82 protein-coding genes, 3 pseudogenes and 1 riboswitch are annotated in these 82,261 nt (G+C 67.1%); of the genes and pseudogenes, 53 read left to right on the top strand and 32 right to left on the bottom strand.

The annotated features are described in order from the left end of the window. Positions 1–97 precede the first annotated feature (97 nt). From trxB to arsB, 4 genes are read right to left on the bottom strand one after another with little or no spacing between them, the layout of a single operon-like run. Entirely contained in the window at positions 98–1,081 is a 984-nt protein-coding gene (trxB, locus tag NJ4_RS11470) for a thioredoxin-disulfide reductase (RefSeq protein WP_067434673.1), read from the bottom strand. A gap of 11 nt (positions 1,082–1,092) precedes the next feature. After that, positions 1,093–1,509 (bottom strand): arsenate reductase ArsC, encoded by a 417-nt coding sequence (locus tag NJ4_RS11465; protein ID WP_067434670.1) that lies wholly within the window; start codon positions 1,507–1,509, stop codon positions 1,093–1,095. A gap of 17 nt (positions 1,510–1,526) precedes the next feature. Beyond that, positions 1,527–2,159 carry an arsenate-mycothiol transferase ArsC gene (locus NJ4_RS11460; RefSeq protein ID WP_067434668.1) on the bottom strand — a complete coding sequence of 211 codons (633 nt, stop codon included), beginning with the start codon at positions 2,157–2,159 and terminating at the stop codon, positions 1,527–1,529. Then, positions 2,156–3,241 carry an ACR3 family arsenite efflux transporter gene (gene arsB / locus NJ4_RS11455; RefSeq protein WP_067434665.1) on the bottom strand — a complete coding sequence of 362 codons (1,086 nt, stop codon included), beginning with the start codon at positions 3,239–3,241 and terminating at the stop codon, positions 2,156–2,158. Before arsB ends, NJ4_RS11460 begins: the two co-directional genes overlap by 4 nt. A gap of 128 nt (positions 3,242–3,369) precedes the next feature. Here arsB and NJ4_RS11450 point away from each other — a divergent pair, with 128 nt between their 5' ends. Continuing rightward, positions 3,370–3,723, top strand: a complete 354-nt coding sequence (locus NJ4_RS11450) for an ArsR/SmtB family transcription factor (protein ID WP_067434662.1) — start codon at positions 3,370–3,372, stop codon at positions 3,721–3,723. Positions 3,724–3,756: 33 nt separating this feature from the next. Here the strand turns inward: NJ4_RS11450 and NJ4_RS11445 are convergent, their stop codons facing one another. Then, positions 3,757–4,869 carry an ArsO family NAD(P)H-dependent flavin-containing monooxygenase gene (locus NJ4_RS11445; RefSeq protein ID WP_067434658.1) on the bottom strand — a complete coding sequence of 371 codons (1,113 nt, stop codon included), beginning with the start codon at positions 4,867–4,869 and terminating at the stop codon, positions 3,757–3,759. A gap of 8 nt (positions 4,870–4,877) precedes the next feature. After that, complete coding sequence (locus NJ4_RS11440) at positions 4,878–5,789, bottom strand: helix-turn-helix domain-containing GNAT family N-acetyltransferase (RefSeq protein ID WP_245644539.1); 912 nt, start codon at positions 5,787–5,789, stop codon at positions 4,878–4,880. 19 nt (positions 5,790–5,808) lie between these two features. On the opposite strand from NJ4_RS11440, the gene NJ4_RS11435 reads away from it, so the two are divergent. Together NJ4_RS11435 and NJ4_RS11430 are read left to right on the top strand one after the other, a co-directional pair. Continuing rightward, positions 5,809–7,158 (top strand): FAD-dependent oxidoreductase, encoded by a 1,350-nt coding sequence (locus tag NJ4_RS11435; protein WP_067434652.1) that lies wholly within the window; start codon positions 5,809–5,811, stop codon positions 7,156–7,158. Between the two features lie 37 nt (positions 7,159–7,195). Beyond that, entirely contained in the window at positions 7,196–8,473 is a 1,278-nt protein-coding gene (locus tag NJ4_RS11430) for an MFS transporter (protein ID WP_217996836.1), read from the top strand. A gap of 613 nt (positions 8,474–9,086) precedes the next feature. On the opposite strand, the gene NJ4_RS11425 is transcribed toward NJ4_RS11430, so the two are convergent. Continuing rightward, positions 9,087–10,094, bottom strand: a complete 1,008-nt coding sequence (locus NJ4_RS11425; protein ID WP_067434650.1) for a DUF4192 domain-containing protein — start codon at positions 10,092–10,094, stop codon at positions 9,087–9,089. A 201-nt stretch (positions 10,095–10,295) separates the two neighbouring features. On the opposite strand from NJ4_RS11425, the gene NJ4_RS11415 reads away from it, so the two are divergent. The 10 genes from NJ4_RS11415 to NJ4_RS11370 all read left to right on the top strand — a co-directional run bounded on the left by NJ4_RS11415 (position 10,296) and on the right by NJ4_RS11370 (position 22,325). Further along, on the top strand, positions 10,296–12,461 hold the full coding sequence (locus NJ4_RS11415; protein WP_082748446.1) for a heavy metal translocating P-type ATPase: 2,166 nt from the start codon (positions 10,296–10,298) through the stop codon (positions 12,459–12,461). 80 nt (positions 12,462–12,541) lie between these two features. Next, complete coding sequence (locus NJ4_RS27170) at positions 12,542–12,988, top strand: DUF6153 family protein (RefSeq protein ID WP_407668054.1); 447 nt, start codon at positions 12,542–12,544, stop codon at positions 12,986–12,988. 86 nt (positions 12,989–13,074) lie between these two features. After that, positions 13,075–13,671: a DUF305 domain-containing protein gene (locus NJ4_RS11405; RefSeq protein WP_067434640.1), complete on the top strand. Its 597-nt coding sequence runs from the start codon at positions 13,075–13,077 to the stop codon at positions 13,669–13,671. A 69-nt stretch (positions 13,672–13,740) separates the two neighbouring features. After that, entirely contained in the window at positions 13,741–14,592 is an 852-nt protein-coding gene (locus tag NJ4_RS11400; RefSeq protein WP_067434636.1) for a F510_1955 family glycosylhydrolase, read from the top strand. Next, entirely contained in the window at positions 14,589–15,446 is an 858-nt protein-coding gene (locus NJ4_RS27045; RefSeq protein WP_322787619.1) for a DUF3152 domain-containing protein, read from the top strand. Before NJ4_RS11400 ends, NJ4_RS27045 begins: the two co-directional genes overlap by 4 nt. A 27-nt stretch (positions 15,447–15,473) precedes the next feature. Next, positions 15,474–16,100 (top strand): CueP family metal-binding protein, encoded by a 627-nt coding sequence (locus NJ4_RS11390; protein ID WP_217996835.1) that lies wholly within the window; start codon positions 15,474–15,476, stop codon positions 16,098–16,100. Between the two features lie 195 nt (positions 16,101–16,295). Then, positions 16,296–17,252 (top strand): tyrosine-type recombinase/integrase, encoded by a 957-nt coding sequence (locus tag NJ4_RS11385; RefSeq protein WP_169799247.1) that lies wholly within the window; start codon positions 16,296–16,298, stop codon positions 17,250–17,252. A gap of 95 nt (positions 17,253–17,347) precedes the next feature. Next, positions 17,348–18,310 (top strand): AAA family ATPase, encoded by a 963-nt coding sequence (locus NJ4_RS11380; protein ID WP_067434630.1) that lies wholly within the window; start codon positions 17,348–17,350, stop codon positions 18,308–18,310. Continuing rightward, positions 18,303–20,840, top strand: a complete 2,538-nt coding sequence (locus tag NJ4_RS11375; protein WP_067434627.1) for a S8 family peptidase — start codon at positions 18,303–18,305, stop codon at positions 20,838–20,840. The genes NJ4_RS11380 and NJ4_RS11375 overlap by 8 nt, the downstream gene beginning before the upstream one ends. A gap of 384 nt (positions 20,841–21,224) precedes the next feature. Beyond that, positions 21,225–22,325, top strand: a complete 1,101-nt coding sequence (locus NJ4_RS11370; RefSeq protein WP_082748441.1) for a tyrosine-type recombinase/integrase — start codon at positions 21,225–21,227, stop codon at positions 22,323–22,325. Here NJ4_RS11370 and NJ4_RS27165 read toward each other — a convergent pair. From NJ4_RS27165 to NJ4_RS11360, 3 genes are all read right to left on the bottom strand, one after another. Beyond that, a complete protein-coding gene (locus tag NJ4_RS27165; RefSeq protein WP_407668057.1) occupies positions 22,305–22,493 on the bottom strand; it encodes a helix-turn-helix domain-containing protein in 189 nt (62 codons plus the stop codon). The two genes, NJ4_RS11370 and NJ4_RS27165, sit on opposite strands and share 21 nt — an antisense overlap. Before the next feature lie 64 nt (positions 22,494–22,557). Continuing rightward, complete coding sequence (locus tag NJ4_RS11365; RefSeq protein ID WP_067434621.1) at positions 22,558–23,883, bottom strand: ISL3-like element ISPfr2 family transposase; 1,326 nt, start codon at positions 23,881–23,883, stop codon at positions 22,558–22,560. Positions 23,884–24,514: 631 nt separating this feature from the next. Then, on the bottom strand, positions 24,515–24,826 hold the full coding sequence (locus NJ4_RS11360; RefSeq protein WP_003941073.1) for a putative quinol monooxygenase: 312 nt from the start codon (positions 24,824–24,826) through the stop codon (positions 24,515–24,517). Between the two features lie 108 nt (positions 24,827–24,934). Between NJ4_RS11360 and NJ4_RS11355 the strand changes: the two genes are divergently transcribed. After that, positions 24,935–25,876: a GlxA family transcriptional regulator gene (locus tag NJ4_RS11355; protein WP_067434619.1), complete on the top strand. Its 942-nt coding sequence runs from the start codon at positions 24,935–24,937 to the stop codon at positions 25,874–25,876. 371 nt (positions 25,877–26,247) lie between these two features. On the opposite strand, the gene NJ4_RS25650 is transcribed toward NJ4_RS11355, so the two are convergent. The 3 genes from NJ4_RS25650 to NJ4_RS11345 all read right to left on the bottom strand — a co-directional run bounded on the left by NJ4_RS25650 (position 26,248) and on the right by NJ4_RS11345 (position 30,658). Next, positions 26,248–26,409: a hypothetical protein gene (locus tag NJ4_RS25650; protein ID WP_157551075.1), complete on the bottom strand. Its 162-nt coding sequence runs from the start codon at positions 26,407–26,409 to the stop codon at positions 26,248–26,250. Between the two features lie 43 nt (positions 26,410–26,452). Then, positions 26,453–28,819 carry an ATP-binding cassette domain-containing protein gene (locus NJ4_RS11350; RefSeq protein WP_067434616.1) on the bottom strand — a complete coding sequence of 789 codons (2,367 nt, stop codon included), beginning with the start codon at positions 28,817–28,819 and terminating at the stop codon, positions 26,453–26,455. 171 nt (positions 28,820–28,990) lie between these two features. Then, on the bottom strand, positions 28,991–30,658 hold the full coding sequence (locus NJ4_RS11345) for a PucR family transcriptional regulator (RefSeq protein ID WP_067434613.1): 1,668 nt from the start codon (positions 30,656–30,658) through the stop codon (positions 28,991–28,993). A 326-nt stretch (positions 30,659–30,984) separates the two neighbouring features. Between NJ4_RS11345 and NJ4_RS11340 the strand changes: the two genes are divergently transcribed. From NJ4_RS11340 to NJ4_RS11325, 4 genes are all read left to right on the top strand, one after another. Further along, positions 30,985–32,151, top strand: a complete 1,167-nt coding sequence (locus tag NJ4_RS11340) for a glutathione-independent formaldehyde dehydrogenase (protein ID WP_067434610.1) — start codon at positions 30,985–30,987, stop codon at positions 32,149–32,151. A gap of 1 nt (position 32,152) precedes the next feature. After that, complete coding sequence (locus NJ4_RS11335) at positions 32,153–32,722, top strand: type 1 glutamine amidotransferase domain-containing protein (protein WP_067434607.1); 570 nt, start codon at positions 32,153–32,155, stop codon at positions 32,720–32,722. After that, complete coding sequence (locus NJ4_RS11330) at positions 32,719–33,021, top strand: putative quinol monooxygenase (protein ID WP_067434602.1); 303 nt, start codon at positions 32,719–32,721, stop codon at positions 33,019–33,021. The genes NJ4_RS11335 and NJ4_RS11330 overlap by 4 nt, the downstream gene beginning before the upstream one ends. Before the next feature lie 191 nt (positions 33,022–33,212). Next, entirely contained in the window at positions 33,213–34,292 is a 1,080-nt protein-coding gene (locus tag NJ4_RS11325) for an NAD(P)/FAD-dependent oxidoreductase (protein ID WP_067434599.1), read from the top strand. On the opposite strand, the gene NJ4_RS11320 is transcribed toward NJ4_RS11325, so the two are convergent. From NJ4_RS11320 to NJ4_RS11305, 5 genes and pseudogenes are all read right to left on the bottom strand, one after another. Then, positions 34,289–34,582 carry a DUF4391 domain-containing protein gene (locus tag NJ4_RS11320; RefSeq protein WP_067434596.1) on the bottom strand — a complete coding sequence of 98 codons (294 nt, stop codon included), beginning with the start codon at positions 34,580–34,582 and terminating at the stop codon, positions 34,289–34,291. The two genes, NJ4_RS11325 and NJ4_RS11320, sit on opposite strands and share 4 nt — an antisense overlap. After that, complete coding sequence (locus NJ4_RS26400) at positions 34,575–34,922, bottom strand: hypothetical protein (protein ID WP_067434593.1); 348 nt, start codon at positions 34,920–34,922, stop codon at positions 34,575–34,577. The genes NJ4_RS11320 and NJ4_RS26400 overlap by 8 nt, the downstream gene beginning before the upstream one ends. Then, a complete protein-coding gene (locus tag NJ4_RS26395) occupies positions 34,923–35,423 on the bottom strand; it encodes a hypothetical protein (protein WP_245644540.1) in 501 nt (166 codons plus the stop codon). A 79-nt stretch (positions 35,424–35,502) separates the two neighbouring features. Continuing rightward, a pseudogene (locus tag NJ4_RS26670) lies at positions 35,503–35,598 on the bottom strand (helicase-related protein); the annotation flags it as partial. Positions 35,599–35,697: 99 nt separating this feature from the next. Next, positions 35,698–36,920 (bottom strand): IS3 family transposase gene (locus NJ4_RS11305; RefSeq protein ID WP_407668053.1). Its coding sequence is split into 2 segments (ribosomal slippage): positions 35,698–36,633 and positions 36,636–36,920, totalling 1,221 coding nucleotides; the frame shifts between segments, so codons are not numbered across the junction. Positions 36,921–37,013: 93 nt separating this feature from the next. Here NJ4_RS11305 and NJ4_RS11295 point away from each other — a divergent pair. The 4 genes from NJ4_RS11295 (at position 37,014) to NJ4_RS11280 (ending at position 42,292) form a co-directional block, all read left to right on the top strand. Further along, positions 37,014–37,760 carry a plasmid pRiA4b ORF-3 family protein gene (locus NJ4_RS11295; RefSeq protein WP_157551073.1) on the top strand — a complete coding sequence of 249 codons (747 nt, stop codon included), beginning with the start codon at positions 37,014–37,016 and terminating at the stop codon, positions 37,758–37,760. 754 nt (positions 37,761–38,514) lie between these two features. Continuing rightward, positions 38,515–40,053, top strand: a complete 1,539-nt coding sequence (gene istA, locus NJ4_RS11290; protein ID WP_067434581.1) for an IS21 family transposase — start codon at positions 38,515–38,517, stop codon at positions 40,051–40,053. Further along, positions 40,050–40,823: an IS21-like element helper ATPase IstB gene (gene istB / locus NJ4_RS11285; protein ID WP_067434578.1), complete on the top strand. Its 774-nt coding sequence runs from the start codon at positions 40,050–40,052 to the stop codon at positions 40,821–40,823. Before istA ends, istB begins: the two co-directional genes overlap by 4 nt. Positions 40,824–41,353: 530 nt before the next feature. Beyond that, positions 41,354–42,292 carry a zinc-binding dehydrogenase gene (locus NJ4_RS11280; protein WP_067434576.1) on the top strand — a complete coding sequence of 313 codons (939 nt, stop codon included), beginning with the start codon at positions 41,354–41,356 and terminating at the stop codon, positions 42,290–42,292. A 446-nt stretch (positions 42,293–42,738) separates the two neighbouring features. Here NJ4_RS11280 and NJ4_RS11275 read toward each other — a convergent pair whose 3' ends face one another. From NJ4_RS11275 to NJ4_RS11265, 3 genes are read right to left on the bottom strand one after another with little or no spacing between them, the layout of a single operon-like run. After that, the gene (locus tag NJ4_RS11275) at positions 42,739–43,179 is read right to left on the bottom strand and encodes a nuclear transport factor 2 family protein (RefSeq protein ID WP_067434573.1); all 441 of its coding nucleotides are present in this window, start codon (positions 43,177–43,179) and stop codon (positions 42,739–42,741) included. Between the two features lie 22 nt (positions 43,180–43,201). Next, a complete protein-coding gene (locus NJ4_RS11270) occupies positions 43,202–44,017 on the bottom strand; it encodes an SDR family NAD(P)-dependent oxidoreductase (RefSeq protein WP_067434570.1) in 816 nt (271 codons plus the stop codon). Positions 44,018–44,036: 19 nt separating this feature from the next. Then, positions 44,037–44,639 (bottom strand): hypothetical protein, encoded by a 603-nt coding sequence (locus NJ4_RS11265; RefSeq protein ID WP_157551071.1) that lies wholly within the window; start codon positions 44,637–44,639, stop codon positions 44,037–44,039. A 219-nt stretch (positions 44,640–44,858) separates the two neighbouring features. Between NJ4_RS11265 and NJ4_RS11260 the strand changes: the two genes are divergently transcribed. The 6 genes from NJ4_RS11260 to NJ4_RS11235 are packed head-to-tail and all read left to right on the top strand — an operon-like array spanning position 44,859 to position 50,085. Beyond that, positions 44,859–45,848, top strand: a complete 990-nt coding sequence (locus NJ4_RS11260) for a phosphotransferase family protein (protein ID WP_169799245.1) — start codon at positions 44,859–44,861, stop codon at positions 45,846–45,848. After that, a complete protein-coding gene (locus NJ4_RS11255; protein WP_067434561.1) occupies positions 45,845–46,264 on the top strand; it encodes a hypothetical protein in 420 nt (139 codons plus the stop codon). The genes NJ4_RS11260 and NJ4_RS11255 overlap by 4 nt, the downstream gene beginning before the upstream one ends. A 3-nt stretch (positions 46,265–46,267) precedes the next feature. Then, entirely contained in the window at positions 46,268–47,383 is a 1,116-nt protein-coding gene (locus NJ4_RS11250) for a hypothetical protein (RefSeq protein WP_067434558.1), read from the top strand. Next, complete coding sequence (locus NJ4_RS11245) at positions 47,380–48,513, top strand: CaiB/BaiF CoA transferase family protein (protein ID WP_067434555.1); 1,134 nt, start codon at positions 47,380–47,382, stop codon at positions 48,511–48,513. Before NJ4_RS11250 ends, NJ4_RS11245 begins: the two co-directional genes overlap by 4 nt. Next, positions 48,506–49,423, top strand: a complete 918-nt coding sequence (locus NJ4_RS11240; protein WP_067434552.1) for an FAS1-like dehydratase domain-containing protein — start codon at positions 48,506–48,508, stop codon at positions 49,421–49,423. The genes NJ4_RS11245 and NJ4_RS11240 overlap by 8 nt, the downstream gene beginning before the upstream one ends. Continuing rightward, positions 49,420–50,085 carry a TetR/AcrR family transcriptional regulator gene (locus tag NJ4_RS11235; RefSeq protein ID WP_067434549.1) on the top strand — a complete coding sequence of 222 codons (666 nt, stop codon included), beginning with the start codon at positions 49,420–49,422 and terminating at the stop codon, positions 50,083–50,085. Before NJ4_RS11240 ends, NJ4_RS11235 begins: the two co-directional genes overlap by 4 nt. Before the next feature lie 495 nt (positions 50,086–50,580). On the opposite strand, the gene NJ4_RS11230 is transcribed toward NJ4_RS11235, so the two are convergent. From NJ4_RS11230 to NJ4_RS11220, 3 genes are all read right to left on the bottom strand, one after another. After that, positions 50,581–52,044, bottom strand: coding sequence for a protein adenylyltransferase SelO (locus NJ4_RS11230; RefSeq protein WP_067434546.1), 1,464 nt, complete (start codon positions 52,042–52,044; stop codon positions 50,581–50,583). 19 nt (positions 52,045–52,063) lie between these two features. Next, positions 52,064–52,516: an NAD(P)H-dependent oxidoreductase gene (locus tag NJ4_RS27160; protein WP_407668056.1), complete on the bottom strand. Its 453-nt coding sequence runs from the start codon at positions 52,514–52,516 to the stop codon at positions 52,064–52,066. A 542-nt stretch (positions 52,517–53,058) separates the two neighbouring features. Then, positions 53,059–53,721, bottom strand: a complete 663-nt coding sequence (locus NJ4_RS11220; protein WP_067434540.1) for a TetR/AcrR family transcriptional regulator — start codon at positions 53,719–53,721, stop codon at positions 53,059–53,061. A 161-nt stretch (positions 53,722–53,882) separates the two neighbouring features. Between NJ4_RS11220 and NJ4_RS11215 the strand changes: the two genes are divergently transcribed. The 3 genes from NJ4_RS11215 to NJ4_RS11205 are packed head-to-tail and all read left to right on the top strand — an operon-like array spanning position 53,883 to position 57,564. Continuing rightward, on the top strand, positions 53,883–55,331 hold the full coding sequence (locus NJ4_RS11215) for a flavin-containing monooxygenase (protein WP_067434537.1): 1,449 nt from the start codon (positions 53,883–53,885) through the stop codon (positions 55,329–55,331). Continuing rightward, complete coding sequence (locus NJ4_RS11210; RefSeq protein ID WP_067434534.1) at positions 55,328–57,022, top strand: GMC oxidoreductase; 1,695 nt, start codon at positions 55,328–55,330, stop codon at positions 57,020–57,022. The genes NJ4_RS11215 and NJ4_RS11210 overlap by 4 nt, the downstream gene beginning before the upstream one ends. Beyond that, positions 57,019–57,564 (top strand): DUF4334 domain-containing protein, encoded by a 546-nt coding sequence (locus NJ4_RS11205; protein WP_067434531.1) that lies wholly within the window; start codon positions 57,019–57,021, stop codon positions 57,562–57,564. The genes NJ4_RS11210 and NJ4_RS11205 overlap by 4 nt, the downstream gene beginning before the upstream one ends. A 22-nt stretch (positions 57,565–57,586) precedes the next feature. Here the strand turns inward: NJ4_RS11205 and NJ4_RS11200 are convergent, their stop codons facing one another. Then, entirely contained in the window at positions 57,587–58,921 is a 1,335-nt protein-coding gene (locus NJ4_RS11200) for an FAD-dependent oxidoreductase (RefSeq protein ID WP_157551069.1), read from the bottom strand. Positions 58,922–58,997: 76 nt separating this feature from the next. Here NJ4_RS11200 and NJ4_RS11195 point away from each other — a divergent pair, with 76 nt between their 5' ends. After that, positions 58,998–59,921, top strand: a complete 924-nt coding sequence (locus tag NJ4_RS11195; protein ID WP_067434525.1) for a LysR family transcriptional regulator — start codon at positions 58,998–59,000, stop codon at positions 59,919–59,921. Between the two features lie 20 nt (positions 59,922–59,941). Here NJ4_RS11195 and NJ4_RS11190 read toward each other — a convergent pair whose 3' ends face one another. Next, positions 59,942–60,400, bottom strand: a complete 459-nt coding sequence (locus tag NJ4_RS11190; RefSeq protein ID WP_245644538.1) for a DUF6328 family protein — start codon at positions 60,398–60,400, stop codon at positions 59,942–59,944. Positions 60,401–60,533: 133 nt separating this feature from the next. On the opposite strand from NJ4_RS11190, the gene NJ4_RS11185 reads away from it, so the two are divergent. Continuing rightward, positions 60,534–61,550, top strand: a complete 1,017-nt coding sequence (locus tag NJ4_RS11185) for an NADP-dependent oxidoreductase (RefSeq protein ID WP_245644537.1) — start codon at positions 60,534–60,536, stop codon at positions 61,548–61,550. Positions 61,551–61,638: 88 nt separating this feature from the next. On the opposite strand, the gene NJ4_RS11180 is transcribed toward NJ4_RS11185, so the two are convergent. Further along, positions 61,639–62,328 (bottom strand): helix-turn-helix transcriptional regulator, encoded by a 690-nt coding sequence (locus tag NJ4_RS11180; RefSeq protein WP_067434519.1) that lies wholly within the window; start codon positions 62,326–62,328, stop codon positions 61,639–61,641. A 64-nt stretch (positions 62,329–62,392) separates the two neighbouring features. On the opposite strand from NJ4_RS11180, the pseudogene NJ4_RS27040 reads away from it, so the two are divergent. The 3 genes and pseudogenes from NJ4_RS27040 to rpe form a co-directional block, all read left to right on the top strand. After that, a pseudogene (locus NJ4_RS27040) lies at positions 62,393–62,797 on the top strand (hemerythrin domain-containing protein); the annotation flags it as partial. A gap of 54 nt (positions 62,798–62,851) precedes the next feature. Further along, the gene (locus tag NJ4_RS27035) at positions 62,852–63,181 is read left to right on the top strand and encodes a DUF2249 domain-containing protein (protein WP_407668055.1); all 330 of its coding nucleotides are present in this window, start codon (positions 62,852–62,854) and stop codon (positions 63,179–63,181) included. A 44-nt stretch (positions 63,182–63,225) separates the two neighbouring features. Then, positions 63,226–63,888, top strand: coding sequence for a ribulose-phosphate 3-epimerase (rpe, locus tag NJ4_RS11170; RefSeq protein WP_067434513.1), 663 nt, complete (start codon positions 63,226–63,228; stop codon positions 63,886–63,888). A 13-nt stretch (positions 63,889–63,901) separates the two neighbouring features. Here rpe and NJ4_RS11165 read toward each other — a convergent pair whose 3' ends face one another. Further along, a complete protein-coding gene (locus tag NJ4_RS11165) occupies positions 63,902–64,546 on the bottom strand; it encodes a hypothetical protein (protein ID WP_067434509.1) in 645 nt (214 codons plus the stop codon). Positions 64,547–64,852: 306 nt separating this feature from the next. Next, a riboswitch (FMN riboswitch) is annotated at positions 64,853–65,007 on the top strand. Between the two features lie 169 nt (positions 65,008–65,176). Here NJ4_RS11165 and ribD point away from each other — a divergent pair. The 7 genes from ribD (at position 65,177) to NJ4_RS11130 (ending at position 70,389) form a co-directional block, all read left to right on the top strand. Beyond that, positions 65,177–66,217: a bifunctional diaminohydroxyphosphoribosylaminopyrimidine deaminase/5-amino-6-(5-phosphoribosylamino)uracil reductase RibD gene (ribD, locus tag NJ4_RS11160; protein WP_067434694.1), complete on the top strand. Its 1,041-nt coding sequence runs from the start codon at positions 65,177–65,179 to the stop codon at positions 66,215–66,217. Further along, positions 66,218–66,853, top strand: a complete 636-nt coding sequence (locus NJ4_RS11155) for a riboflavin synthase (protein ID WP_067434507.1) — start codon at positions 66,218–66,220, stop codon at positions 66,851–66,853. Continuing rightward, complete coding sequence (locus NJ4_RS11150; protein WP_067434691.1) at positions 66,846–68,102, top strand: bifunctional 3,4-dihydroxy-2-butanone-4-phosphate synthase/GTP cyclohydrolase II; 1,257 nt, start codon at positions 66,846–66,848, stop codon at positions 68,100–68,102. The genes NJ4_RS11155 and NJ4_RS11150 overlap by 8 nt, the downstream gene beginning before the upstream one ends. After that, positions 68,099–68,581 (top strand): 6,7-dimethyl-8-ribityllumazine synthase, encoded by a 483-nt coding sequence (gene ribH / locus NJ4_RS11145; RefSeq protein ID WP_067434504.1) that lies wholly within the window; start codon positions 68,099–68,101, stop codon positions 68,579–68,581. The genes NJ4_RS11150 and ribH overlap by 4 nt, the downstream gene beginning before the upstream one ends. Before the next feature lie 215 nt (positions 68,582–68,796). Beyond that, a complete protein-coding gene (locus tag NJ4_RS11140) occupies positions 68,797–69,060 on the top strand; it encodes a phosphoribosyl-ATP diphosphatase (RefSeq protein WP_067434686.1) in 264 nt (87 codons plus the stop codon). 10 nt (positions 69,061–69,070) lie between these two features. Next, entirely contained in the window at positions 69,071–69,952 is an 882-nt protein-coding gene (gene hisG, locus NJ4_RS11135; protein ID WP_067434501.1) for an ATP phosphoribosyltransferase, read from the top strand. Beyond that, on the top strand, positions 69,949–70,389 hold the full coding sequence (locus NJ4_RS11130) for a PH domain-containing protein (RefSeq protein ID WP_245644536.1): 441 nt from the start codon (positions 69,949–69,951) through the stop codon (positions 70,387–70,389). Before hisG ends, NJ4_RS11130 begins: the two co-directional genes overlap by 4 nt. Positions 70,390–70,429: 40 nt before the next feature. On the opposite strand, the gene NJ4_RS11125 is transcribed toward NJ4_RS11130, so the two are convergent. The 4 genes from NJ4_RS11125 to NJ4_RS11110 are packed head-to-tail and all read right to left on the bottom strand — an operon-like array spanning position 70,430 to position 73,606. Then, a complete protein-coding gene (locus tag NJ4_RS11125) occupies positions 70,430–71,338 on the bottom strand; it encodes an aldose 1-epimerase family protein (RefSeq protein ID WP_067434679.1) in 909 nt (302 codons plus the stop codon). Between the two features lie 5 nt (positions 71,339–71,343). Then, positions 71,344–71,961, bottom strand: a complete 618-nt coding sequence (locus tag NJ4_RS11120) for a uridine kinase family protein (protein ID WP_157551067.1) — start codon at positions 71,959–71,961, stop codon at positions 71,344–71,346. Then, positions 71,961–73,175, bottom strand: a complete 1,215-nt coding sequence (locus tag NJ4_RS11115; RefSeq protein ID WP_082748436.1) for an amino acid deaminase/aldolase — start codon at positions 73,173–73,175, stop codon at positions 71,961–71,963. Before NJ4_RS11115 ends, NJ4_RS11120 begins: the two co-directional genes overlap by 1 nt. Beyond that, positions 73,175–73,606 carry a hypothetical protein gene (locus NJ4_RS11110; protein WP_067434498.1) on the bottom strand — a complete coding sequence of 144 codons (432 nt, stop codon included), beginning with the start codon at positions 73,604–73,606 and terminating at the stop codon, positions 73,175–73,177. Before NJ4_RS11110 ends, NJ4_RS11115 begins: the two co-directional genes overlap by 1 nt. 99 nt (positions 73,607–73,705) lie before the next feature. On the opposite strand from NJ4_RS11110, the gene NJ4_RS11105 reads away from it, so the two are divergent. The 10 genes and pseudogenes from NJ4_RS11105 to NJ4_RS26930 form a co-directional block, all read left to right on the top strand. After that, a complete protein-coding gene (locus NJ4_RS11105) occupies positions 73,706–74,233 on the top strand; it encodes an SseB family protein (RefSeq protein ID WP_067434494.1) in 528 nt (175 codons plus the stop codon). A gap of 297 nt (positions 74,234–74,530) precedes the next feature. Continuing rightward, the gene (gene infC, locus NJ4_RS11100) at positions 74,531–75,280 is read left to right on the top strand and encodes a translation initiation factor IF-3 (RefSeq protein WP_322787620.1); all 750 of its coding nucleotides are present in this window, start codon (positions 74,531–74,533) and stop codon (positions 75,278–75,280) included. 62 nt (positions 75,281–75,342) lie between these two features. Then, positions 75,343–75,537 (top strand): 50S ribosomal protein L35, encoded by a 195-nt coding sequence (gene rpmI / locus NJ4_RS11095; protein WP_056686884.1) that lies wholly within the window; start codon positions 75,343–75,345, stop codon positions 75,535–75,537. A gap of 79 nt (positions 75,538–75,616) precedes the next feature. Further along, positions 75,617–76,009, top strand: coding sequence for a 50S ribosomal protein L20 (rplT, locus tag NJ4_RS11090; protein WP_067434488.1), 393 nt, complete (start codon positions 75,617–75,619; stop codon positions 76,007–76,009). A 17-nt stretch (positions 76,010–76,026) separates the two neighbouring features. Beyond that, the gene (locus NJ4_RS11085) at positions 76,027–76,842 is read left to right on the top strand and encodes a TrmH family RNA methyltransferase (protein WP_067434485.1); all 816 of its coding nucleotides are present in this window, start codon (positions 76,027–76,029) and stop codon (positions 76,840–76,842) included. A gap of 58 nt (positions 76,843–76,900) precedes the next feature. After that, positions 76,901–77,368, top strand: a complete 468-nt coding sequence (locus tag NJ4_RS26665; protein ID WP_245644535.1) for a histidine kinase dimerization/phospho-acceptor domain-containing protein — start codon at positions 76,901–76,903, stop codon at positions 77,366–77,368. A 30-nt stretch (positions 77,369–77,398) separates the two neighbouring features. Further along, positions 77,399–77,956: a sensor histidine kinase gene (locus NJ4_RS26660; protein WP_245644534.1), complete on the top strand. Its 558-nt coding sequence runs from the start codon at positions 77,399–77,401 to the stop codon at positions 77,954–77,956. Positions 77,957–78,048: 92 nt separating this feature from the next. Continuing rightward, positions 78,049–79,161, top strand: coding sequence for a phenylalanine--tRNA ligase subunit alpha (gene pheS, locus NJ4_RS11075; RefSeq protein ID WP_067434482.1), 1,113 nt, complete (start codon positions 78,049–78,051; stop codon positions 79,159–79,161). Between the two features lie 3 nt (positions 79,162–79,164). Then, positions 79,165–81,690, top strand: coding sequence for a phenylalanine--tRNA ligase subunit beta (gene pheT, locus NJ4_RS11070; RefSeq protein WP_067434479.1), 2,526 nt, complete (start codon positions 79,165–79,167; stop codon positions 81,688–81,690). Between the two features lie 24 nt (positions 81,691–81,714). Then, a pseudogene (locus tag NJ4_RS26930) lies at positions 81,715–82,261 on the top strand (winged helix-turn-helix domain-containing protein); the annotation flags it as partial.

Genomic DNA, 82,261 nt, shown 5'->3' with positions numbered 1-82,261 from the left:
GACGACATGACATGGCAGGGGCTGAAAACCCTCAAATCAGATGTCGTAATTGAGCTCGAACGATCCGTCGTTCTTGCGAGGATTGGGTTCTTTGGGTTTACGCGGTGGGCTCCCCGACGAAAGCCGGATCCCTTCCAGAGGCGCCGGCGTGTTCGAGGTTGGCGAGGAAGCGCTCGGCGTCCAGTGAGGCCGAGCAGCCGGTGCCGGCGGCAGTGATGGCCTGGCGGTAGGTGTGGTCGACCAGATCGCCGGCTGCGAAGACGCCGGGGAGGTTGGTGGCGGTGGAACCAGGCTGCACGAGCACGTAGCCTTCATTGTCCAGATCAATCTGTCCGTGCAGGAGTTTCGAGCGCGGGTCGTGACCAATGGCGATGAACAGGCCGGTGGCGTCCAGCGGCCTGATCTGGCCTGTGACGGTGTCGCGCAAGGTGACGGACTCCAGGGCACTCGAGCCGTGCAGTTCGGCGATCTCGGAGTTCCACGCGATCTCGATCTTCTCGTTGGCGAGCGCGCGTTCCTGCATGATCTTGGAGCCGCGCAGCGAGTCGCGACGGTGGACGAGTGTGACCTTGCTGGCGAAGCGGGTCAGGAACGTGGCCTCCTCAAGTGCCGAGTCGCCGCCTCCGGCTACGAGGATGTGTTGCTCGCGGAAGAAGAAGCCGTCGCAGGTAGCGCACCAGCTGACGCCGTGCCCGGACAGCTCGTCCTCGTGGTGGATACCGAGCTTGCGGTAGCCCGAACCCATCGCGAGGATCACGGCGCGCGTCGCATGCTCGGTGCCGTCGGCGAGCCGAACGACCTTGACGTCACCGGTCAACTCAACCTCGGTCACATCGTCGGCGACGAGCTCGGCGCCGAAACGCTCCGCCTGACCACGGAGGTTGTCCATGAGTACCGGACCCATGATTCCTTCGGGAAATCCGGGGAAGTTCTCCACGTCAGTCGTGGTCATCAGGGCGCCGCCGGCCGTCACCGAACCCTCGAAGACTAGAGGCGCCAGATTGGCTCGCGCGGCGTAGATTGCAGCGGTGTAGCCGGCAGGTCCGGACCCAATGATGATGAGATTACGAACGCTACTCATGCTCAGGGTTCTCACTGACCAGCAGGGACAAGGGAGTCGATGAGGGCCTCGATACGGGCCCTGATGTCGTCGCGGACCTCGCGGACGATATCGATGCCCTGTCCGGCGGGATCGACCAAGACCCAGTCCTCGTACCGCTTGCCGGGGAAGTAGGGACATTCATCGCCGCAGCCCATCGTGATGACGACGTCGGAGGCGGCGACGGCGTCGTCGGTGAGCTTCTTTGGTTGTTCGCCGGTGATGTCGATGCCGACCTCGTTCATGGCTTCTACGGCCACGGGGTTGATCTGGTTGCCGGGCATGGAGCCGGCGGAGCGGACGTCGACTTTGTCGCCGGCGAGGTGGGTCAGGAACCCGGCGGCCATCTGGGAGCGGCCTGCGTTGTGTACGCAGACGAACATGACGCTAGGTCGATTGGTTTCGGTCATGTGGATGTCCTTCGTAGTCAGAGGTTTAGGTCGCGCAGGAGGCTGGTGATGCGTCCTTGGAGGTCGTCGCGGATGTCGCGGACCTGGTTGAGGGTGGCGCCGTCGGGGTCGTCGACATCCCAGTCGAGGTATTGCTTGCCCGCGAAGATCGGGCACGTGTCACCGCAGCCCATCGTCACGATGATGTCGGCGGCGTGTAGCACCGTGTCGGTCAACGGCTTGGGGTAAGCGGTCGTCAGGTCAATGCCACGCTCGGCGAGCACCGTGATGGCCTGGGGGTTGATTTCGCCGGTCGGAGCAGATCCAGCCGAACGGACGTGAACGCGACCGGGTGCGAGATGTTCGGCGATCGCGGCCGCCATCTGAGAGCGCCCGGCATTGTGGACGCACACGAACAGGATCTCCGGCACTGCCTTGAGTCGTACGCCGCTCGCTTGAGCTTCGGCGGCCAGCAGTTCGGTGGCATAGCGGCGCACGAGGATCGGCAGATAGATGCGGATGGCCGCGTTTGGTTCTAGTGATTCGCGGGCGGTCGTGACTGCCCGCTCAACGTGTGCGCGGTCGAAGACGCCGTCGTACGCATAGGCCAAGTCATCGACGGTGGCTTCGTGCGCAGTGGGGGCGGTGCCGTCATGGTGAAGGGTGCTCATGTCTGGTCTCCGGTGGGGGTGAAGAAGCGGCGTGACCACAGGGCCACGTAGATCAGGCCGACGAGGACGGGCACTTCGATGAGGGGGCCGACGACGCCCGCGAGTGCTTGGCCTGACGTGGCGCCGAAGGTGCCGATGGCGACCGCGATGGCGAGCTCGAAGTTGTTGCCGGCCGCGGTGAAGGCGAGCGTGGCGGTCTTGGCATAGCCCAGGCGCAAGGCGTGGCCGACGAACATGCCGACGACGAAGGTGATCGAGAAGTAGAGCAGGAGTGGTAGCGCGATGCGTACGACGTCGAATGGATTGCTGGTGATGGCGTCACCCTGCAGTGCAAAGAGCAACACGATCGTGAACAGCAGGCCATAGAGCGCCCACGGACTGATGCGTGGCAGGAACGTGTCCTCGTACCAGTCACGGCCCTTGGTCCGTTCGCCCACCACGCGGGTGAGGAAGCCGGCCAGCAGTGGGATGCCCAGGAAGACAAGCACGCTTGCGGTGATCGCGCCGATCGAGAACTCGGCGCTCGTGGTCGACAGGCCCAGCCAACCGGGGAGCGTCTGGAGGTAGAACCAGCCCAGGGCAGCGAACGCGAAGACCTGGAACACCGAGTTGATCGCCACCAGCACGGCGGCGGCCTCACGGTCGCCGCAGGCCAGATCGTTCCAGATCATGACCATCGCGATACAGCGGGCGAGACCGACGATGATCAGACCCGTGCGATATTCGGGCAGGTCGGGCAGAAGCAGCCAGGCGAGGGCGAACATGAGCGCTGGACCGACCAGCCAGTTCAAAACCAGTGACGCGCCGAGCAACCGGCGATCACCCGTGACGCGGCGGGTCTCGTCGTAGCGGACCTTGGCCAGCACCGGGTACATCATCACCAGCAAGCCAATGGCGATCGGCACCGAGATCGACCCGACGGTGAACGACTCCAACGCGTCGACCAGCCCCTGCCAGGTGCGTCCGAGGATGAGGCCGACCGCCATGGCGACGCCGATCCAGACGGCCAGGTACCTGTCGAGTGTCGAGAGCTTGGCGATGACGTCGGCGTCGTTGCTCGGCGTCTGGGTCTGTTGGGTCACGGTGGTCCTTTGGCGGCTGGGCGTTCGCGGGGTTGTTCACCCCGCGTTCATATTCATCGATGAACGTCTATCAAGACAAACAGTAGCGGTCCATCGACGATTGTCAATGCATGGGTCATACTGGGGCCATGGCCACTGAAGTGATCGAAACTCTCGACCCATGCTGCGCGCCGATCGTCGGTGAGGCGATGAGCGTCAACGGCGCGGTGACGCTCGCGGCCAAGTTCAAGGCCCTCGGGGATCCGACGCGCTTGCGGCTGCTGTCGATTGTTGCCGCGCACGAGGACCGCGAGGCCTGCGTCTGCGACCTGACCGAACCGGTCGCTTTGTCGCAGCCGACCGTGTCGCACCACCTCAAGATCCTGGTCGATGCGGGATTGCTCACGCGAAGCAAGCGGGGCACATGGTCGTTCTATGCCTTGGTGCCCGGTGCGCTCGATCAACTCGCGGATGTGCTTCGAACGCCTGCTGCGACGAGCTGACGTATCCGGCAACAACCCAAGACAGTGCGGCTTCTACCTACGCAGCTGGTCCAGTACGACGCGGGTCGTATCGCGTGCGGTCCGCCCAGCCCCAATCAGGGTCGCTGACGCTGCGCCAGCCCAGTCGCCGTACCCGATCAGGTGCAGCCGTGGTTCATTCAGGGACTGGGTGCCTGCTGGCCCGCCGAGACGATAATGCCCGCCCGCGGTTCCGAGACGCAGACCCCTGAGGTGCCCGAGCGCGGGCCGGAACCCGGTGCACCAGATGATGGCGTCGACCTCATGGTGCGTGCCATCTGGCCACATCAGACCAGTCGGCGTCAGGCGGCTGAACATCGGGACCGCCTTGAGTGCGCCACGCTCCCGAGCAGCACGGACGCTGGGAACCATGACGATGTCACCCAGACCTCCGACACCCGGGTGATCGGTTCCATCGTGCAACGCCTGAACCCGCTGGGTTGCCGCGGCGAACAAGGCGCGACCGTCGACCTCGTCGGGCAAGAAGCGTGGCGGCCGGTTGGTCACCCACAAGGTGTCGGTGATCGCTGAGACTTCGGCCAGGACCTGTGCGCCTGAGTTCCCGCCACCCACGGCCGCGACCCGCCGTCCGGTGAAGTCCTCGGGTCGGCGGTACTGCACGGTATGCAGTTGCTGTCCGGTGAACGTGTCCGCGCCCGAGTAGTGCGGCCAGAAGGGACGGGTCCACGTGCCAGTAGCCGAGACGATCGCACGGGCAGATACGTCGCCTTGCCGCGTGCGGACCATGAGTGGATGGGTCGGGTCGGCGTCGGCTGACCGACCGACCGCGGTGACCTGACAGGGTCGCTGCACTGCCAATCCGTAGCGCTCTTCATAGCGCCTCAGGTAGTCCACGACGTGGTCGCGAGTGGGAAATCCCCGGGCGGCGTCGTCCCAGGGCGGCATCATCCACCCCGGAAGCGAGGAGTGCGTCGCGGGGGAGAAGAGCCGCAGCCCGTCCCACATGCGTGGCCAGGCGCCACCTGGTTGTTCGGCTGCGTCAAGGATGACGAAGTCATCGCCGGGCACCAGGCCGGCCCTGCGCAGGTAGTAGCCGGTGGCCAGTCCTGCTTGTCCGCCGCCGATGACGACGACAGACACGTCGTCCGGGAGGGAAGGTGTCGTCATCTGGCGGATCAGTTGATGTCGCTGCGACGTTCCAGCATGACGGTGTCACGCCAGACGCCGTCGAGCTGAGCAATGCGAGCCCGCACTGCCAGGGTTCGGTACCCGGCGGAACGGTGCAGCGCGAGACTGGCACGGTTCTCCGGAAAGATCGAGGTCTGCAGTGTCCACAGGCCAGCTTGGTCGGCTTCGTTGACCTGGGTGAACAGCAATGCCTTCCCGACGCCACGACCGCGAGCGGTCTCAGTGACATAGACGGAGGTCTCGCCCACTCCGGCGTAGCACGCACGCTCCGAGACGGGCTGGATCGCCGTCCAGCCCACGACCTGACCTCCGAGTTCGGCGACCCACGCCATCCCCGGCAGCCACTTGCTGCGCAACTGCTCGGCGGTCGGGATCGCGGTCTCGAAGGTGGCGTTGCGAGTGGCAAGGCCTTCGGCATAGATGGCGACGACAGCGGCCATGTCCTCGTCGATCACCGGACGTGTGGCCACATCGACAGGAAGATCCGAGGGGCAACAAGGTGGTGCAGACAACGTGCCCATCACGACGTCGGCAGCATGCGGCAATCCGGTGCAACAAGCCGGATTGACCGAAACCATGCTGGAGGTACCGACCTTGTCGACCACGACGAACCCGACCTTCCTCAACACCTGGCAGTGGTGAGAACAGGTGGACTGACTGATGCCGAGCGCTTCGGCCAGGTCGCCGATCCGCATCGCCCCCGAGGGCGAGGTCGACAGGGTGTGGAGCAGCTGCACCCGAGTGGGGTCGGCGAGCAGGGCGAACCACTCAGCAAAGTGCTCCGCGTTCGTGCGGTCAAGACTGAGCGCTGCAGGGCCAGAGATGGTCATGGCCGAAGAATACCTTGCATCCATCGATCTAGGTCGATACTGTTTCTCTATCGACGTCCGTCGATGCAAGACGACTGAGGAGTTTGAGATGCAGCTACCCGTGATCATCATCGGCGCCGGGCCCATCGGGTTGGCCGCGGCAGCGAACGCCGCCGAGCGCGACATGGACTTCATCGTCGTCGAAGCCGGTGGCGATGCCGGAGCGGCTGTGGGGGAGTGGGGCCACGTGCGACTCTTCTCCTCGTGGCTGGAACTCATCGACCCCGCCGCCCGTCGACTCCTCGAAGCCACCGGCACGTGGACCGCCCCCGACGACAGCGACTACCCCACCGGTTCCGAGTGGCGCGAGGCCTATCTCCAGCCGCTGGCCAACCTGCTGAACTCCTCGACAAACGGAAGCGTGCACTACAACACGCAGGTGACCGGCGTGAGCCGCGCCGGACGCGACCTGTTAGTCGACTCCGGACGAGAGAACGACCCCTTCGCTGTGCATGTGCACGGGCCTGAAGGCCACCAGCGACTCCTGGGCAGCGCGGTCGTGGATGCCTCCGGCACCTGGACCAGCCCCAACCCGCTGGGCGCCGATGGCTACCCCGCACGTGGGGAACGCGAGCACGCTGATCGCATCAGCTACGGGATCCCTGACTTCACCGACACCGCGGTCGCTGCGCGGTACGCCGGCAAGCATGTCGCGGTGGCAGGCAAGGGTGCCTCGGCCCAAGGTGTGCTGATCGGGCTGGCCCAGCTCGCCGAGCAGGACCCCGCTACCCGCGTCTCGTGGCTGTTGCGACGCCCCAGCGTCGGAGATGCCTTCGGGGGAGGCGACAACGACCAACTCGAACAGCGCGGCAAGCTCGGACAGGACGCGAAAGCAGCCGCTAGCAGTGGCTTGGTCACCAACGTGACCCAGTTCCGCACCGAATCCGTCAACCTCCAGGACGATGGCCGACTCGCGCTCGGTTCCACCGACGGTCAACAGGTCTCTGACGTCGACGAAATCATCGTCGTCACCGGCTTCCGTCCCGACTTCAGCTTCCTCTCCGAAGTACGCCTCGACCTCGACCCCGCCCTCGGCTCAGCACGGTTCCTGGCAGAACTGGTGCACCCGGACCACCACAGCTGTGGCGACGTCCCCGGACACGGATATCAAGAACTGGCCCAGCCGGAACCGGGGTTCTACGTGGTCGGCATGAAGTCCTACGGCCGCGCCCCCTCGTTCCTCGCCATGACCGGATTCGAGCAGATCCGCTCCGTCATAGCCGCGCTCGCCGGCGACCTCGAAGCGGCTGGCCGGATGGAGTTGGTGCTCCCCGACACCGGCGTCTGCAACGGCGCCGGCGCGTTCGACGCCCCGGACGCAGTGGCCTCGACAGGCGGCTGCTGCGGAGCCCCGGCATCCGAGCCGGAACTGATCAGCCTGGGCCGCCCCGGCCAGTGAGACCCGCGACGGCCCCCCGGTGCGAGACGGTCGCGGGGTGACCGGAACCTGGACCGACGCCCAGTCGGTCGACCCGCAGCCCGGAGCCCTCGACAGCGCCGGGCTGCGGCGCGTGGTCGCAGTGCTCAGCACCGTCCAGATCGTCTCCTGGGGCGTGCTGTACTACGCCTTCGCGGCACTACAAGGTGCCATCACCGCCGACACCGGATGGCCCGGAGTTGCGATCACCGGAGCCTTCTCGCTCTCACAGTTCGTCTCTGGCGGTGTCGGCATCTGGGTCGGTCGACACCTCGACGCCTTCGGTCCCCGCAAGGTAATGACCGCCGCTTCATTGGTCGCCATCCCCGGCGTGGCCACGATCGCGCTGGCACCCAACCTGCCCCTGTTTTACATCGGCTGGGTGCTGACCGGGGTCGCCATGGCCGGCACCCTGTATCCACCGGCGTTCGCAGCGCTGACCCACTGGGGCGGAGCGAAGCGGGTTCGCGCCCTGACAACCCTGACCCTCGTGGCCGGCTTGGCCAGCACAGTGTTCGCGCCGCTCGCCTCAGCTCTGGAGGGCTGGCTGGGATGGCGCCAGGCCTACCTGGTTCTCCTCGCAGGCCTTGTCTTCATTACCGTTCCGTTGCACTGGTGGGGACTGGACCGTCCGTGGCGAACTGCCCCAGTCGGGGCAGAGAGCAGTGCGAGGGGACCGGCGAACGCCGAAACTCAGGCCGTCAATGTGGCTCGCAGTGTCCCGTTCCTGCTTCTCACGATCGCCAATGCCATGACGGCCCTGGCTGTCTTCGCGGTGGTCATCAACATGGTGCCCATGCTGGTCGAGCAGGGCATGAGCCGAAACCTCGCAGCCGTCGCACTAGGGCTGGGAGGAGTCGGGCAGGTGGCCGGACGTCTGGGATATGCGCGATTCGCCGCGGCCACGTCGGTGACCGCACGTGGCGTCATCGTGCTGGCCGCAGTGGCCATCGGCACCGCTGCTCTCGCGTTGGCGCCGTACTCGGTCGGGGTGCTCATTGTCCTCGGAATGGTCCTCGGCCTGGCCCGTGGCATTTACACGCTTGTCCAAGCCACCGCCGTAACCGATCGATGGGGACCCGCGGCCTACGGCAGACTCAACGGCATCCTCACCGCACCCGCATTGGCCGCATCAGCTGTTGCACCGTTCGCGGGCGCAGCGCTGGCGCACCTGCTGGGTTCGTACGCCGACGCGTTCCTGGTGCTCGCGGGGCTGGCTGCGGTAGCCGCGGTGCTGATGCTCGGGGCCATGCCGAGACAACAAATTCCACCGATTCACTCGGACAAAGCCGCGTAGCCAGCCTCGGCTGCAAGAGCGGCGGCCGCCGTCTGCCCCACCCGTGAGCGACCCATATCGACGAGCCCGGGTGGATCTCCTCGCCGCCCACGGCCCCATCGGTGCGGGGCGCAGCGGCCCATCAGAGGTCGACGGGCGCCGTTCGGTGGACCTACCCCGAACTCGACATCATCGACTTACCGATGGATTCGACCCGTCATCGGAAAGGCATCAGAAACTACCGGCAACGGTTCCATGGCGTTCCGATAGAGTTGGAGTCGTCCGATGGGGAGCCTCCTCAACAATCCGAGGTTTTCCAGAGGGACCCGAGGTTTGCGGTAGCTGGGAATGGGCCTCCGATCTTGTCCAGAGGGTTCACGTTTAAATCTGGTCCGGGAGAAGCCTCCCTGATGCAGCGACGCACTGTCATCAGCGCTCGGGAGGACAGCACCGGCGTTAGCTGTCGTCATCTCGGCTGTGCGGCGGATCGATTCTTACGTCCGCGTTGCAGACAAGGTCGATCGGGAATCTGGGCTTGGGCGTTTGTGGTCGGTCACCCGCGAGACGCCCCAGCAGTCGTTCCAGCCGGCTGGATGGGCGACTGGGCCGGTAGGTGAACTTCATGACCTGCTCCTCAGATTCCAGGTGCGGGCCGAGTGGGGCCGGTTTGAGCCCGTGCGTGCCCCAGGATGAAGTCGGATCCTCGTTCCACCTCGCGCTGCGGTGGGGCGGCCTTGACTGCCTCCCACTCGCGAGGGTGCATCCCCGTCTGGATGGCTGCGGCCACCAGGTCGGCGAGGACGTACCGCTTGTCCTTGGGTACTTGGTCGAGGGCGCACCACGCCATAGCGCCGTTCCCGCTCTGCCAGGCGGCGAAGCCCAGCAGCGAGGCGGGGCCGGCGCGGACCTCGTCTGGCGCTCGTCTGGTCAGGTCGGTCCATAGCGCGACGTGAGAGTTCGCGTTGTCGCGGCGCATGTCGTTCCAGAGTTCGTCACGCACCGGGATGGACTCGACTGTCACGAGTAGCCGGGCTGCATCGCTGTCGCTGAGCCGGACACCGTCCGCCTGAAACTGCTGGAGCCGCCCGAGTGCCCACTGTTCGTCCTGCCCGGGTGACCTCTGTGCGGACTCGTCCCGCGTCCTGAGCAGGAACTGTGCGACCGGCTCGCGGTCGCCGACCAGCGACGTGGCGAGCGCGTCACGATCGCTCACTGGATGTGCTCGCCCGGCCAGCACGGTGGTGGCGGCCAGTCGATTGCGGGCGCCTTCGCTCTGGACGCCGGATTCGCCGCTGTCGAGGTCGTACCAGTCGGTGGCATCGGCGGACAGCTTGAGTGGTGTGTCGATGCCGATGCTGGCGAGTCGGACGGCGTAGTCGTGGCCAATGAGATCGGCGGCCTGTTGGTCGTGAGTCATGCAGACGATGGCGACACTGGCACCGGGTTGGGCGTAGCGACTGAACGCTCCGCGGATGGCGCCCCAGGCCTCGTTGCGTTGGCTGGCAGTGGTGGGTAGGTCGACGCGGGCGAGGGGGAGATCCGCGCGGAGAGGTACGAACACGATCGACTCCTCGGCCTTGAACCCGAGCAGGTGCGGAATGGCGGCGATCAGTTCGTCGGGGGAGTGGATGGAGAGGGTCATACCTGTCAGGTGCGCGGTCCGATCCAGAGGCTGAAAGCCCTCACATCAGATGTCGTAATAGTGATCGACGCACCCTTTGTGGCGCGACAGGATTTCCGCAAGGCCTTGCGGGCCTTTCTGTCGCCGTCTGGATCTTGTCGGTGATCCCGTTCGCAGTGGCGCTTGGTGGAAATATACCCAGGGGGGGTATACCTTCGTGGTATGAGTATGCATCGCGATCATCAGCACGAACACCGTACGGATGAGGCGGGCCATCATGCTGGCCACCAGGCAGGCAGCGCAGACCTTCGGGACGCCCCTGGGGATCACGAGCATGGCCCCTCTGCGCACGAGGGCCACGGCGAGCACCACGAACACGGCGGCCACTCCGGGCACGGCGACCACGTGGGCCAGTTCCGACGACTGTTCTGGATCATGCTGGTCCTGGCGGTCCCCGTGGTGGCATTCAACGCGATGTTCGCCCACCTGGTCGGCTATCACCTACCAGATGGTGAATGGGTCCAGTGGGTCTCGCCGATCCTGGGCACAGTGCTCTACGTCTGGGGCGGCTGGCCGTTCCTGACGGGCGCGGTCTCGGAGATTCGGTCGCGCACGCCCGGGATGATGTTGCTCATCGGGTTGGCCATCACTGTCGCGTTCGTGTCCTCGTGGGGCTCCACGCTGGATGTGTTGGACGATCAACTGGACTTCTGGTGGGAGCTGGCCCTGCTGGTCGTGATCATGCTCCTTGGGCACTGGATCGAGATGCGCTCGCTGGCCCAGACCACCTCCGCGTTGGACTCCCTGGCCGCGCTGTTGCCCGATGAGGCCGAGAAGGTCGACGGCGACGCCGTCGTGAAGGTTGCTCCCTCGGACCTGGCAGTGGGCGATGTGGTCATCGTTCGCCCCGGGGCAGCGGTCCCTGCCGACGGCAAAATCGTGGACGGCAGCGCGAGCATGGACGAGTCCATGGTCACCGGCGAGTCCAAGACCGTACGCCGAGAGGTGGGAGAGTCAGTGGTCGCTGGAACGGTCGCCACCGACTCCGGCTTGCGGGTGGAAGTCACCGCCATCGGTGATGACACCGCGTTGGCTGGCATCCAGAAGCTTGTCGCGGATGCGCAGGCTTCCTCCTCGCGTGCGCAACGGATCGCCGACACCGCAGCCGGCTGGCTGTTCTGGTTCGCGCTGGGCTCCGCGGTCATCACCGCCATCGTGTGGACACTCGTCGGGCTGCCCGATGACGGCGTCGTACGCACGATCACCGTGCTGGTAATCGCGTGCCCGCATGCACTGGGCCTGGCGATCCCACTCGTGGTGTCGATCGCGACCGAACGCGCGGCTCGCGGTGGCGTGCTGATCAAGGATCGCCTGGCGTTGGAATCCATGCGCACGGTGGACGCCGTGCTCTTCGACAAGACCGGAACCTTGACCAAGGGCGAGCCGACCGTCACCGGCATCGAGCCAATCGATGGGTACTCCGAAGACGCGGTCCTGTCACTTGCTGCCGCAGCCGAGAGCGACAGCGAGCACCCGCTCGCAAGAGCGGTGACCGGCGCTGCGAAGCACCGGAGCCTGGACGTTCCGGCGTACGCGGAATTCTCGTCCTCACCGGCAGTTGGCGTCCGCGCGAGGGTCGATGACTCCGTGGTTGAGGTCGGAGGACCGTATCTGCTGGAGCACCACGGCCTGCCGGAGTTGCCGATCGCCGACAAGTGGCGCACCGAGGGCGCCATCATCTTGCACGTCGTCGCCGACGGTGAGGTGATCGGCGCCCTGCGCCTGGCCGATGAAATCCGCCCCGAGTCACACGACGCAGTGGACGCGCTCCATGCAGTGGGCGCGCAGGTCGTGATGATCACCGGTGATGCCCAGGCGGTCGCTGAAACAGTCGCTGCTGAACTCGGCATCGACCGGGTGTTCGCCGGTGTGCGGCCCGAAGACAAGGCAGCCAAGGTTGCCGAACTCCAGCGTGAAGGCCGGAAGGTGGCCATGGTCGGCGACGGCGTCAACGACGCTCCAGCCCTGGCGCAGGCCGATGTTGGTATCGCTATCGGCGCAGGCACAGATGTGGCGATCGGCTCGGCCGGGGTGATCCTGGCCAGTTCGGATCCGCGTTCGGTGCTGTCGATCTTCGAACTGTCGAATGCGGCATACCGCAAAATGAAACAGAACCTCTGGTGGGCAGCTGGATACAACCTCATCAGCGTTCCCCTCGCCGCAGGTGTCCTGGCACCGGTCGGGTTCGTGTTGCCGATGAGCGTCGGAGCGATCTTGATGTCCGCCTCCACCGTCGTCGTGGCCCTGAACGCGCAACTCCTACGCAGATTGGACCTGACGCCTGAACAGAGCGCGGCGAGGACTCTGAACCGCGCGGCGTCCAACTGAACGCCGCACCCCGTCCATCTGACCCACATCCAGTGAAGTCACCTACTGTCCCCAAAGGGAGGCCAACTAGACTGCTGGCGATGACCCGAAACGCTCGCTGGAGCGCCCCGCACCGACCTGCAGCACGCCTGCTGGTTCTTGTGGGCGTGTTCTTGGGACTGTTCGCCATGCATGGCCTCGGCGGCCACGGCACCGCGGGACACGCGGTGAGTGACACAGGCGCAACGCAGATGACGCTCATGGCTCACGCAGGAGACGTGAGCCACGCAAGCGAGACCGCTCCAGAGCAGGCCACGCTGAGTAGTGCCGCCGAGCCGGATGACGACGGCGACGGGGCCATGACGATGGTGGGCCTGTGCCTGGCTGTCCTGCTCGTGGGGCTCTTGCTGCTGCGGCTCCTGCGCGGGCCACCCCGCGGATTGGTCCTCCTTCGAGAACGTGCTCCAAGGTCGGCCCCGATCCCGCAAGCCGCCGCGCGCGATCCAGATCCTCCTTGCATCTACAAACTGTCGGTCCTACGGAACTGATGGGCGCCCGACTCGACTGTGCCCCAGGTGCGGTCGAGTCCTTGGCATGCCCATCACGTTTCCCAACAGACCAACAAGGAGCATCAATGATCAAGAAGCTTGCAGCATTATTTACAGTCGTATTCGCCCTGGCTCTGCTCACCGCATGTGGCAGTGACGACGAACCCACACCCGAGACACGCACTGCTTCTGACGGAAGCAAGTTCAACGACGCTGACGTCACGTTCGCCACCGACATGATGCAGCACCACGCCCAGGCACTGTCGATGGTTGACATGACTCAGGGCCGCGAGCTGGATCCTGAGGTCGCCGAGCTCGTCGAGGGCATCCGTGCGGCACAGGCCCCCGAGATTGAGCAGATGGTCGACTGGCTTACCCAGTGGGACAAGCCCATTCCCGAGACTTCGCGCGACCACGCGAACGCGCACGGCGACATGGAAATGGACGCTGACATGCCCGGAATGATGTCGGCCGACGACATGGCCAAGCTCGAGGCTGCCAGCGGCGCTGACTTCCAGCGGATGTGGCTGGAAATGATGATCGAACACCACGAAGGTGCCATCGAGATGGCCAAAACAGAACAAGAACAAGGCGTCTTTGGGCCCGCGGTCGAACTCGCAGAGTCGATCGCGACATCGCAAGACACCGAGATCACGACCATGAAGGACCTGCTCGGGTCCTGATCGCCCCTTGGGGTCGACCACCTATGTGGTCGGCCCCAACCCTTCATGCCTTGATCGACAGGAACAATCATGCTTGCCCGCAATCTGCTCGCCAGTTTCGCGATCGGCGCGCTCATCCTGACCACCGGTTGCGCCGCTGAAGAGGAGCCCGCCGCGCCCGCCACATCGGAGGTCCAGTCGCTGGGTCACGTCCACGGCCTCGGAGTCAACCCAGGTGACCAGATGCTCTATGCCGCGACCCACTTCGGAGTCATCCGCATTGGTGATGACGGTTCCCTGGCCAGGATCGCCGATCGATGGCAGGACACCATGGCGTTCACCATCATCGGGCCCGACCACTTCCTGGGAAGCGGCCACCCCGACATGAGGGAAGACCTTCCACCTCATCTCGGAATGATCGAATCGACTGACGCAGCCAGCACCTGGTCGAGCGTTTCGTTGAAGGGCGAGGCTGACTTCCACGCCCTCGACGTGGTGGGAGACCGTATCTATGCCTTCGACTCGGTGACTGGCCGGCTGCTGACTGCGACAGATCGCAAGAACTGGTCGGTCGTGGCCGAGGAGCCGGTCATTGATCTCGTCATCAACCCCTCAAACACACAAGAGGTCCTCACTTCATCGCCTGAAGGGAAACTGCAACTGCGTGGAGTCGACTCGACCTCGATCACTCTCGACTCTGCACCTCCGCTGGTCTTCCTGGGATGGCCCACGTCCGATCAGCTTGCCGGACTCGCCGCTGACGGATCGGTCTACTCCAGCAACGACCAAGGGGAGACCTGGGATCGTGTTGGCCGAGTTCCGGGGGACCCGGAAGCATTCGACGTAACGGGGCAGCATTGGCACGCCGCCACGGATCAGGGCATCTACCGATCCGAGGACGTCGGACGCACCTGGGTGCCCTTGATCCAGGTCATCTCGTGAACCGACAGCCAGGAGCACGCCGCGCACGCCGCGCACGCCGCGCGCGAGCCGATGTCGGCCGGCGCCGAGCGGACAGGCCACGCGCTGTTGGCAGGCGTCGAGCAGAAAGTGCGCGGCCACACCACCGAACGACCCGAATCCTGCTCGGCCTCGCAGTTGCAACTGGCGTCATCGCGCTCACCGGCGCGCTCACGTTCTGGAACTCGTCGCAACCAGCACCCGCCAACACGACGAAATCGTCATTGGCCGACACGCCGCCATCGCCGGCGACGTCGCCTTCGCGGCTCTCGCCCATTGCGCCACCGGTCACGCTGACGCCTCAGGTGCCGCAAGCAGGGACAGGAGAGTTCATGCTCGCCACAAGCGCAGGGGCCAGCACTGGACCTGCACCATTGCGTTACTCCGTAGCCGTGGAAGAAGGGCTCGACGTTGACCCGGCCAAGTTCGCCAAAATCGTCGACCAGACGCTTGCAGACGACAGGGGATGGCGAAGCGTCGGCGACCACGAGTTCGAACGCGTTGCCAGCGGCGAAGAGATACGCATACTGCTCGCCACACCTGACACCGTCGATCAACTGTGCGCGCCCCTCGACACAAAAGGAGAAGTCTCGTGCCGAAACGAGGACCGGGTGGTGATCAACGCCAAGCGGTGGTTCTTCGGCGCAGAGCCGTTCCAGCGGCCACTTCGTGAATATCGCCAGTACGTCATCAACCATGAGACAGGACACGCGCTCGGATACCCCCACCAGTCCTGCCCGCAACCCGGGACGCCCGCCCCCGTCATGCTGCAGCAGACCCTCAGGATGGAGGGTTGCTCCCCGAACCCCTGGCCCGCAGATGGCCCGCCCCACTAGCCAGCTCCCCATCAAAGGAACACGTACGTGAGAAGAAGCATCAGAAACCTCGTCAGCACCTTCGGCCTTGTAGCCGCGTTGGGCCTGACCGCCTGCTCGACTACCGACGACAGCTCTGACACCACCGCAACCGGCGCGGCCGGGTCCGCAACAGGGGCAACCGCCGCAGACGCAGATCAATTGCTCAGCGCGCATGGCATGAGCGGGATGGATGACGTAGTCGAAATCATTGACCACCTCGACCGGCTTGGTGGATCAGAGCGGCCACAAGACCTGATCGCATCCGTGCGCCCTGACCAACTGGTGCTGTCGTCCGGTGGCGACGAGGTCAGCATCGCAATTCCAGACGACGCCTTCTACCTCTCGGTCGCGCCATACGTCAATCAAACCCACGAGTGCTACAACCACTCGCTGACCACCTGCACGGGAGAGCTCGCCTCCACTGAGGTCGAGGTGCAGATCGTCGACGAAACCAACGACGAGGTCCTGGTGGAGAAGACAGTCACGACGTTCGAAAATGGGTTCGTTGGCTTCTGGCTGCCCCGCGACATCAAAGGCACCATAAAGATCACCCACGACGGCAGGAGTGGCGAAGCGGACATCGCGACAGGCACAGACGATCCCACCTGCCTCACCACAGTGAGATTGGCCTGACCCAAACTTGGGGCCGACCCGCTGCGCTGTCGGCGGTCCCATCGTCCGATGCCTTGCTCACGAATCGATCACCCTCCTCTTACCCTCCTTTGGGGAGGGAAGTCTCCGTGGCCCGAGCCGCCCTTCGTGCGCGCCCGGGCTCGCCGCCCAGGGTGGGCCATGCCGAACTCACCGATCCACCCTGACTCAGGTTCCTTGACGCGCACCGACGTGTCGTTGACGACTGCCGATGCCGAACGGATCGCCACCGCGATCGAGGCCGAACTCGCCCCATCCACCCGCGCGACCTACGACTGTGCCTGGCGCCAGTGGGAACGCTGGTGCCAGGGGAGAGGTATCAACCCACTACCCGCACCGCCTGATGCGCTCGCCGCCTTCCTCGCCGAGCGCGCCGAGGCCGGACTCACCTTCGGCACCTTGGACGGCTACTGCTCCGGCATCGCCCACCGCCACCACCAGGAAGGACTGGCCGACCCGACCGCGGATGCCGTCGTGCGGCGGGTGCGTCGAGGCCTGCGCCGCATCCTGGGAGTCGCGCCGATCCGTCAGGCCCACCCGCTCACCGTCGCCGAACTGGGTCAGATCGTCGCGTCCATCGGCCCCGACACGGCGACGGGCATCCGGGACCGGGCCATCTTCCTCCTCGGGTACGCATCCGCGATGCGACCGGGTGAGATCTCGGCACTCAACATCGAGGACTTCCTCCGCAAGCCAACCGGGATCCTGATCAACATCCGCAGATCCAAGACCGACCAAGACGCGCGCGGCCAACTCATCGGAGTCGTCCGGGGAGACAACCCGCTCACTGACCCGATCCGGGCCCTCGACGCCTGGCTCAAGGTTCGACCCGGCGGTCCTGGTGCGCTCTTCACCCGCGTTCGTTGGCGCAACCACCCCACAGCCGATCGCATGGGCCCGCGGGCGATCAGCCGCACTGTGCAGCAGCGTGCCAATGAGGCCGGATTCGACGGCGTGCCAGTCTCGGGGCACTCGTTGCGGGCGGGCCACGCCACCACCGCCGCAGTGAACGGTGTTTCGATCGACCGGATCGCGGCACAGACCCGACACCGGGACCTCGGCACCCTGCTCAACCACTACATCCGCCCCGCCGAAGCGATGGCGACCACGTCCAGCCGTGACCTCGGCCTCTGACGCCATTCGTCGGTCGCCTGACACGTTCGATCAACCTCTGACGGTGGTGTCCCCTAGACTGCGTGTACGTGGTCACATGAGGCGGGAGGTGTGTTGTGGCAGGAAGTGCTGAGCATTTCAAGGCGCTCGTGCGCAGTCACGCCGCCGGCGACGATGCCGCCTTCTACTCCGTTGCGATGCAGGTTGCGGCTCAAGAAGCGCGCAAGGGGCACCACCGGTTCGCGGCCGACCTGAAGTCGGCGGTCGAATCGTCCCGTACGTCCGGGCCGAAGGTGACCTCGATCGCGCAGCCGCGCGGCGATCTAGCGGATCTAGTCATCGCGACGCATCCCGCGGTCACGTTGAAAGACCTTGTGCTGCCGGCGGGGCTGACGTCCCAGGTTGGGCGGATCCTAACTGAGCAGCGCCAGCGCAAGAACCTTTTGGACCACGGTTTCGAGCCGGTGCACCGACTGCTGTTCGAAGGTCCTCCGGGAACCGGCAAGACGATGACCGCGGCCGTGCTCGCCCACGAACTGTCGATGCCCCTGCTGACGATCCGCTTGGATAGTTTGATGAGCAAGTTCATGGGGGAGACAGCGAGCAAGCTGCGAGTGATCTTCGATGCGGCCGAGCAGCAGCGCGCGGTATATTTGTTCGACGAGTTCGACGCTCTCGGCGGAGACCGCACGGGCAATGACGTCGGTGAAGCGCGCCGGATATTGAACTCGTTCTTGGTGTTCTTGGAGAACAACAGGAGCGAGAGCCTGATCGTGGCTGCCACCAACCACCGCCAGATCTTGGACCGAGCATTGTTCCGGCGTTTCGACATGGTGTTGGACTACGCACTCCCGGACCCCAAGCAGGGGGCTGCAGTGATGCGCGGACGTCTCGGGACGCTTGCGAAGGGGGTGCGCTGGGCGAGCCTCGCCTCGGTGATGGAAGGTCTATCGCACGCAGATCTCGTGCGGGCAGCCGAATCGGCTGCGAAGAGCGTGATTTTGAACGGGAGCACTCAGATCACCGCCGAGGATCTACGCGATTCGCTGGAGGCGCGAAAGGCGGGCAGCCTTGGCTGAACCGCGTCAGCATCTGAGTCATCTCCTAGTTGAGAACAGGTCCACAGACGAGGAGTTTCGACGACGCGGCGGAGGCGATCCCAAGATCCGACCGGTCGAGAGCCGCGCCGGACACGGAGGAGGACGTCTGGGTGAAACTCGAACAGCACTGGATGCCGCCGATCAGGCACGAGCCGAGTTGCTGACTGAGGAAGAGCTACGCGCGCTCGGGACCGTGATCACACTTGAAGGAACCAACGCCGAGTACCCGCTGGCGATCGATCGCCTCGAACGCATGTCCACTCACCGCAAGACGCCGAAGCGTCCGCAGTGGCTTCTCCTCTCAGTGCTCCCGGCGCAGCCTGACCTGGAGCTGCCGGAACGTGCGATGGTCTGGGTCAGCGACGACTACCGAGCCCAGTTCCTGAAGCTCTTCGAGGACTACCTTGAGCTTTCCAGCTCTGCTGGGAACCCGAGGAACAACGAGCTCGTGGCGAACATCGCCCGGATCCGTCAAAGCGTGCTCTCCGACCTCTGGCAATCCGATGGACAGCCTCCGCAGACCGGGAAGCGCTGGTGGGAGGTCTGGCTACGGGCGACGGCTGACGGGCCGGATGTCTTGCGCCACTACGCACAGTTCGCAGACCTCGTCGTCTCGCCGCGAGTCCTGCGCCTGATCGACCGCAACGTGATGTGGGTACAGGCCACATGGTCTCAACTGGAAGCTCTTCCGTTTACCGCCGTCCCGGTAGCGGAGATCCGCCGCCCGGAGTTCGTGGAAACGATCGAGGACCTGACGATGGAGGAACAGCAGGAGTACCTCGACGATCTCCTCGAGCGACTTGAACCCGCAGCGGAGACGGCGCCAGCTGTCTGCCATCTCGATACGGGTGTGGCTCGCACCCATGTCCTGCTGGGCGACTCGCTCGCCGCGCAGGATCTGCACACGGTGCTCGGCGTCAGCGGCTTCGATCAGGACGGTCATGGCACCAACATGGCCGGAATTGCCTTGTTCGGCGACCTGGAAGCACAACTGGCAGGATCCGCCCCGGTGCTGCTTCGACACCGCTTGGAGTCTGTGAGAATCATGCCGCAGAACGCTGAGCCGCAGCACGTCCCAATCACCTACGGCGACGTGACCGCTCAAGCGGTAGCGATGCCTGAGGCCGTCTCCAGGCGGGACCGAGTGTTCTGCATGCCGATCAGCGTCAAGTCTGACACCGCAGACGTGCCAGGTCAGCCAACCCTCTGGTCGGCAACCGTGGACGCCCTCGCGGTCGGAGCAGAGGTTGTTCGCAACGGCGACGAACTTGGACTGCTCTCCGCGCCGGCGCCCGAACGGACGCGACTGCTGGTGGTTTCGGCCGGGAACACCGACCAGTGCGTCGCAGACCATCTTGTTCAGTCTGATCTGTCCGCGGTCCTGGACCCCGGACAGGCCTGGAATGCCCTGACGGTGGGCGCATATACGGAGCTCACCGAATCGCCGACGGACCCGGCCTACACGGGGTGGGACGTGGTCGCCGAGGACGGCGAGCTCTCTCCGTATAGCCGCACCTCGTTGCCTTTTGGGATCAAGCCCTGGCCGATCAAGCCGGACATTGTGATGGAGGGCGGCAACGTCCTGCACGACGGGGGTTCGTTGTTCGAACCCGGAGTGCCGGTGCTGTCGACCAGAACCACAGGACACGTCAACGATCTGGCGCTGACCTCGGCGCACGCCACCAGTGCAGCCACAGCTCAAGGCGCGCGTCTTGCTGCGTTGGCGATGGCCACCTACCCGGAGTACTGGCCCGAGACCATCCGAGCACTGGTGGTGCATGGAGCAGAGTGGACCCCAGTGATGCAGGCTGCCGTAAAGGAGGCGGGCAAGTCTGGTAAGCGGGCTCAGCAGGCCATGTTGCGTCGATACGGCTGGGGAGTTCCGACCGAGGACCGGGTGCTGTATTCGACGGACCAAGCGGTGACCTTGGTCGTTCAGGACGAGTTCGTACCGTTCGAGGGTGATGAATTCAAGATCCCCGCGTTCCGGCTCCATGACCTACCGTGGCCGACTCAGGTGCTCCAAGACCTGGGAGGCGCACAGGTGGACCTGCGGGTCACGCTCTCGTACTTTGTGGAGCCCACAGCGTCGCGCCGGGGATGGCGCCGCCGCTACAGCTACGCGTCCCACCACCTACGCTTCGAGGTTCAAGATCCGCTGGAAACGGAATCTCAGTTCACGCAACGGGTCAACCACGACGCGCGCACCGAGGAGTCGGGGGGCCGCCCTGAGGGCGGACAGGTCAAGTGGCTCGTGGGCGCTAATCAGCGCAACCTCGGTTCGCTACACCAGGACATCTGGCAAACCTCGGGAGTCGAGCTTGGGCACTCGGGAAAGCTCGCTGTCTTCCCGGTCGGCGGATGGTGGAAGAACAAGACTGCAAAAGCGCGAGTCGACCAGCCAGTCAGATACGCACTCGTGATCTCCCTCAAGACCACCGAGCAGAACGTCGACCTCTACACCCCGGTTGCGAACACCCTCCGGATCCCGACTTCCATCGTCATCTAACGGCCACAGCGGATTCGAGCGCCCTCCATGAAGCGCGAACTTGAACACCCTCCGCTTACCCTCCGGATTCAGCCAGCCTCACCCAGTAGTGATCGGGTAGGATCGGAGTTGTTCGAGACAGCGTTCACCGCGTCAACACAAGCGATTCGGCTGTTTCCCGCAATGTTCGGTAGTCACCGGAATCGCCTTGTGTGATTCCAGAGGTCGCAGGTTCAAATCCTGCCCCCGCTACAAAGTAAAAGCGCAGGTCAGAAGCCGTTTTCCTCAAACTGAGGGAAGCGGTTTTCTGCATTTCAGTGGGCGTTGACTACCGCTCTGACTACCTCCGCCTTCGCTTGGGGCTCCAAAGCCGTACGTACTACAACGGCTCTCTTGGAGGTTCACATGGCAGCAGGGATGAAGAAGCGTGCAGACGGGCGCTACCAGTTGAAGGTCACGACACCGGATGGTCCCCGGATCGTCTATGGCCGAACACGCGCAGACGTACGCGGCAAGGCTGAGGAGATGCGGACGCGCATCAGGGCTGGGTCGCCAGTGCGCGATGCCAGCCGCACGCTCGCTGCGTGGATCGCGGAGTGGGAGGCGACATACCTCCGTGTTTCTGATCGTGCTGAATCGACGAAGGTGATGCACGCGGGCTACTGCAACCACTGGATCGTTCCGACCCTGGGACATATCCCGCTCGGCAAGATCACCCCTGCCGACGTCACTCGGCTCATGCTCGCGATGAAGGAGGCGGGCAAGGCCGAAAGCACCCGACGCAATTGCTACACGGCGTTGAGGAAGGCGCTGGACGACGCCGTGGTCAACGGACTTCTCGCCGCGAACCCCGTACACCGGATCAAGCAGCCATCTGCCCGACGAAGTGAGGCACGCTTCCTCACCCTCGACGAGGTCGCCCTGCTTATGAAGGCTGCCCAGGGCCTCCGATACGTCGATGCGCTTCGCCTCATCTTGGGGACTGGTCTCCGGCGGGGCGAGGCCTGCGCCTTGCGGTGGGAAGACATCGACCTCGTGCGTGGCGAGGCGAAGGTGAATGGTTCCCTGGTTCGGCAAAACGGAGGCTTGCGGGTCGTGGACACCAAGACGGACAAGAGCCGCCGGAAGATTGCACTCAGCGCGCACATGTTAGCGCTCCTCAAGTCACAGAAGGCACGGCAAGCGGCCGAACGGCTCACCGCGGGGAATCTCTGGGTGGAATCTGGACTCGTATTCACCACCGACCTTGGAAAGCCCATCGAGCCTCAGAACTTGCTGCGGACCGTGCGCATCGCCTCGCAGAAGGCAGGTCTGCAAGGCGTCAAGGTGCACAGCCTGCGCCACACCTACGCCACGACTGCCCTCATGGCGGGTGTTCCGCTCAAGGTGGTCAGCGTCAACATGGGCCACGCCTCCATCCAGATCACTGCCGACATCTACGGCCACGTCACGGACGAAGCGGCTCGCGCGGCTGCCGAGAAGGTGTCAGTGGCTCTCGGATTCTGACAGCGATTCAACCCAACGTCGCGGCACCTTGGGGCGTCCTCCGAGAAAGACCACGGGGACTTCTCCACGCTTGCGCATCCTCCAGAGCGACGTACGGCTTAATCGCAAGAGCGCACCCACTTCTTCGAGGGTGTAGAAGTCGGGACGTGTTACAGACTGTTGTTCCATGTAGTACGTACGGACTATTGGCTCGATGTAAGTGTGCAGACTCACCCGGCCGACCTATTTGGGCTCATCCCAATGGGGGGTGTAGGAGTTGGGGTCTGAAGCCGCCGGTCTCGAGCAGGCTTCGGGCGATGTAGTTGGTCAGGTTGCGGAACCCGAGTGCGGAGCCGCGCAGGTGTTCGAGCCGTCCGTTGAGCGCCTCGGTCGGCCCGTTGCTGGTGCCGGGTCGTTCGAAGTAGGCGAGCACGTCAGCGGCTCGCTTCTTCAGGGTCCGGCCCAGGGTGGTGAGCTCGGTGAGCACCTTGGGGACGCCGGCGCTGAGGTCGGTGATCAGCTTCTCCATGAGCTCGCGGCCACGTTGCCGGTCCTCGTGGCGATAGGCGGCGATCATGCGCTGGTAGACACCCCAGGTCGCCTCGACCTCGACGTGAGCGTCATCAACGAACAGCGCGCGTAGCCTGTCGCTCTGCTTGTCGGTGAGCAGGTCCGCGCCGGTGTGCAGCGTGCGCCGCGACTTGTAGAGCGGGTCGTCCCTGAACCCACGGTGCCCGTGGATCGCGAGTTGGACCCGGCGCCGGCACCTGTCGAGGGCGTCACCGGCCAGGCGCACGACGTGGAAGGGATCCATCACCGTGACCGCGTCCGGGATCTCCTCTGCAGCGGCGGTCTTGAACCCGGTGAAGCCGTCCATCGCGACCTCCTCGACCGCGTCAAGGAAGGCGTCGTCGCGGTCGGCGAGCCAGGTCTTGAACGCCGCCTTCGACCGGCCCTCGACCATGTCCAGCAGCCTTGCTGGGCCGGCGCCATCGCGGACCGGGGTGAGGTCGATGATCACGGTGACGTACTTGTCGCCACGCCTGGTGTGGCGCCAGACGTGCTCATCGACGCCAATGACCTTCACGCCCTCAAACCGCGTGGGGTCGTTGATCAGCAGCCGCTTGCCTTCAGCCAGGACCGCGTTGTTGGCGGTGTCCCACGCGACCCCGAGTCCCTCGGCGACACGGGCGACGGTGAGGTGTGCGACCACGATCCCTTCCAGCGCCCTCCGCAGCCCGGTGCGCGAGAGCTTCGCGCGTGGCTCCGCCGCGGCGCTGGTGTCTTGGCGCCACACGTGTCCGCAGTCGGCACAGCGGTAGCGGCGCACTACAACTTCCAGCACGGTCGGTCGCCAGCCCAGCGGCTCGTGGGCCAACCGCCGGATCACGGTGTCACGAGCAGCGCCTTCGCTGCCGCACCGTCGGCACCACTGATCTGGTTCCACCACGCGGCACGTGAGGACCGCACGATCCGGTTCAAGTCGTTGTCCGGTCACGCTCAGACCGAGGCCGTCGAGTCGAGCGAAGGCGGTCAGGTCAGGGCGGCCGAAGCCGGCCGGCGGGGTAGCGTCGGACACGTCGAGGTCTTTCGGATGGATGGCGTAGGAACCTCCGTCGTCAGGAGACCTCGACGTCTATCTGCGGACCGACGCGCCCGGCCGACCTACACCGTCATCTGAGAAGACCCCTGAAACGTCTTCGACGACGACGGGACCGGCGAGGAGGAGGGCGCGGTGAGCTAAAGGAATGGAGCTTGCTCGGCTTCGACGCCGCCGCAAGCTCCGGTGAAACGGTCGGTACTGGTCGGTCGTCGTCGGTCACCACCGGATGGCGGCGTCCCCACGCTCGGCGTTTGCGCAGGTCAGCGGCTCGTTCGCCCAGTGGGCGCATCAAGCGATAGACGCAAAGCCGACGTGATTAGGTCGTCGGTTCGATTCCGACAGGCGGCTCCGGCGAACAGCCCCTGACCTGCGGAAACGCAGGGCAGGGGCGGTTCGGTTCTGGTGGTCGCGCGATGCGCTGGCCTCACGGCTCTGCCCGACACCGACGTCGCTCTCCTCTGCGACGGACCCCTCGCCGGCTGAGCGCTCGCGGCCGGCATCCTGTCCGTGTGCCGATAGGCCTCGCACCGCTCGGCAACGCAGCGTGGCGTTGCGTCGCGACCTGGCGACGGCTCGGCGGGGCGCGATCGTCTCGTGCGTTGGCGGACTACGGGAGCTTGGACGCGAGGACGTCGGCCGCCAGGATCTCGGGTGCTGCGCCGAGGAGGTGCTGGTTGGCCATCAGGGCTGCGACGATGGCGCCGTTGGCGTGGGCGTCGCGAGCGGCCTCGTCGGGGAATGCATCGAAGATCCAGAAGGTGTCGGCGTGGGTCCTGACCGCGAACCAGACAATCGTTCCTACTTCTTCGTTGGCGAGCGCGACAGCGCCGGCGAGCAGATCGGCGAGCGCGTCGTGCTGTCCATCGGCCGCGACGATCTTGGCGACGAAGGCATACGGAAGTGATGCGGGTGTGGACATGAGGGGTTCTCCTAGGTGTCGAGGTTTCTTGGTGAAGCGAGTTCAGCGTATGACGAGCAAGGGCATGTGAGAAGTGGCGTATACGGCAGTATTGCTATTGTTCGCGCCATGCGTATCGGACTAATCGCGATCGACGGCTGCTTCGGTTCGGCTGTCGCGTCGATCATCGACATCGTGCGGGTGGCCGACGGAGCTCGCGCCGATGTCGACCCGCGGATCGACCCGATCGAACTCGCCATCCTCGGACCGAAACGGAGAGTGACCACGACGGCATCGATGACCCTGTCGGTGGACCACCCGCTGTCGGAGTCCGCAGAGTTCGACGTGGTCGTCGTCCCTGCGCTTGGAACCCTCACGGCCGCCGCTACCAACGACGCCCTCCAGAGCCGAGATGCTCGTTCGGTCATCGCCTCGCTCGGGCGCCTCGACGACGCGACCACCCGGATCGCCGCGGCGTGCACCGGCGTGTTCGCTGTCGCCGAGACCGGACGGATGCATCATCGGCGGGCGACGACCAGCTGGTTCCTGGGGCCGGAGTTCCTGAAGCGCTATCCGACCGTCGCCCTCGATCTCGACACCATGGTCGTGGTCGACGGGAACCTCGTCACCGCCGGCGCCGCGTTCGCCCACATCGACCTCGCGCTCTCACTCGTGCGATCGATCAGCCCCGACCTGGCCCAACATGTCGCCAAGCTCCTCATCATCGACGAGCGTCCGTCGCAGGCGGCCTTCGTCGCCTACGAACATCTCCGGCACGAGGACCCGATCGTCGTCGAGTTCGAACGCTTCGTGCGCGCCCGCCTGGACGAACCGTTCAACGTCGCCTTCGTCGCGCAGTCGCTCGGCACCAGCCGGCGCACCCTCGAACGACGAGTCCGTGCGGCGCTCAACCTCACTCCGCTCGGCTTCGTCCAACGGCTTCGCATCGAACGAGCTCGGCACCTCTCAGCAACCACGGACCTCACCTCCGCCGAGATCGCGCGACGGGTCGGCTACGCGAACGCCGAGACTCTGCGCTCCCTCCTGCGCAGGGAGCGACGCCGTTCCTGACCTATCGCCATGCCTGTAGCCGGCCTCCTAGCGCTCGGTTGGAACCAGCTCTCAGCACGTCGCGTCGACGCTCCTGCGTGGCCCCTGGACGACCCACTCGACACGGCCGCAGCACAGGCCATGTGACGTGCCCCGGCTCCCCGGACGGTCGGGGTCGGGCGGCTGTGATGTCGCTGCGTTCTCGTCGAGGGGGGTCAGCAGACCCGATCAGGGTCGATTGGGATGAGACGCGAAGGCGGTCAGGTCAGGGCGGCCGAAGCCGGCCGGCGGGGTAGCGTCGGTCACGTCGAGGTCTTTCGGATGGATGGCGTAGGAACCTCCATCGTCGGGAGACCTCGACGTCTATCTGCGGACCGACGCGCCCGGCCGACCTACACCCTCATCTGGGAAGAGCCGTGATAGACGGCTGACAGCGATTCAGTGCTGTCCACGGCGATGAGTCCCGGAGCAAGAAGCATCGCTTCATGCCACGGCCCCTCCAGGTCGGCCAGGTCGGTCAGGTCTTCCGAGGTCCAAGCCAGGTAGACGGTCATGTCGCCATCCTTGACGACGTGCTCAGCGGCGGCCGCAGCCGGATCATGTCCGCTCGAGCCGCCGTGCCAGGTACGGCGCGGTCACGCTTTCGTCGGCCTGCGCGATGTCGGCCGGCGTCCCGGTCGCGACGACCCGACCGCCGGCGTCTCCTCCGCCCGGGCCGAGATCGATGACCCAGTCGGCTGTGGCGATCGCGTCGAGGTCGTGCTCGACGAGAACCACCGTGTTGCCGGCGTCGACTAGCCGGTGCAGCTGACGCAGCAGGAGCGCGGTGTCGGCGGGGTGCAGTCCGGAGGTCGGCTCGTCGAGCAGGTAGAGGGCATGGCCGCGGTGCGCGCGCTGGAGCTCGGTAGCGAGCTTGATGCGCTGTGCCTCCCCGCCGCTCAGCTCGGTCGCCGGCTGTCCCAGTGGCAGATAGCCCAAGCCCACCTCGCGAAGCGTCCGAAGGCTGCGTACGGCGGCCGGCACGTCGGCGAGGAACGTCGCGGCATCGTCGACGGACAAGGCTAGGACCTCCGCGATGTTCTTGTCGCGGTAGGTGATCTCGAGCGTCTCGGAGTTGTAGCGATCGCCGTGGCACGTCGGGCATGGTGCGTAGTTGCCAGGCAGAAAGAGCAGTTCGACGGAGACGAAACCCTCGCCCTGACAGGTCTCGCAGCGGCCCCCGGCGACGTTGAAGGAGAAGCGGCCGGCGCCGTAGCCGCGGGCCCGGGCCGCGTCCGTGGCGGCGTACAACTTCCGCACGGCATCGAACATCCCCGTGTACGTCGCGAGGTTGGACCGCGGCGTCCGGCCGATCGGGCGCTGATCGACCAATACCAGTCGGTCGAACGACTCACGAGCAGTCGGGTCCTCGGCCAGGACCTGGGTGACCAGGGTCGACTTGCCGGACCCGGATACCCCGGTGACGGCGGTCAGCACGCACAGCGGGATATCGACAGACAGGTCGCGCAGGTTGTGGCGATGTGCGCCGGTCAGTCGCAGCCAGCCCTGCGGGGCCCGCGCATCGTGCACGAGCCGCTCGGCGCGACCGAACAGGTAGGCGCTGGTGACCGACTCCGTGACATCCTCGAGGCCCGCGACAGGGCCGCTGTGAAGCACTCGACCTCCGGCCTCGCCCGCACCCGGGCCGATATCGACGACCCAATCTGCTCGTCGTACGACGTCGAGGTCGTGCTCCACGACGAACAGCGTGTTGCCGGACGCCTTGAGGCGGTCCAGGACATCCAGCAGCGGCTCCGCGTCGGCCGGGTGCAGGCCGGCGGAAGGCTCATCGAGGACGTAGACGACCCCGAACAGACCCGAACGCAGCTGGGTGGCGATCCGCAGGCGCTGCGCCTCTCCGGCCGACAGGGACGTCGAGCTCCGTCCCAAGCTCAGATAGCCCAGTCCCAGATCGAGAAGCACCTCGACGCGCGCGACCAGGTCAGCGCAGATCCGCACCGCGACCTCGTCGGCACCCGCGGGCCGCTCAGCGACCGGACGCAGCAGAGCCACCAGCGCTGTGAAGGGCAGGTCGTTGACCTCGGCAATCGAACACCCGAGGAAGGTCACCGCGAGGGCCTCTGGCCGCAGTCCACTGCCCTGGCAATCCGGGCAGGGCGCTTCCTCCACGAACCGCCGGGCTCGCTCGCGCATCCGCTCGCTCGTGGAGTCGGCCAGCACGTGCATGACGTGCTTGCGCGCGCTCCAGAACTTCCCGTAGTAGCCATGGTCGACGCGACCTGGTTCCGGCTCGATGAGCACCGACGGCTGCTCGTCGGTGAACAGCAGCCAGTCGCGGTCCCGCTTCCTGAGCCTGCGCCACGGCTTGTCGACGTCGATGCCGAGCCCCATCACGATGCTGCGCAGGTTGGCGCCCTGCCACGCGCCCGGCCAGGCGGCGATCGCGCCTTCACGGATGCTCAGTGACGGGTCCGGGACAAGCAGCTCCTCGGTGACGTCGTGGACGACGCCCAGGCCGTGGCAGCGCGGGCACGCGCCAGCGACGGTGTTGGGCGAGAACGCCTCGGCCGGGAGGTGATCGGCACCAGCCGGGTAATCGCCGGCCCGCGAGTAGAGGATCCGCAGCAGGTTGGACAGCGTGGTGATGGTACCGACCGACGAGCGCGAGGTGGCCGCGCCCCGGCGCTGCTGGAGCGCGACCGCAGGCGGCAGGCCGGTGATCTCCTGGACGTGCGGGGCGCCGACCTGCTGCAACAGCCGGCGCGCGTATGGCGCGACCGACTCGAAGTAGCGGCGCTGCGCCTCGGCGTACAGCGTGCCGAAGGCCAGCGACGACTTCCCCGAGCCAGAGATCCCGGTGAACGCCACCATCACGTTGCGAGGGATGTCCACGTCGACGTTGCGCAGGTTGTGCTCATTGGCGCCGCGGACACGCACGAAGTCGTCGATCGCGTCGGTGGTCACATGCTGCCCCTGTCGGTCGCTCCGGGTGTCCTCGACGACAACTTATCGCGCTCCCCGAGCGCCATCGTCACTGAGACTGCTCCGCCGCGCACGGGATGCAGCACGTGCGTTTTTGCGTGACGGCCCAGGCGGTGTGTCCGGGTGCGAGCCGAGATACTCCTGGTCTGGGACCTACGGAATGGGAGTACCGCTCCGGACGGTGTCCCGCGGGGGCTCGCCGACGGGGGCACGGCGCAGTCGCCAGGCACGGGCGGCCAGGTGGAGGTTGAGTTTCGTCTCGACGTCGGTGAGGTCGTGGCCCGAGATCTCGGTGATGCGGCTGAGTCGGTACCGCAGTGTGTTGCGGTGGATGGAGAGCGCTGCTGCCGTGTCGGCGTACTTGCCTCCGTGGTCGAGGTACGCCGCTAGGGTGAGGACGAGTTCGGTGCCGTGGCGGCGGTCGTAGCTCAGCAGGTCGCCGAGCCAGTCACTGACGAGGCGTTCGACCTCGTCGGCATTGGCGTCAAGGGCAAGGAGCCGGTCCACTCCCAAGTCGGCGTAGGCGATGGAGCCATACGGCTTGGGGGACTGCTGGCGAGCCCTGAGTGCTCGTTGGGCTTGCTCATAGGCTCGTGGGATCTGCTGCGGCGAGTTGAACGGCTCCCCCTTGGCGATCACACCGTTGGTGTCGCCGTAACCGCGGGACAAGTCGTCGAACAAGCGGCCGATGTCGACACCTCGATAGGTGAGAGCGACCACCAGCCCCTGGTTCCGGCCGACCAAGCAGGGCAGCCGCTGACGAGCCAAAGCCCTCCGGAGGTGATCGACGTCGCGGTCGTGACCGCGCTGACCCCGGTCGGAGGACCACGCGGACACGATCAAGTCGTGCGGAACGCCAAGGTCGTGGCCCTGGGCGGATGCCCGGTCCACGGCAACGTCGTTCGGGAGCCCTTCGAGAAGGTCGTCGAGGAGGTCTCGACTCAAGCCGTTCTCCAGTTCATTCATCGCTGCGGCATGAGCCCTCAGCAGCCCCAGTGCGACGCCGGCGTATTGCAGAGCGAACAATGCGTCGTCTTGCTCTTTGTCCGATGGCACCTCCAGTTCGATCGTGCCGAGTTCGGGGCGTCCGCCGATCACCGCCTCGAGCGAGGTTCGCTCGAGGACCGGTTGGTACCTGCCGGCAACCGTGATCCGTGTCGTCTCGTGGCCGAATCCGTCCCGCAGCACGACCGTGGAGCCAGTGAACCGGCTCAGCGAGGTGGCCACGTCGAGCTCAGTCCCGGACGTGGCGAGTCGGGCGAACTCCTCAAGCACCCCCTCCCGGTGCTTCAGGACCGCGACGGTGCGCGCCATCTCGTTGTTGGCTGCCTCGAGTTCGCGGGCGCGTCGGCGGTCGCGCTCGTGCGACTCCGCCTCCGCCAGCGCCGTCCGGAGGAGGTCGCCCAAACGCTCGATGACGAACAGCTGTTCGGGGTCGGGTCGGGTGGAGCTGCGAAGGACCAGTTGGCCGGGTACGCCGTTCGCGACCGTGACAGAGGTCGTAGACGTCCAGGAGTCGCCGTGGTCCTGCACGAACACCCGTTCACCGGTTGGGGGGATCGGTTCCGCCGGTCTCGTTGGCTCCCCGGGGGGCAGGGTGGTCCACTCCTGGTGACGCTGGAAGTTGACGTGAACCAAGGTGCAGCCGGTCGCCGACTCGACCCCACGCGCCAGGACGTCGATGACCCCGTCCACGTCGTGACGTTGCAGCATCGTCAGCGACATCACCAGCAACTCATGGAGGCCGGTGAGGGCATGTTCCAGATCCAGCCCGTCGATGTCCGCAACAGTTCGGGTCGAGGCAGGCTCCAAGACACTCATCTCGCGGTCCCTCGCCTACCCACCCGGGATCCCTCTGTGACGTAGGGACCCGACAGGTCGTCGCGCTGAGCGGCGACACCTCGGTGCCTGCAGCACTGATGTATCGCGGGATCCAGTCCGAGTCCGTGAGAGCTCATCGGTCCTCGTCAACTCTCGGGGGCGGCGTTGCGCCCATCCTACCCCTTGCGCTGTGCACGCGACGCAGCGAGTTGTGCACTCGACCCAAGTGGGGCCCCGTGGTTTGGACCTGGCGTGCCCATGACTTCCTGCTGGTCGGCGGCGAGCGTGGAGGGGTCGAAAGGCCCACACAACGATTGGAGATTCGTATGAAGGCTGTCGTGTATCAGGGACCCCGAGACGTCGCAGTCACCGATGTTCCGGACGCGAAGATCGAGCGACCCACTGATGTGCTGGTCAAGATCACAACCACCAACATCTGCGGCTCGGACCTGCACATGTACGAGGGGCGGACCTCCTTCGAGGAAGGCCGGACGTTCGGTCACGAGAACATGGGGGAGGTGGTGGAGGTCGGTCAGGGCGTGGAGAAGGTCAAGGTGGGCGACCGGGTCGTGCTGCCGTTCAACATCTCGTGCGGGTTCTGCAAGAACTGCGAACGCGGGCTGACCAACTACTGCCTCACCACCCAGCCTGACCCGTCTGCCGCCGGTGCGGCCTACGGGTTCGCAGACATGGGCCCGTACGGCGGCGGCCAGGCCGAGCTGCTCCGGGTGCCCTTCGGCGACCACAACGCACTGCGCCTGGGCGAGGACGCGGAGGAGAAGGAGAATGACTACGTCATGCTCTCCGACATCTTCCCCACCGGTTACCACGCCACCGAGATGGCCGGCGTGATCCCGGGCGACAGCGTCGTGATCGCTGGAGCCGGTCCGGTGGGTCTGATGGCTGCGCTGTCCGCGACGATCAAGGGCGCCGCGAAGGTCATGGTGGTCGATCGCCACCCCGACCGGCTCGCGCTGGCCGAGCAGATCGGAGCGATCGCCATCGACGACTCCAAGACCGACCCTGTGCAGGCTGTGCTGGACGAGACCATGGGGCTCGGAGCCGACCGTGGCTGCGAGTGCGTGGGCTACCAGGCCCACGACCCGCAGGGGAACGAAGACCCGGCTGCCACCTTGAACATGCTCATCAACTCGGTGCGTTTTACCGGCGGGATCGGCACCGTCGGCGTGTTCGTCCCCCAGGACCCGGGGGCCAAGGACGAATTGGCCAAGCAGGGCAAGGCGGCCATCGACTTCGGCACCCACTGGTTCAGGGGACAGACCATGGGCAACGGTCAGTGCCCGGTCAAGAAGTACAACCGCCGGCTGCGTGACCTGATCGCGGCTGACAAGGCGAAGCCGTCCTGGATCGTCTCCCACGAGATCTCGCTGGACCAGGCCGCCGACGCCTACAGGAACTTCGACTCCAGGTCCGAGGGCTGGACCAAGGTCGTCATCAAGCCGGGTATGTCCGACGGAAAGAAGACAAACTGACATGGCAGCAGATCTGCAGGGCAAGAGAGTCGCGATCCTCGCCGCGGACGGGGTCGAGCGCGTCGAACTCGAGCAACCCCGCGAGGCTCTGGACAGGGCCGGCGCTCGGACCGAGGTCCTCTCGGTCGATGAGGGCGAGATCCAGGCCCGCGAGAACGACCTGGATCCGGCGGGGACGTTCGGCGTCGACGGGCTGGTGGCTGAGGCCTCGGTGGCCGACTACGACGCCTTGGTGCTTCCGGGCGGCACGGTGAACCCCGACAAGCTCCGGGTCGACGAGGACGCTGTCGCCTTCGTCCGGGACTTCGTCGAGAGCGGCAAGCCGGTGGCGGCGATCTGTCACGGACCGTGGACGTTGATCGAAGCCGGCGTGGCCACCGGTCGCACCCTGACGTCCTTCCCGAGCATCCGCACGGATCTGCGCAATGCCGGCGCGAACGTCGTTGACCAGGAGGTCGTGGTCGACAAGAATCTCATCACCAGCCGCTCGCCGGAGGACCTGCCGGCGTTCTCCGAGGCGATCGTGTCCCAACTCGCGGGCACCACGACACAGGAAGAGGAGAAGTCATGAGTGTGGCCAAGGGATTGCTGGTCAGGTTTGACGCGTTGCCAGGCAAGGAGGACGACGTGAAGGAGTTCCTTGACAGCGGCCGTGCGCTTGTTGAGGAAGAGTCGGCGACCACCGCGTGGTTCGCGATCCGCCTCGGGCCGTCCTCCTTCGGGATCTTCGACGTGTTCCCCGATGACGCCGGACGTGACGCTCACCTGTCCGGCCCTGTTGCGGTAGCTCTCGGCGAGCAGACCGGTGCGTTGTTCTCCGAACCGACCATCGAGAAGCTCGACGTGTTGGGCTCCAAACTTCCCGCCTGACACCACAGACCGGGAGTACTGACCCCGACATGAGGGGTCGCTGCGCGCGGCGACTTCGGGCTGACACAGCCCGTTGACGTCGTGGCAGCGGCCCTTCTCTTGCGGCCTATCGCACATCCCTAACAGATCGAGGAACCGCGATGACAGGAACTGACGACGACGTTGCCCCGACGCGTTCACCCGAGGTAGCAGTGATCGGGGGCGGGATCGTCGGTCTGTCGACGGCGTACGCGCTGCGGGAGCAGGGCGTGCCGGTGCGCTTGTACGAGGCCGGTCTGCCCGGAACGGGTCAGTCCGCAGGCGAGTCGCGGATCTTCCGGCATGCCCACGACGACCCGCGACTCGCGGCTTTCGCGCGCGAAAGCCGCGGCGTATGGGATGAGTGGGCCCAACACTTCGACGTCGAGCTGGTCTCATCAGACGGTGTCGTGGCGATCGGCGACAGCGCCCTGGCGCGGCTGCGGGTGCTCGACCAGGTCGGCGGCGTGGAAGCGCACGAGATCGATGCAGCCGAGCTCGCCCAGCGAATGCCGCTGCTCGCTGGGTACTCGGGGCCAGCGGTGCTCGACGAGTCGGGCGGCGCGATCCGCACCCGCACCGCGATCACGGCACTCGCGGGTGCCCTCGCAGATGCCGTCACCACCGCAGAGGTCATCTCAATCGATCCCCGCGCCGATGGGACGGTCGAGGTACGCAGCGTCACCGACCGGGCTGTCTACTCCAAGGTGGTCGTGTGCGCCGGCCGCGAAACCGCCCGCCTGGCCCGCAGCGTCGGCCTGTCGCTGCCGGTTCGCCTTGCCGCACACGTCCGGCTGACCTTCGACGTGAAAGCCGCCGCCCCGGCACGAGTCGCGTGCCTGCAGGACAGCAGCGGCGTCTTCGGCGAAGTCGGCGTGTACGCGACGCCGCTACCGGGCAACAGCAGTTATTCGGTCGGACTCAGCGAAACCGTCGGCGTCCGCGACGACGGAACGTTCATCGACCCTGCGGCGATTCGATCGCTGGACGAACGCGCGCGCGAATACGTGACACGGGCGCTGCCCGGTCTCCACCCAGAGCCGCGCGACTTTCTTCACTGCTGGGTGACCGACCTCCCATGGAGCGAGGACGGCGTGGCCGTGTGGGAGGCAGGCTCTGTCATTTTTGTGGCCGGTCACAACCTGTTCAAGCAGGCACCTGCGCTGGGTCGCGCTCTTGCCCGGGCTGCGACCGGCGGCGGTCTCGCCGCCGACCTCACGCCCGAGGCGCGCCTCGGCGCGGCCCAGGACTAGTGGCCGGTGAGCGTCGTGCCGGATGGCCGAGGCAGGCGAGCGATACGACGTCGCCGCCACGGTGCTGGGCAATGCGGCTGAATCTCTGGCACCTCGGCGCTGCCCGAAAGGTTGATCGTGGACTCAGCCAGCTTGTAGGCCCAGGTGATCCTACGAACGTCAGAGACGAACTTGTCCTTGACGGTCGCGCCGAGCGTCGCCTGTTCGTAGAATTTCACCTTCGGGATCACGCGGCCGTACTTGGCCGCTGGCGGCCAGCGGTAGAGGTGGGTTTCGACAGGTTCAACCACCAGGAATCACCGCCCCTGTGTCCACGACGGCAATGAAGGCGATCAGTTCAAAGTCATCCAAGCCACTGATGGTCTGGGCGAGCGCGGTCGTGGCGCCGTCGGTGAAGAGGCTGTCGAGGTCTTGTTCATCGGTGACGTCGATCATTGATTGGATGGCTTCGGTCAGCAACTCGGAGTACGCGCCCATCTCTGCACCCTCGTTGGTGGCCGTGTTGAAAAACCGTGTCACTGCCATGACTGGTTCTTCGTGGGGGCGGCAGCCGCCGCGGAGCAGATCGAGGAGGCTCTTGACCTCGGTGTGGTCGGATAGAACTGTGCCGTCGTCGCCAAGGTAGACCAATTAGTGCGGATGCAAACGGTTGCCCCGATGCGCTCCTTCTCCGCCGCTGAGGTTTCGCAGCGGGAAGATCACGCCGGGATGCAAGCCCTTGGCCGCGTCGGCCGGGACGACTGCGTGCAGACCCTTCGGGGTCGAGTCGAGGTGGCCGTGTTGCTTGATGTAGCCGAGAAGGTCCATCCGGAAGTCATTGAGGCCAAGGTCAGTGATGGAGACACCCGATCGGACGTCTTCGAGTTCGATGACCTCATCCTGGAGTTTGCGCAGTTGTTCTTTGCGGTTAGCGGCGTCCGCACTGGCCGGGTCGAGAATGTTGTCGTCACCGACTGCGGCGAGGTCGGCGATGACCATTCGGTTCTCGACGCGCTCTTTGAGATTGATGTATTCGTCGAGCGAGATGTCCGGCCAGAAGTTGACCAACTGGATCTGAGCGTTGAACGCCGCTCGGTGCGGCGATCTGGATGTGACCGAGTGGTTGCGCTGCCCGGACTCGGTGGCGACCACGCGCATCGCGACCGGTCGAGCCGATCCGGTCAACGCGGCCGAAGCGTTGGATGATGCGGACCGGGTTCCAGTGGATGTCGTAGTTGACGAGGTAGTCGCAGTCCTGGAGGTTCTGCCCCTCACTGATCACGTCGGTCCCGATCAGGATGTCGAGTTCACCGGTCGCTTTGGGCATGGTCAGGTGGCGTTGCTTGGACCGGGGCGAGAACGACGGGTCAAGTCCCCGGTGGTGGTGTAGTGCTGTGAATCGGCCTGAGATTTTTGGAGGGCGTGGTTAGGCCGCGACGGGATTGTCATGCCCTCGTGTTGAAGCGTAGTGCGCCTGCTCCAGTTCGGCCGGTGGGACGTCACCGATCGCTGAGTGCAGCCTGTCGTGATTGAACCAGTGGACCCATGCTGCGGTCGCCTCCTCAACCTGTCGCCAACTAGCCCAGATCTTCTGCTCGTGCCCGATGACCTCGGTCTTGAACAGGCCGATCGTGGACTCCATGAGCGCGTTGTCCAGCGCGTCACCGACGGTCCCGATCGAGCCGGTGATCCCGGCATCGATGAGCGCTTCGGTGAACGCCAACGACGTGTACTGCGATCCTCTGTCCGTGTGAACGATGCAGCCGGCCACCTCACCGCGTCTGGCGACAGCGTTGTTCAACGCCGCGACCGCGTGCCGGGACTTCATCCTGGAGTCGATCGAGTAGCCCACGATCCGGTTGGAGTAGATGTCCTTGATCGCGCACAGGTAGAGCTTCCCTTCACCGGTGCGGTGCTCGGTGATGTCGGAGAGCCACAGCTCGTTCGGGGCATCTGCTTCGAAGACGTGGCGGGTCACGCCGTGCTTATCGACCATTGCGCACAGGTCGTCGTGGACCGGTGGGCCGGGCTTCTTCGCCTTGCCCTTCTTGGGTTTGCCGAACGCGCTCCACCAGCCGTTGGTCGAGCAGATCCGCCACGCGGTCCGCTCCGCCATCGGCTCGCCGTCCTCAGCAGCTTCATCGACGAGGAACCGATAGCCGAACTCGGGGTCGTCGCGATGCGCGTCGAACAACGCGTTGGCGCGATACGCCTCGACGAGTTCGGAGTCGGTGACCGGGTTGTTGAGCCACCGGTAGTACTGCTGGCGGGCGAGTTTGAGCACCCTGCACGTCACCGTCACAGGCACCCTGATCGGGGCATCCGTGGCGGCCAGTTCACGGACGAGCGGGAACATCATTTTCCCGGCAGATTCGCCTGCGACAGATACGCTGCCGCCCGCCGCAGAACCTCGTTCTCCTGCTCCAGTAGTCGGTTCCGTTTGCGAAGTTCACGCAACTCAGCAGACTCGCTCACGGTCACGCCGCTCTGCCCACCAGCATCGATACGAGCCTGTCGCAGCCACTTGTCGAGCGTCCCGACATGAATCCCGAAATCCTTCGCGATCTGCGCCAACGGAACATCGGGGTCACGGTTCAGGGCAACCCGCACCACATCATCGCGGAACTCTCTGGGAAACGGCTTCGGCATGATGACATCCTTCCAGGCCAGCCCTCTCGGACTAGCCAGATCAGTTGTCACCTATCCGTGCAGCAGACCCTCTCGGTGTGCTTGACTCCTCTCGTGCCCGCTGACGACCAACGAGCCGCCGCACTCCGGCTGGTGTCTTCCATGTCACCGGCAGGGCAACGCGAGCTGTTGGACACCCTGCTGGGTCAGACCGCCATCGAAGCCGACCAGAGCCTGGCGCCGACGCTGCGACGCAAGCCGCGCAAGGTTCGAGGCTTCAAGATCCGAATGGATCTGCTCCACGTGAAGCCCCCGATCTGGCGGCGACTGATCCTGCCAGGGGATCTCACCCTCAACCTCGTACACGTCGTGCTCAACGAGGCGATGGGGTGGACCGACAGCCACTTGCACCGATTCCGCACCGGCAACGATCCTTATGCACCGCACTTCATCACCGAGTTCGATCTGGAGGAGGGCGACCGTGGAGTCTTGGAAGACGACGTCCGACTGGATCAAGTGCTAGCCAAGGTCGGCGACAAACTTTGGTACGACTACGACTTCGGCGATGGATGGGAACACGTCATCAAGGTCGAAGCCGTCCTGCCCGATCCGCCGGACGAGGTCGAGCTCGTCACCGGGAGACGGGCTTGCCCGCCCGAGGACGTCGGCGGCCCCTGGGGCTACCAAGGCGTAGCGCAGTGGGTCGACGGCGGATACGACAAGGCACTGCTGCCGGACCAGTTCGATGACGCCAAGCACGCACGAGAGTGGTTGCCTATCGGATGGCATCCAGCCACCTTCGATCTTGAGGTAGCCCGAGACGCAGTCCGTAGCGCATTGGAGGCAGCCGAGGACGAATGAGATTCGAGCGTGGGCCATCTATGGGCCAGAGACGGTTGGGCAACAGTGGGGATCAGCGGGCTACAATGAGAAGCGTCAGAGTGCCGTTCATCGGCCGTCACCAGCAGAGATGAGCTGTAACGGGCACTGACGAGTACCAGCGGGCAAGTGGTCGACCTTACCCAGAGGTCGCAGGTTCAAATCCTGCCCCCGCTACAAAGTGGAAGTGCAGGTCAGAGGCGGTTTTCGGAGAGATCCGGGAACCGCCTTTGGCGTTCCCGGACCGCTGGTTGTCAGCATCTGTAAGCAGTCAGCGCGCGCCAGGGCGGTCGCGGCGTCCAGCGGCTCAGCCACGAGCTGAGCGTGCCGTCCTGCACGAGTCTGGATGCGCGGGGACATCCGGGCACGAACTGAGCCCGATGTGGACGCCGTTTTGGCCGCGTCTTGGCCGCGACCTCTGGGTCATTTGCAAAGTGGTTGAGACCAGATCGCGACGCCGGGTCTTGTGCGGATGCCCGGAACGCGGAAGAAAGGTGCCTGGCAGCCATGGCGGCCGAGGGTAAGGCAGCACTCTCGGGGCTGCATTGTCGGCGGCCATGAAATTCTGCTCGGAGACGGCCACGAAGTTGCCCGCTGGCGGTCATGAGACCTGCCCGGTAGCGGTCATGGGATCTGCCCGACACGACGTCGTCTGCCTCACCGGTTCCCACGGTTGAGGCCCCTCCTCAGGTGCGATCGGCGGTGCTGAAGCGCCCGTCGTCCTGAGGAGGGACATGTGAAGTCTGCCGAGGAGATCATGAAAATCTTGGATGCCTACGACCTGACTGGGTCGTTGCGTGATGCCGGTGAGTTGGCCGGTTGCTCTCACCACACGGTGAAGCACTACGTCCAGCGCCGCGCTGCGGCCGGCGAGTTGGACCGGGCCGCGGCGCGGGCGCAGTTGATCGATGCCTACTTGGACAAGGTCGAGGAGTGGGTGGAACGCAGCCAGGGCAAGGTCCGTGCCGATGTGGCTCACGAGAAGCTGCTCGCGTTGGGTTATGCCGGGTCGGAGCGCACCACGCGGCGTGCGGTCGCGGCGGTGAAGAAGTCGTATCGGGTCGGCAACGTGCGCGTGCACCGGCCGTGGGTCACCGAACCTGGCATGTGGTTGCAGTACGACTACGGCGACGGTCCGCGGATCGACGGCGTGAAGACGGTGCTGTTCGTGGCTTGGCTGGCGTGGTCGCGGTTTCGGGTGGTGATCGCGTTGCGGGACAAGACAATGCCGAGCGTGTTCGCCGCACTGGACCAGACGTTCCGCCGACTCGGTGGCGTGCCGACCTATGTGTTGACCGACAACGAGAAGACCGTCACGACCGAGCACATCGCCGGGATCGCGGTCCGCAACCAGCAACTGGTCACCTTCGCCGAGCACTACTCGGTCGTGGTGCACACCTGCGTCCCGGTGGACCCGGCGTCGAAGGGCGGCACCGAGTCATCGGTGAAGATCAGTAAGGCCGACCTCGTGCCTCGTGAGACGAACTTGTTGGACGAGTACACGTCGTTCGCCGAGCTTGAGCAGGCATGTGTGGCGTTCTGCGAGAAGGTCAACACCCGACCCCACCGGATTACCAAGCGGCCGCCGGTCGAGATGCTGGCCGAGGAACGCCGGCGCCTTCACCCGGTTCCGGCGTTGCCGCACACGGTGGCGTTCGGGACCACGCGGGTGGTGCCGGCGAACACGCCGATGGTGATGTTCGAGTCCGGCCAGTACTCGGTCCCACACGCCCTGTTGGGCGAAACGGTGTGGGTGCGCACCCAAGGTGTGGGGGTCGACGAGCAGGTCGTCATCGTCCACGTCGGCGACGACGGACCCGTCGAGGTGGCCCGACATGCCCGGGCCACACCCGGCAGTCCGAAGATCAACGACGACCACTTCCCACCCCAGCCACCGGGGGCGTTGGAGCGACGGCCACGCGCAAAAAGCGCGGCCGAGTCGGAGTTTCTTGATCTGGGCGAAGGCGCCGCGTTGTGGCTGGTCGAGGCAGCCGCCGCCGGCACCACCAAGATGCGGGTCAAGATGGCCGAGGCACTCGCGTTGGCGAAGCTGTTCGACCCCGTCGAGGTCGACTGGGCGCTGGGACATGCGGCGGTGCACAGCCGGTTCGCCGAAGCCGACCTGTCCCCGATCCTCGACCATCACGCCACCCGACCAGCCGCTGGTGAGCACCGCGCCGGCGAGCAGTCCTCGCTGACCCAGGGCACCAGCGCGTGGGCACGACTGGGCCAGCCGGTGAACCCGTCAGACAGCGACGAGGAGGCAGACGCGTGAAGACCCCGGACGCACCACCGTTGCCCGCCGAGTTGGAGGACCTGCTGCGTCGGCTGCGGCTGCCGCACATCCGCCGCCACGCACCCGAGGTGGTGGCGACCGCGAAGGCCCAACGTTGGGAGCCTGCCGAGGTGTTGAAGGCCCTGTTCGTCGAGGAGGTTGCCGGCCGGGAACGCTCCGCACTGGCCACCCGTAGGGCGGCAGCCGGGTTCCCGACCGGGAAGACGTTCGACGCCTGGGACCCTGCAGTGTCGTCGATCCCGGCACCGACTCAGCAAGCGCTACAGACCTTGGAGTGGGTGCATCGCCGAGAGAACCTCGTGCTGTGTGGGCCGTCGGGGACCGGGAAGACATTCCTGTTGGAAGCACTGGGCCAACAGGCTGTCGAGGAAGGGTTGAAGGTCGCCTGGTTCACCCTGGAGGACCTCGGCGTCATGCTGCGTCGTCATCGTGCGGACGACACCGTGTCGAAGGCCATCGCCCGGATCCTGCGCGCCGATCTCGTTGTCGTTGATGACATTGGCCTGCTGCCGGTAGCAGCCGACGCGGCCGAGGGGCTGTACCGGCTTGTCGATGCCGCGTATGAGAAACGGTCGGTGGCGATCAGCTCGAACCTGCACCCCGCCGGGTTCGACGAACTGATGCCCAAGACGCTGGCCACCGCCACCGTCGACCGGCTGCTGCACCACGCCCACGTCTGCCAAACGACCGGCGACTCCGTACGGCTCACTCAAGCACTCGCCGGGCAAGGGGTGAGCCCGTTGAGCTGACACCCTTGGTCGGTGGTGGCCACCCAGCCCCCTATGGGCAGATCCCATGGCCACCACCGGGCAGATCTCGTGACCGTCACCGGGCAGGTTTCATGACCGCCCCTGGGCAGGTTTCATGACCGCCCCTGGGCAGTTCCTACTGGCCCTTGACACTGCATCGTGCGGTGGGCTGCGGGTCGCTCACCGTGGCTAGACGTGCGGAGTCTGCACTTGCTGATGTAGCCCGGCAGTGGCGGCGCGAACCACCGAGATGTGGAGCCGGGCAGATGTGGCTGTTTCGAGGCACCCGCGAAGCACACGCTAGCGAAATCCGAGAAGGGCAACCGGATCTGCTACACGATCTGGTGACCGACCATGGCGTGACGTGAGGATCGTGTAGGGGCCTCTGCGTCATGAACGGATGCGGGAATCCCTCGGCGAGACCGCCCCCGGGGAAGAGTAATTGAAGATTAAACGTTAGGTTGGGTGAATACTTGATGGTGCCGAGGGACAGGCCCCGACACCTCACCGCGGAAAGGTTGGAATCATCCATGAAGGCATGGCGACTCACGGCAGCCAAGGAACCCCTGCAGCTCTTCGACATCCCTGACCCTGAGGCCGGCGCCAACGAGATCGTCGTGGACGTGAAGGCCGCAGGCATCTGCCATACCGACACTGGTTACCTCGACGGAACACTGACCAGCATCCTCGGCTTCACGCCCATTACCCTCGGCCACGAGATCGCGGGCGTTGTCTCCCAACTTGGCAAGGACGTCACCGGGTTCGAGATCGGCCAGAAGGTCGTCATCCCGGCCTCTGTCCCCGGACCGGGAACTGGCACCGACGGCGGCTTCGCCGACAAGGTCAAGGCCTTCGACTACCAGGTCATTGCGTTGCCGGACGGTATTCCGTGGGAGCAGGCTGCGCCTGCAACCGACGCCGGGATGACGTCCTACCACGCACTCAAGCGCGGTGGGGTAAAGGCTGGCACCAGACTCGGCATTATCGGTGCGGGCGGCCTGGGCAGCCTGGCGATCCAGTTCGCGAAGGGTCTGGGCGCAGAGGTGTACGTCGCCGAGACCAACCGTGACGCATGGGACCGAATCTCCGCACTCGGCGTGGACGGACTCGTCGAGAACATCCGTGAGTTCGCCGACAAGGAGCTCGAGGTGATCGTTGACTACGCAGGCTTCGGCACCACCACTGACGACGCGATCGAGACTGTCGGCGTCAACGGCACCGTGGTCCAGGTCGGCATGGGTGTGGACCGCGCCGACATCTCCACCACCGCCATCATGCTCAAGCAGGTGAACCTCCTCGGCTCCCTCGGCGGTACCAACGAGGACGCCGCAGAGGTCCTCGAGCTGATGGCCGCAGGCAAGGTGTCCTCGGAGGTCGAGGTAGTCAGCTTCGACGACATCGACGAGTCGATCAAGCGCTTTGAGCGCGGTGACGCGACCAAGGGACGTCTGGTCGCTGTGCGCGACTGACATACCCGACGACGCACAGGGCCCCAGTCGCCCACTGGTGACCGGGGTCCTCTGCGTCATCATCAGGCCGCCGCCGCTGCAAGAGGGCCTGCAAGCATGTCGGTGGCGCTGGGTGAGGCGACTCATCACAGGCATCCTGTGGAGTCGCCGCGTGAATGCGGGGCGCAGAGCTAACCAACATCCGCCTCGGACAGTCGTCGCAGGTCAGGACGCAGTGGTTTTCACTGCGGTCAACATCCGCATTCAGACCACAGCAGGGCTCCTAGGCACCTGGGTGGTCGAGGACGCCCGGAGCGATCAATCGTGATGAGAGATTTCGAGCTTCCCGGCGCGTGGGGGACAAGCGTTCACTGCCACCGGACTGTGCATCAGGCTCGGGGCCCTCCCGGCTTGGAGCGAATGCCGGGAGGGCTGCGAAGTCTGGACTGTGCCCAGCGTGCAGGCGGTCAGGCTGAGGGCTTCTTGAGCGAACCACCGAGCTGCTCGGAGATGCCGACGGCATCCCAGTAGGCGAGCTCGCGGATGATGTTGCCGTCTTCGTCAAAGATGTCGACCGAGACGCCCTTGGTGGTGATGCGCTTGCCGTTGGTGGGCAGGCCCAAGAACTCGGCGCAGTCCTCGGCGACCCAGGTCCAGTGCGTGGTGCCGCAGCGCTCGCCGGGGAAGTACTCGTCAGCGGTGAAGGTGTGTACTCCGTAGCCGTTCGAGCGGTCTTGGTTGGCGTAGATGTCGAACGTGGCCGCGACGTTGGCGCGGGTGTCGCTGCGCTGGCCGAGCACCGGGTCTTCGTGGACGATGTCGTCACGGTCGGCCCAGTGTGCGAGCACGGCGTCGGAGCCCTTGGCGAATGTCGCGATGTAGGCCTTGGCCCACTCGAGGTCCTTCATCTGTCTCTCCTTCACGTTGAGGTCAGTTGCGGGGGTCGGCGTCGGGGAGTTGGCCGGCGGTGATGCCACCGTCCACGACGAGGTTGGTGCCGGTCACCCAGCCGGCGGCGTCGGAGGCGAGGTAGAGGTAGCCCTCGGCGACGTCACCCGGAGAGCCGAACCGGCCGAGGGTCGACTGGAGCGCCATCGAGTCGTGGAAGGCCTGCGGGTCGTCCTGGATGTCGATGTACTCCTGGAAGCCTGGGGTGAGGATGTAGCCGGGGGAGATGGCGTTGACGCGGATGCCGTCCTTGCCGCCCTCGATCGCCATGACGCGGGTGGCGGTGGCGATGCCTGCCTTGGAGGCGCCGTACGCCGCGAGGCCGAACATCGCCATCGAGCCGGTGATCGAGGAGGCGTTGACGATCGCGCCCTTCTTCTTCTCCGCGAAGATCGGCCACACCGCCTTGGAGACCACGAAGATCGAGCCCAGGTTGAGGGTGAGCAGGTGGTTCCACTCGGCGACCTTCATGTCGCTCACGTAGATGGGGTCGCCGTGACCGGCGTTGTTGACGAGTACGTCGACGGTGCCCCAGGTGTCCACGACAGTCGCCACCGCCGCAGCCACCGACTCCTCGTCGGTCACGTCCACCGTGAGTGCGATGGCCTCGCCACCGTCAGAGATGATCGTCTCGGCGATCGACGTGCCGGCCGCCTCGTCGAGCTCGAAGACCGCGACCTTGCCGCCCTCGGCGGCGAACCGCCTGGCGGTCTCCCAGCCGATCCCGGCTCCGGCCCCGGTCACGATCACGACCTTGTCGGTGAAGCGTGACGCTGTCGGCGTGTAGGCGTCTGTCATGAGGGTTCTCCTTCGGTGGTCAGTTGGCGTCAGGGATCTGAGCGTCCGAGAGGGGACGCAGGAGGTCGTTGCAGACCTGGTCGAGATCGGCCTGCGTGAACTCCTCGTCGGGGGTCACCTCCCGGTGCTCCGGGTCGGCCAACATGAAAACGTCCTCGCCCAGAAGCTTGGCGTCCACGTCGTAAGGCCAGAACATGGCCATCGGCCACAGCTGGGCATATCCGGTGTCGTCGGGCTTGTCCACCGTCATGCCCTCGCTCGCGAGCACTGCACCCGTGGTGAAGCGGACGAACGTGGAGTAGGAAGCGATGCCCCAGTCGTTGACCCAGCAGGTGTGGTCCTGGAAGGTGGAGAGCACGTTCATCGCGGCGTCGTAGTAGCCCCGGACGTCGACCCTGCCCTCGTAGGTGCTCAGCGACGGACCCCACTTCACGTGGTACGTCGGGTCGTCCACCGTCATGGTGGGGTTGAGGACCAGGTCGGTCTGTCCGGAGAACTCCAGGCACGCGTGTCGCATGAAGTTGTTGGCGATCGCCTTGCGGCGCGGGTCCTGCTCGGCGTCTGCCATCTCGCCGATGACCTGCAGGCACTCACGGAACTTGTCCACGTAGGGGCTTGTCATGTTGTCCTCGTCTCTCGATCTCTCGGTGGGTCGTGCGCATTGGCCCGAGAAGTCACTCTGTGACCGTGAGCACACGTTGGCATTTAGCGATCGGTAAAGTCAACCCCCAATCTTGATTCGCGCCTGGAATGCCGTAGGCAGTTGCTTGTGCGCTGGTTATGCGCCTATCGTGTTGAAGAACTTTAGCGATCAGTCAACTACGAAGGTGAGGTGATGTCGATGGGGCACGACGCCTTGGTCTCACGCATTCAGCGCCTGGTCGAGGAGCGGGTTCCGGGCAGTACACCGGTGGTGCGGGAGCTGCGAGCGCTGTCGGGGGGCCTGTCCCGGCGCACGTGGCGGTTGGAGCTGCAGACGCACGGGGAGCCAAATCCGCTCGACCTCATCCTCCAAGTGGTTCCGGAGGCGGGACTCCTCGAGAGCGACCTGGCCGCGGAGCACGCCCTGCTCACCGCACTCGTCGACACACCGGTCCCGGCGGCGCGTCCGTTCTGGTTGGACCAGAACGGATCGGTCCTCGGTGCGCCGGGCCTGATCACAGAGTTCATCGCGGGCACCTGCGACCCCTTCATCCTCTCGAGCACCGACTCCCTCGACGCGAGGGTGGCCCTTGCCGAGCGGCTGATGTCGCTGCTCGCCTCGCTCGTCAAGGTCGATGCCACCGCCCTCGCCGCCGCCGGAGCACTGGACGATCCGGGAGTCGAGGCGGCCAGGCTCGCGGTCGACGACTGGACCCAGCGGCACGAGGCGATGCGCCTCGAGGCCAGCCCGGAGCTCGCGCTCGTCCGGAGCTGGTTGTTGAACAACGCGCCGGAGACACCTCGGCGGGTGCTGGTCCACGGTGACTTCAAGCCCGGCAACGTCCTGGTGCGCGACCACGAGGTCGCCGCGCTGCTGGACTGGGAAACGGCCCACCTGGGGTCACCGCTGGAGGACCTGGGCTGGGTGACCAACCCGGTGCGGCGTCGCGAGCACCAGATCGACGGGCAGTGGGAAGTACCGCAGATGGTCAAGGCCTTCGAGCGCGCAACCGGGATCGTGGTCGACCCCGACGAGCTGCGCTGGTGGAATGTCTTCTCCTGCTTCAAGCTGGCCGTGATCGTGCACGCCGGCATCCACGGATACCTGACCGGGGGCCTGCCCCACCTGCACCACGCCCCCACCTGGCTCTATCGCACGATGTTCACGATGATCAGGGAGTCCTCATGAAGCCCACCATCACCGACCAGCTCACCCGCACGGTCGAGACACTGCGCGAGGTGACCCTCCCGCACCTCACCGACCACGCGTCACGGCGTACGACGGAGTCCGTGATCGCCGGCCTGGTCCTGGTCGCCGAAGCGTGGCCCCGGATCCTGCCGTTCCTGGCCTGGGACAACGCCGAGATGCTCCGGTTGCTCGGCGACCGTGACGTGGCCACCCCGGACGCGGAGGTCGACCCCCTCGACGTCGAGGCCAATGATCGGCTCAACGAGGAGCTGCGTCGACGGCTCGAAGCACTCGTCGCGGCGGAGCCCGGCCAGCCGGACCCGGACGTCCTGCAGCATCTCGACGCACGTGCGCGTCGTTATCCCTTGCGCTATGTGCCGACCCTCAACACCGGCACCGACCCAGAGGAGCAATGAGTCATGAGTGTGCTCACCCGCATGGACGACACCCTGTGGCACCAGACGTCTGAGCCGTTCGCCCACGTGAACACCTCCGACCCACGGTTCTTCGATCGCTACTGGTTCAACGCTGTGGCCCCCGACGGCCGGACCAGCATCCAGGTCACGATGGGCGCCTATCGCAACATGAACGTCCTCGACGCCGGGGTGGTCATCGTCCGTGACGGCAGGCAATACAACCTGCGCGCCTCGACCTCACTGGGCACGGAGTTCGAGAGCACCTGCGGACCGATCTCGGTGGAGATCATCGAGCCGCTCCAGCAGTTGCGACTGCGGTTCGACGACCCGGAGGGCAGGCTGTCCGCCGACCTGACCTGGACCGGCATCGCCCCACCGACCCTGGAGAAGCCCCACTTCGAGCGCGACGGCAGTCGTGTCAAGGAAGACTACCAGCGCTTCGACCAGATCGGGCGCGTCCAGGGCCGCCTGCATGTGGGCGGCGAGGACGTCGCCGTCGAGGACTGGTGGACCTGCCGCGACCACTCGTGGGGAGTGCGAGCGCGCATCGGCATCAAGGAACCGGTGACCGGGCCGCGCCGGACGCTCGATGAGGACGGATTCGCGATGGCGTTCCTGTTCTATTCCACCGACACTCACGCTGGGCACCTGCTGTTCAGCGGCCGGGCGAGCGACGAGGGCTACCTCTCCGGCGACCTGCGAGCGCTGCCGAACGGCCCCACCGCCGAGATCGAGGGCGCCGGCATGGAGGTGGAGCTCCACCCCGGAACTCGCCGCTTCGCGAAGGCCACCTTCCGTGCGGCCACTGCCACGGGCGAGGAGCTGACCTGGGTGTGCACCCCGCTGGGATCGGCCGTCGCGATGCAGGGTTTGGGCTACTACGGCGGCTATGACGACCGCCGCGGCCTCGGCGCTTGGCGCGGGGACGACCTCGTGGAACATGACGAGTGGGACGTCAGTGACCCCGCCACGATCGTCTATCCCGACGGCTCCAGCGACCAGCACTGGCACCGAATCCAGCCCGTCTCCCTGAACCTCACCACAGCTCAGGGCCAGACCACCGGCACGGGCAGCATGACCCTGATCCTGAGCGGGAACCTGCCGAGGTATGGCCTGTGACGACACCACCGTTGGAGGGGATCAAGGTCCTCGAACTCGCCCAGATGGTCGCCGGCCCCGGCGCGGGCCTGCTCCTGGCCGACTACGGCGCCAGCGTGATCAAGGTGGAGCCGCCTGCAGGGGACGGTGCCCGACAATTGCGGTCGTCCACCGTGCTGGACGTCGACCCGTCGCCCGTGTTCGCGGCCTACAACCGCAACAAGACCTTGGTCATCGCGGACCTGCGCGACGCCGACGACAAGGCCGCCGTGCTGCGCCTGTGCCGCGAGGCGGACGTTGTCCTCACCTCGTCCCGCCCCGGGGTCATGGAGCGTCTCGGCCTCGGCCATGACGACATCCACGCCATCAATCCGGCGGTGGTCTATGCCGCTGTGACGGGCTTCGGCCGTGGACCGCTGGGTGAGAAGCGAGGTGGCGTGGACATCCTGGTCCAGGCCGAGAGCGGCCTCATGTCGACCACCGGCGAGGTGGGTGGCCACCCGCTGAAGGTCGGGTTCACCGTCGTCGACGCCGCGGCCGCGCACGCGCTCACCCACGGCATCCTCGCCGCGCTGCTGCGACGGGCGCGGACCAACGTGGGTGAACACGTCGAGATCAGCCTCTATGACGCGGCAGTGCACCTCCAGACCGGTCCGCTCGCCGAGTTCCTGCACAGCGGGGTCCAGGGTGAGCGCATGGGCAACACCGCCCCCCTGTCCGCTCCGGCGGACCTGTTCACGTGCGCCGACGCCGACATCGTCATTTCCGCCTATCTGCCCCACCACTGGCGCGAGCTGCTGTCATGCCTCGGACTCACTGAGCTCGCGGAGGACGAGCGGTTCGCCACCGGGGCAGCGCGTGCACGCAACCGCGCCGAGCTGTACGACGTACTCGCCGCTGTCTTCTCCACCCGGTCAGCAGCCGCGTGGCTGGCCGAGCTCACGGCGCGGGGCATCCTGGCCGCGCCGGTCCAGGACCACGCCGGAGTCGTGGCCAGTCCGCTGACCGCGGAGACCGGCATCCTGGTGGACTCCTCGGGGGTCAAGGGTGCGGCGACCCCGGTCAAGATGGTCGACCTGCCCGCGCCGCGGGCCGCCGTCTCCGCTGGCTCGATCCACGACGCGCGATGGGAGGTCAGCCCGGATGAGTGACTTCACGCAGGCGGTCGCGGTGGCGACAGCGGCAGAGCCCTCGGTCCGTACGGCGGAGTTCCCGGTTTCCGCGCATGCCATCACCACCTGGTGCGCAGCGATCGGCGAGGAGAGTCCGCTCCATCTGCCCGATCGGGGCGCCGACCAAGTCGCCCCGATGTCGATGCTGCAGACGTGGGCAGCTCCGCGAACGACTGAGGGCAGACGACGCCACCCCACGGTGCATGCGCGCGTCCGGGCCCTGGCGCGTGAGCACGGCTATGACAGCGTGGTGGCCACCAACTATGAGTTGAACAGGTATGCCGACCTGCGGGTGGGGGACCTGGTCAGTGAGCGCTGCTGGGTCGATGAGGTCAGCGAGCCGAAGTCGACCCGCCTGGGGGACGGGCAGTTCGTGACCATCGCCTTCAGCATGGTCAAGCAGGATGAGCAGGAGGTGGGGTCGGTCCGGGCGCGGACGTTCTACTACCGCCCCCGGGCTGCTGCTCCGGGCACTCCGGAGCCTGGTGCCGCTGTCGACGTACTGGACAGGGCCGAGTCGGTGGCGGCCACACGGAGCCTGGTGATCGCCGGAGCGCTGGCGTCGAACGACCATGAGTCGGTCCACCACGACCACGCCGTCGCCGCGGCCCAGGGGCTTCGCGACATCATCGTGAGCATCGTGACCACAGCCGGGATGGTCTGTGCCTATGGGCACCGCCAGTGGGGCATTGAGGACCCGGGGCACCTCCACCTCCGTCTCGCCGCCCCGACGTTCCCCGGCGACGTGCTGGAGTTCTCCGGTGAACCAGTTGCAGGCGCTATCGTTCCCGAGACCGTCCGCGTGCAGGCAGCACATGCACGCGGAGTGCACTGCACAGCAGTAGTGGCACCACAACCGGCGGTCCCGGGGAATCGATCGGAGACATGAGCAGGGAAGCGACGACGCCGTCGACGGAACCGACCGAGGTCGACGCAGCCGAGTGGCAGCACTACGCGAATCCGCCGCTCCAGCTGCACCCGCTGCTCAGCGCTGCACTGGACCTCTTCGTCCGGCTCGGCTATCACGGGACCAGCGTCCGGGCCATCGCGGCGGAGGCAGGCATGACGGTGCCGGGTCTCTACTACAACTTCTCCTCAAAGCAGGACATCCTGACCGAGTTGCTCACGCTCTCGAACCAGGAGCTCACCCGCCGTTCCGAGGCGGCACTCGCGGCGGCTGGACGGGACCCTCGCACACGATTCGCGGCACTGATCCGGTGCGTGGTCCTGCATCTGACCCACATGCAGAAGTTCGCGCACCTGGTGCGCGAGATCGACGCGCTGGACGAGAAGCACCGACCCAAGCACGTGGAGCTGCGGGACCGCTTCCAGCGACTCGTGCTCACCGAGGTGATCGCGGGACAGACCCTCGGTGACTTCGGCCCCGGTGACCCGCACGAGACCACCAGGGCGGTGCTCTCGTTGTGCAACGGGGTGGCCGACTGGTTCCGCATCGAGGGCGTCGCGACCCCGGAGAAGATCGCCGACCGCTATGTGGAGTTCGCGCTGCGGTTGGTGCTCGACCGCAAGACCGTGGGCGACCAACCCTGAGCAGCACCGTCAGCCATCATGCGAGTCTAGGGATGTGCCCCTGAGTCCATGCGTGCACTCACACCTGCATGCCCTGCTCTCGACCTGTGCCGGAGCTGTCCCGACCGACGTGTGGCGTAGTTGCATCTAGAGATGCCCGTCGTGATGGTCGAAATCGGTCCCTGGAGAAGACAGATTTCCCAGCACGTAAGGGCATTCTCACTTCACGACGCGCTCACGCCACCCAGATCGTCGGTCGATCGAGGCCAAGGCATCCGGGTCGGCCAGGCGATCAATCGGCGCGAACTCTGGCGGCCGTTTTCTGATCAGACGGGTCGATCAGGCTCCGGTTGTGTGGCCATCGAAGGCGCCCTCCGGTGAGAGCTCGACCTTCCAGCCGTGCTGGGCTACTGCACGCGGCGATGCCCCGAGGGCCCATCCTGCATCGGCTGGACCCGCGAACTTCAGATCGGCATGAAGTGCGCCGCGCGGGTCACCTCGAGCAGCTCGGGGCGCTCAGGTCCCGCAGAAGGTCTGGTAGGTGCCGAAGTCCTCCGGTGCCGGCTCGGCGTATCGCTCCAGGCCGGGCCGCTCGACGTACGGCGAGGACACCGCCTCCAGCAGCCGCAGGACCGGATCGAGGTCACCGTCGGTGGCCGCGGTCAGCGCCCCCTCGACCAGGTGGTTGCGCGGGATGTAGACGGGGTTGACCCGGTCCATTGAGTCGGCGTCGGGGCCGACTGCGCGCCACTGTTCGGCCCAGGTGTCGAAGGCCGCGAGGTCGTGGAACAGGCTGCGCGCCAACTGGGTGTCACCCCGGGCAGCGGCACCCATCGCTCGGAAGAAGCCGGTCCAGTCGACACGTCCGTGGCGCAGGAGCCGGAGCAGGTCCTCGACCAGGGCGTCACCGATAGCAGTGTCCAGGCCGTCGGGCAGCCCGAGCTTGGCTCGCATGCCGGCCGACCAGGCGTCGCTGTACTGGTGTCCATAACGCTCCAGCGACTCGACCGCGAGCTCGACCGCCCGCTCCCGGTCCTCGTCGAGCAGTGGGAGGAGGGTCTCGGCGAAGCGGGCGAGGTTCCACTCGGCCACGAGCGGCTGGTTGCCGTAGGCGTAGCGGCCACCGTGGTCAATGGAGCTGAACACCGTGTCCGGGTCGAAGGAGTCGATGAACGCACAGGGGCCGTAGTCGATGCTCTCCCCGGAGATCGTCATGTTGTCGGTATTCATGACTCCATGCACGAAGCCGAGCAGCATCCACCGGGCGACCAGTGACGCCTGGGCGGCGACGACCGCCTCGAACAGCGCCCGGTAGGGCCGCTCAGACCCGGCTGCGGCCGGGTAATGGCGCTCGATGGCGCAGTCGGCCAGCCGGCGCAGCAGATCGACGTCGCCAGTGTCGCGCGCGTATTGGAAGGTGCCCACCCGCAGGTGGCTGCTGGCCACACGGCTGAGCACTGCGCCGGGCAGGGCGGTCTCCCGCAAGACCCGTTGGCCGGTCGCCACGACGGCCAGCGACCGGGTGGTGGGGACGCCGAGGGCGTGCATCGCCTCACTCACGACGTACTCGCGCAGCATCGGGCCCACCGCGGCCAGTCCGTCCCCGCCCCGGGCAAACGGAGTTCGGCCTGAGCCCTTCAGGTGCAGGTCCCGCTGCCGGCCTTCGGCGTCGGTGACCTCGCCGAGGAGAAGAGCGCGGCCGTCACCGAGACGCGGGACGTAGCCGCCGAACTGGTGGCCGGCATAGGCCTGCGCCACCGGAGTGGCCCCATCGGGCACTGCGCTGCCCACCAGGAGCCGGACGCCCTGCGGCGTCCGCAGCCACGCCGGGTCGAACCCGAGGTCGACGGCCAGCAGCTCGTTGAGCACCAGCAGGCGCGGGTCGGGAAACTTCTCGGCCTGCCAGTCGACGGCCAGCTCCGGCAGCTCGCGTGCGAAGCGGTTGCCGAGTGTGATGCTCGATGTCAGCGTGACGCTCATCCCTCCACGCTACGGCCCTTCACCACGCCAGGCACTGCTCACCCAGAGCCTCTCCGTGCGCTCGAGCTAGTGCCTCGAACCGAGCTGAGAGTCGCTCGTCCTCGAATGCCTCGCTTCGGAGGAAGAGCTCGGGCGTCAAACACAACGCAGCGAAGGAGCTTCCGAGCGGCGCGTTCAAGCGCTCAGTAGCCAAAAGATGCTCAGGCGCTGCAGCCGTCATCACGATTGCCACCGGCTTGCCCGCCAACGGACCCGGTGCTCGCTGAACGGCTTCAAGGAAGCTGGCCGTCAGCGAGGAGTAGGTCGAGCGGTGTACCGGGTTGCCGAGGACGAACCCGTGTGATCCGCTGAGCGCTGCGGCGGCCTCCGCCGGCTGACCGCCGCCAGCCGAAGCAACTGGGTATGGTTCGCAGGCTGGGACGACGAGGCGCCGCGAGAGCGCGGCATCGCACCGAGGCCGGCGAGCGGCTATCTCCGTGAGGAAGCCGAGTCCACCGCGAGCGGGATGAGTCAGTGCGAGATCGCGGCCGGACTGGCGCAGGATCCGGCAGGGCTCCGAGATCGATCCACTTGTCGCTCGCCCGCGGGGACGTCGTCATTGGGGTCAATCAAGCACCTGTGGAGAACCGCCGGGAAATGTCGGTGGAACTGCGGATCGTGATCGGTCACGAACCGATCCCAGGAGGCACCGTGCCGAAGACATCCGTCCGCCCAGATCTCACCTCGCGACTCGTCGTCGCCCGAGACGCGAATGCACCGCGCTGCGACTGTCGGCACTCGGACGACGTCCCTCCGCGGCGCTGTGCCGAGCCTGCCGAGGTCAGGGTCACCGTGGTGTGCCGTGCGGAGGGGTGCGACTGTGCGGTCAGCGTCCACCTGCTCTGCCGCCCCCGTCTGCGCAGCTGGCGGGGCTCGGCGAGGGCACGGGGCGTGAGGCTGCGCGTGCTCAGCCTCTGAGTCTCGATCTGCCGATGAGCCCGGCCTGAGTCGCGGTCGCGGTGAAGGATGTCTGGGTCAGTCCGTGGAGGCCCGGCGGAGTGGGCGGCCCTCGAGCAGCTCATCGGCCGGCAGTTGACCGACCATCACGGCCAGGGCGCGCTTCCACCGCCGGAGCACGGCCTCGCGTTGGCCGAGAGAGCCGGTGAGCATCGCGGTCACCGACAGGCCACTCAGCAGGGCGATGGTGAACTCGACCAGGGTCTCGGTGCGGGCGTCTGAGGTGTAGGGCTCGCAGAGCACCTGGGCATAGAGCTTGCGCATCTCAGCGAAGACTCGCGTCTCCTCGCTGAGCAGTCGCTCGCGCAGGTCGGCGTCGGTGCGCGCCGCGACCCAGAGCTCGAGGGCAGTGAAGAACGCCGGACTGTTCAGGTCGCGCCAAGCCAGATCGACCACGGCCTGCATGCGGTCCTGATCGGGCGGCAGGAGCTCGGCCTCGCGACGGAACTTCTCCAGTCGCGCGTCGACCACGTGGGTGATGGCGGCGATCAGCAACTCGGCTCGCGTGGGGAAGTGGTGCTGCACCGTGCCGCGGGCCATGCCGGCCCGTTCCTGGATCTCGCTGATCGTGGTCGCGGCATAGCCCCGCTCGAGCAGGGAATCGGCCGTGCAGGTGAGGATCCGGGCGCGGGTCGACGCCCGGCGCTCGGCCTGGGTGCGTCGGGGCGGAGTCACTGTCACGCAACAAACAATACGATGTGACGGTTACATGGGTCAATCGTCGGCAACGGGATGTCCCGCTTTTGCCCATTCGCGGCTGCCACCTCTTGACAGTGTGCCGACGTGCTGGTGAAACTAGAAACCGTATGCATCAACTGTTTTGTTGGATTCGAGAGGAATCGATGAGCCCCTCCATTGCCGTCATCGGCACCGGCTTCGGTGGCCTGGCCGCCGTCATCGAGCTGAAGAAGCAGGGCTTCGACGACATCGTTGTCTTCGAGAAGGCTGCTGACGTCGGCGGTGTCTGGCGCGAGAACACCTACCCCGGTGCTGCCTGTGACGTGCCCTCGCCGTTCTACTCGTTCTCGTTCGCGCCCAACCCTCGTTGGCCACGCCGGTTCTCCCGCCAGCCCGCGATCCTCGACTACATGCGCGAGGTCGCCGACACCTTCGACGTACGCCGGCACGTGCGTTTCGACACCGAAGTGCTCGGGGCCGACTACGACGATGCCGCCGGCACATGGTCCGTCGAGCTCAGCACCGGCGAGACCGTCGTGGTCGACGTGCTGGTGTCGGCGGTCGGGCAGCTCTCGCGACCGTCGTACCCCGACATCCCGGGCCGCGACTCGTTCTCGGGCCCGGCCTTCCACTCCGCGCTGTGGGACCACGACGTCGATCTGGCCGGCAAGCGGGTCGCGGTGATCGGCACCGGGGCCAGTGCGGTGCAGTTCGTTCCCGAGATCCAGCCCGAGGTCGCCGAACTGACGCTCTTCCAGCGCTCGGCGCCCTACATCATCCCGCGCCCCGACCGGAAGTTCTCGGACCGACACCACAAGGTCTTCGAACGGGTGCCCGCCACCCAGCTCGCCGAGCGCGCCACGTGGTACGGCGTCGTCGAGAGCCTGAGCGTCGCCTGGGTGCACGCGAAGCCGTTGGCCGCAGCGATCAAGGCGGCCTCCAAGGCGCACATGAAGCGGCAGACCAAGGCGAAGCCGGGCCTGTTCGAGAAGATCTGGCCCGACTACCCGGTCGGCTGCAAGCGCATCCTCTTCTCCAACAACTACCTTCCTGCACTGGCCAGACCCAACGTCGAGGTGACCACCGATGCGATCTCCGAGATCACGCCCCAGGGGGTGCGAACTGCCGACGGCGTCGAGCACGAGGTCGACGTGATCATCTGGGGCACTGGTTTCAAGGCGACCGAGTTCTTGGCGCCGATGTCGATCAAGGGCCCGGGTGGCCGCGAGCTGCACGACGAATGGGCCAGTGGAGCGCACGCCTTCTTCGGCATGACCGTGCCCGGGTTCCCCAACCTGCTGATCATGTACGGCCCCAACACCAACACCGGTGGCGGCTCGATCATCTACTTCCTCGAAGCCCAGGCCAGACACCTCGGTGACTACGTCCGACACATCGCCTCCTCGGGGGCGCCCGTCGCCGTACGCCGCGACGTGGAGCAGGCCCACGACAAGCGCATTCAGGCGAAGCTCGGCGGCAGTGTCTGGAGCCAGTGCACGTCCTGGTATCGCCAGGAGGACGGGCGAATCACGACCAACTGGCCCCTGCTCGGGCTCGACTACAAGAATCAGGCGAAGTTCGACCCGGCCGACTACGAGGTGGTTTCCCGATGAAGACCCATGACTACGACGTGATCGTCGTCGGCTCCGGATTCGGCGGCAGTGTCAGCGCACTGCGTCTGACCGAGAAGGGCTATCGGGTCGGTGTGCTCGAGTCCGGACGACGGTGGAACGCCGACGACATCCCGACGAGCAACTGGAACCTGCGCAAGTCGATCTGGGCGCCGAGACTCGGGCTGACGGGTCCTCAGCGGATCAGCATGCTGGGCAAGTGCATGGTCTTCAGTGGTGCCGGCGTCGGCGGCGGATCGTTGATCTACGGCAACACCCTCTATGAGCCGCTGCCGGAGTTCTACCGAGACCGTGCCTGGGCCGACATCACCGACTGGCAGTCTGAGCTCGCGCCCTTCTATGACCAGGCAAAGCGGATGCTCGGCGTCGCCGAGAATCCCCGGGTCGGGCCGAGGGACGAGGTGCTGCTGCAGATCGCTCGCCGCCGGGGCGTGGAGGACACCTTCCACAAGACCGACGTCGGCGTCTTCTTCAACGAAGGCAACGAAGGTGTCGAGGTCGACGACCCCTATTTCGGTGGCGCCGGCCCGCGTCGCGCCGGGTGCATCCACTGCTCCGAGTGCATGACGGGGTGCACGCACAACGCGAAGAACACGACCACCACCAACTACCTCTACCTCGCCGAGCAGAAGGGTGCGCAGGTGCACCCGCTGACGACGGTCACCTCGGTGGCTCCCGACGGCCAGGGAGGGTATGTCGTCGAGACGGTGCGCTCGAACGGCAAGCTGCGCAAGGGGCGTCGCACGTTCACGGCACAGCACGTCGTCTTCGCAGCCGCTGCCCTGGGCACCCAGAAACTGCTGCACAAGCTGCGTGGCGACGAGACCCTGCCCAACCTGTCGACCCGGTTGGGTGAGCTCACCCGAAGCAATTCCGAGGCGATCATCGCGGTGACGAGCAACACCCGTGACGACCTGGCCCAGGGGGTGGCCATCACGTCGTCGATCCACCCTGACCCCCAGACCCACATCGAGGCCGTCGGCTATGGCAAGGGTCAGAACTCTCTCTTCGTGCAGACCGTCCCGATGGTCGACGGTGGCGCGTTCCGGGCGCTGCGACTGCTGGTGACGATCCTGCTGCACCCGCTCACCTTCCTTCGTTCGCAGAACCCGCGGGCCGCCTCCGAGCGCTCGGTGATCCTGCTGGTGATGCAGTCGTTCGACAACAGCCTCACCTCCTACCTCAAGGGCGGGTGGCTCCGGACCAGGCAGGGCGTGGGTGAGCCCAACCCGGACTGGATCCCGCTGGCGCACGAGATTGCGCGCGACTACGCCAACGACCTCGACGGGTTCTCGATGAACATCGCCACGGACATCCTCAACATTCCGGCCACGGCCCACTACATCGGCGGCTGCACCATCGGTGAGTCTGCCGAGAAGGGCGTGATCGACCCCTATCAGCGGGTCTTCGGACATCCCGGACTGCACATCGCCGACGGCAGCGCGATCACCGCCAACCTCGGCGTGAACCCGTCACTCACCATCACGGCGCAGGCCGAGCGGGCCATGTCGTTCTGGCCCAACAAGGGGGAGCCGGACCCGCGACCCGAGCTGGGCGATCCCTATGAACGGATCTCCCCGGTCCATCCCCACCACCCCGCCGTGCCGGCCTCGGCGCCGGGCGCACTGCGAGTCGGGAACATGACCGGCAGTTCGACGGGCGACACCGCATGAGCGCCAGCACCCGGTTGGCGTCCCTTGAACCCGTCTGTCCAGTCGCCGCAGCGTTGGCCCTGTACGACGACCTGCCGCCGGTCCGTGCCGCGGAGATCTCGGGACGGTGGCACGGTCGTGAGCTGGGCACCGGTCACCCGATGGACGGCCTGCTCGCGGCCTCTGGCTGGTACGGCAAGCAGTTCGACGGTCCTGACGCCGTCCACCCGCTGCTCTTCCGGGCACCGGACGGCGACGTGTTCGCCGTGGATCCGCGACGTATCCCGCTCGGACTGGCACCTCGCCTTCCGGCGCCAGTCGTGGCTCGGGGCCGACGTGTCATGAGCCTGCTCAAACCTGCCCTGACCACCACGAAGCACCGGGCCCGTCTGCGCGAGCTTGACCATCGCGGCGTGGTCAGCGCGGCGATGGTCTATGACCACCTGCCGATCATCGATGTCTTTCGACGAGTCGACGACGACACCTTGTTGGGGTTGATGGACTTCAGGGACATCCCGCAGCCGTACTTCTTCGTCCTCGTCCGCGACCAGGCTGCTGATTGAGGCAGGTGCTGGCGCGACCTCCTCAACCGGCGTGGGCGACGCGCAGCATCTCCTCGCGGTCGCCGACCTTCACGCGTGCTCTGCCAGCGACCTCACCGAGAGTGATCTCGTGCTGGTCGAGGCGCTCCCAGTTCGCGAACTCCACCACGTCGACGCCACGCTCGGCGAAGTAGGCGTTGACCGCCCCCGGGTCGCGCTCGGTCGCCGTGGCGGTGGTCTCGGCGACGAGGTGCGCGACCGTCTCGGCCGCGTCGCTCTTGGTGTGCCCGATCAGGCCGACCGGTCCGCGCTTGATCCAGCCGGTCACATACGTGCCGGGGATGGACTCGCCGTCCAGGTCCAGCACCCGGCCTCCGTCGTTCGGGATGACTGCAACCCGGTCGTCGAACGGCAGGCCCGGCAGCGACGTGCTGCGGTAGCCGACCGCACGGTAGACCGCCTGGACGTCCCAGTCGGTGATCTCGCCGGTGCCCGCCACGGAGCCGTCGCCGACCAGGCTGGTGCGCTCGGTGCGCAGACCGGTGACGCCGTCATCGCCGAGGATCTCGACGGGCTGCTCGAGGAAGTGCAGGTGGATGCGGTGCGCCTTGCCCGTGGGCTCGCGACCCACCCAGTTGGAGAGTGTGTTCAGCACCATCTTGGCCTGCTTGTTCGCGGCCACGTGCGCCATGCTCGCCTCATCCACCTCGAAGCCCTCGGGGTGCACGATGACGTCGACGTTGGGGGAGTGGGCCAGCTCGCGAAGCTCGAGCGGCGAGAACTTCGCGTACGCCGGTCCGCGGCGAGCGAACACGTGAACGTCGGTGGCCCGCTTGGTCAGAAGTCCTTCATGGACGTTCGCCGGGATGTCGGTGGCCAGCATCTCCTCGGCCTTCTTGGCCAGGACACGTGCCACGTCGAGTGCCACGTTGCCGACGCCGAGGACGGCCACGTGCTCCGCCTCCAGTGGCCAGGTGCGCGGCACGTCCGGGTGTGCGTCGTACCACGAGACGAAGTCCGCGGCACCGAATGAGCCGGGCAGGTCCTCGCCCGGGATCCCGAGAGCTCGATCAGACATGGCGCCGGTGGCGACCACGACCGCGTCGTAGAACTCGCGCAGGTCCTCGAGCTTCACGTCGACGCCGTACTCCACGTTGCCCAGGAAGCGGACCTCGGGCTTGGCCAGCACGCGCTGCAGGGCCTTGACGATCTCCTTGATCCGCGGGTGGTCCGGAGCCACGCCGTAGCGCACCAGCCCGAAGGGCACGGGCAGGCGCTCGATGATGTCGACGGAGACATCCGTCTCGGACTTGGTCAGCAGGTCAGCGGCATAGATGCCGGCGGGACCGCCACCCACGATGGCAACGCGAAGAGTCATGGTTCCCAGTCTGTGGATCCGCGGCCAGCCATGGAACGAGAACGAGGTTGTCTGGTCACAAGGTAGCCTTGTGACCATGTTGGGTCCACACGTGCCGGAGCTGCGCGCACTCGAGTTGCTCGTGGTCGTCGCCCGAACCGGGAGCCTCAGCTCCGCGGCCGCCGAGGTCGGCATCAGCCAGCAGGCGGCATCCTCACGCATGCGGACCATGGACAGCCTCGTCGGGGCGCCGTTGCTCGACCGGACCCGCCGGGGCTCGGCCCTCACCCCCACGGGGGAGCTGGTGGTGCAGTGGGCCAGCCGCGTGCTGGACGCCGCCGACCAGCTCGACGCCGGCATCACCGCACTGCGCCAGGACCGCCGCGGACACCTGGACATCGCGGCCAGCCTGACGATTGCCGAATACCTGCTGCCGAGCTGGCTGGTCGCCGTCCGGACGCAACAGCAACGGCTCGGGGTGCCGGCCACCGAGTTCATGCTCACCGCGACCAACAGTGAACAGGTCGCAGCCATGGTCGCCTCAGGGGAGGCCCAGGTCGGATTCGTGGAGGGCCCGGAACCGCCGCGTGATCTGCGCAATCGGCTCGTCGGAGTCGACGAGCTCGTGGTCGTGGTCGCGCCGAGCCATCCCTGGGCCTCGCGCCCGAGCCGTCGGGTCAGCGTGCACACGCTCGCCGCCACCCCCCTGGTGGTGCGTGAGGCCGGCTCCGGGACGCGGACGGTTCTGGAGAGGGCGCTCGCCGACCGACCGACCACCGAGCCCGCGTTGGAGCTGTCCAGCACCGCGGCGGTGCGTTCGGCCGTCGCGGCCGGAGCCGGCCCCGCGGCCCTCAGCGCCCACGCGGTGTACGACGACCTGGCCGCCGGGCGACTCGTCCGCATCGCGATCACCGGGCTCGAACTGCCCCGACTGCTCCACGCGGTCTGGAAGGGCGGCGCGCATCCTCCTGCCGGACCGGCCCGTGACCTGGTGGACTGGGCGGCGACGTCGCAGGCCTGACCCTGCCCAACCGCGACCGGTCAGGCCTCGGGATGACGCGGTGGGTGCCGCCCCCCGGCGAGAAGTGGAATGCCGACCAGTGCCACCAGCACCAGTGCCGACATCGCACAACCCACGATCAGGGCGGCCTGCCGATCGAGCACGACGTCGAAGACGAAGACGGCGATCCCCGTGACCAGCAGTCCGACCAGCACCATCACGACCTGGGCCAGCCGATGCCCTGCTGCCACGAGGCGCTGCTTGCGTCGCCAACGGAACACCCGGCGGTGCAGCGCGATCGGAGCCAACATCGCGCACGTGCTGACCGTGGCGAGGAGCACCAGCACCAGGTAGAGGGTCCGCTGAAAGTCGTCCAGATCTGCGAAGCGTGACTGGAAGGGCAGCGTCAACAGGAAGCCGCCGAGGATCTGTACGCCGGTCTGCAGCACCCGGAACTCCTGGAGCAGCTCGTTCCAGTTGCGGTCTGCCCGTTCTTCCACGGTCTCGTCCCGGCCGGTTCTCTCAGACGCTGGCGTCACGCGCGGAGCCCGTCTCGTCGTCGATCGTGCGTACCTCGGCACCCATGAGGTGACAGTACCGGGGCACGGACGGCGGGTCAGTAGCATCGCGACAGTGAAGACAACCCAGATCCGCCTGGCCTCCCGACCCGTCGGCGAGCCCCAGGACAGCGACTTCTCCTTCGTCGACGAGGAACTCCCGGCACTCGAGGAAGGACAGGTCCTGCTGCGCACCATCTATCTCTCCCTCGACCCCTACATGCGCGGCCGGATGAGCGCCGCCAAGTCGTACGCCGAGCCCGTCGAGGTCGGCGCAGTGATGATCGGCGGCACCGTGTGCGAGGTGGTCGAGTCGCGCTCGCCGAACCGTCAGCCCGGTGACCTGGTGCTGGCGTTCGCCGGCTGGCAGACCCACGCCGTCGTCGACGCCGGGCAGACCCGCCGCCTCGACCCGGAGGCCGCACCGGTCTCGACCGCGTTGGGCGTGCTGGGCATGCCCGGCTTCACCGCGTACGCGGGACTGCTCGAGATCGGCAAGCCGAAGCCGGGGGAGACGGTCGTCGTCGCGGCAGCCACCGGCCCGGTCGGCTCTGCGGTCGGCCAGATCGCCAAGATCAAGGGTGCCCGCGCGGTCGGTGTCGCCGGCGGACCCGAGAAGTGCCGTGCGCTCCTGGAGGAGTTCGGGTTCGACGCGGCCGTCGACCACCGCTCACCGACGTTCGTCGATGACCTGGCCGCGGCCACGCCCGATGGCATCGACGTCTACTTCGAGAACGTCGGCGGCCCGGTGACCGCGGCCGTCGTACGCCGACTCAACACGTTCGCCCGCATTCCGGTGTGCGGCCTGGTGGCCAACTACAACGCCACGTCCGCGCCCCAGGGCCCGGACCAGCTGCCGGCGTTCATGGGCAAGGTGCTGTCGCTGAGCCTGACCATCCGCGGGTTCATCCAGCAGGAGTTCGTGCCGACGCATCACGAAGACTTCCTGCGGGACATGGCTGCGTGGGTCGCCGACAGATCGGTGCGCTACCGCGAAGACATCGTCGAGGGGCTCGAGCAGACGCCGGAGGCGTTCCGTGGACTGCTGACGGGCCGCAACTTCGGCAAGCTCCTGGTGAAGGTGGGCGAGTAGTCGCACCACCCGGCCGGCCACGCTGTCGACCGACCCCGGCCGACCCCGGCCGACCCCGGCCGGCCACGCTGTCGGCCGACCCCGGCGGCTACGCCGGTGGTGGCGTCGGGGGTACGACGAGGTGGCAGGCGCCGGGCTCGGCGAACGGGATCAGGTCTGTTCCGTCGGGTGACATGCCGTGCTCCTCGAGTGCCCCGCGCACGATGCCGAGGTGCACGGCGCAGACGATGTCCGGGTGGCGGTGCGCTGCCTCCAGCAGTGGGCAGCGGGTCAGCCGCGTTCTGCTGAGGGTGTCCGTCTCGTCGGGTTCGGGGGCGAATCCCAGGTCGTCGAGCATGTCCAGCGTCTCCGCGCGTGCGGCGTCGGCGGTGAGCTCTCGGGCGGGGGAGCGGCCCGCGGCCAACTGGTGGCCCCATTCCTCGCCTGAGGCCACGGCTGCTGCGTGGGGGTCGGAACTTGTCCGGGCGATCGCCGACGCGAGCGCCGTGGCCAGCCCGGCGTACTCGCTGCTCTCTGACTCGCCACTGAGCTCGTAGAGCCAGGCGGGGCGACCCCGGCCGTGCGGCTCGGCCTTGGTGCGGCGCACCAGTCCGCGGTGGACGAGCGCCTCGAGGTGTTCTCGGATGGTGTTCTCGTGCAGGGCGGTGATCCGGACCAGTGCCGCGAGCGTGATGGGTTCGGGTTGGTCGCGGAGTCGATCCAGGATGCCTGCCCGTGACGCGGAGAGAGGCTTTCGGCCCGCGCCGGAGCGGGGCCCGAGCTGGCGATTGTTTTCCACGGAGGACAGTGTAGTAAATAGATGGTGGATGCCGCCACGGTGAGCGGCCGGTGAAGGGATCGACATGAACGACGTGACCATCGCCTCGAACGAGGCGGATGCCAGGGCAGCCGAGGCTGTCGAGGAGCACCACGCACAGATGGCAGGAGTCCTGTCGTTGAAGGTGGAGGCACTGATCGGCGTCGCGCGCACGGGCGGTGACGTCACCGCTGTGCGCGACGATCTCGTGGCGTGGGGCCGCGACGACCTGCTGCCGCACGCGATCGCCGAGGAGGGCACGCTCTATCGCGCGGCCGCCGCCCACGCCTCGGGACGGTTGTTGGTCGAGGCGATGCTGAGCGAGCACTCCTTCATCGGTGCGGTGATCGACGAGCTCGCCACCGCGGAAGATCGGATGTCCGCCGTGGCCGCGGCCGGCGCCCTGAAGGCGGTCTTCGGGACGCACCTCGCCAAGGAGAACGACCAGATCCTCCCGCTGCTCGTTGCCGACCCGGCCGTCTCGCTCGCCGGCCTGCTCGACGGCATGCACGAACTGCTCGGGGCGGAGGTGTCGGACGGGTCCGCTCACGTGCACTCGACGTCGGAGCCGGGGCAGGACTGCACCTGCGGTGAGGAGGACGGTCACGGCTACCCGGAGCTCGATGCCCGGACCATTCCGCACGCCATCCGGCACGCGACGGTCTTCGGTGCGTTGGACGCCGTGCGTCCGGGCAAGGGGCTGGTCCTGGTCGCGCCGCACGACCCGCTGCCGCTGCTGGCGCAGCTCGAACGACGCTCGCCGGGAGCGTTCAGCATCGACTACCTGACTCGTGGACCCGAGGCCTGGCGCCTGGAGCTCGTCCGTATCAGCTGACCGCTCTCGTCGGTGGTCCGCACCGGACAGATAGAGTCCGGCTCGTGGGTATCCAGATCACTCCGAGCATCCTCAACGCCGACCTTGCCGACCTGACCAACGAAGTACGCCGGATCGGCAGTGCCGACTGGGTGCATGTCGACGTGATGGACAACCACTTCGTGCCGAACCTGACCTTGGGCCTGCCGGTCGTCGAGTCGCTGGCCAAGTCGACGCCGTTGCCGATGGACGCGCACCTGATGATCGAGGACCCGGACCGCTGGGCCCCGGCGTACGCCGAAGCAGGGTGCGGCTCGGTGACCTTCCACGTCGAGGCGGCCAAGGCGCCGATCCGGCTGGCCCGCGAGATCCGCAACCAGGGCGCGCGGGCGTCGATGGCGCTCAAGCCGGCCACGCCGATCGAGCCCTACGAGGACCTCCTCGCCGAGCTCGACATGCTGCTGATCATGACCGTCGAGCCGGGCTTCGGTGGTCAGAAGTTCCTCGACCTCTGCCTGCCCAAGATCCGCAAGGCCCGCGCCCTGATGGACAAGCACGGACTCGAGACCTGGCTGCAGATCGACGGTGGTGTCTCGCTCGAGACCATCGAGCGTTGCGCCGAGGCCGGCGCCGACGTGTTCGTCGCCGGCTCCGCGGTCTACTCCGCGCAGGACCCCGACGCCATGGTGCGTGAGCTCAAGGTCAAGGCCGAAGCCGCCGCGAGCTAGGGCGAGTGCGTCTTCACCGCTCCAGCACGCTGTGCCGCATCCAGTTGATGGCCGCGACGAGATGATCAGGCGTGCGCTCTCCTGGCCGCACCGGCGCGGCAGGGATCCCTTGGTGCCTCAGGTGCCGTGCCAGGAGCTCGCGGGCGGCGGTTGGTGACAGCGGTGTCACCGGCCGCGCCATCTGCTGCTCCAGCCCCTCGCTCATGGCAAGGATGCCGTTGATCGTTGTGGTCGAGAGTCGACCTTCGGTCAGCACCGAGAGGAACTCCTGGAGCGTCGTGTAGTGGGTCTGGAGCCGGCACTCGAGCCCCGGAAGGGATCGCCAGAGCTCCATCCAGCCCTGCCACACGCGGGCTTGGACCACGGCGTCGACGTGGTCGGAGTGCTCGGGATCGGAGCCGGGCAACAGGGCGAGGAGCCCGGTGCAGGGCTGCCCGATCACGAACTGGCGCAACCGATCGTTGGCGGTCAGGTGGGCAGCGATGCGCAGCAGCTGCTCCCGCGACCCGTAGTCGTTGACCATCGTTGAAGGGCTCACCCGGCTCACCTCTGCGATTCTGCGCAGGCTGAGGGCGGGGGTGCCGTCCGTGGCGATGACGTGATTGATGGCGATGGTCAGTGAGGCGGCCCGGGTCTGGGTGTCGATGAGTCGTGGCATGCCACCATCCGACCCGCGCCTGCCGACACTCCGAGCTGTTCATCCACAGGTCGGTCGATCCACGGGTGGGAGCGAGTGGCTGGGCCAGGCTCGATCCTTGTTGCATGAACGTTTGTCCAAGGTCGCCCGTGAACAAACGTTCATGCAACGCGGCATGGTGCCCTGCTCTGCTCCCGTGCCCTTCCGGACCAACAGACCCGATGTCCTACGAGTCCCGATGTCCTACGAGTCCCGATGTCCAGTGATCGGGCTCTTGGCGCAATCCTGAAGGTCGTGTGGCAGCATGGTCTTTGTCGAGTTTTCAACTCGCGTGCTCTGGGGTCGGTGCAATTCCGAGCCGGCGGTGACTGGACGAAGAGGTTCTTCGCCCGGAAGTCCGCGACCCGGTCACAACCAGTGATCGGTTGACCAGGTGAGATTCCTGGACCGACGGTCAAAGTCCGGATGGGAAGTGCACGCAGAGGTTGATGCTCTGCGTGAGGCCGTCCGACGCGCAGCACGCACGAGTTGACCCCCTGCCGATCGACCCGCATCACGGCCCCCGAGTCCGCGACCGGACCGAGAGGGGCAACGCAGGTGACTGTCACAGGAGCGCCCGTCGGCGAGTTCTCCGCCGCCGAGCAGCGCGCCATGCTGCGTGCGCTCGAGATCGCGGCCACGCCCGGTGTACCACTCGGCCCGAACCCACGCGTGGGCTGTGTCCTGCTCGATGACGACGGCGTCGAGGTGGCTGAGGGCTTCCATCGCGGAGCCGGTACACCGCACGCCGAGGCGGCCGCGCTCGCCGAGGCCGCCCGCCAGGCGCCGGGTGACCTGGCCCGCGGTACGACGGCCGTGGTCACCCTCGAACCCTGCAACCACACCGGTCGCACGGGGCCGTGTGCGCAGGCCCTGATCAACGCGGGTGTGCGACGCGTGGTCTTCGCGCAGTCCGACCCGAACCCGATCGCGGCCGGGGGAGCGGAGACGCTGCGTGCAGCGGGCGTCGAGGTCGTGCACGGCCTGCAGGAGGACGCCGCCCGAGGTCTCAACCGGGCCTGGACCTTCGCCGTCGAGCACGAGCGTCCGTTCGTGACGTGGAAGTTCGCCACCACCCTCGACGGTCGCAGCGCCGCCGCCGACGGCACCAGTCGCTGGGTGTCCTCGGCCCCGGCTCGGCGCGACACGCACCGTCTCCGTGGCGAGTGCGATGTGATGATGGTCGGCGCCAACACGGTCGAGGTGGACGACCCCGAGCTGACGGTGCGCGACGAGACCCTGCCTGACGAACCCGGCCAGCTTGTTGGCGTGCAACCACTGCGGGTGGTGATGGGTCTGCGGGACCTCCCGGCCACCAAGCGAATCTTCAACGACAGGGCCCAGAGCCTGCACCTGCGCACGCAGGATCCGCACGACGCGCTGCACCAGATCTTCGACCTCGGTCACCGTCACGTCTTCCTCGAGGGCGGGCCGACCCTGGCTGCTGCGTTCCTGACGGCGGGCCTGGTCGACGAGATCGTCACCTACGTCGCGCCGATGATTCTCGGCGCCGGCCGCAACGCCGTGGCCGACCTCGGAATCAGCACGATCGCCGACGCGTTGCATTTCGAGGTCGTCGACGTCACCGTGCTCGGCACCGGTGCCGAGACCAACATCCGCCTCACCATGACACCATCCACGAAGGAGAGCTGAATGTTCACCGGAATCGTCGAGGAACTCGGCACCGTCGAGGCGATCGAGTCGCAGGATGACGCGATCCGCCTCTCCCTCCGCTCGACGGTGGTGCTCGAGGGCACCGGCCCGGGTGACTCCATCGCGGTCAACGGATGCTGCCTGACTGTCGTGGAGCACGACGGAGCGGTCTGGACCGCCGACGTCATGCAGGAGACGCTCGACAAGACCTCGCTCCTCGGCGTACAGCCGGGCGACAAGGTGAACCTCGAGCGTGCGGTCACCGTCGAGAAGCGCCTGGGCGGCCACATCGTGCAGGGCCACGTCGACGGCGTCGGCACCGTCGTACGCCGAACCCCCAGTGAGCACTGGGAGATCGTCGAGATCCGGATGCCCGGGGGGATGGGCCGCTACTTGGTCGACAAGGGCTCGATCACGGTCGACGGCATCTCCCTCACCGTCGTGGAGACCCACGGCGACACGTTCACCGTCAGCCTCATCCCCGAGACCCTGGCGCGCACCACTCTCGGCTTCCGGGCCCCGGGCGACCGGGTCAACCTCGAGGCCGACGTCATCGCCAAGCATGTCGAGAAGTTGCTGGCCAGTGGCTACATCAACCAAGGAGACAGCACCAATGAAGGACCTGGGCATGAGTGAGAACCACGGCAGTGTCCGTCTCGACAGTGTCGAAGACGCCATCGCGGACATCGCGGCCGGCAAGGCGGTCGTCGTGGTCGACGACGAGACGCGTGAGAACGAGGGCGACATCATCTTCGCGGCCAGCAAGGCCACCCCGGAGCTGATGGCGTTCACGATCCGTCACTCGAGCGGCGTGATCTGCGTGCCGATGCCTGCCGACATGCTCGACCGCCTCGAGATCCCGTTGATGACGCCGCACAACAAGGACAAGCTGCGCACGGCGTACACGATCTCGGTCGACGCGCGTGACGGGGTCAGCACCGGAATCTCCGCCGCGGACCGGGCGCACACGGCGCGCGTGCTGGCCGACTCCGCGACCGAGCCGTGGGAGATCACCCGCCCGGGCCACGTCTTCCCGCTGCGGTACCGCGAGGGCGGCACCTTGGTCCGCCGCGGTCACACCGAGGCAGCCGTCGACCTGGCCAAGCTCGCGGGGCTCACCCCTGCCGGCGTACTCGTCGAGGTGGTCAACGACGACGGCACCATGAAGCGTGCCCCCGAGCTGCGCGCGTTCGCCGACGAGCACGGTCTGAAGATGATCTCGATCGAGGACCTGGTCCGCCACCGCCGCCGCACCGAGGTGCTGGTCGAGCGGGTCGCCGAGACCAACCTGCCGACGAAGTACGGCGACTTCACGGCCTACGGCTACCGCATCACGATCGACGACAGCGAGCACATCGCGCTCGTGTACGGCGACATCAGCGGTGAGGCGCCGGTGCTGACCCGGGTGCACTCGGAGTGCCTGACCGGTGACGTCTTCGGCAGCCACCGGTGCGACTGCGGTCCGCAGCTGGACGAGGCGCTCGAGACGGTCGTCAACGAGGGCCGCGGCGTCGTGGTCTACCTGCGCGGACACGAGGGCCGCGGCATCGGCCTGGTCGCCAAGCTGCAGGCCTACGCCCTGCAGGACGGTGGCCGGGACACGGTCGACGCCAACCTCGACCTCGGTCTCCCCGCCGATGCGCGCCACTACGGCACCGCCACCCAGGTGCTGCGCGACCTCGGGGTGAGCTCGGTGCGGTTGATGACCAACAATCCGGACAAGGTCAACAACCTCGAGGACTTCGGCATCACCGTTGCCGAGCGTGTGCCGTTGACCCCGCACCCCAACGACCACAACCTCGCCTACCTGATGACCAAGCGCGACCGCATGGGCCACCAGCTGCCCGACCTGGAAGGACACACCATGGAAGGAAACGCGCTGTGAGCGGAGCAGGAGCACCCGACCAGAAGCCGACAGACTGCCGCGACCTGCGGGTCGCCGTGGTGGCCTCGAGCTGGCACGAGGTCGTCATGAACGGTCTCCTCGAGGGCGCCGACCGTGCGCTACGCGCCCACCAGGTGGAGTCGCCCACCGTGGTGCGCGTGCCTGGTGCGTTCGAGCTGCCCGTCGTGGCCGGCGAGCTGGCCCGGTCGCACGACGCGGTGATCGCGCTCGGCGTCGTGATCCGCGGCGGCACCCCGCACTTCGACTTCGTCTGCAACGCGGCCACCGACGGACTGGGCCGGGTCGCCCTCGACACCGGCACTCCCATCGGCTTCGGACTGCTCACCTGCGACGACGAGCAGCAAGCGCTGGACCGGGCCGGGCTGGCCGACTCGCAGGAGGACAAGGGCTGGGAGGCCACCGCGGCAGCTCTGGCCACCGCACGCCTGCTCCGCGCGATTGGCACCGGGGGCGAATGACGCCACTCGGGCTGAACCGTTTCCGCTCGGTGAGCAACGGATTCGTGGTGGCAGCGGCGCCACCATCCCGGGCGGGCTGTTGGCGCTGGGCGCGGTTGATCGGTGCCCGCAAGCAGCTCGCGTTCAGAGGAGGCGGAGCTCCCGGCGATCCCCATGCCCTGTCGCGGTGAGACCGACGCCGGTGGCGGGCGTCGTACGCCGTAGGCTTGTCGATCGTGAAGACGTTCGAGGAACTCTGGGCCGAGCTCAACGAGAAGGCCCAGACCCGACCCGAGGGATCCGGCACCGTGCGACAGCTCGACGCCGGCGTCCATGCCATCGGCAAGAAGCTGGTGGAGGAGGCTGCCGAGTCCTGGATGGCCGCCGAGCATGAGGGCAAGGAAGCCGCGGCCGAGGAGATCAGCCAGCTCCTCTACCACGCCCAGGTGCTGATGATCGCCACCGGCATCACCCTCGACGACGTCTACTCACACCTCTGAGGAACCCCACATGACGCAGCCCGCCAACCTGAACCAAGCCGGCCAGAAGCTCCTCCGGATCGCGGTGCCCAACAAGGGCTCGCTGTCCCAGTCCGCGACCGAGATCCTGCGCGAGGCCGGCTACCGCCAACGCAGCGACTCCAAGGAGCTCGCCCTCATCGACGCCGAGAACGGCGTCGAGTTCTTCTACCTCCGCCCGCGCGACATCGCGTTGTACGTCGGCGAGGGCACGCTCGACATCGGCATCACCGGCCGTGACCTGCTGCTCGACTCGGGCGCCGAGGCCGAAGAGGTGGTCCGGCTCGGGTTCGGCCGTTCGAGGTTCTACTTCGCCGGACCGGCCGGCCAGTTCACCGACGCGGCCCAGCTCGAGGGCAAGCGCATCGCCACGTCGTACGTCGGCGTGGTGCAGCAGTTCCTGGACAGCCGTGGCATCAACGCGACCGTGACCCGGCTCGACGGTGCGGTCGAGACCAGCATCCAGCTCGGCGTGGCCGATGTGATCGCCGACGTCGTCGAGACCGGCAGCACGCTGCGTGCGGCCGGGCTGGCCACGTTCGGTGAGGTCGTGCTCGAGTCCGAGGGCGTGCTGATCACCCGCGGCGGTGTTCGCCCGGCCGGCTTCGAGGTGTTCCTGCGCCGCCTCCAGGGCGTCCTCGTCGCACGCTCCTACGTGATGATGGACTACGACATCCGCAGCGAGCACGTCTCGAAGGCGGTCGACCTGACCCCCGGCATCGAGAGCCCGACGGTCAGCCCGTTGCATCGCGAAGGGTGGGTCGCGGTGCGTGCGATGGTGCCCCGCGACGGCGCCCAGAGGCTGATGGACGAGCTCTACGACATCGGGGCCCGCGGCATCCTGCTCACCGACATCCACGCCTGTCGGGTGTGACCGTCCCCGTGTCCGACCTGACCCTGCCGCACACCTGGCGCCCGCTCGGCGTTCGGATGGCCGGCATCGCCGGCAGCATCATGCTGCTCGTGCTCTGCGGGGCCGCCTGGTTCCTGTTGGACGCTGAGGTGCGAGCGACGTTCGACCTGTTCCAGCGGGTGACCGCGCTGCTGCTGGGTGTGTTCGTGGGCGCGCTCGTGCACGCCTTGATCCGGGCGCGTGCGGTCGCCTCCGTCGAAGGGCTGCTGGTCGTCAACGGCTACAAGTCGCGGTTCTTCGAGTGGGCCGAGATCGTCGCCATCCACCTTCCCCGGGGAGCACCCTGGGCCACCCTCGACCTGGCCGACGGCACCACGTGCGCCGTGATGGCCCTCCAGGGCACGGACGGCGCCAGGGCGACCCAGGCGGTGCGCGAGATCCGGGCGCTTCTCGCCTGATCCGGGCGCTGCCGCGGAACGCTCGTCCGGGCGCGCTGTGTCAGAGGGCCCGGATGCCCCACGAGACGGAGAGCTCGCCGCCGTCCGGTGCGAGGGTGACGAGGTCCTCCCCGGTGCGGAACGCGTTGGCCTGCGCGGTCATCGGCTCGACGGCCAGTGACCGGCGGGCGGTTGCCGGCACGTCGTCGGCGGAGTAGACCTGCAGCCACTTCACGTTCTCGTCCACCCACAGCACCACACCCCGCTCCGGCCCCCGGAGTACGACCTCCGCGCGGCCGGACTCGTCACGCACGAGATCGGTGAACGCGTCGTTGAGCACGGTGTCGCGGATCGGTCGGGAGACCCGGAAGTCGAACCCGGTGTCCTCGACGTCGGCACTGCCGATCGGCAACAGCCGGTCGGGCGAGACCAGGGAGCGTCGCGACGCGGGCAGGGTGAGCTCCCACGAGTCCACGGTGTCGTCACCCGCGCAGAGGTAGGGGTGGGCCCCGCAGGCGTAGGGGGCGGGGGAGTCCGAGAGGTTGGTGGCGGTCTGGGTGACGGTCAACCCGTCGGCGGAGAGGTCGTAGAGAACGTGCAGGTCCACAGCCCAGGGATAGCCGGTCTGGGCCATCACCCGCAGGGTGAGTGAGACGGAGTTGACGCTGTGCTCCTCGAGCGTCCAGGCCGCCCAGCGGGCCAACCCGTGTGAGGCGTTGTGGCGCTTCGGCTCGGTCAACGCGAGCTGGTGGTCGTGGCCCCCGAAGGAGTACTGCCCGTCCTCGATCCGGTTGGGCCACGGCATCAGCAGCTGGCCCCGACCGCCCGAGGCAGGCTCGTTCTCCTCGAAGCCGTCGATCAGCGGCTGGCCGTCGTGGGACAGGTGTCGCAGGGCCCCTCCGGACTCCGTGACCACCGCTCGGTAGCCGGCCGCACTGATCTCGAACTGTTCCCCCGAGGGCATCACCATGGTCGTCACGGTAGCGGGCCGGCGCCGCCGAACCACGGGCCCGTGCCGTCGACCCGCAGGTCGGCGGTTCCGGGCAGTCCGTGAGCGGCGAAGAACCGTCGCTCGTCGGCCATGAAACCGGTCAGCTTCGCCCGGTGATCGGCCTCGTCCCACGGCTCGCCCTCGCGTGAATGGAGGGCTCGGTCGCGGGCCAGGCCTCGCTCCAGGCGCAGGTCGTCGGGCGCCGAGACCCAGACCAGGGTGCTCCGCCAGGGTGCGAGGGCGAGGTCTCCGGAGCCGACACCCTCGAGGACGAGCAGTGCGGTGGGTGGCACCAGGTGAAGCTCGGCGAAGTCGCCCTGGTGCCAGTCGTAGCGCCGGTAGTGTCCGGGTTCGCCGGCGGCGAGGGGAACCATCACCTGCTCCCGCAGCCGGGCTCCGGTGTCGCCGTTGAGACCGCTCCAGCCCGCATACATGTCGTCCATGTGCAGCACGTGGGCCTGGGGCGCGGCCTCGGCGAGCGCGGCTGCCAAGGTCGTCTTCCCGGAGCCGGTCGGGCCGTCGATGCAGATCAGGTGGTTGCCGGAGAGCAGGCCGGGGCCGGACCGGGCGTGCGTCAGGACGTCCGCGACCACGCCTGCCATCAGAAGGAGTTGCCCGTGCCGCGGTACGTCGGCACGGCAGCGGTGAACTCCGCCCCGGTCAGCAGGTGCACCGTGTCCGTGTGCTCGAAGAGCTCCCCGGACTTGGCGTGGCGGAACCACACGAGATCGCCGATGCGCAGGGTCGCAGCCGGATGCCCGGTCAGCGGGGTCTGCACCTCGCCTGCGCCTTCGAGCCCGGTCAGGTGCAGCCCCGGCGGCGCCCACGGGATCGGCGCCCGGTCATCGCCCGTGGGCCCGGAGGCGATGAACCCGCCGCCGGCCACGGTCGCCACGTTCGCCGACGGACGTCGTACGACCGGGACTGCGAAGAAGGACGCCGGACGGGGCGTGAAGGACTGGTAGTGGTCGAAGAGCCCGGGCACGAGCAGCCCCGAGCCTGCGGCGACCTCGGTGACCACCGGGTCGGCGGCCGAGGACTCCACGGAGCCCGAACCGCCGGCGTTCCAGAACTCCAACGTCGTCAGCCGGCGCACGGCTGCGTCGATCTCGCGGCGGCGCACCTTGATCTGCTCGATCGAGGCGGACTTCAGTCGGCGCACGATCATCGACTTCGTCCGTTGGGACGGTACGTCGTCGGGCACGCCGGCGACCTGGCCCTCGTAGGTCATCACCCCGACCAGGGTGAAGCCGGGGCGTCCGACGACGGTGCGCGCGAGCTCGACGACCGCGGAGGTGTCGTAGAGCGGTGACCGCTTGGGCCCGACATGCTGGCCGCTGACCCGGAGCCCCGCGTCGACGTCGATCGCGATCCGGATCGCCACGGCCTTGGAGGAGCGCACCGAGTCGACCACGTCGAGGTGGTCGACCGAGTCGACCATCAGCGTGATCGCGGCCGCTGCGGACGGCGAGCTGACCAGAGCAGACAGGGACTCACGGTCGACGCTGGGGTAGCCCATCACGATGTCGTCGGTGATGCCCTGCTCGTGCAGCCACAGGGCCTCACGCAGGGAGTAGCCGAGCACCCCGTGGAAGCCCGGCCGGGCCAGGGCCCGCTCCAGCAACGCGGGCACGCGCAAGGACTTGGACGCGACGCGCAGGGGAGTGCCGGAGGCCCGACGCACCAGATCGGCCGCGTTGGCGTCGAACGCGTCGAGGTCGACGACCATGGCCGGCGTGCGCAGGTGTCCCGGGAGCTTGGCCACGGCGGCGTCGAGCCGGGCCCGCAGCCGGTGGCGGGCGATGCCGTCGTCCATCAGTTGATGCCGCGCTTCTTCAGGATCGCCTCGATGTCGGCCAGGTCGTCGTCGATCGCGGGCGCACCCTTCTGGGAGGAGGGCGGCAGCGCCTTGCGCTCCTTGCGCGACGGCTTCGGCTTCGGTGCTTCCTCGCCGCTGCCGGAGAGTCGCCCGGAGACGCCGAAGAGCACCACGGCGACCCCCGCCATCGCGATGCCGAGCCAGACCAGGGGGCTGAACACGAATCCGGTGGCCCAGTCGGCGACCGACGACGAGATCTCGCCGAACATCTCGAGGGTTCCGGTGAGGTAGGCCGCACCGGGCAGCAAGGTCAGCGCGGCACCCCGGGTCGCCGATGCGGCGCCCCGGTTGCGCGCGGCGTACCAGGTCCACAGGCCGCCACACACGGTCAAGGCCACGGCCAGCGCCATCCAGCTCACGTCCGACATGACCCCAGCATTTCACATCCCCGGTGACATTGCTCTTCCCGGCGGCGCGGGTCGCCCAACCGGTCGCTGCCCGGGAATGCCCCCTAGGCTGGCATCACCATGACCACTCCGAACCCCGACCGTTTCGCCGGTGCCAGAATCCTCGAATCGTCCTTCCCCGACGACGACGGCAGCCAGTTCCCGCAGGTCGGCACCGCACTGACGGCGTACGCCGGCGATCACAGCAGGTACGCCGAGGCATTGGCCGTGCTGCAGTCCTCCCGCCTGCTGGTTCCGGTGGTGGCACTCCTCGGCGAGGTGGAGTACGACGACCGCGGGCTGGCCCACGACAAGTCCAGCGACATGGCGGCGGTGCTGATGGAGGGGGCGGACGGCCGGATGGCGCTGCTGGCGTTCACCGGAACCGAGCAGCTGACCGCCTGGAACCGCGAGGCGCGCCCGGTGGTGGTGCCCGCGCAGGCGGCCGCCCAGTCGGCGATCCAGGACCAGGCCTCGGCGCTGGTCATCGACATCGCCGGGCCGGTGACGTTCGTGATCGAGGGCGATGACCTGCTGGGCGTGGCCAACGGCTGGCAGCTCGTCGAGGTCTCCGGTCGCTCTGCGTGGCTGCAGCCGGGCGAAGACTGACCGACCTTCACCGCACCAGATCGGGCCCGGCCCGAGAAGGGTGGGCCGCAAGCGATTTGGGGGAGTGGTCGCAGGGCGAGTAGTCTGTCGTTCGACCGATCTGCATCGCCATGACCTCATGGTGGAGTGGATCAGACAAGCGGAGGTTTCGACTTCCCACCCGCATCGACCGCGAGGTCGTCGGGTCCGGTCCGCAGAACCAGATCTGCGCGGCGTACGCCGTGGCGCAGACATGGAGACGCGTGGTGCACCTGTGCATCTGGAGACTGGGCTTCCGCTTGGAATGAGCGGAAGCCCATTTTCGTTCCACAAGGGCGAATTCGTTCCATCCACAGATCTGCACCATCGTCCCCAGGAGGACCCATCAGCACAGAGCTGCGCATCAACGACCGGATCCGGGTTTCCGAGGTCCGGCTCGTTGGACCCAACGGCGAGACCGTCGGCATCGTGCCGACGGCTGACGCGCTGCGCCTTGCCCAGGAGGCAGACCTCGACCTCGTCGAGATCGCGCCCCAGGGCAAGCCGCCCGTCTGCAAGCTCATGGACTACGGGAAGTTCAAGTACGAGAACGCCCAGAAGGCCCGTGAAGCCCGACGCAACCAGACGAACGTGATCATCAAGGAGATGAAGCTTCGTCCCAAGATCGACGCGCACGACTACGAGACGAAGAAGGGCCACGTCGTCCGCTTCCTCAAGGCCGGCGACAAGGTCAAGATCACGATCATGTTCCGCGGTCGTGAGCAGCACCGCCCCGAGCTCGGCTTCCGCCTGCTCCAGCGTCTGGCCGAGGACGTCGAGGAGCTGGGCTTCGTCGAGAGCTCACCCAAGCAGGACGGCCGCAACATGATCATGGTGCTCGGTCCGCACCGCAAGAAGGCCGACGCCAAGGTCGAGATGCAGGCCGAGAAGGAGACCAAGGCCGCCGAGCGCGCCGCAGGCGAGGCCGAGGAGTCCTCGTTCCGCAAGGCCTCCGCCGGCACCAAGCCCGTGGCCCAGAAGAAGGAGCGCAAGCGCTCCGAGAACCTCGATCCCGAGATCGAGGCCTGAGTCCAGGTCGAGCCCGACCGGACCCCACACGTTCACCAGATCCAGAGACAGAGAGCAGAGAGATGCCGAAGAACAAGACGCACTCCGGTGCCAAGAAGCGCTTCCGCGTGACCGGCACCGGCAAGATCCTTCGCGAGAAGGCCGGCAAGCGCCACAACCTCGAGAAGAAGCCGTCCAAGGTGACCCGCCGGATGACCGGCACCGTCGAGCTGGCCAAGGCTGACGTCAAGTCCGCCAAGAAGATGCTGGGTCTCTGAGACCGACTTCGGCTGGTGACCCCGCCCCGATCGGCGGGCACCGCATCCCCCAACTTTTCGAGCAACAAGGAGTAAGACAGTGGCACGCGTCAAGCGGGCGGTCAACGCCCACAAGAAGCGCCGGGTAGTCCTCGAGCGCGCATCCGGCTACCGGGGGCAGCGCTCGCGCCTCTACCGCAAGGCCAAGGAGCAGGTCACCCACTCGCTGGTCTACAGCTACCGTGACCGCAAGGCCAAGAAGGGCGAGTTCCGCAAGCTGTGGATCCAGCGCATCAACGCCGCTGCCCGCGCGAACGGCCTCACCTACAACCGCTTCATCCAGGGCCTGAAGGCCGCTGAGGTCGAGGTCGACCGCAAGATCCTGGCCGACCTCGCCGTCAACGACGCCCCGGCGTTCCTCGCCCTGGTCGAGGTCGCCAAGGCGGCCCTTCCCGAGGACGTCAACGCGCCCCGCGAAGACGCGACTGCCTGAGCGTCTCGTTCACTGACGTGGCGAGCTTCCGCTGTGACCCGACCCCGCTCACGAGCGGCAACGCACGGGTCAAGAACGCGCGGAGGCTCGCCCGTCGTGCATTTCGCTCCGAGCACCGGCTCTTCCTGGCCGACGGCCCCAAGGCGGTGGAGGGCGCGTTGTCCCTGACCGGCTGCGTGGTCGAGGTCTTCGCCACCCCGGAGGCGAGCACCCGGTACGCCGAGCTGCGGGCCAACGCGATCGTTCACGACGTCGCCTGGACCCCGGTCGACGAACGCGCTCTGGCCTCACTGTCCGACGCGGTCAATCCGGCCGGGGTGATCGCGGTCTGCCGGTTCGTGGACCGGCCCGCCGACCACGTGCTCGACGGCGAACCCCGTCTCGTCTCGATCTGCGCCGACGTCCGCGACCCCGGCAACGCCGGCACGGTGATCCGCACCAGTGACGCAGTCGGTGTCGACGCCGTGGTCCTGGCCGGCAGCTCCGTCGACGCGCACAACCCGAAGACGGTCCGGGCCACGGTCGGCAGTCTCTTCCACGTCCCGATCTCGGTCGTCGACGACCCAGCGGACGCCGTACGCCGCGCCCAGCGTGCCGGGCTCGTGGTGCTGGCCGCCGACGGTGCCGGAGAGCTCGACCTGTTCGAGGCCGACGAGCTGCTGACCGGGCCGACCGCGTGGCTGTTCGGCAACGAGGCCTGGGGGCTGCCCGAGGAGCTGGCCGCCCTGGCCGACCACCGGGTGCGCATCCCGATCACCGGCCGTGCGGAGAGTCTCAACCTCTCCACTGCGGCCGCAGTCTGCCTCTACGCCTCCGCCCGCGCGCACCGCTGAGCCGCGTGCGTCCTGTCGGCGGCGCCCGCCGACGCCCCTGACGCTATAGCCTCGCGGTGTGGACCAGACCGCCCGCGAGACCCTCGACCAGCTGCCCGACGGCGTCGTGGTCGCCGGAGCCGACCAGGTCGTGCTGTTCGCCAACGCGGAGGCGGTGCGCATGCTGGGCGCCGGCTCGGCCGACGAGCTGATCGGCGCCAAGCTGGCCGACGCGCTGGTGCTGCAGGACAAGTCGGGCCTGACCTGGTGTGACCGCAACCAGCCGTACGTCGGCCTTGCCACCCGCACCGGCGTACCCGAGCAGCCGTGGGTGCTGCCCAACGGCACCGAGGTGCTGGTCAACGCCCGCATCGTGCGGCCCAGCCTGGCCGAGCCGGTGCAGCGGGTCGCGGTCAGCCTGCGATCGGGTCGCGGTCGAGCCCGGCTCGACCGGGAACGCTCCGACCTGGTCGCCACGGTCGCCCACGAGATCCGTTCCCCGCTGACCGGCGTGAAGGGTTTCGTCCAGGCCCTGTTGAACCGGTAGGACAAGCTCAACGACGAGCAGAAGAAACTGATGCTGACCACGGTCAACGCCGACTCCGACCGTCTGAGCCGGTTGATCGCGGAGCTCCTCGACGTCGCCCGCATCGACACCGGCAGGTTGTCGCTGTTCCCGCGGCCGGCCGACCTCGAGGTGCTTGTGCAACGCGTGGTGGAGTCCGTGCGGGCGGGCACCTCGCGGCCGGTCGTCCTGCTGGTCAGCCGGCCGTTGCCCGAGGCGCACGTCGACCCCGACAAGTTCACCCAGGTGATCACCAACCTGATCGAGAACGGCATCCGTCACGGCGAGGGAGTGGTCAGCGTCTCCCTCGCGGCGCTCCCCGCCGAGGCCGACTTCTCCGGGGTCCTGCTCACCGTCGACGACGAGGGCGACGGCATCCCCGAGGAGATGCGGCGCCGGGTGTTCACCAAGTTCTGGAAGCACGGCGAGCGCGGTGGGTCGGGTCTGGGGATGTACATCGTCAACGGACTCGTGCGTGCCCACGGAGGGGTCCTCACGATCGACGACTCGCCGGCGGGCGGAGCCCGGATCTCCATCGCCTGGCCCCAGGACGACCGCCGACAGATGTAGCGCCGGGTTCGACAATCCAAACCCGGTCGCGGGAGTTGCGCCGTACTTCCTAGACTTGCCCTTGGCCACACCCTCTTTCCCGGAAGGCAGTCATGTCGGGACCCAACACCGAATACGACCCTGTCGAGGTCACGCCGTTGCGTGCCGACGAGGTCGAAGCCCAGCGCGACGCCGCGATCGCCGCCATTGCCGCGGCCGCGGACCTCGAGGCACTCAAGCAGGTGCGCCTCGAGCACGCCGGTGACCGGTCCCCGCTGGCCCTGGCCAACCGCGAGATCGGTGCGCTGCCGCCCCAGGCCCGCAAGGAGGCCGGTGCCCGCGTGGGCCAGGCCCGCGGGCTGGTCAACAAGGCACTCGGAGAGCGACTCGCCGTGCTGGAGGCCGAGCACGAGGAGCGCATGCTCGTCGAGGAGACCGTCGACGTCACCCTGCCGACCGACCGCACGGTGACGGGTGCCCGGCACCCGATCACGATGATGTCCGAGCGCATTGCCGACGTGTTCGTCGCGATGGGCTGGGAGGTCGCCGAGGGTCCGCAGGTCGAGGCCGAGTGGCTCAACTTCGACGCCCTCAACATGGGCGCGGACCACCCCGCGCGCACGATGCAGGACACCTTCTGGCTCGAGCCCGCCGAGGCCGCGCTGGTGCTGCGCACGCACACGTCCCCGGTGCAGGCCCGCACCATGCTGACCCGTGAGCCTCCGATCTACGTCGTGTGCCCGGGCCGGGTCTACCGCACCGATGAGATCGACGCGACGCACTCGCCCGTCTTCCACCAGGTCGAGGGCCTGGTCATCGACGAGGGCATCACGATGGCCCACCTCAAGGGCTCGCTCGACCACTTCGCCACGGCCATGTTCGGCGAGGGCATCACCACCCGGTTCCGGCCGTCGTACTTCCCGTTCACCGAGCCGTCGGCCGAGGTCGACCTGGTCTGCTTCGTGTGCCGCGGCACGGGTGCGAACGACGAGGGCTCCGACACCTGCCGCACCTGTCGCGGCGAGGGCTGGATCGAATGGGGTGGCTGCGGTGTCGTGAACCCGCGCGTGCTCATCGCCTGCGGCGTCGACCCCGAGAAGTACACCGGCTTCGCGTTCGGCATGGGCATCGACCGCACCCTGATGTTCCGCCACGGTGCGGACGACATGCGCGACTTCTTCGAGGGCGACGTCCGTTTCGCCCAGCCCTTCGGAATTGAGATCTGACCCGTGAAAGCACCTGTTTCCTGGATCCGCGAGTACGTCGACCTGCCCGAGCAGGTCACCGCCGACGAGCTCGCCGCCACACTGACCATGCTCGGCCTCAAGCTCGAGGCCCTGATCACCCCGGCCGACGCCATCACCGGGCCCCTGGTGGTCGGGCGCGTGCTGACCATCGAGAAGGAGCCGCAGAAGAACGGCAAGGTGATCAACTGGTGCACCGTCGACGTCGGTGACGCCAACGGCACCGGTGAGCCGCAGGGCATCATCTGCGGCGCCCACAACTTCGTCGAGGGCGACCTCGTCGTGGTCTGCCTGCCCGGCGCCGTGCTGCCGGGCAACTTCGAGATCTCCGCGCGCAAGACCTACGGCCACATCTCGGCCGGCATGATCTGCTCCTCGCGCGAGCTCGGCCTGGGTGAAGACCATGACGGCATCATCGTGCTGCCAGCCGACGCCGGCGCTCCTGGCGACGGTCAGCCCGCAGAGCCAGTACAGCCCGGTGACGACGCATTCGCCGTCCTCGACATGTTCGACTCGGTGATCGAGTTCGAGATCAACCCCGACCGGGCCTACGCCCTCTCCCTGCGCGGCATCGCGCGTGAGGCCGGCATCGGCTTCGACGTGCCCTTCCGCGACCCCGCCGACCGCGACGTGCCGGCAGCCAACGGCGACGGACACCCGGTCGTGGTCGACGACGCCGGGGGCTGCCCGGTCTTCGTGGCCCGCAGCGTGACCGGCTTCGACCCGACCGCACCGACCCCGGACTGGATGGTCAAGCGGCTCACCGCGGCCGGCATGCGTCCCATCTCGCTGGGCGTCGACATCACCAACTACGTGATGCTCGAGCTGGGCCAGCCGATCCACGGCTACGACCGCGCCAAGCTGACCGGGGCGATCCGGGTCCGGCGCGCCACCGAGGGCGAGCGGCTCACCACGCTCGACGGACAGAAGCGCAAGCTCAGCCCGGGACCATCAGGAGACCTGTTGATCACCGACGACTCCGGCCCGATCGGCATCGCCGGCACGATGGGCGGCGAGACCACCGAGCTGTCGGAGACGACCACCGACGTGGTCATCGAGGCCGCTCACTTCGACGCCGTCTCGATCTTCCGCACCGAGCGCCGCCACAAGCTGCCCTCCGAGGCGTCCAAGCGCTTCGAGCGCGGTGTCGACCCGGAGCTGCCCGCCGCTGCCGCCGACCGGGTGGTCGAGCTGATGGTCGAGCTCGGTGGCGCCACCGCCGATGCCGGCGTGACCGTGGTCGGTGAGGCGCCGGCTCGGCGTACCGTCACCGCGGCCACCGATCTCCCTGCCCGTGTCACCGGCATGGAGATCAGCGCCGAGACAGCCGTGGCCAACCTCGAGAAGGTCGGCTGCGCGGTGGCCGTTGACGGTGAGAGCCTCACCGCCACCGTGCCGCCGTGGCGCCCCGACATGAGCGACCCGTTCGACCTGGTCGAAGAGGTCGCCCGCATCGTCGGCTACGACATGGTGCCCTCGGTGCTGCCGCCGGCGCCCTCCGGGCGCGGGCTGCCGCTGGCGCAGAAGCTGCGTCGACGCGTCGGCCTGGTGCTGGCCGGAGCCGGGTGGACCGAGACGATCAGCTACCCGTTCGTCGGCGACTCCGACTGGGCCAACCTCGGACTGCCCGCCGACGACGAGCGTCGTCGTACGATCCGGATGGCCAACCCGCTCAACGCCGAGGAGCCACAGCTGGCCACCTCGCTGCTGCCCGGCGTGCTCCGCTCGCTCGGACTCAACGTGGGTCGCGGCAACGCCGACACGTCTCTCTTCGAGACCGGCCTGGTGTTCCTGCCGACCGGCGACGAGAAGGCGCCGATCCTCGGGGTCGACCGTCGGCCGACCGACGAGGAGTGGGCCGCGATCGAGAAGGCGGTCCCGCACCAGCCGCAGCACCTCGCCCTGGCCGTCACCGGTCAACGCGAGCGTCCGGGTTGGTGGGGCGAGGGGCGTCAGGGTTCCTGGGCCGACGCCATCGGCGCGGTCCGCGAGGTCGCCGAGGCTCTGGGCGTCCAGATCGAGGTGTCGGCCGCGGCAGTCGCGCCCTGGCACCCCGGTCGCTGTGCCGAGATCCGGGTCGGGGCGACCGTGCTGGGCCACGCCGGCGAGCTGCACCCCAAGGTCTGCAAGGCCTATGGCGTCCCTGACCGTTCGGCTGCCGCCGAGATCGACCTCGACGCGCTGCTGAGCCTGGCCCAGGCCGTCACGCCCAGCCCGCACTTCACGTCGTACCCGGTCGCCAAGGAAGACGTCGCCCTGGTCGTCGACGGCTCGATTCCCTCGGCCGAGGTCGAGGCCGCGCTCCGCGAAGGTGCCGGCGATCTGCTCGAGTCGGTGCGATTGTTCGACGTGTTCGCCGGCGAGCAGATCGGCGAGGGCAAGAAGTCCTTGGCCTTCGCCCTGCGGTTCCGGGCTCCCGACCGCACCCTCAAGGAGGGTGAGGCCGGTGCCGCCCGGGACGCGGCCGTGGCCCTGGCCGCAGAACGGACCGGAGCCGTCCAGCGTGCGTGAGCCCCAGGCTGAGCCGCGGTCGTCGTGAACGCCCGGGCGGCGATCGTTCCGGCCGACCTCACCGAGCAGGGGCTCAGCCTGCTCGGCGAGGTGAGCTGGCACGGAACACCACTGCCCGGCGACCGCGGCCATGCCTTGCTCGCCGCCCTGGTGCTCCAGGCACCACGCTCGGTCACCACCCACGGTCTCATCGACGCGGTCTGGGGTGAGGACGTCCCGGCCAACCCGGCCAAGGCGCTCCAGGTGCTGGTCTCCCGCACCCGCGCGCACACCTCGGGGGAGCTCGTCGTGCGTGCCGGTGAGGGGTACGCCTTGGGCGAGTGCCCGGTCGATGCCCGGGTCCTCGCCGTGGCCGCGCACTCCGCCGCCGACGCCTGGCGCGGGGGCGATGCCGGCCGCACGAGCGCCGCGACCACGCCACTGGTCGGAATGGTCCTCGCGGCCGACGACGACAACGGGCCCCTGGGTGAGGTACGCCGGGAGGCAGCCCGGCGCCTGGACCGGCTCCGGACCCTGCACGGACTCGCCCTGTCCGCGGAAGGTCGTCACCGCGACGCACTCGAGTGGCTGG

The sequence above is a fragment of the Nocardioides jensenii JCM 1364 = NBRC 14755 genome (genome assembly GCF_001552535.1).
Taxonomy (GTDB): Bacteria; Actinomycetota; Actinomycetes; order Propionibacteriales; family Nocardioidaceae; genus Nocardioides; species Nocardioides jensenii.
The sequence above is the reverse complement of the archived record's forward strand: the minus strand, read 5'-3'. Positions and strand labels throughout refer to the sequence as shown.

Excerpts from the sequence above, each read along its gene's own strand:
- trxB (WP_067434673.1), bottom strand. The coding sequence starts at position 1,081 with ATGAGTAGCGTTCGTAATCTCATCATCATTGGGTCCGGACCTGCCGGC.
- NJ4_RS11465 (WP_067434670.1), bottom strand. The coding sequence starts at position 1,509 with ATGACCGAAACCAATCGACCTAGCGTCATGTTCGTCTGCGTACACAAC.
- NJ4_RS11460 (WP_067434668.1), bottom strand. The coding sequence starts at position 2,159 with ATGAGCACCCTTCACCATGACGGCACCGCCCCCACTGCGCACGAAGCC.
- NJ4_RS11450 (WP_067434662.1), top strand. The coding sequence starts at position 3,370 with ATGGCCACTGAAGTGATCGAAACTCTCGACCCATGCTGCGCGCCGATC.
- NJ4_RS11445 (WP_067434658.1), bottom strand. The coding sequence starts at position 4,869 with ATGACGACACCTTCCCTCCCGGACGACGTGTCTGTCGTCGTCATCGGC.
- NJ4_RS11435 (WP_067434652.1), top strand. The coding sequence starts at position 5,809 with ATGCAGCTACCCGTGATCATCATCGGCGCCGGGCCCATCGGGTTGGCC.
- NJ4_RS11425 (WP_067434650.1), bottom strand. The coding sequence starts at position 10,094 with ATGACCCTCTCCATCCACTCCCCCGACGAACTGATCGCCGCCATTCCG.
- NJ4_RS11415 (WP_082748446.1), top strand. The coding sequence starts at position 10,296 with ATGAGTATGCATCGCGATCATCAGCACGAACACCGTACGGATGAGGCG.
- NJ4_RS27170 (WP_407668054.1), top strand. The coding sequence starts at position 12,542 with ATGACCCGAAACGCTCGCTGGAGCGCCCCGCACCGACCTGCAGCACGC.
- NJ4_RS11405 (WP_067434640.1), top strand. The coding sequence starts at position 13,075 with ATGATCAAGAAGCTTGCAGCATTATTTACAGTCGTATTCGCCCTGGCT.
- NJ4_RS11400 (WP_067434636.1), top strand. The coding sequence starts at position 13,741 with ATGCTTGCCCGCAATCTGCTCGCCAGTTTCGCGATCGGCGCGCTCATC.
- NJ4_RS11370 (WP_082748441.1), top strand. The coding sequence starts at position 21,225 with ATGGCAGCAGGGATGAAGAAGCGTGCAGACGGGCGCTACCAGTTGAAG.
- NJ4_RS27165 (WP_407668057.1), bottom strand. The coding sequence starts at position 22,493 with ATGGAACAACAGTCTGTAACACGTCCCGACTTCTACACCCTCGAAGAA.
- NJ4_RS11360 (WP_003941073.1), bottom strand. The coding sequence starts at position 24,826 with ATGTCCACACCCGCATCACTTCCGTATGCCTTCGTCGCCAAGATCGTC.
- NJ4_RS11355 (WP_067434619.1), top strand. The coding sequence starts at position 24,935 with ATGCGTATCGGACTAATCGCGATCGACGGCTGCTTCGGTTCGGCTGTC.
- NJ4_RS25650 (WP_157551075.1), bottom strand. The coding sequence starts at position 26,409 with ATGACCGTCTACCTGGCTTGGACCTCGGAAGACCTGACCGACCTGGCC.
- NJ4_RS11345 (WP_067434613.1), bottom strand. The coding sequence starts at position 30,658 with ATGAGTGTCTTGGAGCCTGCCTCGACCCGAACTGTTGCGGACATCGAC.
- NJ4_RS11340 (WP_067434610.1), top strand. The coding sequence starts at position 30,985 with ATGAAGGCTGTCGTGTATCAGGGACCCCGAGACGTCGCAGTCACCGAT.
- NJ4_RS11335 (WP_067434607.1), top strand. The coding sequence starts at position 32,153 with ATGGCAGCAGATCTGCAGGGCAAGAGAGTCGCGATCCTCGCCGCGGAC.
- NJ4_RS11330 (WP_067434602.1), top strand. The coding sequence starts at position 32,719 with ATGAGTGTGGCCAAGGGATTGCTGGTCAGGTTTGACGCGTTGCCAGGC.
- NJ4_RS11280 (WP_067434576.1), top strand. The coding sequence starts at position 41,354 with ATGAAGGCATGGCGACTCACGGCAGCCAAGGAACCCCTGCAGCTCTTC.
- NJ4_RS11275 (WP_067434573.1), bottom strand. The coding sequence starts at position 43,179 with ATGAAGGACCTCGAGTGGGCCAAGGCCTACATCGCGACATTCGCCAAG.
- NJ4_RS11270 (WP_067434570.1), bottom strand. The coding sequence starts at position 44,017 with ATGACAGACGCCTACACGCCGACAGCGTCACGCTTCACCGACAAGGTC.
- NJ4_RS11265 (WP_157551071.1), bottom strand. The coding sequence starts at position 44,639 with ATGACAAGCCCCTACGTGGACAAGTTCCGTGAGTGCCTGCAGGTCATC.
- NJ4_RS11260 (WP_169799245.1), top strand. The coding sequence starts at position 44,859 with ATGGGGCACGACGCCTTGGTCTCACGCATTCAGCGCCTGGTCGAGGAG.
- NJ4_RS11255 (WP_067434561.1), top strand. The coding sequence starts at position 45,845 with ATGAAGCCCACCATCACCGACCAGCTCACCCGCACGGTCGAGACACTG.
- NJ4_RS11250 (WP_067434558.1), top strand. The coding sequence starts at position 46,268 with ATGAGTGTGCTCACCCGCATGGACGACACCCTGTGGCACCAGACGTCT.
- NJ4_RS11240 (WP_067434552.1), top strand. The coding sequence starts at position 48,506 with ATGAGTGACTTCACGCAGGCGGTCGCGGTGGCGACAGCGGCAGAGCCC.
- NJ4_RS11235 (WP_067434549.1), top strand. The coding sequence starts at position 49,420 with ATGAGCAGGGAAGCGACGACGCCGTCGACGGAACCGACCGAGGTCGAC.
- NJ4_RS11230 (WP_067434546.1), bottom strand. The coding sequence starts at position 52,044 with ATGAGCGTCACGCTGACATCGAGCATCACACTCGGCAACCGCTTCGCA.
- NJ4_RS11215 (WP_067434537.1), top strand. The coding sequence starts at position 53,883 with ATGAGCCCCTCCATTGCCGTCATCGGCACCGGCTTCGGTGGCCTGGCC.
- NJ4_RS11210 (WP_067434534.1), top strand. The coding sequence starts at position 55,328 with ATGAAGACCCATGACTACGACGTGATCGTCGTCGGCTCCGGATTCGGC.
- NJ4_RS11205 (WP_067434531.1), top strand. The coding sequence starts at position 57,019 with ATGAGCGCCAGCACCCGGTTGGCGTCCCTTGAACCCGTCTGTCCAGTC.
- NJ4_RS11200 (WP_157551069.1), bottom strand. The coding sequence starts at position 58,921 with ATGACTCTTCGCGTTGCCATCGTGGGTGGCGGTCCCGCCGGCATCTAT.
- NJ4_RS11195 (WP_067434525.1), top strand. The coding sequence starts at position 58,998 with ATGTTGGGTCCACACGTGCCGGAGCTGCGCGCACTCGAGTTGCTCGTG.
- NJ4_RS27035 (WP_407668055.1), top strand. The coding sequence starts at position 62,852 with ATGCACGAACTGCTCGGGGCGGAGGTGTCGGACGGGTCCGCTCACGTG.
- NJ4_RS11165 (WP_067434509.1), bottom strand. The coding sequence starts at position 64,546 with ATGCCACGACTCATCGACACCCAGACCCGGGCCGCCTCACTGACCATC.
- ribD (WP_067434694.1), top strand. The coding sequence starts at position 65,177 with ATGCTGCGTGCGCTCGAGATCGCGGCCACGCCCGGTGTACCACTCGGC.
- NJ4_RS11155 (WP_067434507.1), top strand. The coding sequence starts at position 66,218 with ATGTTCACCGGAATCGTCGAGGAACTCGGCACCGTCGAGGCGATCGAG.
- NJ4_RS11150 (WP_067434691.1), top strand. The coding sequence starts at position 66,846 with ATGAGTGAGAACCACGGCAGTGTCCGTCTCGACAGTGTCGAAGACGCC.
- hisG (WP_067434501.1), top strand. The coding sequence starts at position 69,071 with ATGACGCAGCCCGCCAACCTGAACCAAGCCGGCCAGAAGCTCCTCCGG.
- NJ4_RS11125 (WP_067434679.1), bottom strand. The coding sequence starts at position 71,338 with ATGGTGATGCCCTCGGGGGAACAGTTCGAGATCAGTGCGGCCGGCTAC.
- NJ4_RS11120 (WP_157551067.1), bottom strand. The coding sequence starts at position 71,961 with ATGGCAGGCGTGGTCGCGGACGTCCTGACGCACGCCCGGTCCGGCCCC.
- NJ4_RS11115 (WP_082748436.1), bottom strand. The coding sequence starts at position 73,175 with ATGGACGACGGCATCGCCCGCCACCGGCTGCGGGCCCGGCTCGACGCC.
- NJ4_RS11110 (WP_067434498.1), bottom strand. The coding sequence starts at position 73,606 with ATGTCGGACGTGAGCTGGATGGCGCTGGCCGTGGCCTTGACCGTGTGT.
- NJ4_RS11105 (WP_067434494.1), top strand. The coding sequence starts at position 73,706 with ATGACCACTCCGAACCCCGACCGTTTCGCCGGTGCCAGAATCCTCGAA.
- rpmI (WP_056686884.1), top strand. The coding sequence starts at position 75,343 with ATGCCGAAGAACAAGACGCACTCCGGTGCCAAGAAGCGCTTCCGCGTG.
- NJ4_RS26660 (WP_245644534.1), top strand. The coding sequence starts at position 77,399 with ATGCTGACCACGGTCAACGCCGACTCCGACCGTCTGAGCCGGTTGATC.
- pheS (WP_067434482.1), top strand. The coding sequence starts at position 78,049 with ATGTCGGGACCCAACACCGAATACGACCCTGTCGAGGTCACGCCGTTG.